Below are 115,343 nucleotides of genomic sequence, written 5' to 3'. Positions count from 1 at the left end.
AATATCACTTTTCATTTAAAATCCCTCCTAAATATAAACCCAAAATCATACTTAATATAATTTATTATATCATTTCACTATACATAATAAAAGTTTTTTCGAATAATAAGTATAAATAAACTCCTAATATTCGTATTTGTATGAATATTCTATGATTCTACATATAAAAAATTAAAAGGCTATTTCAAACCCATCTTATGCTTGAAATAGCCTGTGTATTAATTATTTACAAAAATATCTTCAAATTCTTCTGCATCAAGTTTTTCTTTTTCAATTAGAGCTTTTGCAACAGCATGTAATTTGTTTATATTTTCTTTTAGAAGCTTATTTGCTCTATCATAAGCCTCATCTATAAATCTCTTTATTTCTTTATCTATTTTAGAACCTATCTCTTCACTAAAGTTTCTTCCTTTACCTAAGTCTCTTCCAAGGAAAACTTCATCATGCCCTGAAGTACTAAATGATATAGTTCCAATTTCTTCACTCATACCATAATCCATAACCATACTTCTGGCTATATGACTTGCTCTATCTATATCATTTTTAGCACCAGTACTTATATCTCCCATAATCAATTTTTCAGCAACTCTTCCACCTAGGAGTCCAACCATCTCATCTTTTAATTTAGACTTAGATGTATAAGAAGTATCCTCCTTTGGAAGATGCATAGTGTATCCACCTGCTCTACCTCTTGGAATTACACTAATTTCGTGAACTGGATCACAGTGTGGAAGTAATCTCATAACAACTGCATGACCTGCTTCATGATAAGCAGTTAATTTCCTATCATGTTCAGTTATTACCCTACTCTTTTTTTCAGGCCCTGCAATTACTTTTGTTATTGCTTCTTCCATTTCAGACATAGAAATTTGTTTTTTATCTTTTCTAACAGCAAGCAGTGCTGCTTCATTTGTTAAATTTTCTAGATCCGCTCCCGAAAAACCTGGAGTTCTTCGAGCAAGAACATCTAATTTCACATCATCTTTTAGTGGTTTCTTTCTTGTATGAACTTTAAGAATTTCTTCTCTACCTTTTACATCTGGTGCTCCAACAATTATTTGCCTATCAAATCTTCCCGGTCTTAATAATGCTGGATCCAATATATCAGGCCTATTGGTTGCAGCTATCATTATGATGCCTTCATTAGCACCAAATCCATCCATTTCGACAAGAAGTTGATTTAATGTCTGTTCCCTTTCGTCATGTCCTCCACCTAAGCCTGCACCTCTCTGTCTTCCAACGGCATCAATTTCATCTATAAATACTATACAAGGTGAATTTTTCTTCGCCTCTTCAAATAAGCTTCTAACTCTCGATGCACCAACACCAACAAACATTTCAACAAAATCAGATCCTGATATACTAAAGAATGGCACTCCCGCCTCTCCTGCTATTGCTTTTGCAAGTAATGTTTTTCCAGTCCCAGGAGGCCCAACTAATAAAACCCCTTTAGGAATTCTTGCACCTATCTGTATATACTTTGATGGCAATCTTAAAAAATCAACAATTTCTTCAAGCTCAGCTTTCTCTTCGTCCGCACCTGCTATATCTTCAAATGTGACTGTTTGTGTATCTGGAGTTACCATTTTAGCTTTACTTTTACCAAAATTCATAACCCCTCTTCCACCACTTCCGCTTTGGGATTGTTGAGTAAATATAAATAGGAATATAAATATAAATACTGCCATTAATATAAATGGAAGTAATGTTACTATCCACGTTGCATTATTAGATGGTTTTTCAAAAACAACTTTAACATCTAATTTAGGCTGATTTACTATAAGAGAACTAACAAGTTCACCCGGAGCAATAGTAACAAAACTTTTATTATCAGTAGTTTTTCCTTCTATCGTCATGCTGTCTTCCTTGACTAAGATACTTTCTATTTCATTTGCATTCCACTTTTGTATAAATGCACTATAAGTTATCTCATTAGAACCTTTTCCTGTTTGCCACATAGTAACCGCTGCTAAAATTAGCATAACTGAGCATACAATCCATACAGCCGCACTTGAATATTTTTTCATTCAAGGCCCCCCTCTCTCATCATATTTAAAATTTTACCATAGGAATATTTTTATTACAATTAAATTTGAATTTTCTATTTTTCATATACTTCAGGCTTTAATATCCCTATAAAAGGTAAATTCCTGTACTTTTCAGCATAATCTATTCCATAACCTACTATGAATCCATCAGGAACCTCAAATCCAATATATTTAACATCTAGATCAGATTTACGCCTCGCTTGCTTATTTAGTAATGCAACTATTTCTATACTATTTGCTTTTCTTGCTTTTAAATATTTAAGTAAATATGTTAATGTTACTCCTGTATCAACGATATCCTCAACAACTAAAATATCTTTTCCTTCTATACTATTATCCAAGTCTTTTAATATTCTTACGACACCAGATGTTTCTGTAGAACTTCCATAACTTGATACTGCCATAAAATCTATTTCACATTTAATAGATATGTTTTTTATTAGCTCTGCAGCAAATATTACTGATCCTTTTAAAATACCAACTATAAGTAAATCTCTTCCTCTATAATCTGTACTTATTTCACTTGCGAGTTCTTTAATTCTTTTACTTAAAATTTCTTCTGAGTATAGTATCTCTTGTATATCTTGTTTCATATTTAATATTCCTTTCTTTGAACGACTACTTTTAATATATTCGTACTTTTACTTGTAAGTTTATATTCTTCTGATATTCTAACTCCAATAACCCATGCAATCCTTTCATCAAAGCATAAAATAGGGATGCATTCTCTTTCATCTTTAGGAATTTTCATATCAATAAAAATATCTTTTATTTTTTTGCTGCCACTCATTCCTAATGGAGTAATTTTATCTCCATTCTTTCTGTTTCGTATTGAAATATTACTATTAATTTTATCAAAATCAAAATACTTAACGAAATCTCCTTGCTTTAAGTTTATAGCATTTTCATTATAACCATTAATTATAGAAAATTGAATAATATACTTATGAAACTCAACTGTATTTATATATATGTTATCTTTACCTAAAATTATTTCTTCTTTTTTACTATTTATATCTGATTTTTTTGTCTTCGTTTTTATGTATATATCCCCATAAACATTTTCAGCACAAACTCCATTTGGGAGATGCACTAACTTTCCCGAGTATTTTTGAGCCAAACAAGATATCTCATATATATGCTTAACTTCAAAATCGTAATTAGACTTTGAATACCTTGTTAATGCATGCCTTAATACTCTATTAACCAAAGGTTCTTCCTCTTTAAATATTTCCTTTTTTATTATAAAATAATCATTACATTCTATACAATATTTATTGTATAAACCAGCGGATAATTTTTCAAGGAATTCATTATCTTTTTGCAATAATGTAGACATCCTATTTAAAGTCTGTACTATATCTTCATTAAAATTTTCTTTTATATATGGCAATATATCTAATCTTATCTTATTTCTATTATAAATTTTTTCAAAGTTAGTTTTATCAATCCTTGGATTTAAGTTCTTTAGTTTTACGTAATTCTCTACTTCCTCTCTACTTAAACATAAAATGGGCCTTATTATTTTATCATCTCTAGATGCCCTGATCCCTCCTAATCCTTCAAGGCCTGTGCCCCTCATAAGTCTAAACAAAACTGTCTCCGCCTGATCATTTGCATTATGTGCAGTCGCAATCTTATTAAAACCTTCTTTCTTTAAGATTTCATCAAAAAAATCATATCTGGCGCTCCTTCCTGCCATTTCGGAAGACAATTTACTTTCCTTAGAATAAGCATTGATATCCACACGTTTGACAAAACACTCTATCCCCATATGGTTGCATATATTAATAACATATTTCTCATCTTCAAATGCATCTTCGCCTCTTAAAAGATGATTTAAGTGTGCAGCAGCTATGCTTATATTTAATTTTTCTCTTAACTCGAATAAAACATTTAAAAGACATATAGAATCTGGTCCTCCAGAAAGAGCAATCAAAATTTTATCGTTAGGTTTAATAAGGTTATTGTCCTTTATATAAGACAGTACTTTTCTATACAAAAATAACACTCCTACTTATTTATTATTATGTCATATACAGTTCCGCTTCTTATATTTTACGTATATACGTTCTAAATGTAAACATTATTGCTTCAATTTAACAGTTGAAAACTCATTCTATATAAATATAACATTATTATTTAAAACAATCTTATTTATTTGAATATGAAACAAATACAAATAGCTGTTTCAAATTTAACCTACAATTTAAATTTCTGAAACAGCTATTTATAATATTTTAATAACTTATCGGACGATAATCTTAGCTATCTAAATAAACTTTTGAAACTACAACTGTCATATCATCTTTAATCGTTCCGTTGCTTAATTTCTTTGCTCTTTCTAGCACCTTTTCTGACAGTTCTCTAGGATCTGAATTAATCGTCTTTAAATATTCTTCAATCCAAGTTGATTCTCCCGAGTTTGATTTATCTATATCTAAAATACCATCGCTAACATTAATTAAAATATCACCAGGTCTTAGCACTTCTCTTATAACTTCCACGTCCACTTCATCTACAAGTCCAAAAGGCAAATTCTTAGAATTAATAGTTATTACATCGCGGCCTCTCTTGATAAAGCTAGGCGCTGCACCTATCTTAACAAATATTGCATTACCATTATATAAGTCAATTCTATTTAAATCTAAAGTTGCATATTTTTCATCTTCTGAGAATCTCATTCCCATTATAGAATTGACTGTGTTGACCGTTATGTCCTCATCGAACCCTGCTTCAATAAGCTTTTCTACCAAATCAACAGTTGCTTTGCTTTCTTCTTTAGCCTCCGGTCCAGAACCCATTCCATCACTTAGGATAGTCATATACGTTCCATTTCTTGTCCTTCCAAAACTATAACTATCACCTATTTGAGTTTCTCCACCTTTTGGTTCCATTGCACCATAAGATACCATATAATACCTCGGTTTTTCTTCTATCGTTATAATACATTCATTTGTGTTTGGATTTATTTTGCATCCATCATCCCCAATGCACAACTTCATTCTCATAGCACTGCTTAATAGAGAAACTATGTTTTTTCCGTAATAATCAGCTCCTTCGCAATTATTTACACTTAATCTAATCTTGACCCTACCGCTTTTATCTATATAACAAAAAATATCATTGTAATATATGGAATTTTTATTTAGTATACGTTTCGTCAACCTTTCTAAATCAGTATCTATTCTAACCTCCTTTTTAAAGTCACTAAGAAGATTATCTAAAGTACACGATATGTTAGTTATATGGGATGATAATATATTTCTTCCTTCTGCTAATCTTTCCCTTATTGATTCATTTACATTATAATTAGTTACAATCCCTTCCGCATTTTTTAAAAGTGTAAAATTCTTAATGCATCTTTTTTGCAAATCTATAGGAATTGCTAATTTGCCCTCCTCTTTACTTTGAATTAACATTTGAAAAGAGTTAAATGTTTGATGAAACTCTCTTTCCCAGCATAAAGGTCTATTTTCACAGCTTGAACAACTTCTATCTGCCAAGTTTTCTACCAATGCACTCCCTTTCGATTTAATCAATAAATTTTCATTATCATTGTTAGTTAATAAGCATCTTGATACATTTGTAAGTACACTTGTAAGTTCTTTTAATTTAAAAGTAAATTCTTCCTTTATTGCATTCAATTGAATTTCGCCTAAAGATGCTTTCTTTCTATATGGATTTATCTCAATTTCAATACTTGTAAATACAGGTTTTGGAACACACAAAAATAAAACAGAACTAGTAAGAACCTCAACTCCCAACTTCAATGTTACTGCATTAGAATACAAAGCTAATGCAGTATAAATTATTATACCTGATAGTATTGAAAATATTTTCCCCGTATCTTTAAATATACCAACAATTAAGCCTCCAACTCCAAAAAAGGCTACACTATACATCATGTCATTTGAAGCAACTCCAAGCATTATTCCCATAGAAACTCCAATCATAGTTCCATATGTTGCTCCACCTACATAAGCAATCGTTAAAACTAACGTAAGCGCACATATATTTCTTATAGAGTAATTACTAATATTTACATTACCTATTCCTGCAACTAATAAACATAAAAATATTCCAATACTTACTATTTCTTCTGAAGAAAAGAAGTAATTGGTATTAATCTCTTCCAAAGAATTTAACGCATACTTTATAACATAATATATAGGCACTACAATTAATGTCTGTATTAAACATAAAGTTATATTTACGCCAAGTTCATATTTATTAACTAGTAAACCATAACAAAAAAAACTACTTAGAATTATTACAAAACCCACTAATTCCTTTTTTCTATTTTTAGCTTGTGCTATAAACACATAGTAAATTGTGACTAAAGCTACAGCTACTAAATATACATAACCATCTGTCAGTAAACTACTTATTGTTAGATATCCTATAGCAATTCCAATTGCTACAATTAAACTATTTCTCCTATTCTCTTTTGTAACTACAGCTATCAAATACGCAATTCCTATTGGCGCTATACCAAGACTATCTGATTGATTTAATAATAAATTTACCCTACCAAGTAAGATTCCTGATATTAGAATAATCCCTAACTTCACTATAGATGTCTTCATCCACAACTTTTTTCTTAAGTTTTCTACTCTAGTTATTCCTTCATACTTATTCAACCCTAATCCATACTGCACATTAGCTCGCCTCATTTCCAAATAATGTAATTTGATTATAGCATCATAACATTACGATAAATGTCATAAGGTGTTTATGGTATAAAGTTTTCGTAGGACAACTTCATCTAAATTTCTCTAATATCTAATGATTTAATAGATTATTTTCTTTATTACATTTTGATCTAACATCTTACTTAGTTAAGACAAATCAAGATACCTGGCTAATTATCAAATTTAAAACGTTATAATTAATTTGTCGTTAATCTTATTTTATTAGAAATTTATATATAAAATATTTTTCATAAAATCATAAATCCTGAATACACTTTTTAATTACTCCTTAAAATAATGTTTTTTTGCAATTATTCTTGAATTTTCTTAGCTTAAGTGACTAAAATCCGCATTTAATAATCAATCTTATGACAAGTTAACTTACAGTACTCAAAATATTAAGCACTAAAAAAAGCCTAACATAAGTGTAGTCATCTACATTCATATTAAACTTCTATCTATAACTAATTTAAACACCATGTTAGAAAAGTAAACTTTAAATATCTCATTCTTAGCATTATAAATCGATGCTAAAGTTTTCTTCTCAATGGCTAGGAATTTATTCAGAATATTATACCTTTATCTTATACTTCATATAATAAATATTTTCCAAACAAAAAAGACCTGAGCTATTGCTTAAGTCTTATGGTTGCGGAGGCAGGACTTGAACCTACGACCTTCGGGTTATGAGCCCGACGAGCTACCAACTGCTCCACCCCGCGATATTATTCTTTTCATATATATGGTGCCGAAGACCGGAATCGAACCGGTACGGTGTTTAACTACCGCAGGATTTTAAGTCCTGTGCGTCTGCCAGTTCCGCCACTTCGGCATATTCATTGTATACTACAAGCTTACGACATATAAATTAAAGCTTTGATAACAAAACTTACTAAACTTTATGGTTGCGGAGGCAGGACTTGAACCTACGACCTTCGGGTTATGAGCCCGACGAGCTACCAACTGCTCCACCCCGCGACATTATTCTTTTAATATATATGGTGCCGAAGACCGGAATCGAACCGGTACGGTGTTTAACCACCGCAGGATTTTAAGTCCTGTGCGTCTGCCAGTTCCGCCACTTCGGCACATATTGGTAGCGGAAATAGGACTTGAACCTACGACACCTCGGGTATGAACCGAGTGCTCTAGCCAGCTGAGCTATTCCGCCATATCAATGGTTGCGGGGGCAGGACTTGAACCTACGACCTTCGGGTTATGAGCCCGACGAGCTACCAACTGCTCCACCCCGCGATATTATTTTTTCATATATATGGTGCCGAAGACCGGAATCGAACCGGTACGGTGTTTAACCACCGCAGGATTTTAAGTCCTGTGCGTCTGCCAGTTCCGCCACTTCGGCATATCTTATAAACTAATTTCCAACGACAAGGCTAATTATAATACATATTATTTTCAGTGTCAACAATATTTTTTTATTAATCTTAAATATTTAAATTTTTAATTGTAATAATCGGTAATTTACACGTTTTAATCACTATAAATACCCATTTATAATCTTAATAATGCAGAATAAACTGTAAACAAATATAAAAATTTCTCTACAAATCTATTCTACATTTGAAATTTATCAAGCAAATTTTATATTTATTTTCCTAATAAAGATTTTAAAAATTTTTAGTAGCCTTTTTTTCCACCTTTACTTTTAAATTCTTGATGTTTCTTTACATCTTGCATTCTTTCTTCGCTATCTTTTAGAAACTTAGACATAATATCTTCGAAATTTCCTGAATTAGTAGTTTTCTTCTTATCAGGTGCTTTCCAGTCAATCTCTGCTGGTTTAACCGATTTTCTTTGAACATTTGCTTGCTTTATTGAAAGACTAATCTTACCATTATCATCAATTGAGATAACTTTCACTTTCACTTTATCTTGCTCGCTAAGATGTTCTCTAATATCTTTTACGTAAGAATCTGCCACTTCTGAAATATGAACTAATCCAGTTTTGCCTTCAACTTCAATAAAAGCTCCAAAGTTTGTGATGTTTATCACTGTGCCCTCTACTATGTTTCCTGCCATTAAGGTCATGTTTAAAAGACTCCTCCTTAAATTTAAAAATATATAAATTTATAAGAACAAATCTGCTGTGCAGATGCTCTTTAATTTAGAATACAAATTTAATTATTCAGCTACTATAATATTACCAGAGTTTTATAAGTTTTTCTATAAATTGAAATTTAATTTTGATTTGTTATCTCACCATTAACAACTTTTTCACCAGGCTTAATCATCCCAAGTCTTTCCCTTGCTAATTTTTCAAGATAATCCGATGAATTTGAATTAATTTTATCAACTTCATCTTGAAGTCTTTCGTTTTTTTGATTAATTTCATTTAACTGAACTTGCTTACTGTCAATTTCCTTTTGAATTCTATTCATTGTTATACTTTGCCTAATATAACTAAAGGCAAAGAAAATAATAAATCCAGTAATTATTGTCCGCTTTAATATTAACTTCGTTTTCATCTATAAGAACCTCTATTTTGCAAATTCTCTTAAGTCTATTGTAAACACTATATTAGTATTATTCAAGTAATTTTTTATCATTTCCTTTTATCTGTAATTTTATATGCAATTATTTTTAATGGATACAATAAATTTTTCAATAAAATTCTAATCAACTTATAAGATAATTTTGCAATTAGCATCTCACTGTTATAAAAATACTTACTAATAAATTTGAAGTATAATATAATGGCCATAATTATGAAAATATATACATAGGGAGTTAAAAATGCGTAATTAGTATATAATAAAAAGGTAAACACAATCAAAGCAATAAGTACACAAAATAGCATATCTTCTATTATTGTTAATATTTTTATAGAGTTTAATCCTCTTATTCCTCTATATATATCAAACAATATTCCCGTTATAACACCTCCAATTAAGCTGCATACAACAAGGTTAATCTGCATATTCAATCCTAAAGGCATACTATATTCCTACTTAAACAATCTGCTTATTATACTTTCATTGCTTTTCTTAGATATCTTCCCATTATATACCATAGATGCAATGCTTCCAGCAATTATAACATCGCCATTTTGCACATCCAACTTGTTCATTTTTAACTCTTCTCCCTTAATAGTTAAATTCCCTAGATTAGTTGTTAAATCTATTTTTTGCTCATCAAAACTTATAACCTCTATAACACCACTTAAAGTTAATTTTTTTCTATTCTCTAGAGATAAACTTGATTTATTATCTTCTACTTTATTTTCCACTCTTTTCTCCATTAAAAATTCCTCCATTTATTTTTCTTATACAATATATGTTTATATTTTGTATTTTAGAATTTAGAACCTTTAATAAGTTAAGTATAGTAAAATTTATATCAAGTTATTTCTTAGAAACCATTAAGTGTTATTATTTATGATAATTTTACTTAACATAAATCATTCTTGTTCAATACCCATATATATAGATAAAGAGTAGATAAACTATACAGTTTCTACTCTTTATCTTCCTCACCCTCAAGGATAATATACATTTCTTTTGCTTCTTCCTTTCTCACATGTTCTGCTATACTAGCAATTTCTGCTTTTAATACTTTATTAGCAAAAGTTATTTCAATTATATCTCCTTCTTTTATTTTTGTAGAAGGCTTTGCTACTTTCCCGTTTATTAATATACGACCACTCTCACATATTTCTTTCGCTACAGTTCTTCTTTTTATAATACGCGATACCTTTAAATATTTATCTAGCCTCACAATTTCTCCTCCATTCAAAAGAACCCGAGAAAACTCGGGTTCATATTTACTCTGTCTAACTTGTATTTTATTACTTGTTAACTTTATCTTTGAATTCCTTACCTGCTTTAAATACTGGAACTGTTGTTGCAGGAATGTTTATAACTTCTTTAGTTCTAGGATTTCTTCCTTCTCTAGCTGCTCTTTCTCTAGTTTCAAAAGTTCCAAATCCAACTAATTGAACCTTTTCTCCTTTTTCTAGTGCTTCCTCAACACTTTCAATTAAAGCTTTTAATGCTAATTCTGCATCTTTTTTTGTTAATTTACTTTTTTCCGCCATACTAGTAATTAATTCTGCTTTATTCACAATAACATCCTCCTTAAAATCCAGTTACATATTTTCTAACTGTTTTCTTTATGTACTAAATTGCACTTCTTTATTATATAACCTCTTCAGCTACCCGTCTATAGAAAAACGCTTTCTTTTCCTATATATAACTAAATAATCCAATAAATCGTTACAAAGTAGTTCTTTATAAAATTATTATTCTTCATAAACTAGAAAATTCCTTTATTTAAATTACCTATCAACCTAAATTTTTCGAAATTTCCCATAGTTCATTCATTTCATCTAAAGTCATACTTGTTAATTCAATATTCTTATCTTTAGCTGCTCTTTCAATATACTGAAATCTTTTTATAAACTTGTCTATAGTACAATTTAATGCTATTTCCTCATCTACTTTCAGAAACCTTGCAATATTTACACATGAAAATATTAAATCTCCGACTTCTTCTTCTATTTTCTCCACATTTTCTGTATTATATACATCAATTACTTCTTTTAACTCTTCTTTTACCTTACTTACAGCAAAATCTATATTTTCAAAGTCAAATCCAACCTTACTTGCTTTTTCTTGGATCTTATGTGCTCTTAAAAGTGCAGGTAACCCTTTTGTTATACCTTTCATTTCGTCCACAACACTATTATATCCCTTTTCCTTTTTCTTCAACTCATCCCACTTTATTAGTACATCTTCCGAGGAATTCAATCCATCAGCATCTTTAAACACATGAGGATGCCTACTTATCATTTTATTACAAATTCCTTCTATAACATCTCCTATATCGAAATATCCATCCTCTTTTCCAATAGATGCATGAAAAACAACTTGAAGAAGTACATCTCCTAATTCTTCGATTAACGAATTATCATCTTCTTGATCTATCGCATCTATTACCTCATAGCTTTCTTCTATTAAAGCTTTCTTAAGAGACTTATGGGTTTGTTCTCTATCCCACGGACATCCATCTTCACCTCTCAAAACTTCTATTATATCTAAAAAATCATTAAAGTCTTTTTTATTTTTAAAATCCTTTGGTATATAAATAGATGTTAAATAATCTATGTCTTCCTGCATATCCAGTTCAAATAAAGGTATCTTTCTTATGCTTTCCTGTCCTTCTATTCCGGCTGCTCTTACATAATAAATCTCTGTTTCATCATTATAGCATTCTAGCAATCTTAATTTAACTTCTGATGCTATCAATTGATTGTATACCTGAGTAACAATTGTTCCTATTCTTTTGTCTAAAATTTGATTATTTATATCAAAAGAGTCTATAACCTTTAGCCCCTCTATAGGATCAATCTTAAGGCTTTCAATCATTGCATCGATAAAACTTACTGCTGGTATAACTTTATATTCTATTCCATTTTCTTTACATAGTTCTATTAAGTTAAATACTGATTTTTCTGCAACCAGTGGATGGCCTGGAACTGCATAAATTAAATCAGTCATATTCTTATGTTTATTAATTATGTCTTTTGCGATATTTAAGTATACTTCATCAAAATTATCTGTACTATCATAAATATTATCATAAGTATCAAATACGATATTTTTTTCCTTCAGGTAATCTACTGTTGGATGCTTTTCTGTTCTTAGAAATATATGTTTGCTTGCTTCGAGCTCATTTATTGTTCCTATTGTCAATGCATCCTTACTTCCTGGTCCTAATCCCACTATCTTAATCATTAGAATTTCTCTCCTTTTTACTTTCTTTTAAATCTATCTCTTATTTCTTCAACATTAAATACCTTAAATACAATTATCATTATAATATATACTATCATACCCAAAAATATAGATGTCAAGCAAGATATTCCATTACTAATTGTATTCTTATATAAAATATTATAACTTATTAATACAATTAACATCATAATACTCGATGCATAGCAAGGTTTTATTAATATTTCGTATAAGTTAAGTCTTACTCTTAGTGTAAATTTCATCATCATTATATTTAAAATACTTACTGTTAAATAAGCTCCAAAGCTCGCCAAAACAGCACCATATATGTTAAACATTTGCATAGGAACTAATACCCATGTTAATACAATTTTAATCAAACATCCAATCAAGAGGTTAATAACAGGTTTTATATAATGCCCTGTTCCTTGTAGTATTGCTGTTGTTGTTTGAGTAATTATTATAAAAGGAATTGTTAATGATAAATATTTTAATATCTCTATTCCTTCAAACCTACCAGGAAATATAAACTTCATTACTGGTTCAGCTAAAAAGAATAACCCAAAAGTACACGGAATAGCAATTACTGATGCCATTTTCATAGATGCATCTATTTTACTTTTTAGTTCCTTCTGTTTCTTAAGTATAAAATTCTCAGCTATGATAGGAATTAGAGATGTACAAATAGCCATAGAAAGAGTTAATGGAATATTTACAATTACAGACGCTTTCCCTGTTAATTGCGCATACAATACAGTTGATTGTACATTTGTAAATCCTGCATCTAATAGTTTTTGTGGTACTAAAATGGAATCTATTAAATTCATGATGCTTGATACTGTAGTACCTAATGATATTGGTATTGCAATCTTTAATATAGTATTTAATATTTCTGGATTACTTTTTATTCTTTTAATGGCATAACGTTTCTTTACTCTTTTATAATTCGAGTATAAATAAGCTCCTCCAAGAACAGCTCCTGCAGTTGCTCCAAATGCTGCACCGCCTGCTGAGTACTCTATGCCTCTAGGTAGTAAAAATACAGCAAGTCCAACACCGAATATGACTCTACCAATCTGCTCTATTATCTGTGATATAGCTGACGGAGTCATATTTTGCAGCCCTTGAAAGAATCCTCTAAATATAGTTACAAAGGATATTACAATTGGTGCAAATGATATTCCGATTAATGAGTAATACGCTTTTGAATCCCACTTCAAAAATGATACTATTGGTTTTGCAAAAAAGAATAATGCTAAAGTTGTGCCTGTCCCTATTATTGTCATTAAAATAGCAGATTCTTTCATTACTTCAAAGCTTCCATATATATCATTTGTTGCATTCTTTTCTGATATCATCTTAGAAATTGCAACTGGAACTCCAGAAGCCATAGCTATAAAAAACATATACAACGGGTATGACATTTGATAATATCCAATTCCCTCATCTCCAATTAACATTATTAGTGGCCATCTAAAGAATAGACCTAAAAATCTTGTTAATATTCCTGCAACTCCAAGAATTATGCTCCCTCTTATTAGGGATTGTTTTTTCATAAAACACCTCCAAACTTACATGTTACTAATTAATTATTATTGTAAGTTTGGAGGTATTATTCCTTTTATTTTCATAATGTGGTTATTTATAAGTATTATTGCTCCATTTGTTTGCCTAAGAATGCTGCTGCTGTCTCAACTAGTTTTGTTTCAACTTCACCAAGCTCTCCATCTTCTTTTGAAAGAATAATTACAGCTCCTATTTCATCACCTTCAGCTATGATTGGTGATATAACTTGACTAGTATACTCTGTTTCATCGTCATCATTATGTAATGGTATTACTGCGTTATCAGCTTTATTTAATAATACAGTTTTTCTTCCGTCCATTATCTTTTCTAGCTCACTGCTTACTTTTCTTTCTATATAGTCTTTTTTTGGTGCTCCGCTTACTGAAACAAATGCATCTTTATCAGCTATTAGTACTACATGACCTATAACTTGTTGCAAGCTTTCACAATATTCTTTTGAAAAGTTAGTAAGTTCTTCAATTGGCGAATATTTTTTTAAAATTACTCCACCATCTCTATCAGTAAAAATTTCTAAAGGATCCCCTTCTCTTATTCTTAAAGTTCTCCTTATTTCCTTTGGTATTACTACTCTTCCTAAATCATCAATTCTTCTAACAATTCCTGTTGCCTTCATTGGTTATATAACCTCCTTTGAACTCTATTAATTGGTTGCACTATTATTATTTGAATTTCTAGAAATTTTATACACTTATAGACAAATTTTATATTAATTATTTTTTTGTTAATATAAATGCTGTTATTTCAATGTGATACATATAGTAGAAACAAAAATAGGACTACTTTGAATAATCAGAGATATTTCAAAGTAGTCCTAACTTTCATTATTAAATAGCTAAATCATTAATAGATACCTAACTATATTTTGGTATTATAATTTATCTTCATAAGTTTTTACTTTTAGGTCTGTTTTCCATTCTGTAATCTTAGCACTTAAAGCATCTTGTTGCTTTTGTTGTAATAATGATGATTTTATTTGATCCTTAACTTGTTCGAAAGGAGTTACTTGTGAGTCTTTTAATCCAGTAGCCTTAATTATATGATATCCAAACTGACTCTTTACTGGTGCTGAAACTTCCCCTTCTTTCAAATTCTTAAACCCATCCATAAATTCAGTAACTAATTGTGTTGAGTTGTATGCTACAAATCCTAAACTACCACCATTATCTTTTGTTGCTGCATCTGTTGAGTTATCCTTAGCTAATTTCGCAAAATCAGCTCCAGAATCTAATTTTGCTTTTATAGCGTTAGCTTTTGTTAATGATGCATCATAATCTATTGATCCATCACTAGCCTTTTCAGCTATTAGAATATGTGATGCATTCGCTCCAGCTCCTTGTGTATATTTTGAATCCTTATTTTCATTATAATATGTTTGAACATCGTCATCAGTAACTTCTATATCTTTCACTATATCTTGTTGAACAGCCTGCATTATAACATTATTTTTTATAGCATCTTTTAGCTGATCTTCAGTCAATCCATTTTGCTCTAAAACACTTTCAAATTGTCCTTCTTCTGAATATTGAGATTTAATTTGAGCTATCTGATCATCAACTTGCTTATTTATATCATCATCAGATGGCTTAAGATTTAACTCAGTAGCCTTTTGTAATACTACTTTTTGAGTTACTAAGTTGTCTAATTCCTGTTTTTTTGCTTGTTGCAACTGATCTTTAACTTGAGCATTACTTTCATAATTATCTCCATACTGCTGCTTTAGTTGTGCAGTATACTTTTCCATTTCTTTATCTAAATCACCTTTTGTTATTTTTTCATTTCCAACTGTTGCAAGAACTGTTTTCTGTATCGCTTCTGGTGTTTTCTCAATCATTTTGCAACCCATAGCTGATACCGCAATTGTCACCATAGCTACAGCTGCAACAAATTTTTTTAATTTTTTCAAAGTTTTCCCCTCGCTTATTCTAGATTTAAACCCACTAAAAATAACTTTCCACATAAATACATATAATTTAGACAAACTAAAATCACTTTTCAAATTCTACTTAAACAAAACTTGCTAGAATTATAAAACGAAATTTGAAAAGCTAAATTAATTTTTGTCGGATAACATTATTCTTTTAGGTTTCTTACTGTAAAAATTCATAACATTAGTATATCAATATTGCTTTTATAATTCAAATTTTTTACACTATTTTATTTCTTCTACTTTTCTTTTATATCATAGATTTGTTACAATATTATGTCATCAAAAACGTCCTTCAGAAACTCCAATTTATTTTCTTTCTTAATATATTTTAATTTAAATGCGAAATAAGGGTTTGAACCAAATTTTAATACTACACTACTCTTATATTTTTCCATCAATATTTTAAATATATTTTTATATTCACTTTCACCTTGTGCAAACTTGAACAATAATTCTTTTGGGGTTTCTTTTATCTCTTCAATGAATATAGATTTAGCTCTACTCTTTATATAAGCAATATCCATTAAATTATATACAGGTTCTGGTATCTTAGAGTATCTATCTTCTAGTTCTTCTTTGATATCACTATAATCGTCTAATCCCTCAATTGCAGCAATTTTCTTATAAACTTCAATTTTTTGAATTTCATCTTCTATATAATTTTCTGATATAAAGGCATCTACCTTTATATCTAAGGTTGTTTCTATAGGTTCTTTTTGAATTTCACCTTTAAGAAGTTTAACAGTATCTTCAAGCATTCTGCAATACAGATCATATCCTATAGAGGCCATATGTCCATGTTGAGAAGATCCCATCATATTACCTGCACCTCTAATTTCCAAATCTCTCATAGCTATTTTAAAACCAGAGCCCAATTCAGTGAAATCCTTTAATGCCTTAAGCCTTTTTTCAGCAACTTCTGTTAACACTTTATCCTTAGTATACAGCAAATACGCATATGCAATTCTATTTGATCTACCAACTCTACCTCTAAGCTGATATAACTGAGAAAGTCCCATCTTATCTGCATCATATATTATTATAGTATTTACATTTTGAATATCCATTCCAGTTTCTATTATAGTAGTGCAGACTAATACGTTATACTCTTCTGACATAAAGTCAAACATTTCCTTCTCAAGTTGTCTTTCTGCCATTTGACCATGAGCAATTCCAACCTTACTCTCTGGAACTAGCGCTTGAACATACTTAGCCATCCTTTCTATATCTTCCACTCTATTGTATACAAAGTAAACTTGGCCGCCTCTACCTATCTCCCTAAGAATTGCGTCTCTTATGAGCTGATCATTCTGCTCAACAACATATGTTTGAACAGGATACCTTTCTTCCGGCGGTGTTTCTATAACCGAAATATCTCTAACCCCGCTTAGTGACATATGAAGGGTTCTAGGAATTGGAGTTGCACTTAGAGTTAAAACATCAACATTTTTCTTAATCCCTTTAATTTTCTCTTTTTGTTTAACTCCAAATCTTTGCTCTTCGTCTACTATTAATAAGCCTAGATCTTTAAATTGAATGTCTTTAGATACTAATCTATGGGTACCTATTAAAATATCTAAATTACCTTCCTTCACCTTTTGAAGTATTTCCTTCTGTTGTTTTGCTGTCCTAAACCTACTAACCATATCTATCTTTATTGGAAAATCTGAAAATCTATTTTTTATATTTTTATAATGTTGCTCTGCTAAAATAGTAGTTGGAACTAAAAGGGCAACTTGTTTTCCATCCATTACAGCTTTAAACGCGGCTCTTATGGCAACTTCTGTTTTGCCATACCCAACATCTCCACATAAAAGTCTATCCATAGGTTTATCAGATTCCATATCTGTCTTTATTTCTTCCAGTGAGGTTAATTGGTCTGGAGTTTCTTCAAACGGAAACTCATCTTCAAATTGTTTTTGCCATTCAGTGTCCTTAGAAAACTTATGTCCCTTTACAGTACTTCTCATTGCATAAAGCTTAACTAAATCTTCAGCTATTTCATTTATTGATTTTCTTGCCTTTGCCTTTGCTTTTTGCCATTCAGAGCTTCCAAGTTTATTGACTTTAGGTGACTTCCCTTCACTTCCAACATATTTTTGAATTAAATCTAGTTGATCTACTGGAACATATAATTTATCGCCTTTATCATAAACAATATCTAAATAATCTCTTTTATGGCCTCCAACATCTATTTGCTTAATTCCTTTGTATACTCCGATACCATGATTTGCATGTACTACGTAATCTCCTGGTTTTAATTCTGCAAAGCTCTTGATTTTAGAAATTCCCTTTTTCTTTGCTTTACTACTTTTTAATTTTCTCTTTGCCGCACCAAATACTTCTTTATCTGATATTATACATACTTTATATTGGGGATATTCAAATCCTCTCAACTGATTACCAAAAGTTATTGCAACTTCACCATACTCAATTTTATCAACTGTATCCTTATAGACACTTTCTATTCCTCTATCTCTTAATGTTCCAACTAAACGTTCCCCTCTAGCTCGAGTTCCTGATAAAATTAGTGTCTTATAGCCTAAATTCTTTTTCCCTAATATTTCGTCAATTAATAAATCTAGCTGACCTTGATAGTTATTTAATGTTGTTTGAGCTACATTTATTATTGATAGTGGCTTTAGCCAGCCAGAAACTTTTGTCAATGCTTCGATAAAAGCAATTTTTTCATCTTCAAATGATTCTAATACTTCTTCTTTATTAATTAATAAATTTCCTTGCCCGGGAAATATATCTCCTCTTTGAGAAAAAGCTGTGAAGTTTTCCTCAAACTCTAAATAAGTTGATTCTAATTTCCCCTTACATCTTTGAACATTATCTACTATAAAGAAATAATTATTAAAATAATCGAAAAGACTTTCTGTCTCCTTTGTAAAGTAAGGAAGATAACTATCTATTGTTTCAAAAGATGAAGTCTCTTCTAATAGCTCTAAGTTTTTATTTAATATTTTTCTTAGTTTTTCTACTCTTTCGCTGTCTTTATCATTTTCAGCAATTTTATTAAACTCTTCCTTAAGTTTATTTCTTCCAACCTCTAACATCTCTTCTGAAACTATTACTTCTTTTGCAGGAAAAATATCTATCTTTTTAACTTTCTCAATACTTCGTTGAGATTCTGTATTAAAAGTTCTTATGGATTCTATTTCATCGCCAAAAAGTTCAACTCTATATGGATAAGTTGAACCTGTTGGAAATACGTCTAATATACCTCCTCTAAGTGAAAATTGTCCTTTACCCTCAACCATTTCCACTCTTTCATAACCTGATTGAATTAATTTATTTGATATATCGGCAAGATTAACTTCATCGCCTTCTTTAAATTTCATGCTATATTCTAAAAATAAATTACGAGGAGTATATTTTGCCGCAAAAGCTTCTATTGATGTCACTATTATTTTTTTCTTATTATTTAATATTTCATTTATTACTTTTAATCTTGCCCATCTCAAATCTCCAGAAATAGCATCAATATTATAGAAAACCATTTCCTTTACTGGAAAATAATATACCTCATTAGTATAAAATATTAAATCTTCATAAAGATTTTTTGCTTCCATATCGCTTTGAGTTACAACCACAATTGATCTGTTAGTATTTTCAAATATTCCACTTATAATGTATCCTCGACCTGATTCAGATGCACCATATATACCAATAGGGTATCTTTTACTTTCAATACCTTGTATTATGTTTTGAAATTCTAAACTACTTTCCAAGGGCTCCAATAACCCTTTTAATCTCATCCCATGCACCTTCTTTAAACTGTTGTACTCGCCTTGAATCCATTGAACTGATTCATAGCTGTCTTAACATCACTTTTAATTATTTCCGCTGCCGCCTTTGTGGACGCTTCTACACTTTCACTTAGAATCGCAGTTTCTTCTTTCGTAAATTTACCTAATACATGTTTTACTAAATCTCCATTAGGTTGTCCTACCCCTACTTTTATCCTTGAGAAAATTTCACTATTTAAATGCGCTATGATGCTCTTTATTCCATTATGCCCTCCAGCACTTCCTTTTTCTCTTATTCTTAATTTGCCAACTTCTAGACTGATATCATCATATATAACTAATATCTCATCATTGCTAAGGTTATAAAAATCAACTACTTCTCTTACACTTTCACCACTTAAGTTCATGTAAGTAGTTGGCTTTAAAAGCATAACCTTTTTTCCATTTATAAAACCTTCTCCATACATACCTTTAAATTTTTGCCTGTTTATTTCAATATTATACTCTTTTGCGATATTATCAATAACTTTAAAACCAATATTATGTCTTGTATTCTCATACTCATTTCCTGGGTTTCCAAGACCTACTATTAAAAACATACTTGTTTCCTCCTTAGCGCTCTTATCTAATCTTATTATTCTTATATTTTGTAAGTGAAAATGTAAATGTGACTCCTATATTAGGATGATTCTTGACCCATACTTCCTCACCTTGTTGCATAATTATCATTCTTACTATTGGCAATCCGAGTCCAGTACTAACTTTGTTTGTTCTAGACTTATCTGATTTATAAAATCTATTCCATATATGCCTTATTTCTTCATCTGCAATTTTAGGTCCATTATTATATATCTCAACAAATACTTTAGAACCCTTGGAATATGTACTAATTCTTATAATTCCATTGTTTCCGCAGTATTTTATTGCATTATCTAATAAATTAGTCATGACTTGCATTGTCTTATCTTCATCCGCTTTTACATAACAATTCTGATCTTTCAAATCTACTTTTAACATTATTTGCTTTTCTCTTATCTTTTGTTCATTATTTATAACACATAATCTAATTAACTCATTTATATCGATCTTTTTCATATTGAATTTTAATTTACCTGATTCAATAGCTGATAAATCCAGTAAATCATTAATTAATCTTGTAAGTCTTTTTATCTCACTATATACTATGTCTAGATAATATCCTTCTTTATCCCTTGGAATCACTCCATCTATTATTCCGGCAATAAATCCCTTTATAGAAGTTATTGGTGATCTCAACTCATGGGAAACATTTGATATAAAATCTCTTCTATTATTCTCAACCTTTTCCAAAGACTCCGCCATTATATTAAATGAACTTGCCAGCTCACCAATCTCATCACACGATTCTATATGAACTCTTTTATTAACTTCTCCATTAGCAAACCTTTTGGCCGCCTTGTTTATTTCAGCTAAAGGATTAATCAATATTTTCTTTGAAACTAATGATAAAACTACAGATGCAAATACCATTGCTCCTAATGCCGATATCCATACAATAAGATATATTCTATGCAACTGTTTACCTATTGTTGATAAAGGAGCTGTCATGACAATATATCCTTGAAATTCATCATCTTTTAATATTGGATATATATAGGTGTAACGGTCTCCAATATACTCTACTGGCTTTCCATTAAGTAAAGAATCTTTACTATTCTCTATATTCTCTGGTTTATTGTCTATCTCCTTAGTACTTGACGCTTTAGAATATATATATATATTATCGAACTTATCAGAAACAGTAATATCAGCATTTGCTCCAACACTTGACATATCCACTATAGCCTGTAATTTATCATATTCCAATGAATTTTTGTCAGAATTGTATGCTTTTATAGATTCGGATATATACTCTCCATCTTTCTGAAACTGCATCTTCTTTTCAGTAAAATATGTTATTCTAAACCATATAGATAATAGCCAAGCTAATGAAACTAAAACAATAGTCAAAATAACTATAAATGTTATTATAAGTTTTTGAAGTAAGCTTCCACTCTTTTTCATTTAATTTACCTCAAATTTATAACCAACACCCCATACTGTTTGGATTTCCCACTGTTCTCCACTACTTAATTTTTCCCTTAATCTTTTTATATGAACATCTACAGTTCTAGAATCTCCCGGATAATCATATCCCCACACTTCACAAAGTAATTGTTCTCTCGTAAAGACTTTGTTTTTATTATTAGCCAAGTAATATAATAATTCAAATTCCTTTGGTGGCATTTTTATTTCTTCTTCATTATATATAACCTTATATGAAGTTGAATCTATTGATAAATCACTTAATTTTATTACTTCATTTTTAATATTCTCTGAAGAATATCTCCTTAATACAGCTTTTACTCTCGCTAATAATTCTTTAGGTTCAAAAGGTTTTACTATATAATCATCTGCACCAATTTCTAGTGCTAAAACCTTATCAAAGGTGTCTCCCTTTGCTGTAATCATTATAACTGGAGTTTCCTTCTGTTTTCGTATCCATTTTAGAATATCAATTCCATCTATATACGGTATCATAACATCAAGCAAGACAATATCTGGATTATATTCTAAATAAAATTCTTGAGCCTCTTTACCATTCAAGGCTATTTTTGTATTATATCCAGAGCTTTTTAAATACATGTCTATCACTTCACTAATGTTTTCATCATCATCCACAATCAGAACCTTGGTTGTAACTCCATCCACTCTTCTTTCCTCCTTAATTTATTACTATTACATAAGCATTCATATCCTAATATAACATAAATATACTATTTATTATAGAAAACAAAATCATCCTTTAATTATAATAAATATTCTAAAAATATATAAGTATAATAATTATTTAATAGACCCTATTTTAATTAAATCATAAAACTTTTCTCGTTTACAATCTTAATATTGACGTAATGAAATAAATTTATTTAACTATAAAAAATAGAATATATATTTACCCTAATTACTTAGAGTAAATATACATTCCTTTTAATATCTTATTCACTTAACAAATCTTTAAATTATTATCTATTGTTGACATTCAAATAACTTACTTATTGGCTGATCATCATAAATTCTCTTTATTGCTTCTGCAAATAAAGGAGCTACTGATATAGATCTAATTTTACTATTATCGTTACCTTCTTTTAACGGAATTGTATTTAATAGTACTAATTCTTCAATTGCTGAAGCATTTATTCTGTCCATTGCAGGACCAGACAATACTCCATGTGTACAGCAAGCATAAACATTCTTAGCCCCTAAATCCTTAAGCGCATTTGCTGCATTTGCAATAGTTCCTGCTGTATCTATCATATCATCAATTAATATACATCTTTTTCCTTCAATATCACCAATAATATTCATTATTTCTGAAACATTTGCCTTTGGCCTTCTCTTATCTATGATTGCTATTGGAGCATGTAAATTATCCGCAAATTTTCTTGCCCTAGTTACACTTCCTAAATCTGGCGAAACTACAACAACATCATCTTGATCTACTAATCCTTTTGATATATAATGCTCAGCAAGTATTGGTGCTCCAAGTAAATGATCTACTGGAATATTAAAGTATCCTTGAATCTGAGATGCATGTAAATCCATAGTTAAAACCCTATTTGCTCCCGCTGCAGTTAATAAATCTGCAACCAGTTTTGCAGTTATAGGATCCCTTGACTTAACCTTCCTATCCTGTCTAGCATATCCATAGTATGGAATAACCGCTGTAATTCTACCTGCTGATGCTCTTTTAAATGCATCAATCATAATTAGCAATTCCATTAGATTGTTATTAACAGGTGAAGATGTAGATTGAACTATGAACACATCATTCCCTCTAACAGTTTCATTAATATCAACAGATATTTCACCATCGCTAAAAGTTGAAACCTTAGAGTTTCCTACTGGAACTCCTAAAATATCTGCTATATCTTGAGCTAACTGTGAGTGTGAATTTCCAGTAAATACTTTTATATTTCTTCCATGAGTTATCATAATTGAGAAGACCTCCTTAAAATTTTGGCTGATTTATTATTAAAAATTATTTTTTTAATCCTTTTTTATCTACCCATCCACTGATATTTCTTTGCTTAGCTCTTGCAACTGCAAGATCACCTTCTTTTACTTCAGATGTAATGGTCGATCCCGCCGCAATATAAGTATTATCGTGAATTGTGACAGGTGATACCAAATTGGTATTACAGCCTATAAAGCTATGATCTCCTATAATAGTCTTATGTTTATTCTTACCATCATAATTTACAACTACTGTACCACATCCGAAATTACATTCCGATCCCACTTCCGCATCTCCTATATAAGTTAAGTGAGAGACTTTAGTTCCATCTCCAATAGTAGATTTCTTTATTTCTACAAAATCTCCTATTCTTGCATGCTTACCAATTGTCGTTTCTGGTCTTATATACGCAAACGGACCAACAGTAGTATTATCACCAATATTACTATTTAATATAACTGAAGCTTGAACATCTACCTCATTACCAATATTACTATCAACAATTCTTGAATTTTGATAAATTAAGCAGTTATTACCTATCTTTGTATTTCCCTCTAAAATATTATTAGGATATATTATTGTATCTTTACCTATTTCAACATCAATCCCTATATATGTTGTTCTAGGATCAATTAGAGTAACTCCATTTTCCATATGCATAAGATTTATTCTATTCTTAAGTATTTCTTCTGCTTCTGCTAACTGAACTCTTGAATTTACTCCGATAGTTTCCTCATATTCAGTTACGACTGCACCTATTTTTTTACCTTGAGATTTTAATATTCCTATAGCATCTGTAAGATAATATTCACCTTGTCCATTATTATTTGTTATCTTGTTTAATGCATCTACAAGTAGCTCAATATCAAAACAGTATATTCCTGAATTCATCTCATTTATCTTAAGCTCTTCTTCAGTGCAATCTTTATGCTCTACAATTTTTGATACGCCGTCATTCGTTCTTACTATTCTTCCATAACCTGTAGGATCATTAACTATTGCTGTTAATATAGTTGCTGAATTTTTTGCTTCTATATGTTCATTAAATAGCCTTTCAATTGTTGATTGCTTTATTAAAGGAGTATCACCAGTAAAAATTGCGACTACTCCTTTCTTATTCTTTAAGAACTCTTCAGCGCACTTAACAGCATGGCCAGTTCCTAATTGCTCAGCTTGCATTGAATAACTAACATTTCTATCTAATGTTCTCTCTTTAACAAGCTCAGCACCTTTCCCTATAATTACATCTATATCATCAATTCCTGATTTTCTTATCGAATCTATAACATGTTTTAGCATTTCTTTACCACATACTTTATGCAATACTTTAGGTAAATCAGATTTTATTCTTTTACCTTGACCCGCTGCTAAAACCAGTGCACATTTATACATTATATACCACACCTCATTTATAAATTTATATTAACACGATTATTTACTTGCAATAATCGGTTAAATATTCATATCAATTTAATTATATTGGAAAGCTACTCTTATTTCAACCCATTAGTACATTTAATATTTGGCTATAGAAATACTTTATGACAAAACAAAAGGAAGTCATTAAAACTTCCTTTTGTTAAAAACCTAGCCTTCTACAACTTCTTCTGAAACTGCTTTTTCATAAGCTTCTAAAATTGCAGTTTGTATTTTTTCTCTTGCTTCTGTATTTATTGGGTGAGCTATATCCTTAAATTCTCCATCTGGTGTTTTTCTACTAGGCATAGCAATAAATAAACCCATTTGTCCTTCTATAACTTTGATATCATGAACTACAAATTCATTATCAAATGTGACAGAAACTATTCCTTTCATTTTACCTTCTGATGCAATTTTTCTAATTCTAACATCTGTTATTTGCATTTTACTCCACCCCTCCCAGTTGCCTTAAAAATATTTAATATTATATAATTTCTCCACAAATTTCTAAATTCCTTTTTTATATTTGATAAATCCTTATAAAATTTATTTTTTTGTGTAATCTTATACAAATACTAAATTTCTGAGATTGTCCTATTTGAATTTCAGAACAATTTCTATTCACGACAACTTGAAGTAACAATAAATATTCTCAATGAAATTCATGTTTTTTGTTGGTACTAGCTACAAATTTAATATTTATTTATATGTATACCAAATTAAAAGCATTTGGAATTACGCATTATCTTTAGAGTAAAATTTTCTGTTAATTTTAAGAAAATGTTTTTGAAGGTTGTATTCCTATAATTGCTGATTTATCAACAGCTTTTAACTCTACAATGGAAACATATTCGTCTACTAATTTTTTTTCAATTTGTTTATTATCGACTAATACACCTATTCCTACTAGCTCACTATCAAACTCTTTTAATAAGTCCTTAATACCTATTGCAGTTCCTCCACCCTTCATGAAATCATCGATAAATATACATCTACTTGATGGTTTCATGGATTTTTTTGATAGTGACATTTGTTGCAACCTTCCATTGCTTCCCGACACATAATTTATAGTAACTGTTGGCCCTTCCGTTACTTGACTATCTCTTCTAGCAATAACTAATTGTACTCCTAAATTTCTAGCAACCTCATAAGCTAAAGGAATACCTTTAGTTTCTACTGTTATTACATAATCAATCTCTTTTCCTTGAAAACATGATGAAAGCATAACTCCTGCTTTATTTATTATCTTAGGATCATACATTAGATCCGTCATATATATTATATTTCCTGGTATAACTCTTCCATCATCACTTAATTGCTGACATAGTTCTAATGCAAAAGCTTTCTTCTCTTCTTCGCCACTTTGAGGAATATATTTTATCCCCCCTGCTACTCCTGCAATTGTTTCAACTTTACCCATTTCAAGTCTTTCTAGAATTTCTCTAACAACGACAATATCTTCACTTATAGTAGATTTAGCCGCATTTAGTAATTCTGAAAATTTATTTAATCCCAATATTTTATTTGGGTTTTCTAATAATATTTTTGTTATGGCAACTACCCTATTATTTCTTGTAAACTTCTCCATAAAATCACCCACACGAATTTTTTTATATTAAATCGCTTTAATATTCATATTTTATGCTAATTTCAAGTTAATATCAATATTTTTAGTTATAAAGTTAATTTATATTTATAACTTGTTCACAAACTCGCTAAATATGCATAAAATATTGTGTATTTATTTTTTACTATGGTTGATTTTTTGAAAAATGTATATAATTATAGTTAAAGTATAAAACTAAAAATTTTATACTCAAATTTTGGAACTTATAATAACATTTAGTTTTATTAATTAAAAAGGAGTTGATCATTTGTCTTTCAATTTTATAAAAGATAAAGATAAAAAAATTCATTTCATTGGCATTGGTGGAATTAGTATGAGCGGACTTGCTGCTGTTTTATTAAATAGTGGTTATAGTGTATCTGGCTCTGACTTTAAGGATTCTGCAATCATTGATAAATTAAGATCTTCAGGTGCTGAAATTTACATAGGTCATAGAAGAGAGAATATTAACAATGTAGATTTAGTAGTCTATACCGCTGCAATCCCATCTGATAATCCTGAACTTTTAGAAGCCAAGGAAAAAAATATTGCATTAATGGACAGAGCTGAATTTTTAGGGCAAATTATGAAGGGCCACAAATACAGTGTTGCAATATCTGGAACCCATGGAAAGACTACATGTACATCCATGCTTTCTCATATAACACTTGCTGATAATTTAGATCCAACTATCTTAGTTGGTGGTGAATTAGATGCAATTGGAGGAAATTTCAGGATTGGTAATAGTGAATATTTCTTAACTGAAGCTTGTGAATATAAACGTTCATTTTTAAAATTCCCACCTTATGTTGGAATAATTCTAAATATTGATTCTGATCATCTTGATTACTATAAAGATATAGATGAAATTGCTGATACATTTTTACAATTCTCAAGACTTATCCCAGAAGATGGTTATCTTGTTGGATATGCTGACGATCAAAGGGTAAATGAAATTCTGTCTAAGATAAATTGCAATACTCTAAGTTATGGATTTAGTGACAATGCTAATTTAACTGCTAAAAATATTCATTTCAATACAAATGGATGTGCCACTTTTGATGTGTATAAGGACGGTAAAAACTTATTCAATATTACTTTAAATGTGCCAGGTAAGCATAATATATTGAATGCCCTTGCTTCAATTTGTGTTTCTCTTATATTTAATATTTCTAATGACTGTATTATTGAAGGATTATCAAACTGCAAAGGAGCGCATAAAAGATTCGAATATAAGGGAGAATTAAATGGTGTAACTGTTATAGATGACTACGCTCATCACCCTACAGAGATTAAAGCCACATTAAGTACTGCTAAACAAATGAATCATAATAAGACTTATTGTATTTTTCAACCTCACACATATACTAGAACAAAGGCCCTATTTGATGAATTTACAGAATGTTTCAATGATGCAGATGAACTTATACTAATGGACATCTATGCAGCTAGAGAGAAAAATACTGGACTAGTATCTTCTGACGAACTTGGTGATGCATTAAGAAATAAAGGATTGAAATGTACCAATGTTCACTCACATGATGAAGCACTTAATTACGTAAAATCAAAACTAGTTTCTGGTGACTTGCTATTAACAGTAGGTGCTGGTGATGTAGTTATTGTTGGGGAAAAATACTTAAAAGCCTAAATACTTACTTTGCTAAATAACTTAGGAGGAATGCTCATGAAAATAGCAATAATTTCAGATATTCATGCTAATGTCTATGCTCTTATTAATCTTTTAGAAGATATTGATATTGAGAAAGTTGATACAATTATTTGCCTAGGAGATTTGGTTGGTTATGGTCCTCACCCTAACGAAGTAATTTCCATGATCAGAAGACGTCATATTCTTTGCATAAGAGGAAATTATGATAGTTCTGTAGTTAATAATGAATATTCATATATAAGAGAGACTCCTATTAATGCTTTTTCTCTTCCTTGGACCGTTAAAGAATTAAGAGAAGAAAACAGACTATTTCTTGTTAATTTACCTTCAACTTTAACTTTGAATATTGCTAATAAAAGTCTCTTATTTGTTCATGGAAGTCCAGATAAAATAGATGAATATCTATTAAAGGATGGAGATAATACTTCAGAAGTTATGAACTCTATTTCTAACGATGTATTAATTTGTGCACATACGCATATACCTGGAATGAAGGACTTTAAAAATAAGGTATATATAAACTCTGGTAGTGTTGGAAAGCCTAAGATTGGTAGACCAAATAGCACTTATTGTATTCTAAATATCAGTAAGGAAGATGGAATGAAAGTTCAGATAAAAGAAATTCCCTACGCCTATAAAAGAATAGTTAAAGATATGACAATGTTAAACTTTCCAAAAGAATTGATTCAGAGTTTTGAAAATGGCTTGGAATAGACAAGCATGTTAAATAAATACTCTTAATATAAAAAAAGCTTTATTTTTTATAATTTTACTATAAAAAATAAAGCTTTTTTATTATAAATTACATATATCTATAATTTATATATTTATTTCACGTATTATTTATACTCAGGCGATCTAAAGCACTGATTTATTATATGTTTAGGGACAGGTCCTAAGTTGCATTCACCAAAAAAGTATTGTAAAATCTATTTATTATCAAGGGTAATAGGTTACATAAATGATATTTTAAAATAGTGAAAAATTTTTTTCATTAATAATATGTTTTGATCACAAGATTAATTATAAAATGGAGGTCATGCAATATGGCAAAATCAATTTTAATTAGAAGTCTTTACAGAAATACTGATGATTTCTTATCAAAGGAAATAACAATATCAGGTTGGATAAGAACTTTAAGATCATCTAACGCTTTTGGATTTATAGAAGTTAATGATGGTTCTTTCTTTAAAAATATTCAAGTAGTTTTTGACGATAAGTTAAATAACTTCAAAGAAATATCTAAATTACCTATAAGTTCTTCAATTTCAGTTATCGGTACCTTAGTTGCTACTCCTGAAGCAAAACAACCTTTTGAAATTCAGGCTAAGAATATTATTATCGAAGGTATGTCAAACTCTGATTATCCACTTCAAAAAAAGAGACACACCTTTGAATACTTAAGAACAATAGCTCATTTAAGACCTAGAAGTAATGCATTTGCTGCAACTTTTAGAGTTCGCTCTGTTGCTGCTTACGCGATACATAAGTTCTTTCAAGATCAAAATTTCGTGTATACTCATACACCAATAATAACTGGCAGCGATTGTGAAGGTGCTGGAGAAATGTTTAGGGTAACAACACTTGATCCTAAAACTCCTGAATTAAGCAAAGATGGAAGTGTAGATTTCAGCAAGGATTTCTTTGGCAAAGAGACTAATCTTACTGTATCTGGTCAGTTAAATGCTGAATGCTTTGCTTTAGCGTTTAGAAATATCTATACATTTGGACCAACATTCAGAGCTGAAAATTCAAATACTACAAGACATGCTGCTGAATTTTGGATGATTGAACCTGAAATTGCATTTGCAGATTTACAAGATGATATGGAACTTGCTGAAAATATGCTTAAGTATGTTATTAAATATGTTATGGATGAATGTCCTGAAGAATTAGAATTCTTTAATCAATTTGTTGATAAAGGTTTATTAGAAAGATTAAATCACGTAGTTTCATCAGATTTTGCTAAAGTTACGTATGCAGAAGCTGTTGAAATACTACAAAAGTGTGGAAAGAAATTTGATTACGATGTATCATGGGGTATTGATTTACAAACAGAACACGAAAGATATCTTACTGAAGAACACTTTAAAAAGCCACTATTTGTAACAGACTATCCTAAAGACATTAAAGCTTTCTATATGAGATTAAATGAAGATGGAAAAACAGTAGCAGCTACTGATCTTTTGGTACCAGGAATCGGAGAAATTATAGGTGGTAGCCAAAGAGAAGAAAGACTAGATGTTCTAAAAGATAGAATGACTGAATTAAACCTATCCGAAGATGATTACTGGTGGTATTTAGAATTAAGAAAATATGGAGAAACTAAACACGCTGGTTTTGGTTTAGGCTTCGAAAGATTAATTATGTATATAACAGGAATGACTAACATTAGAGACGTAGTTCCATTCCCTAGAACTCCTGGAACAAGCGAGTTCTAATTAATTAACTGTTAATTTTATATTATTAATAAAGAGGGGTATATCGATTAATTCGATAGCTCCTTTTTTGATATTATATCATGATTAATTTAATATATATATTGCAATAGTAACTTTGCCTTTAAAATTCTATCAAGTTAGTTAGCAAATTAGGATTTATGAACTAATCCAAACCATATTTATATTAAATTTTTCTACCTTGTATTCTGTTTGAATATCTTTATATGGCTATTACACCTCTATAGATTTATCTGCAATTTATTTCATCTGTAATCTACACCTGAATATTCTTATATATGTCTTTTATATGGCAATTAATCTAATATTAGCTTATAAAAATATTACATGTACTAATAACATTTAAAATTGTATATATTGTATTGATTATCTATACATAATACATATTATAAATTCAGATATTAGTATAATTTTATTTATAAAATTAATTAAGGAGATAACCAAAACCTGATTATCTCCTTAAATTTAATTTATTTTTATTCTATTACTTATTATCTTCTTCGAACTTTCTCATGAATTCTACTAAATCTTTAACACCTTCAATTGGCATAGCATTATATATACTTGCTCTCATCCCACCAACTGTTCTATGTCCTTTTAGGTTTTCAAATCCTGCTGCTTTAGCTTCTTTTACAAATTTAGCATCTAGTTCATCTGAACCTGTTACAAATGGTACATTCATTAAAGAACGATCTTTCTTTACAACAGTTCCTTTAAACATACTGCTTGAATCAAGAAAATCATATAGAATAGAAGCTTTTTCTTCATTAATTTTCTTCATAGCTTCTAGTCCACCCTTGTTTTTAACCCATTTAAATACTTTTCCGCATATATATATTCCATATGCTGGTGGTGTGTTATATAGTGATTTATTGTCTGCATGAACCTTATATCTTAGCATTGTTGGAGTCCCTGGTAATACATCTTCTGTGATTAAATCTTCACGAATTATTACTACAACAACACCAGCTGGTCCTGCATTTTTTTGTACTCCTGCAAATATTAGTCCATATTTTGATACATCTACTGGCTCTGATAAGAAATCCGATGACATATCTGCTACTAATATCTTATCCCCAACGTTTGGTAATTCTTTATACGTAGTTCCATAGATTGTATTGTTATGACATATGTAAACATAGTCTGCATCATCTGAAACTTTTAAATCCTTTAAATCTGGTATATATGAAAAAGTTTTATCTTCTGAAGACGCTAATATATTAACCTTTCCAAATATTTTTGCTTCTGACGCTGCTTTTTTTGCCCATTGCCCTGTAATAATATGATCTACAACTCTATTTTTCATTAGATTCATTGGAATCATTGCAAATTGTTGTGATGCCCCACCTTGAAGGAATAATACCTTATAGTTATCCGGAATATTCATTAATTCTCTTAATGTCTTTTCAGCATCTGTGATGATTTCTTCGAACGCTTTAGAACGATGACTCATCTCCATAACTGACATGCCTGTCCCCTTGTAGTCTAGCATTTCCCCCGCTGCTTCTCTTAGGACTGACTCTGGTAATACAGCTGGTCCTGCTGAAAAATTATAAACTCTTGACATTGAAAAAGCCCCCTTTGATATTTTTATTTGTAATCTATAATATTATAACACAATTTAAATATCAAGTAACAAAATTATCATTTATTAATATAAAAAGTTAATGGACTTATATATACTCAAATCTGCTAAAATACTTAACTTATTATCAATTATGAGTTTAGTATCCTATATTAAATATGTTGTATAAAAATCTAACTATCAGACCTGTTTTCTAACTAGTAGTTAGTTCTATTTTTTAAATATGTTAAACAAAATAATATATTTTTTCATCATAATACTATAAATACGCCAATTTTACTGATATACTACTATTATGTTTAACATTTAACTAAGAATTATGTTGTAAATTGTACTATAACCAACATTTGAGGAGAAGATAATATGAGATTAATTCCAATTGAATGTGTAAAACCGAATACAGTTATTGGTAAGACATTATATGATTCTGATGGTAGAGTATTAGTAAGGGCTGGTATGGTCCTTAGTGAAAGAATTATTTTTAAGATAAAGGATTTAAATATTTTATCAATATATATAATTGATGAATTTAGTTCTGATGAAATTGAAGATATTATTAAACCTGAATTAAGACAAAAAGCAATTCTAACAATAAAAGAAGCTTTTTCAAATATAAATAGACTTACTGTTGCTGATAAGTTTTCAAAAAAGGAATCAGTATATTTCAATAATATTGAGTCTATGGCTGAAGATTTAATTGAAAATGTTCTAAATAATAAAAGTGTCTTACTTTCACTAATAGACATAAGAAGCATGGATAATTATATCTACTCTCATTCTGTGAATGTTGCTGTAATATCGCTAGTCCTTGGAATTGCACTGAAGCTTCCAAAAAGACAACTTCAATATCTTTGTATTGGAGCTTTGCTTCATGATGTTGGGAAAACATTTATTCCAAAAGAAATTCTTATGAAAGAAGAAGAACTAACGGATGAAGAAGTTACGATATTAGACCAACATCCAATACTCGGATATAAATATTTATCAGACTCTTATAATCTGAGCGCTAATAGCAAAATAATAACACTACAGCATCATGAAAGACCTGATGGATTAGGTTATCCTAATAAGCTAGCTAATGATGAGATAAATACCTTAAGTAAAATTGTAAGCATTGCTAACGCATATGACTCTTTATCAACCGGTAGACCTAATAAAAGAGCAATGTTTCCAAGTGATGTTCTTGAATATTTAATGTCTAATGCAGGCAAAAAATTTGACTATGAAATTGTTAATATATTCTGCAAAATTGTAATTCCTTTCTCAAAAGGAACTTTAGTTGATCTAAGTAATGGTGACATAGCTGTTGTACAAGAAACTATACCTAACTTCCCACTAAGACCTATTGTAAAAATTCTTAAAAGTTCTAGACCAGATAGGGTTAATACTGAAATTAATTTAATAAGCGAAACCTCTGTAGTTATATCAAATATAAGATATGAATTATAAAATAATGAATATTAAAACTACAATTGAATAATATTGTTAATTTATTTGGTTATACTAATCATTGGAGGCGATTTTATGAAGGATATACTATATCTTGTAATTCCTTGCTACAATGAAGAAGAAGTTTTACACGAAACTAGTAAAAGATTGCTAGTAAAAATTAAGACTATGATTTCAAATAACTTAATATCTAATAAAAGCAAAATACTTTTTGTTAATGATGGTTCAAAAGATAGAACTTGGAGCATAATTGAAGAGCTTCATTCTAAAAATAATATATTTTCAGGAATTAATCTTTCAAGGAACAGGGGCCACCAGAACGCCTTACTTGCTGGGCTCATGGTTGCTAAAGATTATTCAGATATGACTATATCATTAGATGCAGATTTACAAGATGATATAGATGTCATAGATGCATTTGTAGAAAAATATTATGATGGATGCGATATTGTTTATGGAGTAAGATCCACTAGAGAAACTGATACCTTTTTCAAGAGAACAACTGCATTAGGTTTTTATAAATTAATGCGTATTCTGGGCGTAGACATGGTCTATAATCATGCAGATTATAGACTTATGAGCAAACGTGTTGTAGACGGGCTAAGTCAATATAAGGAAGTTAATTTATTTCTTCGTGGAATGATTCCATTAATAGGATATAAATACTCAGTTGTTGAATATGAACGTCATGAAAGATTTGCTGGTGAATCTAAATATCCTCTAAAAAAGATGATAGCCTTTGCCTTGGACGGAATTACATCCTTTAGCATAAAACCAATAAGATTAATAACCCTCCTTGGTTTTACTATATTTTTTGCTGGAGGTGCAGCCCTACTTTATACTCTTATAGTTAAAATTTTAGGCCGTACAGTTACTGGTTGGACTTCATTAACCCTTTCCATTTGGGTGCTTGGCGGAGTTCAGCTCTTATCTCTTGGCGTAATAGGGGAATATATCGGGAAAATATATAATGAAGCTAAACACAGACCTAGATTTATCATTTCAGATAAATTAATCAATGTTGATAAAGAAAATGAGTAATATAAAGATGACAATACATGCCTTAATTAATCCATGTACTGTCATCTTTATATTACTATTTTTTTATAGACTTAGATATATTTCTATTAAGATCTGATACTGATATAATTCCTTTTTTCCTAAGCATTTGTACATTCTCGAGTATTTCACTAAACGATATAATATTTTCTTTAGTAACTTTTATTTTTAAAGATGCTTTTCTCTTTTTATATTTATACGTACTAAAATTTCTATTAATTACTCTAGTAATCATAAATCTATCTCCTATAAAAAAATATCTCATGATAGATTTATCGTATTAAATATATTACGCTTTATTTCTTTTTAGTAAAAATTTGTATTTAAATTAAATGCCAATAGAAATTACATTGAAAGTTTGCTACTTTTTCGATATGTATTTATTTCCCTCTATATAAAATCTCCATGGAAAATCTATTGCTTCTTCTGCATAATCTATTCCGATTCTTTTCGTTTCTACTATTTTAAACGTATCTTTTTCTCCTTCTTCTATATAAAAGTCACCTTCCTCATATAACCTTTTATAATTTTCTGATTTATCTATTGAAAATGCAATGCACAGTTTTGACGGTCCATTTGTAATTGCCTTTTTCTTTGTTTCTGAAAGTTCATCATAATTTTGATTAAACCTTTTTTTTGCAAGATACTCAAATTCATTTAACGGTTCCAATGCTCTTATTAGAACTCCCTCTCCTTTATCTTCTAATCCACTTATAACATTAAAACAATAGTATTTTCCATAAATAAAATAAACATAAGCAATCCCACCTTCTCTAAATAAAGGTTCAGTTCTTTCAGTCCTTCTTCCATTATAAGCATGCGATGCCTTATCTATTTCCCCTATGTACGCTTCTGTTTCAACAATTTTAGCTCTTAAGGTCACTCCGTCAACCTTTCTTATAATAACTTTTCCCAAAAGTTCTTTCGCTAAAATTAATGCACCTTGTTTATAAAATTCTTTATTTAAAATCAAGCTCCATTCACCTAACTTTCACTATAAGTAATATAACTTATGTTGTGATATATGCGCCTATTTTATTACTCCAAAATTTATCCACATAGTTCAAATAATAATCCACAGCTTTTCTAATTATACTAACATATTTGTGGATACTTTCAAAAACATCTTATATTAATACTAAAATTCTATAATAACAATTTTATCTTTTTTTATACTTTCTTTAACATCTATTATTCTTTGATTAGTTGAACCTCTAAACTTAAGTCCATCTGACATCTTAGTTTCTTCGAATCTTCCATCTACAAGAACATCAATATTGTTTAATAAATCGCTCCAGCCTAATCTAGAATCCCTATTTTCTAAAATATATTCATATGTATATCCTGTATAGCTCCAAATATTTAAGCCTTTTTTTCTAAACTCCTTTGCCATATATGCAAATTTATCTGCCTGTTCCCACGGATCTCCGCCACTAAATGTTACTCCCTTTATAATTTCATTATTTAATGTATCACTAATTAATTCATCTATATCTCTTTGTTCTCCGCCATAAAAATCATGAGTATCAGGATTAAAACAACTCTTACAGTTATGTTTACAACCTTGTGAAAAAAATACTCTCCTTATACCAGGCCCGTTAACTAAACTCTCATATGCTATTCCTGCTAATCTTATAGTCTTTTCCATCAAACTTACACTTCTTTCTCATCAATCTATTTATATACATTCTATTAGATAATTAATTATAACGTAAGTATAATCACATTTACAAATCACCTGCATATTACACCCATCTTAAATTTGAATTATAATCCTTAAGTTTACATGCTTATTTGTATAAAAAATGCAGAGTCTTAAAGACCCTGCATTTTCACTCTTTATCTTATAATTAACTATTTGCTTTAACGTAATTAAGTCTTCCGCCTTCTTTAATAACAGCAATTTCTTTCTCTGTTAAATCAACTGTAGCTTCAAACTCAGTTCCCTTAGTTAAGTTCTTAACTTTAACTGTTCCTGATTCTAAAGCTGTTTGAATGTCTTCCATCTTCAAATCATCAGTTAACTCAATCTTATCATAATCAGCTTCATTCTTAAACTCCATAGGAACTATTCCATTATTAATTAAGTTTGCTTTATGAATTCTTGCAAATGATTTAGCTATAACAGCCTTAACTCCTAAGTATAGTGGTGCCAATGCTGCATGTTCTCTACTTGAGCCTTGTCCGTAATTTCCTCCAGCAATTATAAATCCACCATTAAACTCCTTAGCTCTCTTAGGGAATTCTGCATCAACTGTGTTGAAGCAATATTCTGCAAGATAAGGTATGTTTGATCTAAATGGCAATAACTTAGAATTCGAAGGCATAATATGGTCAGTTGTAATATTATCTTCAACCTTTATTAGTACTTTACCATCTAATTCTTCAGCTAACGGCTTACTTACTGGGAATGGCTTAATGTTTGGTCCTCTAACAACTTCAACTTCAGCATTTGTTGGTGCCGGTGCTAAAATCATTGAATCATCTATTAAGAATTCCTTAGGCATATCTATTGTTAAATCTACATCTACTTCTGTTGGATCAGTTAAAAATCCATTTATAGCCGAAACTGCAGCAGTTTCAGGACTTACTATATATATTTGTGCTGATAATGTTCCACTTCTACCAAAGAAGTTTCTATTTACAGTTCTAAGCGAAATTGCATCAGTTCCTGGTGATTGACCCATACCGATACATGGTCCGCAACCATTTTCAAGTATTCTTGCCCCTGAACTAATTATATCTGCTAGAGCTCCATTTCTAGCTATCATCTCCATAACTTGCCTTGATCCTGGTCCAATTACCAAACTAACATCTGGATGTACTTTATTTCCCTCTAATATCTTTGCAACTTTCATTAAATCTTCATAAGAAGAGTTAGTACAGCTTCCTATAAATACTTGGTCAACTTTAATCTTACCAACTTCACTAACTTTAGCAACATTATCTGGACTATGAGGCTTAGCTGTAAGTGGTGTCAATTCACTTAAATTGATTGTTACTACTTCATCATATACCGCATCTTCATCTGGCTTAAATTCTATAAAGTCTTCTTCTCTTCCTTGTGCCTTAAAAAATTCTAATGTTCTTTCATCACTTGGGAAAATTGAAGTTGTAGCTCCAAGTTCTGCTCCCATGTTAGTTATAGTAGCTCTTTCTGGAACTGAAAGTGTCTTAACACCTTCACCGGCATATTCAAATACTTTACCAACACCGCCTTTAACTGTTAATTTTCTTAGGACTTCAAGAATAACATCTTTTGCAGCAACCATTCTATTTAATTTTCCAGTTAGTTCAATCTTTACAACTTTTGGAGTGTTAATATTGTACGCTCCACCTCCCATAGCAAGAGCAACATCTAATCCACCTGCACCCATGGCAAGCATACCAACACCACCAGCTGTTGGGGTATGACTATCAGAACCTATTAATGTATCTCCTGGTGTTGAAAATCTTTCTAAGAAAATTTGATGACAGATTCCATTCCCTGGCTTTGAAAAATATACTCCATATTTAGATGCAACTGTTTGAATAAACTTATGATCGTCTGCATTTTCAAAACCTTGTTGTAACATATTATGATCTATAAATGCTACTGATTTCTTTGTCTTAACTCTATCTATTCCCATAGCTTCTAATTGAAGATATGCCATTGTTCCTGTTGAATCTTGAGTCAACGTTTGATCAATCTTTAATGCTATAGGCTCTCCTGCCTTTAATTCACCTTCAACAATGTGGCTTTTTAAAATCTTATAAACTAAATTATCTCCCACGTTTACGCCCCCCTATTATTGCTTATTTCTTTCTTCTAATCGTCTATGATACTCTTTATATAATTGAACTACTTCTTTATCAAATAAAGTTCTCTTTAATCTAACTGACGTAGCTCTTACAAGTTCAAGTATTCCTTTTGCTTCATCCTCTGTAAGTTCTCTATTATATTCTCTAAATTTATTTATTATTGAAGCTCTTCCTGAATGCTTTCCTATAACAATTTGCCTTTCAAGGCCAACTATATCTGGATCAAACGCTTCATAATTCTTAGGATCTTTTATTGCTCCATCTGCATGAATTCCTGATTCATGTGCAAACATATTTGTTCCAACAATAGCTTTCCATATTGGAAGTTCTCTTCCTGATGCTCTTGATACATATTGTGATACTTCTCTAAACATTTGCGTATTTATTCCATCGCCATTATATCCGTAAACAAGCATTAATGCCATTATAACTTCTTCTAATGCTGCATTACCCGCTCTTTCTCCAAGACCATTTACAGTTACTCCAACATGCGATGCTCCACCCTTAATCCCTGCTACCGCATTAGCTGTTGCCATTCCAAAGTCATCATGAGTGTGCATTTCTATATCAAAGCCTGTTTTATCATATATATATTTAATATCATCTCTAATTTTAAATGGCTCCATAATTCCTACAGTATCGCAATATCTAAATCTATCTGCACCTGCTTGTTTAGCTGCATTAATATATTCAACTAAAAAGTCTTTATCTGCTCTAGATGCATCTTCCCCATTAACAGATACATAAAGGCCATTTTTCTTTGCAAATTCTACAGATTTAACCATGCTTTCTAATACCCATTCTCTAGATGTTTTAAGTTTATGCTGAATGTGTATATCCGATACTGATATTGATATGGCAACTGCATCAACTCCACAATCTATTGATTGTTCTATATCGCTGACTACAGCTCTATTCCATGCCATAATACTAGGCTTTAAATTTCTTTTTACAATCTCTTTTATAGCCTTCTTCTCGTCCCCGCCCATTGTAGGAATCCCTACTTCTAGCTGATCAACACCTAAGTCACTTAACATTTCTGCTATTACTATTTTTTCTTCATTAGCAAAAACTACCCCTGCTGTCTGCTCACCATCTCTAAGAGTAGTATCTACTATAGAAACTTTTTTATTAGTTTTTAAATTACTAAGTGCCATTTTAGTCCCCCCATTTATATTATTTTCTTATTACTTAAAGCATATTTTTAATAAATTAACATTTTTACTGTATATTTATAATATCATATATTAATAAATCTATACAAGATTTATTTTATTTTTTTGCAACGAAACAGCTACTCTCCTTCATGTATTTTCAAATTTTAATTGTTTTTAATGAAAATACTCTCAATTATTGCAAGTTTTTTTTTTGATGTTGCAATACATTGATAAATTAACAGTCCATTTTCTTTAACAGATTTACCCAATATATTTAGTATTCATACCAAATAGTTACATTATATTCTCTATTAATTTCATTAATATATTAAAGTTTACTTTTTATGCCTCTATTTTTTAATAATTCTTATAGAAAATATGTTTTTTTGCTTCCTTAATATATAACTTCTGTATTATATAACTCATTCCCCATAAGATTATTTGTTTTATATTGCCTTATAATCCAATATAACATCTGATGAATTAAATATTTAAAAATATATATTGATATATTTTTAAATAAAAAAAGAAGATGAGATTAATAAATCCATCTTCCTTTTCTATATTATAATTTATAAATTAAAAATCTATCATCAGTATACTTTTAGTAATGATGCCCATGTCTCTCAGTATGTGATATTCTATCTTCTCTTTCATGATACTTTCCAGCACCAAATCTTTCATCTAAACTTAAATATCCTGTAACTCTTGATATTCCTTGAATATTCTGACTGCCACATTTAGGACACTTGTTTTCATTGTTTTGAAGATAAGTACCACATTCTCTACAATATCTTATATGGAAATTAATACCCATATAACTGATATTAGTATTTCTATATGCATAATTTATTATATCCATTATTGTTTCTGCATCTGGTGTGTCATCTACTTCAATATAACTTATATGCCCACCATTGCAAAGTTTATGATATGGCGCTTCAATATCAATCTTATCTTTAATAGATATTGGGTATGAAACAGGTACATGATAACTATTTGTGTAATATTCCTTGTCAGTTACTCCTTTTATCAATCCAAATATCTTTTGATCTTGCTTTATAAACTTACCCGAAAGTCCTTCTGCTGGAGTCGCATAACAGCTCCAATTTAACTTATATTCCTCTGTAAGTCTATCACAGTATTGTCTTATATGTTCAACAATCTTTATTCCTAATTTCCTTGCTTCTTCATCTTCACCATGGTGCTTTCCAACTAAAGCTAATAAGGTTTCAGCAACACCTATGAATCCTATTCCCCAAGTTCCTTGCTTTAATATTGGCTCTATAGAATCATCGGGTTTTAATCCTTCTGAACCTTTCATAAGTCCTTGACCTGCGACAAAAGGTAAATCCTTAACTCTTAGATTTTTTAAAATCTCATATCTATGCATTAAAGAATCTTTTGCTAATTCTAATCTTGCATCCAATATACTAAAAAACTTATTTATATCATTTTTAGCCTGCAAGCCTATTCTTGGAAGATTAAGAGTTGTAGGTGCTATATTTCCTCTTCCTTTACAACCAGGTTCACCATTTATATTTTTCATAAGATAAGTTCTACATCCCATTGTAGCTGGAACATAACCTTTATCGTAATATTCTTTATTAAAATCTGCATCGATATTCATAAAAGTTGGATTCATTCTCTTTGCAGCCACTCTACATGCTAGCTTATATAAATAAAAATATTCATCATTTTCTTCTCTATTAACACCTGATTTAACTCTAAAAATTATATTAGGGAAAATTGGTTGTTCACCTTTACCTAATCCTTTTTCATATTCTAAAAGAAAAACTTCGCATACTAATGCTGCATCTGAGCTTGTAGGTAAACCAATATTAATTGAACTAAATGGTACTTGAGATCCTGCTCTAGAATGCATTGTATTAAGGTTATAAACTACACCCTGCATTGCTTGTTGTACCTTTTTTCTTACTTTCTTTTCTACCATAGCTTCTAACTTTTCGTCTGATACACCTAGTTCCAATAATTCTTCTCTAATTTCTTCTCTAGTTGGCTCTACAAATATAGCCATATCATTATCAAAATCTGGATGAGATTGACCACCAAACATATCATTTTGAGTTGATTGTAATAATATACATGATAATTCAGCAGCGGTTTCAATTCTCTTAGGAGCATTAATTGTCCCATATCCAGTATTAAATCCATTTTCTAATATCTCTTTTGTTGGTATATGCAAGCAGTTTACAGTTAAATTATAGCTATCTAAGTCATGATAATATAAGTCTCCATTCTCATGAGCCTTTGCTAAATTCTTTGGCATAGTAGCTAGTGTATTCCACTTATTTGATTCAGATGCTATTCTTAATAACTTAGAGCTGAAGTTATTTCCTACATTTGCATTATCTCTATCAGTTTCAACTCCAATTTGTCTTATAGCTTTCATTAAATCTGATTTTATGTCTCTGACTTTAGTTCTTTCACGTCTGTATGCTGAATAAGCGACTGCTATATCTTTGTGTCCCTCATCTCTTAATGCCTTCTCTACAAAATTTTGTATTTGTTCTACAGTTATAGTCTTTTTATACTCTTCTTCTATATACGTAATCACCTTATGTACGGTATCTAGAACTTGACTTTCTTTTAAATTTAAACCGATTTCACTAGCTGATCCTTTAATTGCTTGAGCTATCTTATCTGAATTAAATTCAACTTCTCTTCCATCGCGTTTCACAACATATAGCATTATTATTCCCTCCATGGCACAATATATAGTATTTTTACTACCGTACTATTATACTGTATTAGGTATTCATTAGCAATACTTCTAATTTTTTATTTTTAAACCACTAGATTTTAATTATCTTAATTTACATCCTATTATCTTTCGATTTATTCATTTTTTACGACTTTTTTATATTTGACTTATTGTAGATAATCTTTATTGTTGTAATTTACTATGATTTCAAGTATTTTTTCATAATAAGCTATAAGAAAATTATTATTATCTGTGTTCTAAAAGCTTAATTGAGTAGAATTTATTTCAAACTATCATGTTATGCAAACCAAACAATTTTATAAATAATGGAATTTATTATTTAAAACTTATAATACAAATTATTTCTTTAAGTAAGCTATAAGAAATGTAATTTTTACAAATAGTGTTATAATTAAACTAAGACTATACATTTCTAGGAGGAACTAATATGGATAAAATAGCATTAATAACTGATAGTGCTTCTGATTTGAATGCAAATTTCGTAATAGAAAATAATATTAAAGTAGTCCCGTTTAAAATTATATTCTCTGATAGAGAGTATATTGATGGAATAGATATAACACCAAAGACTTTATATGAATATTTGCCTAAGGAGATACCTAAAACTTCCTTACCTGGCGTTGAGGATTTTACAGATGCTTTGGAACAGGTAAAAAATGAGGGATATACACATGCAATTATTATAACAATATCAAGTGGCCTTTCTGGCGCTTATAACTCTGCAAGACTTGCATCTGAAAATGTCCCTGAAGTGAAAACTTTGGTATTTGATTCTATGACTTTAACTATGTCAGAAGGAGCTATGGTCATTGAAACTCTAAACCTAATAAAGCAAAGGAAATCCTTTGATGAAATAGTAATGACCTTACCTTCCTTTAGAGATAAGATTGACGTGTTTTTTACAATAGATACATTAGAATACTTAATAAAGGGAGGCCGAGTTGGTAAAGTTGCCGGAACTATAGCGGGTGTACTCAATCTAAAGCCTATTATTACTGTTGGCGATGACGGCATATACCATACGGTTTGTAAGATAAGAGGCATAAAACAGTGTATATCTAAATTAACAAATATATTAACAAATTATCTAGAAAATCATAAATGTAAAGTTTGGGTTTTAGATGGGAATGCACCTGAGAAATCTAAAATGCTTTATGATTCTATAAAAGATCTTCCTAATCTAATTGAATGTACTTTAGGAGGATCAATAGGACCTGCTCTTGGCGTTCATACCGGACCTGGTCTTGTTGGATTTATAGTTGAAAGATTAGATTAATCGAAAAATATATATGTTAACTATTTACTCATAATTAAAGAGCTAAATATTAAAATTCATATTTTTTTATTTAGTTCTTTAATCTTTTACAAGTATACTTACTTTTCTACTTGTAAATAATAATAACAAAGAAATCTTTACTGAAAGGACTGTTTTGTTATTATGAAAGATTTTATATTAGATTCAACATATAAAGATGCTACTATTGTCAATAGAAATGATGATATCTTCACCATTTCATCAAATAAATTACCAAATAACACAATCCCACATCACTCTATAAATTTGATTGCTTCTAGCTCAAATTCACATTCCAATTTAAGTAATAATAACAAATTTAATACATACAATCTAATTGACTATCTATAATAATAGGTATAAAATAGTGTAAGTGTAATATATTTATAATGTGCTAGGGGAGCCGAGCGGCTGAGATTTGATATTCATAAACCCTTAAAACCTGATCTAGTTAATTCTAGCGTAGGGAATGCAACCTCTTAAAAACTTTAAACTATTTATTTGGTTGATAATCTCCGAGCACAATTAAGGAGGTTTTTTTATGTCAATTTTTAATGATTGGATCGAACAGTTTTCCAAACTTTTCCAGAATTTCTCACAAAACATTCAAGACATTCTTGCAAGTCCAATGTCCATTATAACTTTATTAGGATGTATTTTACTGCTTATAGTATTAGCTAAGGCAAGAAAGATAAAATTCACTCCAGAACTAATTGCTAGGATTGGTATAGCATTGGCGTTAGCCACTATATTAAAAATGCTAAGATTATATCATTTTCCTCAAGGTGGTAGCATAACTTTAGGCAGCATGATACCAGTATTACTCATAGCATTCATATATGGTCCTGAAGTTGGATGTTTAACAGGATTTCTTTATGGTGTAATAACCTTAATACTGGATCCATATATACTACATCCTGTTCAAGTTTTGTTTGATTATCCATTGCCCTTTACAGCATTAGGTCTTGCCGGATTTTTCAAACAAAGAAAGTTAGTTGGGGTAAGCATTGCAGTACTGGTCAGATTTTTATGTCATCTTATTTCTGGTATAGTTTTCTTTGGATCATTTGCCCCAGAAGGAATGTCTCCAGTAGTTTATTCTTTGCTTGTTAATGGTCCTATGGTTGGAATAGAAGGAATCATATGCTTAGTAATTTTAGCTGTTCTTCCTATAGAAAGAATATTTCATGCATCATCAGTAAATACTATTTCAAACTAACTATTATATAAAACAATTTATATATATACAATTAAGTTTCGAAGCTCTACGTAGTAATTAAACATTTCACTTATCTGCGTTTTAAGCTTATTAATGCAAAACATATAGAATAAAAATAGGATTAATTTTGTTTTATAAAACAAAATTAATCCTATTTTTGATCAAATAATAAATAAATATTATTTATTTTAGACGTTTTAGTTGTATTTTGCAATTAAATTTTATTCTTCTATTTCAATTGCATTTACTGGACAGCTTTCTTCTGCTTCTTTTGCCTCATCTACACAACCTTCTGGAACTTCATCAACTATAGCTCCTGCTTTTCCATCATCCTGCATGTCAAAGCACTCTGGACATATAGATGGACATAATCCACAAGCTATACAAGTATCTTTATCTACTTTTGGTTTCATGGTTTACTTCATCTCCTCTAATATCAAATTACAAACTTATTATTTCCCAAGAAATATTAAGTTATGTATATTTAATAATATAATTTAAAATAATGAAATAAATATAGTATAAGGAAAAGAAGTTTTCTATTAATATAATCCTTCAAATATCAGTGAATATAGCGGATTCTCCTTAACGTATTCCTCTGCTTTTCCTTGCTCCAATGCTTCTGTAAGTTCAATATTAATTGGTAGCTCTCCTATTAAAGGAATTCCAAGATAATCTGCATTTTCTTCTGATGACTTTCTGCTAAATACTCGTATCTTTTTATCACAATCTGGACAGTTTATATATGCCATGTTCTCTACTACACCCTTAATCTTTACACCTATCTTTTGGGCCATAATAACAACTTTCTTGACTATCATAGACACCATATCTTGTGGTGTAGAAACTATTACAATTTCATCAATAGGAAATTCCTGCATTACAGTTAAAGCAATGTCTCCTGTACCTGGTGGCATATCTATAAGTAAATAGTCAAGCTCTTCCCAATTAGTTTCTACAAACATCTGCTTTAACACCCCTGTAATTACAGGTCCTCTCCAGATTACAGGTTCATCTTCTACTGCTGTTAAAAGATTCATGGAAATTATTTTTATCCCGCTTTCTGTTTCCACTGGCTCAAATTTTACCATATCATTTTCTAATGGAATTATTTTAGCTCTTTTATTGTTAACTCCAAAAAATCTAGGCATAGATGGACCTGTAATATCTGCATCCAATACTCCTACTTTATATCCCTTCTTAGATAACATACTTGCCATCATTCCAGTTACAGTTGATTTACCAACTCCACCTTTTCCACTTATAATACCTATAACATTTTTAATATTTCCATATCTGGATGTTAACTTTAAACTTTCTTCACTACATCCTGTTCCTTTAGATTGACATGTGTCTTTACTTTTACAATTTTCACAACTCATTTATATATGCTCCTTTGCTTACCAATCTTGTGGGGTTTTATTAGGCTCACTTATTTTAATATCCCAGTCTTTATAATTATATTCTGCTGTTATATAATAGCTTTCAAAGGAATTATCCTTTTTATTATCTACTGTTATTAGTGTTTTGAAAACAGTACTATTATATCCTCTATTTTTCACTTTAATTATTGTATCAAAATCTTCATAATTATTATTTACTAAATCAACACTAGGTAAAGTTTTGTTCAAACTTTTCTTAAAATCTTCTAAATCCACAGAAAATATGTATTTCAAACAATCTGTATCTCCAGCTATGTTCACTCCAACTTTGTTTCCGTTGGATAAACTTTCTTTTTTCTTATCAATAACTTTTAATATTGATTGATAGTATATATAATTAAAGTCTCTTGGCTTTCTTATGAATGAAAGATTTTGCATTATTGTATTCTCTAAATTTTTAGGTACTGAAAATGCCTTATCGTCATCATAAAAGTTTCCTGTCCCATGTTCGTTAGCTCCAACTACATACTGATACTTTCTCACTTCATCTCCAATGCACACCTCAAAAATATAATCTGGATCTAATGAGCTTTTCTTTGAAACTTCACTTCCATCTGATAAAATCTTGTAAATGTCTTCTATGGCTTTAGGATCGTTAACTACAAACCTAAATCCACTATCTCTAACACTTTGTATGATAATTTTATCGACTTTATTTTGCTTTATATAATCAAATTGTTGATTTTTAAGATTCATTTTAACTTCTATATTATCAATGAAGCTACACCCTGAGAGCATCATACTAGAGACTACTACCAATGGTAAAACTATTGTTAAAAACTTACTATTTCTCACTGTTCTTCTTCGCTCCTTTGAAAATCCTATGGTTATTAAATACAACAATACCAATCACCAAAGTAAATATTGCGATAAATTGTGATGTTGATAGAATCCCGATATTCCCTCTTGGATCATCCCTTAAAAACTCTACTAAAAATCTACCTATACTATATACTATTAAATATAGTCCCACTATTTTTCCTTTTTGTTTTTCTTTCTTACTATAGTACAAAAGCATAAATCCTAACAAAAAGTCAAATATTGATGAATAAATTTGCGTTGGATGCACGTGTATTCCAGCTGGTGCTAAAGATCCCTTTGGAAATGTAACGCCTATTGGTAACTTGGTTTCTGCTCCATAACAACATCCAGCCAGAAAACATCCAACTCTACCAAAACCTTGGGCTATTGCAAGACCTGGAACCGTCATATCCAACATTTCAACAATGTTCCAAGACTTTTTCCTAGAATATAAGTACATAGCCAAGGCTCCTCCACCTATGGCACCATATATAACAAATCCATATCCAAAGTTCAGTAATATGCTTGGCTCTTTAATAATATCTTTAATCTCAGTTAATATAAATAATCCCTTTCCACCAAGTGCTCCACCTATTACAGCTAAAATTACTAAATTTAATAAGGAATCCTCATCATAGCCTTTTTTCTTTCCTTTATTTATAAATATAGCAGCTGCAACTATTATTCCAATTGCAATCATTAATCCATAACTCTTTATCTGTATCCCAAATATCTCAAATAGTATTATCCTCATTGCTCGCCTCCAAACGTCAAATAAGTATCAAGGAGAAGCTATCCTGGCCTCTCCTTGATACTTAAATTATAATACTTATGCTTATCCTTGGCAAATCTTATTTAACTCATCAACTCAACATTCATACAATTATATGTTTTATATTAAGCATATAATGTAATCTTTTCACATCAACCACTTATGATCCAGAAAACTTTATATACAATAAATTGGTTAATTTCAACTTTGAGATGATTTAATACTTGAAATAATCGTATTTAAAATAGTCTTCATATTATCCTTATAATCCTTTGACTTAAGATTAAATAATATCTTTGCTGTTTTACCTTCTTCTAAATTTAGATAATAGCATTCATTATTAAAATCATACCCATTCTTTACTTTTGTTTCATATTTAACTAATACTCCTGAATTATAGGAATTTTTAAAAGGTGTTAATTCTGAATTATAATATTCTAGGCATTGACTATTTAAATCTTTTTCTGCAAACACGTTTATATCCTCTTTTGTATTTACTACTTGCAATAAACCAGTAAGCTTATTATTTTTGTCTTTAAAATCTAATTCATAACTCACATATTGCCCTTTACTTTCTTTTTCCTCCACATTCCATTCACTTGGCAGAGATATAACATATTTATTCTCGTCAAAAGAATATTCTTTAAATTTGCTTATTCCCTGATCCATAAGAATTACCTGTTCGAAATTTTCTTTAAAGAAGCCCTGGGTTATGACCAGTATCAACATCAATGATAACAATATTGACGTAACAATCAACTGCTTCTTATTCATAACAATGTTCTCTATCTTGCTGGAATTACGATTGAAGAATTTTTAAAATCATAGAACATTAACCAATATCCTTGGCTATTATTACTATCATTAGTCCATGTTACGAAACCTGTTCTTCCACCATATGGTTGATCATTTTTTTCTTTGCTTCCTGGTATTGCATATATAATATATTGCATTTCTCCATCTTTATTGCATTTATATCCTAATAAGAAATGTCCTGTTTTACTAATGTAAGGATAATAATTTAACATTGGATAATATGCTAATGTATATTTGTTATAATTTGAATCATTTGATAAATCTTCTATACCATTTACAATGATTTTATACCACTTACAGAAGTTTATATCATTTAATTTTCCAATAAACGGTTTAAAATCTTGTGCTAACTTCTCAAAATACTTACCTATATCTCCACTTATAGTGAATCCCTGATTTGAAGTATTTTGATTATTATTATTTTCATTTGATGTATCTCCCATATTTAAGTCTAGCTGTCCCATGCCTCCAGTTTCACCGCTAGTCTCTGGCTGTCCCATTGTTCCTGTCTGATTCATTGTTCCACCTGACCATGGTTGCCACATTGTTCCTGTGTTCATTTGATTCATTCCAGTATTTGATGATGTTTGATCTGCTACAGTATTAGTGCCTGTCTGGTTCATACCTCCTGCGCTAGTCTGATTTGCCGAGTTCCCTGACCATGGTTGCCACATTGTTCCTGTATCAACTTGGCTCATTCCAGTATTTGAGTTGCCTTGCTCCATAGACTCCCCTACACCAGTAGTATCCCCTGCACCAGTCGTATTCATCGTAGATGTATCATTTGCTCCTGTGGCTCCACCTAAATTTCCTTGTTGAATATTATTTTCATATTCATCGAAATCTATTATGTCCATTCTATCTGATGTATCTACGTTATTTAATTTATCCAATTTAAAGTTTTCTTCTATTCTTCTAGAGCTAACTTGCACATTATCTATATCCTGATTTTCATTTCTACATTTCTTTTCTAATTTGAATTTCTTCCATTTAGAATTATGATTCTTCTTATCCTTTATGAATCCATATATTATAACATCCTCATACATGTGATGACTTACTTTTAGATCTATTACCCCATCATAAGTATCTAATTTCTTAGCTATTTTACCAATAACATCATCCATATCTTCTTCTTTTTCGAAATAGTCATACTCATCATGTTTATCATATTTATCAAACTTATTATATTTTTCATCTTTATCCCATTTATCATATTTATCGTATTTGTCTTCCTTATCACATTTGTCATATTTATCGCACTTATCGTATTTATCCTCTTTATCACATTTGTCGTGTTTATCGCACTTATCATATTTACTCTCTTTATCACATTTGTCATGTTTATCGCACTTATCGTATTTATCCTCTTTATCGCATTTGTCATGTTTATCGCACTTATCGTATTTATCTTCTTTGTCACATTTGTCGTGTTTATCGCACTTATCATATTTATCTTCTTTATCATGCTTGTCGCACTTGTCATGTTTATAATCTTTCTCACATTTTTTGATCTCTTTATTCTTGTTTCTTTCCTCATCTAAATTATCTATAGTTTCAGTTATGTTTTGATGATCTTCTGGAATCCTATTTTGTTTATCTTCAACTTTAGATTCTATGTTCGCTTTAGGTTGAAGATCAATCTCATCTTTTTTTCGTTCAACTGATTCATCTTGTAATTTAGGTGCCTTTATTAATTCATCCACTTTTGTATCTGACTGAGCTATAATTTTACTTGGTGTACTTACAGTCAAATTTTCTTTATCCTTAGTTTGTAATGTTGTTTTATCAACAGATTTCCTAGAATCAACTTTTATAATCTTAAACTTTCTCCAATTATCAGCAGATTCTTCTCCATTCATAAAGCCATGCATCACAAACTCTGTTTCGTTATCTTTGACCCTGCATATAGCAGCACCAGATATTTTTTCATAAGATATTCCAAGACCAGCTATGTTATTTACATAATATTCTTTGCTAGTATCTCCCTTTCCGACTTCATTTATTGCTAAAGGTCCAATATCAATTAATTGTTTTAAATCCTTCTTACAACATATAAGTACCATGGAATAATTATCTTCCTGCCTAAGGTTTTGCGCATAAAATGAGATTTTGCATTTATCACCTTTGGCCTCCACCTTAGCATATCCAGACAAAGCTTTATCATTAGATTGAGAATATCCTCTTTCATCTTCTTGTAATATTATAAAGTTTCTATACAATTTGTTGTGTGCCAACCCTATATTCCCTCCACATATATTTATTCCATATAGTATATGTTTGGAAATTAGAATTATGATTTAACTAATACTTTTCTATATTTTCATACTCTACGCAGCACAGCAAATTTAATAGAAACTAAAAAATAGAGAATGAATAATTCAATAATTACTCATTCTCAACCTTTTAGTTTCTTATATCATATATGCAATCTGATAAAACCGCAAATTCTTCTAGTGTTAATGTTTCAGCCCTTCTCTTAGGATCAATTCCTGATTTTTTAAATGCTTCTTCTAATTTTTCTTTATCTACTTTTAATGTTTTTGCTGCATTCCATAGAGTTTTTCTTCTCATATTGAAACCTGCTCTTACAATCTCAAACATAATATTGATATCCTTAGTTTTAACTCTTGGTTCATCTAATCTATCTAATCTTATTACTATAGATTCAACCTTTGGTCTAGGAATAAAGCAAGTTGGTGGTACCTTCCTTATTATGTCTGTATTACAATAATACTGAACTAAAACCGACAATGCACCATATTCCTTACAATTAGGTTCAGCATTAATTCTCTCTGCAACTTCCTTTTGAATCATTATAGTTAATGATTTGAAATTATATCCACCTTTTAGAAGCTTAACTATTATAGGGGTTGTAACATAGTATGGAAGATTTGCTACAAGCTTAACACTTTTCTCATCTCCAATAAGTTCATTGAAATCCACTTTAAGTGCATCTTTATGTATTAAACTAAAATTCTCATTTTCCCCCAACTCTTGCTCAAGTATCGGAATTAAATCATTATCTAATTCAATAGATGTTACCTTTTTAGCTTTCATCAAAAGTTGAGCAGTAAGTGTACCTACACCTGGTCCAATCTCTATAATAAAATCCTCATTGTTAACTTCTGCTCCGTTAACTATATCATCAAGAACAGAATCATCAACTAAGAAATTTTGCCCAAGGCTTTTTGAGAACTTAAAATTATATTTTTTGACTAGTTCCTGAGTTTTTATATCTTTTAAATCCATTTATTTCTTACCTACTTCCAATTGTTTTTCTATTTCTTTTATAGCATTAGTAAATTCTTCTTTAGTTATTCCGTAATTATTTAATCTAGAAACCATCTGTGCCGCATTTCCATAACCTATCCCTAATAACTTACCAAGCATATTTCTTCTAATCTTTGAAGTGTTATCTCCGGTAAGCTTGAAATAAAACATATCCTGCATAGTAAAAAATTCTTGTTTTTCTTCTTGTGTTATCTTTGCCATTTCAAGTGCTTTCAAAATAACTTCTGGGCATGCATTTTCTACTCCAATATCTCCATTCTTAAGTCCATCTTCTTTTGCAATATATGCATGTTTTATCCCTTTAACTCTTTTTGCTATTATTCTTCTTATTTTTTCCCCTGCAAAATCTGGATCTGTTAATACAATTACACCTTTTCTTTTTTGGGCCTCCTGTATTCTTGCTATGACTTTTGCATTTATGCCAAATCCTCCTACAGCAATTATTTCTGCATCTATAGCTTTCTTTACAGCATCAACGTCATCTCTGCCCTCAACGACTATTACTTCTTTTATCAATACGTTACTTCCTTTCTTTATTAATAATTACTTTATACGTTAATATATTTATATCATAAAATAGCCCTTAATTTATTTTATCTCATTTCTAATAATATGATAAAACATCCACAAATTCAAAGAAAAAAATAGAGATAACATCTGTTATCTCTTAAAATAGCTTACCATTGCCCTGGGTAAGCAACTACTAATACATCAACTGATCTTCTTCCCCATGAATCACATTCATTTGACGAATTAAGGTATATGTCAATTCTGTCGCCCTTTATAGCACCACCTGTATCTGATGCAATTGCATATCCATACCCTTCCACATATACTTTACTTCCTAGCGGTATTACGGATGGATCTACTGCAATCGTACTCATACCACCTTGATTTCTAACAGGCGTTCTCCCTGTAGCTGTAGTAGAATGGTTGCTATAAGCTGTTGCTGTGCAATTAATCTTTTTCTTATAAGTTATTCTGTCTCCACCTCTGCTTGCGTACACTTGACCAGTTCCTTTGACCACGACTTCATTTTGTGGTTCCAATATGGTTTTAGTACTCTTTACATTACGAGAAATCTCTACCCCATCTTTATATATTATTTGATAAGTAATTTGTTTCTCACCATTAACTCCTTCACTCTTAACCTTCTGAACACTACTGTCCAAATTTTCATCTTTTTCTACAATTGTATCGAAGTTAATTGGCTGCTTTTCGGTGACATCTTTTGTTTCCACTTTGACAAGTTGGACACTTTCGTTACCCTCTAACTTAGACTCTAGGGATGGTGATACTTCATCTACGTCTTTGTCAAATTCTATTCCTTGATCTTTTAATGTATTTTTCTCTGCATCCAGCATATCCTCAACCGTATCCTCTGCCGTTTGCAATTGTACTTCCATTCCACCAGCCTTAATATCTACTGGAACAGCCTTTTTTACTTTAATAGTTTCTTTTTCAGATACTTTGGATTCCAAGGATGGTTGCACTTTATCTTTAGGCGATACTTCTATCCCATTTTCTTGCAACACACCTTTAACAGTCCCCTTGTAAGTGACAAAAGTCGCTTCTTTACCGTCTATACTTATTACGAGCGTTTTTCTTATGCTCATTATAGTCACTGCTGTAACAACTACAAATGCTATCGCAATTGTTCCAATTATAATTTTTGCCTTCGGACCGTTAGAAAAACTTTGCCTAATAAATTGTCTCAATTTTTCTATCATTATTTTCCCTCCTTTGGCAAGAGTGTCTTTTGAATTATATATTAATATTCTAGACTTGTCAAATTAGTAAACTCTTGCAATATAATGAAGCATTGTAATAATGCACTCTGTGCATAAAATATAATATATAAAAATGATAGCGGTATTTAATATTACTTCATTATGAAATTAAAATTTAATGATATGAAATTATAGAAACATTTATTAAACTTAATGATAATTTCAGTTTAAGATTAGATTTACTTTATGTTGAATACAGAAATTATATTTAAAGTGTACATTTAATATTTTACCTTATTTTTCCTTTCTAATCAATCTAAAAAAATTCTCGTTAAATCTCAAATTTGCCTCATAAGGGTCAATATTCTTAATTTCTGCTATCTTAGTTATTATATATTCAATATAATCTGATTTATTTCTTTTTCCTCTGTTTGGTTCAGGTGCCATATACGGACAATCAGTTTCTACAAGTATCTTTTCTAAAGGGATTTCTCTAACTACTTCAACAACCTTTTTTGCATTTTTAAATGTAACAACACCTGTTATCCCTATATAATACCCTAATTTTATGCATTCCTTCGCAAATTCCACACTTCCTGAAAAACAGTGAACTACACCTGTAACTTCTGGAAACTCCTTAATTATTTCTAATGTGTCTTGATGTGCATCTCTATCATGAATAACAACTGGATAATTTAGTTCTTTAGCTAAATTCATATGCCTTCTAAATACATCCTTTTGAATATCTTTAGGTGGATTTTCATCCCAATAATAGTCTAATCCAATCTCCCCAATAGCTACTATTTTATCATTATTCTTAATATAAGCTTTAATTTCATCTAGTGTATCGATTTTCATCTCATTTGCATTTTCCGGATGTATTCCTAAAGCACCAAAGATAAAATCATGATCTTTAGTTAGTTGATCTGTTGTTTTTAAACTATCATATGATGATGCGCAATTCAGGATTCCAATAACTCCATTTTCATTAATCTCATTTAGTAAATATTCTCTATCTTCATTAAAAGCTTCATCATCATAATGAGCATGGCTATCTATTATTTTAAATTTTTGATTCATAAAACAATATTCCTTTCCTATTAACATTATTTCCAAATTATCATATTCTAAAACTACTGCATTTAAATTTAGCATTACTTACTTAAATAATAACATAAAATTATTACTTATACCTCTTTATGATAATCTTACTTAAAACTATATAATTCAATGCAAATCATAGCAATTAAAATAAAAATAAATTCGTAAATAATTTTTTTACGAATTTATTTTTTGACACCTAGATGACATATTAATGCATTAAAATTAATATTGTAAAGTAGTTAAAGCATTATTATTTACCCCTTTTAACCATTTATTTAGTATGGTTAATGAACGTCTCACTCCCCTAAGTGAGACGTTCTATTTTTTTATAATTATCTTACAATGCTACCTGTTGGAATCTCACCTGGATCCACTGCTTTTAATATACTGTCATCATCTGTTGCAGCACATAAAATCATTCCTTGTGATAATTCCCCTCTAAGTTTTACTGGCTTTAAGTTAGCAACTAAAACTACATTTTTACCTACTATTTCTTCTGGTTTATAGAACTTAGATATTCCAGAAACCACTTGTCTTTCTTCTCCACCTAAATCAACTTTTAATTTTAATAATTTCTTAGCTCCCTTTATTGGTTCACACGCTAATACTTTTACTACTCTTAAATCAACCTTTTCAAAATCATCTATTGTTATTTCTTCTTTTATAGGTGTAATTTCTCTCTTAGCTGGCGCTTGAGCAGCCTTTAAAGCTTCTAATTCTTCTAATTTCTTATCTACATCTATTCTTGGGAATAAGTTATCAGCTTTTACTACCTTAGTTCCTGCCTTAATTCCATCAAATGACTTTAATGATTCCCATGAAATTTCTGTAGTATTAATTTGTTCATTAATCTTCTTAGATGTTTCTGGTAAGAATGCTGAAATCATTACTGATGCAAATCTAAGACTTTCCGCTAAATTATAAAGAACTGTTCCAAGTCTAGCTTTTTTACTTTCATCTTTAGCTAATATCCATGGAGTTGTTTCATCTATATATTTATTTGCTCTTCTTATTAATTCAAAAACATATTCTAAAGCTTGTGGTATATTTAATTCGTTTATTGCTTCCTCAATTTTAGCTGGTGCTGATAATGCTAAATTTATTAACTCATCATCAATAGCTTCTTTTTCATCTTGAGCTGGCATTTCTCCACCAAAATATTTTTCAACCATTGCAACTGTTCTTGATAAAAGATTACCCAAATCATTACAAAGGTCTGAATTTATTTTCTTTATAAATATTTCATTATTAAATAATCCATCTGCTCCAAATGGAATTTCTTTTAATAAATAATATCTTACAGGATCAACTCCAAATTCATTTACAAGAACAACTGGATCTACTACATTACCTTTAGATTTTGACATTTTTCCACCGTCAACAAGTAGCCATCCATGACCGAAAACTTGCTTTGGAAGAGGTAAATCTAGCGCCATTAACATTATTGGCCAATAAATAGTATGGAATCTTAAAATATCTTTTCCTATTAAATGTACATCTGCTGGCCAGTATTTATTATATAAATCTTTATTTTCTTGGCCATATCCAAGGGCAGTGATATAGTTTGATAATGCATCAATCCAAACATATACAACATGACTTTCATCAAAAGTTACAGGTACTCCCCAGTTAAAGCTTGTTCTTGAAACACAAAGATCTTGAAGACCTGGTCTTAAGAAATTATTTAGCATTTCATTTTTTCTTGATTCTGGTTGAATGAACTCTGGATGGTCTTCAATATATTTGATTAACTTATCAGCATACTTGCTCATCTTGAAGAAATATGCTTCTTCCTTTGATTTTTCAACTGGTCTTCCGCAATCAGGGCAGTTTCCATTAACTAATTGTGTATCAGTCCAGAAAGATTCACAAGGTGTGCAATACCAACCTTCATAAGAACTCTTATATATATCTCCTTGATCATATAATTTCTTAAATATATCTTGAACAGCTTTAATATGATAATCATCAGTAGTTCTAATAAACTTATCATAACTTATATTCATCATGCTCCAAAGATCCTTAATACCAGCAACAACTTCATCTACGTGTTGCTTTGGTGTGATTCCTTTTTCTTCGGCTATTCTTTGGATCTTTTGGCCATGCTCATCTGTTCCTGTTAAGAACATTACATCATAGCCTGTTAATCTCTTAAATCTTGCTAAAGCATCAGCAGCTACAGTTGTATAGGTATTACCTATATGAAGCTTTGTTGATGGATAATAAATTGGTGTCGTAATATAATATGTTTTTTTACAATCTGTACACATTATTTGTGTCCTCCTTATATTAAAGCAATTATTTATTGCTATTTTTCTATTATAATATTAATTTTTACCTTCTATATATTGTGTCATGACATCTCTAGCCCGCATTTTTCAAGCATATTCTTCAGAATATTAGAATATTAGAATATATATTCTAAAGAATATATATTGTTAAGATTATTACCATCTTTATGTTTTTGTCTTCAAATTATCTTGGCATTATCTTTGGTCTTTCATAAGCACAAAAAAATCTCTATATAAGTATTAAAACCTATATAGAGACGTATTATACGTGTTACCACTCTAATTCTTATTTACCTCACAGCAAATAACTCAGTAGGTGACCAACATCACCCTGCAATATAACGGTCGCTTCCGTATTTCCCTAACCAAATAATTTTGACTCAAGAAACATGCTCTGAGACCATCTTCATAAAATTCACAAACGCTAACTTTCAGCATATATTAGCTCTCTTATGGAATGATTCTTTTATTACTCTTCTCTTCATAGCATTCTATTTAATTATTATTAGTTTACTTCAGAGATTATCTTCTTTCAATACTTATAGGCAAAATTTTCAACCTATAATATATATTAATCCCCAAATTATTTACATTATACTATTTGTTGCTCTCAAGTGCAATAACCTATTTATAATGTTTAAATTATATTTCTTGAGTTACTTCTTTAAGAAATTGTTTTTCACTATCACTCAAGAATGGACTTAATTTATCATAAGTCTCTTTATGATAATTATTTAACCACTCTTTTTCATCCTCTGTCAGCAATTGAACATTGATTCCATCTAAGTCTATTGGACAATATGACATAGTTTCGAATTTATAAAATTCTCCAAACTCAGCATTTCTTTCGTCTTCAACAACTAGCATAATATTTTCTGTCCTTATTCCATGTTTTCCTTCTCTATATATTCCTGGCTCATTAGTTAATATCATTCCCGGCTCTAATTCTATTGTATTCGGTACTGGCCTTATTGTTTGTGGACCTTCATGAACACTTAAGCAGAATCCAACCCCATGACCTGTTCCACACTTGTAATCTATTCCTTCTTCCCATAAAACCCTTCTACTTAAAATATCTATATTGGATCCTGTAGTTCCTTTTAAAAATTTTGCTTTCATAAGATTGATATGCGCTTTTAGAACTAGCGTAAAATCTCGTTTTTCTTCTTCAGTCAATTTTCCCAAAACAATGCTACGTGTTATATCTGTAGTTCCATCAAAATATTGTCCACCGCTGTCTACTAACAGTATTCCTTCTTTTTCTAACTTATATGCGCTTTCTTCTGTTGCAGAATAATGCATCATCGCTGCATGTTCTTTATACCCTGCAATTGTTCCAAAGCTTTCTTCAATAAATAAATCTCCTTGACTCCTAAAATTACATAACTTTTCCGCCAAGGTTATCTCTGTTATATCTTCCTTATCCAGACTTTCTTTAATCCACTTAATAAACCTTACCATTGCAACACCATCTTTAAGTTGACAATTTTTAAGATTTTCTATTTCCTTATTATTCTTTATAGCCTTTAATTTTGTAGTTATATTTATTTCTTCTATCTTCTTTATTTTTTTATTAATCTGATTGTATATATACGCACTTATTTTGCTTGGGTCTAATATAACACTATCTTGTACTTCTTTTATATCTTCAAATATATCCTCATAATTTTTTATTATTATGCCTTCTTTAGTTAATGTTTTTTCATCAGCAGATGATATCTTTTCCCTATCTATGTATAGCACAGCTTTCTCTTCATCAATTAATGTATACGCTAGAACTACTGGTGTATACTTTACATCATTTCCTCTAATATTAAAAATCCATGCTATATCATCTAATGATGATATTATATATGACTTTCCACATAGCTTTTTCATTTCATTTCTTACTTCTTGAATCTTTTCATTTGCAGTTTTTCCGCAATACTTTACTTCATGCAAAAAAACTTTTTCTTTGGGCATTTCAGGTTTGTCTTCCCATATTTCTTCAATTAAGTCTTTATTCATTACTATGTTTATATTTTTATTTTCTTTTATTTTTAGAATTTCCTTATATTGATTAACCGATAATACTCTCCCATCAAAACCTAAAGTTTGACCATCCATCATATTTTCCATCAACCACTCTTCTAAAGTCGGCCATCCAGGAATTCTCATTTTAAAAAGCTCTACTCCAGAATCTTTTAATTGTTCATTGGCTTGTATAAAGTATCTTCCATCTGTCCATAGTATTGCTTTTTCCATTCCGATCAATGCTGTTCCTGCTGAGCCAGTAAAGCCTGTTATATATGCTCTAGACTTAAAACATTCAGCCACATATTCACTTTGATGAAAATCTTCGCTTGGAACTATATAATAATCTATATTCTCTTTTTTCATTATTTCTCTTAATTTTTGTATTCTTTCTAATACTCTCATATTTATTCCCTCTTTTAGATGTATTTTTTAAGAACGTCATAAGACCTAATAAGTAAACACATCTATGTATCTTAATCTTATTAGGTTCTTATTTTCTGCAATAATATATTATTTCATAAATTCTTCGATTTCATCAATTTCCTTAATCATATTCTTAGTTAAAACTTCACATCCATCTTTAGTAACTAAAATATCATCTTCAATTCTTATGCCTATATTTTCTTCAGCTATATATATACCTGGTTCCACTGTAAATACCATTCCTTCTGCAAATGTGAATTCTCTACCAAGTATCCCTAAATCATGAGTATCTAAACCTAAACTATGACCTATTTTATGCCAATAATATCTGTTAACTTCTGATTTTTCTTTTATAAGCCCTAATCCAATACATTCTTGTGCAATTAAATCTTTAGCCCATACATTTAATTCCTTCGAATCCACTCCAGGCTTTATTCTTTCAATTACTGCTTTATTAACTCTAAGTACAGCTTCATAAACTTCCTTTTGTCTTTGAGTGAACTTGCCATTTATAGGGAATGCCCTTGTTATATCTGCATTATATAAATTCCACTGAGCTCCAAGATCAAATAGAATTAAATCTCCATCTTTCAACTCACTGTTATTATCTACGTAATGAAGTATTGTTGCATTTTTCCCTGCTGCTGCTATTGTTCTAAAAGCATAATCTTTAACGCCTCTTGTTTTGCATTCAAAATCAAAATAAGCCTCGATTTCATATTCCTTCATTCCAGCCTTCACATTTTTCATTAAAGACTTTACGCCTTCAATAGTTATCTCTATTGCTTTCCTCATTTCCTTTATCTCATTCTCAGACTTAACCATTCTTAGAGGTGCAATTATACTTGTAAAATTCTTTATATTAATATGTGGATACTTACTAACAATCTCTTTTGCAAATCTATTTGATACAGAGTCACTTTCTTCAAACTCTTCTCTATCCAAATCTAGATACAAATTAACTCTTTCTTTTCCCTTTATTAATGCATTTAGGTACGAAGTAAACTCCTTCATATAAGATACATCATTTATTCCGGATATCTCTTTTCCCTCAAAATCTCTTAATGTTTTTCCACTCCACATTTCTTTATCTAAATCTAAATCTGTCAAAAATAACTTTTCACTTACTATATTATTATATTTAGATAATACAACCAAATGTCCGTCTTCTTGTATTCCTGTTAAATAATAAAAATTCTTATCTGGAGTAAATTGATAGAATTCATCCCCTGTCTTTTTAGCTGGTTTACCTGCAAATAATATCATTACTGAATTATCTTCTATACTATTCATAAGTTTGATTCTGTTTTCTATATAAGTATCTTTATTCATAATTTAGCCTCTTTTCTACTATTAAAATATATTCCTATGTTAATATAATACTCCAATGATTCTAACTAATAAATATTCTAACTAACAAATTTTATCAAATAATTAGATTTGTTATTTTAAAAACATATATTTACCATAAATATAGCCATAATTATTGCTGTTGCATCAGCAAATACTGCTGCCCATAAAGTATGCCTTATCTTTTTTACCTTAATTGCTCCGAAATAAACTGTAATTGTATAAAATATAGTTTCTGTGCTTCCCATTACGACTGAAGCTATAAGACCTGTTCTTGTATCTGGTCCTAAACTTTTTATTATATCTGTAAACACACCAATGGCACCACTTCCTGACAGTGGTTTTATTATTAGTAATGGTATTAGATCTTTAGGCAATCCTATTAAGTTTGCAAGTGGAGCAATTAGGTTATTTAGTAAATCCATTAATTTTGCTTCTCTAAATACTTGCACTGCAATTATCATAGCTAAAAGATATGGAAATATCCTTAAGATTACCATCAATCCATCCTTAGCACCCTCTATAAACCATTCATAAACCTTTCTTCCTTTGAACATCCCATATGTTATTATAAGTAAAAATATTATTGGTATTATGCTTTTACTTAAGTAATTAAACATAATTCTATAATCCTCCTTGCAGCATTTCTAATTAAATTGCATTATTGAAATTTCTAAAAGTATTTCTGTAATATTTTGCAGCATATTACTCCAACTATTGCAGCTGTTGCTGTTGATGCTATAGTCGGCAATATTATTATTCCAGGATTAACAGAATTACAGGCTGCTCTTATAGATATTATCGTCGAGGGTACTAACTGTATGCATGTAGCATTTAAGACAAGAAAAAGCGCCATATCATTTGAGGCTGTTTCTTTATCTGAATTAAGCCTATCCATTTCTTCCATTGCCTTTATTCCAAAAGGTGTTGCTGCATTTGATAACCCCATCATATTAGCAGTAAGGTTCATAACAATAGCGCCTAAAGCTTTTTCATCCTTTGCAGCTTCTTTAAAAATTCTTTTAAGAATAGGCTTTAATAACTTTGATAATTTTTCAGTGAGTCCGCTATTTTCTGCAACTTTCATAACTCCACACCAAAAGCACATTATTCCTGTAAGCTCAATCATAAAAGTTACAGTATTACCTGACGAACTAATTATTGCTTTGGAAATGATCTCTCCATTTCCAGTCAATAATCCAACTAGAATCCCAAAAAATATTAGAAAAAACCAAATATAATTTATCATATTCTCCCCCATAGTATAGTTGTTCTTTACATTTATATTCCTTGCACTTATTTTTTAGTAGTGATAGGATATAATTACTAAACATAATTATATTATTTTAAGGAGAATTTTTATGAATGATTCAAATTTAAAGATAGCTCAACAAGATGTAGAAGAAGCTCTAAAGACTGTAGAAGATATGGAAAAAGTTATAAATAATGATGAGCCTTCAAAAGAACAATTAAAAGAAAAGTTTATTTGTTTATCGAATAGAGTTCAAAAATTAGAAGATATTTTAAAAAACGAAGGGATCCTTTAAATAAAATAGGTATGTCTCAATATATTAGGAACTATATTGAGGCATACCTATTCTTTTAATTTTCTAAAATAACTTTTTGTTCTTTTCCATTTCCCATTAAATCCTTTGATGTCTTAAAAAATACAATGAATGTAATTATAACTGATAGTATATCAGATGTTGCTCCTGCGATCCATACTCCATCTAATCCTTTGAACCTTGGAATTATTATAAGACACGGAATTAATATTATCACCTGTCTCAATAAGCTTAAAAACATCGATATTTTTACTCTTCCTATTGATTGAAAGAAATTCGTAATTATAATTTGTGCTCCTATAAATGGCAGCATAATTAAAAATATTCTCATTCCATGAGCTGTTACTTCTATAAGGGATGATTCATTATTAAAAATCTTAACTAATGCTTCTGGAATTCCTTCAATTATTATAAATCCTATCACCACTATTATTGTAGCTGTAATAACCCCGTATTTTACTGCTTGCTTAACTCTATCATATTTTCTAGCGCCAAAATTATAACCGATTATAGGTTGAAGTCCCTGATTTAATCCAAATATAGGCATTAAAAATATCATAGCTAAGCTGTTCACTATAGTCATTGCTCCTACAGCTAAATCACCACCATATGACTGCAATGAATTATTAGTTATTACTTGAACTGCACTTTGTGCAAGCTGCATACTAAATGGACTAATCCCTATAGCAAAAATACTTAAAACTGCATCCTTCTCCAATTTTAAATTTTTCCTTCTTATCTTAAGTACACTAGATCCCTTTGTGAAATAATATAAAATCCATATACTGCTTATTGTCTGCGCAACAACAGTTCCAAGGGCTCCTCCTTTAACTCCAAGGCCTAAACCGAATATAAATATTGGATCTAAGATGATGTTTATAATAGCACTCATTAGCATAGACGCCATTGCTATTTTAGGACTTCCATCACTTCTAATTGAATGATTCAAACCAAAACTCATCAAATTAAATATACAACCACTAATAATTACCCTTATAAAGTCTTCTCCATAGCCTATAATATTTTCACTCGCTCCAAATGCTTTCAAAAGTGGATTAGCAAATATATGACCAAACAGCGTTAATAACACACCAATTATTATTATTAATGTAAATGCATTTCCTAGAAGTCTTTCTGCTCCTTCCTTATCATGCTCTCCAAGCTTTATTGACACTTTTGTAGCTGTACCTATTCCGATTAACATACCAAATGCTAAAATTATAAACATTATTGGCATTGTAATTCCAACACCGGCCATAGCAAGTTCACCTATGCCTTCTATATGTCCAATAAATATTCTATCTATTATGTTATATAATGTATTAACTAACATTCCTATAATTGCAGGAATTGAAAACTCAAGTAACAATTTTCCTACACTCATTTCTCCTAATCTATTCTGCTTATTCATGAATATCCTCCTTATTAATTAAAGAACTCTTAGATAATTTATTCAACAAATTCATTAATTCTTGAGATTCCTCATCAGTAAAACACGTTCTAATTTTAGCCTCCCATTCATTCATTATAGAATATACATCATCTTTAATTTGTTCTGCTTTTTCAGTTAGTTCCAGTCTATATGCGCGCTTATCACTTTCTTTTTTTATTCTCCTTACATAACCTTCATCCTCTAATTTCTTTATTGCCCTAGCTGTTGTCGCTTTATCTAACCTAACCTTTTTCGTCAATTCTTCTTGTGTTATACCATCATTTTCATAAAGGTTTAAAAGAAATAAGTACTGACCAGCACCTATCCCAAATTTACTAAATCGCTTGCCAAAATACATATAGCTGGCTCTATGTATTTCACCAATATACTTACCTATATGCTGATAGCAATCCATATTACTTCTCCCCTATCTTAATCATATTAATATAGTATTAACAATAATCATATTTCATATCCAGATAATTACATACAAATTATATTAACACAAATTAGTTGTACATGCAACTAATTATAACTTTAACGCTAATAAAGGACTACTCCAAAATAGCTTTAAACTATCTTGAAGTAGTCCTTTATAATCATGTACATTTAATATTTATACTAACTAAGTATAAAATTTGACTATTTTTCTATTAAACTGTACTTTCTCTTTCAACTAGCTGATGTTCTAAAACATAATGTGGCTCATCTAACTCTTTCTTGTTTAAAAGCTTTATAAGCATTCTCATAGCAACAGAACCCATGTCATAAGTCGGTTGAGAAATTGTTGTAATCTTTGGATAGAAAATTGAAGCTGCAAAATTATCATTGAATCCAATTACGCTTACGTCTTTTGGAACTTCCAATTTATTATCCCTTAATGCATTAATTGCTCCCATTGCAATATCATCAGAAGCACATACAACACCTCTAAATTTCTTATTTTGCTTTATGAATTTTTGTATGCCTTCATACCCGCTCTTTACTTTCATTGAGCTTAGATAAACTAGTTCAGGATCTATTTCTATTCCTGATTCCTTCATTGCATTTTCATAACCAATGTATCTATCACCCCAAGCATTTTTGCTTTCTTTTTCAGTTCCTATAAAGGCGATTTCTTTTATTCCTTTTTCAATTAATAATTTTGTGCTATCATAACTAGCTTTAACATTATCAATTGTTACACTTGGTAAAACTCCTTCTTTATCCTTAGTTTCAACCAAAACAGTCTTTAAATCTAATTCATTGATTAATTCTAATATTTCTTCATTAAGAGAACTACTCATATAAATTACACCATCAACCATTTTTTCTTTAAGTACTCTTAAATATTCTTTTTCCTTTTCTATATCAAGGTCTGAATTACAAAGTATTATATTGTAATCGTATATATTTGAAACATCTTCAGCACCTCTTACAATTTCTGGGTAAAACTGGTTTGATATATCAGGAAGTAAAATCCCTATTGTCTTTGTTCTTTGAGTTTTTAAACTTCTTGCAACTATATTTGGTCTGTATCCAAGCTTTTTTATTGCATCTAAAACTTTCTTCTTAGTATCTTCGTTTACTACATCGATATCATTTAAAACTCTAGAAACGGTTGCAATTGATACTCCTGCTTCTTTTGCAACATCCTTAATAGAAGTAGCCATTATTATTCCTCCTTTGAATTTTTCTAGATAATCTCATTATACTAACATATTGCCTTATAAATCAACATAACTTAAAATAAATTATTATTTTATTGTAAGTTTTGTCAAAAATCATAGTTTTTAATCTTAAATTTATAAACATATTAACTAATTTACAATCTTATATAAGAAATATATATGAAAACTACATTAAATATGTATATGTATATTAAAATGACTAGGAATATTAATAAAATCTTTTATTCCTAGTCATTTTAGTTTTTATCTTACAACTTCAACATTCATGTTTAATGTTTCACTATTTATAACTGTTTCTGAATAATTAGATTCTTGATTATAAAGAACTTCACAAGTTAAAGTCTCTTTCTTTATTGTTTGTTCGAATTTCTTAATAACATCAATTAACATATCGTTATTTGATACATAAAGATTTATTCTATCAGCAACTTCAAATCCTTTATCTTTTCTCATATTTTGAATCTTTGAAATAATTTCTCTTACATGCCCTTCTTCTTGAAGTTCTGGTGTCACAGTTGTATCTAAAACAACTCCAAGTTCACCTTCTCCTGCGAATGCATAACCTTCTAAACCTTGCATTGTAACTAAAAGATTTTCATTTGTAAGAACTATTTCTGTATCATTAACAGTTATAGTTTCACTTCCACCATTTTGAATCTTTTGAGCCAATTCCATTTGGTTCTTTTCAGAAATTGCCTTTCTGATTTGAGGAATTAATTTTCCATATAACTTACCTATAACAGGTAGATTAGGTTTTATTTCAAAGTTAACATATTTTGAAAGGTCTGCTCCAAGCTCAACCTTTTTGATATTTAATTCTTCCTTTACAATATCTCCGTAATAATCTGGAAGAGATTTTGTTGATATAAGTAATTCAGAAAGTGGCTGTCTATTCTTAACATTTGCAGCGTTTCTAGCACTTCTTCCAAGCTTAACAAGTGTATATGCTAAATCCATTTCTTTTTCTAGTTCTTTATTTATTGCAGATTTATCAACTTCTGGCCAAGTGCATAGATGAATACTTTCTGGCGCATTTTTATCAAGATTCACAACTAAATTTTGATAGATTTCTTCAGTCATAAACGGTACAAATGGTGATGCCACCTTAACTAAATTTGTTAGAACTTTATATAAAGTTACATAAGCTCCTATCTTATCGTTTGTTAACTCTTGTGACCAATATCTTGATCTGTTTCTTCTTACATACCAGTTTGATAATTCATCAGTAAAATCTTCAATAGCTAATGCTGCTTGAGTAATTTTATAAGTATTTAATCCATCATCAACTGTTTCGATTAATGTGTTTAATTTAGATATAATCCATTTATCCATTATATTATCTGAAACAAAATCAGAGTACTTAGTTGGATCAAATTTATCTATTTCAGCATATAAAACATAGAAAGAATAAACATTCCATAATGTTCCTAAGAACTTTCTTTGAGCTTCTGCAACATCATCTATAGAGAATCTTGTTGGAAGCCATGGTGCACTTGCAGTATAGAAATGCCATCTTGTAGCATCTGCCCCTTGACTATTTAGTACTTCAAAAGGATCTACAACATTTCCTTTATGCTTAGACATCTTAAGTCCTTTTTTATCTAAAACGTGACCTAATACTATACAATTTTCAAATGAATTTGTATCAAATAAACATGTTGAAATCGCAAGTAATGTATAGAACCAACCTCTTGTTTGGTCAACTGCTTCTGAAATAAATTGTGCTGGGAAGTTCTTTTCAAAAGTTTCCTTGTTTTCAAATGGATAGTGCCATTGTGCAAAAGGCATTGATCCTGAGTCAAACCAGCAGTCTATAACTTCATGTGTTCTCTTCATTTCCTTACCGCAATGTGGACATTTTAACTTTATTCCATCTACGTAAGGTTTATGTAATTCAATCCCCTTACAGTCTGTAGTTGCTTTTTCTTCTAGTTCTTCTCTGCTACCAATACACTCTTGATGGCCACATTCACATTGCCATATTGGAAGTGGTGTTCCCCAATATCTGTCTCTTGAAATACCCCAGTCAATAACATTTTCAAGGAACTTACCCATTCTTCCTGTTCTAGTGTTATCAGGATACCAATTTATTTTATTATTATTTTCAAGTAATTTATCTCTCATTTTAGTCATCGCAACAAACCAACTATCTTTTGGATAGTATAGAAGCGGCGTATCACATCTCCAGCAATGTGGATATGAGTGAGTGTGCTTTTGTGCTGTAAATAATTGATTACGTTCTTCTAAATATTTAACAATACTTTCATCACACTTCTTAACAAACTTTCCTGCCCATGGAGTAACTTCTTCAACAAAATTACCATTTGTATCTACTAAATTTATAAATGCAATTCCATTTTTCTTTGAAACAAGACTATCATCTTCACCATAAGCTGGTGCAATGTGTACTATTCCTGTACCGTCTGATAATGTTACATAATCTCCATGAATTACTACGAAAGCTTTTCCTTCAACTTTTGCAAAAGGTAATAATTGTTCGTATTCAGTACCTAGCAATTCTTCACCTTTAAATTCTTTAACTATTTCATATTCAGTATCTCCTAAAACCTTACCTACTAAATCCTTAGCTAAAATATAAATTTCTTCTCCTACCTTTACTTCTGCATATGTATAAGATTTATTTATACATAATGCTAAGTTAGATGGTAATGTCCATGGAGTTGTTGTCCATGCTAATATATATTTATTTTCTTCACCTTTAACTTTAAACTTTACAGTTGCAGTTAAATCTTTAACATCCTTATATCCTTGAGCAACTTCATGGGATGAAAGCGCTGTTCCACACCTTGGACAGTAAGGCATTACTTTGTGGCCCTTATACAATAAGCCCTTATTCCACATTTGCTTTAAAGCCCACCATTCAGACTCAATATAATTATCATGGTACGTTACATATGGATCATCCATATCAACCCAGAATCCAATTTGTTCAGACATTTCCTTCCATAAGCTAACATATGAGAATACACTATCTTTACATTCATGAACAAACTTTTCTACACCAAAGTCTTCTATTTGTTCTTTTCCTGAGATTCCAAGTTTCTTTTCTATTTCTAACTCTACTGGAAGTCCATGAGTATCCCATCCAGCTTTTCTAAGAACCTTATACCCTTTCATTACTTTATATCTTGGAATTATATCCTTCATAACTCTTGTCAAAATATGACCAACATGTGGCTTTCCATTTGCTGTTGGTGGACCGTCATAAAAAGTAAAATATTCTCCATCTGAATTTGAGTCAAAGCTCTTCTTTATTATATCTTTCTCTGTCCAAAGCTTTGCTATATCTTTTTCAATTTTGACGGTACCTTTTGATGAATCTACCTTATTGTACATTAAAAATTCCCCTTTCAGCTAAGTAAACTATATTATTCTCTTTAAGAATTGTTTCCTTTTTGCATACTTTTTTAAACATAAAAAAACTCCATCCTAAAGGACGAAGTTGAATTCGCAAACCACCTAAGGTTAAAACATCTAAACGCAAAATTAAATGTTTTATTTCAAGTACATACATACTCTATCCTTTAACGCAGGCTCTTACGTGATAACTTATTCGGCATTACGCCTTTCAGCCTCCAACTCCTAGGTGATTTTCTCTAAGATTTATTATAGCTTTACACCAGCCAGCTACTCTCTAAAAATAATATCTAAGATACTTTTCCTAATCATCGTCTTTTATTGTAATAATTATATATTAATGATTTTTAAATGTCAATTCATGATCAAACACTAATTGTATCTTTATTACTAATTAATGTTATAAAATAATTCAATCCTAATTTTATAAAGTTAGTGCGATATCATATTAACAATTTTATAGCTTAACTAAGATATAAAATTAAATATTATCATGAATATAACTACATATTTACTCATAAGTTGTATTATTAACAATACTATAAATAGTATCTTCTTAAAGGGGGAAATATATGTTTTGTAAGAATTGCGGACAACAAATAGATGATAACGCTGCCGTATGTATACATTGTGGTGTTGCTACTGGTAATAATATGTCTTCTAAAGGTACTTTGGACAATCCATCTCATTTAGCCGGAATTGCGTCTTGTTGCTTTCCAGTAGTAGGAATAATATTATACTTCTTATGGAAAGATGAAAAGCCTCAAAGTGCCAGCTTAGTATGTAAATGGATGATTGGTGGAATAATTATCTGGATAATTTTTTACGTTCTAGCTTTTGTACTCGGAATGCTAGGAAGCTTATCATCATACTAAGTTAAATGCTTAATTGTAAAAAAGTCTTAAACTATATGTTTTTCTGCCATCAATTACCTGAGAGATCGTTCTTTTTTAGAGGTCATCAATTTCCATTATGTGCAAGATGCACGGGAATATTACTGGGATATATTCTCGGACTCACATACGTAATATTATCTAAAAATATTCATATAATTATAGAATTATTACTGATGCTACCACTTTTAATTGATGGGTTTGGTCAATATCTCATGTACTTTAAGAGTACTAATACAAGGAGATTAATCACCGGAATCTTAGCAGGCATATCAACTATATGTTTATTTAGGTTGGCAATAGTTTTAGGTCTTCAATCTGGACATTGGTTTTATAATTTTATTCATATATAACTGTACTGGTTTCTTACTACAGTTATAATAATACTAATATAAAACATAGCTATCTAAATCTAGTATTCTTAATGATTTAGATAGCTTTACATTTTAAATAAAATAACTATATAGACCCTTTAGCAAATAAGGTAACGTTTCCTAGGATTCTCTTATTTAATTATTTTAGGAATCAATAATATAAATTCAGATCCAACGCCATATTCTGAATTCACTTTTAACTTAATCCCAAAATTCTTTGAGATAGATTTCAATAAACTAAGACCGATTCCCATTCCGTTAATATTTTGTCCTCTAAATATATCGCTTCGATAAAATCTATTAAATATTCGCTTTTCTTCTTCCTTCTTAATTCCTATTCCATTATCTACAATATTAAAATAATAATAAAAATTATTATTTAATATAGGATATTTTTTTATAATTATTGTTATAATATTAATTAACTATACTTTTATTTTAGATTATAAAATGTATAATTAAGATAAAGTTAGTTTTTCAATTAACTTAAAAAATGTTTTTAGGAGATACTATTATGGAAAATAATTTGAATGAAGCAATTTTAGATAAATTAACAAAAACTTGCACTTGTAAGGCAATACCTAGATCAAAAATTAAGGAAGCTATTAAAAATGGTGCTTCAACTATAAAAGAGGTCCAAAAGGCTACTGGTGCAGGCAGTGGTTCATGCGGAGGTAGAAATTGTTCTCCGCGAATAAATGATTTACTAAAGCAATCAAGAGAAAACATATAATCATAAAACTTTTACTCATAGTAAATTCGAAAAGCAAAACACATACAGATTAAATAAATCATGTATGTGTTTTACTTTTAGTCATAATCTTAAAAGTTTTTCATTCACAAGTTATTTTTCCGTCCTTATATTCTGGAACTATATCTATGATGCTTTTTTTTATGCAATATTCAATATCATTATTTAATCCTAAGGATTTCATTACTGAATAGTGAGATGCTTCTCGTACATAACTCAAAATATTTATATTTTCTTTATATATCATAGAGGCTGTCTTTGCTATATCTGTTAATTCTATATTTCTATTAACATCTAGCATTTGATTAATTATATATCCACTACAAATAAAATCATCCATTGAGAAGTTTCCATTTGTTCCTGCATTAATAATAACCACATCATCATTTATATTAATCAATTTTTTCGCCACTGATTCTCCATTTATCATGGCCCCTATAAAAACTCTTTTGGCCTCCGTTGACTTTGTTAAAGCTCTTGTTCCATTTGTTGTAGTCATAAGCACTGTTTTACCTTCAACTTTTTCTTTTATATATTCTAATGGCGAATTTGATAGATCAAAACCTTCAATTTTAACAGCTTTTCTCTCTCCTCCTAAAATGTAATTATCTCTACTAAGTTTCTTTGCATATTCCAGTGTTTCCTCAATAGTCAAATAAGGAATAACTTCTCTTGCTCTATTATCTAGTGCTGTTATAATTACAGATGTAGCTCTAAATATATCGATTATAACTGCAATCTTATTCCTTACTCTGCTTTCAACTATATCATCTGCTGAGATTATAATATCTATTTTCATTTTACTTACTCCATTCCTAATCATTAGAATTAATATATAGTTACTCCCTGAAATTTTTTCCTTGCCATAAGTTGTTATCTTCTAACGTCTTATCTATTGAATTTAAAACTTCCCATTTTTTTAAACTCCACATTGGTCCGATCAAAAGATCTCTCGGTGCATCGCCTGTTAACCTGTGAACTACCATGTCCTTTGGAAGTAGTGTTATTCCATGAGTCACAAGATCTATATAATCATCTTGCGATAGGAACTTAAGATCTCCTGCCTCGTATAACTTTACCATAGGCGTTTGCTTCATTAAATGTAGTAAATGTAGTTTGATTCCTTTAGCCCCTGAATGAGCTATATAATTTATTGTTTCTAACATATCCTCTTTAGTTTCACCCGGTAATCCTAAGATGTCATGAACTACTACATCAATATTTCTCTCTTTTAATTTTCTCATTGCATTTTCAAATACATCTAATTTATATCCTCTATTAATTCTTTTAGCAGTCTCATCATTGCTGGTTTGAAGTCCAAGCTCTATCCAAAGGTAAATCTTATTGTTTATATTCTCCAATAATTCTAATACATCATCATCTAAGCAATCAGGTCTTGTGGCTATTGCGATAGCTACAACCCCCTCCTGATTTAATGCCTCTTCATATTTTCTTTTCAACTCATCAATAGGTGCATACGTGTTTGTGTAAGCCTGAAAATAAGCTATATACTTACCACTTTTCCACTTTTGTGACATCATATCCTTTATATCATGAAATTGCTTTGAAATAGACAATTCTCTGTCACCAGCATAATCTCCTGAACCTCTCTCACTACAAAAAAGACAGCCCCCATTACTTATCTTTCCATCTCTATTCGGACAAGAAAATCCTCCATCCAAAGATATTTTAAATACTTTTTCACCAAATTTATTTCTTAAAAAATAGTTTAAACTATGATATCTTTTTCCATCCCAAAAACTGTTCATATTTCCTCCTCTTTATGTGTCTAATATACCTTCTTTAAATATTGTAACATTTAAAGAATAAATTAAAAGTAAACCTTATATATTTAATAAAAGGAACATTCTTTAAGGGGGATAAATATTGAAAAAGGAAATGGTAAAAGTATTTCAAGTTGCCACTGTGTTCATCGGAACAATAGTTGGTGCTGGTCTTGCTTCTGGAAAAGAAATCACAGAATTTTTTACTCAATACGGTATATCTAGTTTCATAGGAATTATAGGTTGTGGTATTTTCTATATCTTAATAAGTTCTATAATTTCTAGAATAAGTATTAATTATAATCTTAGCTCTTATAGTGATGTTATGAATATAATAAGCCCTAATATATTTGGTAAGATCACTGGTTTTATAACAACTCTCTTTCTTATTTCCAGCGCATCTATAATACTTGCTGGAAGTGGTGCTTTGATACATCAGTTTTTTGGAATACCAAAGATAATCGGCTCACTAATAATGATTGTAATAGCCATATTTTTTCTACTTAGAGATACTGAAGGATTAATTGAAGTTAATTCCTTTATTGTTCCAGGTTTAATTTGTACTCTTACTTTGATTACAGTTTTATATTTTGCATTTTGTAGAAATACAGTTTCGTTAGACAATATCGCTAGCTTTCCAAAACAAAAAACTGGAATCCTTATTTCCACAGTACTTTATGCTGGATATAATACACTTTCAGCCTCAGGAGTCCTAGTACCACTTAGCACCCAAATGAAGAAAAGTAAAATAATGATTGCTGGAATAGTAACCGGCGCAATTGGACTAACTATACTTTGTTTAATGATAAATTTATTATTAACAATTAATCAACCTTATATATATAAATATGAGATTCCTTTACTTTTTGTCGCTAATAGATTTGGTAACTTAATTCAAGCATTGTTACTCGTGATAATCTGGTTGGAGATGTTTTCTACCGAAGTTTCTGACATATATTCCATAAGCAAAACCCTAGAGCAAACATTTAATATAAAATTTAAAAAAGCCATCTTTATCGTAATAAGTCTTGCTCTTTTAATCTCCCAATTTGGATTTGGAACTCTTATAACTAAACTATATCCTATATTTGGTCTATTAAGTTTGATTTTTATATTCCAATGTATATTATTCTTTTTTAAGCACAAAAAAGATTTTTCTAACACAGCTCAAATCAAATAATTATGATATACTTTTTATAAAATATATTAATAATTATTCTTAAAGGATTTGATATAAATGAATTATCTAGATTTATTAAATGAATGTACTTTGTGTAATAGAGATTGTAAAGTAAATAGAAATAATGGTGAAATAGGATATTGCAAAGCGAGCAATAACATAAAAGTGGCTAAGGCTTCCCTTCATCTTTGGGAAGAGCCACCTATTTCACAAGGAAATGGTTCAGGTACTGTATTTTTTTCTCACTGTAATTTAAAATGCGTATTTTGCCAAAACTATAATATAAGTCAGGGGATTAATGCTAATTCGTCTTGTTCTGACTTTAATAAAAGTACATCAGTTGTTGGTGCAGAAATATCTATTGAAAGACTTTCCGAGATTTTTCTAGAACTTCAGGAAAAAGGTGCAAACAACATTAACTTAGTGACTCCTACCCATTATGTTCCTCAGATAATTGAAGCCTTAAAAATAGCTAAAAAAAATAATTTAACTATCCCAGTTCTTTATAATACCAATAGTTATGATTCTATTGAAACTATAAAATTATTAGATGGATATATTGATGTTTATTTGCCGGACTTCAAATATTTTGATAATAAATATTCTCTAAAATACTCTAAAGTTAATGATTATGCTTCCAATACTATTAACATAATAGATGAAATGCTAAGACAAGTTGGCACTCCCAAGTTTGATTCAAAAGGAAATATACTAAAAGGAGTTATTGTAAGACACCTAATGCTTCCTGGACTCCTTTTTGATTCAAAAAAGATAATAGATATTCTATATAATAGATATAAAACCGATATTTATATAAGCTTAATGAATCAATATATTCCTATGTTTAATGCTTGCGATTATCCAGAAATAAATAAGAAACTTAATCCAAAACACTACGACAGCCTAATCAATTATGCTTTAGATATTGGCGTAGTTAATGGATTTATACAAGATGAAGGTGCTAACATCTCTGATTTCATTCCTGAATTTAATCTAGAAGGAATAGAAAAATAAATTTTATCATACATATAACCTCTAATAATTCCATTAATTATAGCAGCTCCTATTCTAATCGCAGCTATATAATATAGCTGGTAGAGAAAATGGGAACTGCTTCTAAATCTAAAAAACATTCTAATATAATTCTAATAATAAAATTTAGGGATTCCTCTTTTATTATCTAAACCTGGTATAATCGGAGGTATAAATTCATTCATTCCAAGTGTGCTTCTTAAATTTGAAGAATCTCTAAGCTCTGCTATTCTTGATACTCCAACATAAATATCTGATATTCTATACCATGTTGCATAATCAACAACCCCAGTTTGTGGTAATGTAAATATCTGTTGAAATGTTTTAACTGCATCTGCTGTCTTTTGATTGAACTGTCCATCCTCAGCAACCTTAGGTATCAAAGGATAATTTCTAGCTATTCTATTCAATTGATTCTGAATAGTTCTTACTGCTGGACCTGAAGATCCTATAGTAAGCGGTTCACCTGGGTATGACTGTGGGCTTCCAGAAACTTTTTCAGCTGTAGTTAATTCGATATCATTTCCATAATAATTTCTCAAAATATCATATGGAACCATTCCTTGTTGAGCTAATTGCTGACTTCCCCATTGACTTAACCACTGAGGGCAAGTAACACTCTTTCCATCACAATATTGTGTCAAAAGTGGTTGTTTAGCTCCAACTCTCCTTATATAAGTAGAAAATATTTCATCTACAATAGCACTTATACTGTCGTAAATATTTCTTCCATAATTAAATGCGTGATCATAAGCTGTTGAACTAGTAATATCAAAATTCTTTCCTTTTCCTCTATACCATTCAGTATAAATTCTATTTAGTGTAAATGATACAATGCAGAATATATTTGCTCTTATAGCAGATTCATTCCAAGTTGAGTATATTTCACTGGAAGCAACATTTTTAATATAGTCTTTAAAAGGTACCTTATAATTTGGCGCTGATGGATCATTTGGTCCCCCTTGGTGTACAATAATGTATTCTGGAACTATTGGTTGAGGTAATACAACTCCTGAACTTGGTAGAGGTAACTGCTTTTCTGGATCCTCTGGTATTTTAGGTGGGAAATTTCCATTTAAGGTATTTGGTTGTATATTTATAACCTCTTGTCTCATCATTCCCCTTCCTGAGTTACTTGTCAAATTACAAATCTGATAGGCAACTTGTGTCGGAAATACTTGACATCCCCTTATTACTATAGGATTAAATCCATCTCTTTCAACTGTTATATCATATAAGCTGTAAGGCACTTGGTTGCTATTAGGGTTTAAAGAATATTCTAAAGGTGGTGCTGCCAATTCAATTATTTGTGTCAATCCAACTGAATCTGTAACTAGCTGAATACTATTAACATTTTCAGATCCTTGTGGTGTTCTTACCGTTATTCTGGCTCCATCAATTGGAATATAATCCTCCCCCCTGAAACATTGAATCTTTAACCTACCGATATTTGTTGAGGTATTTCCACTACTCGTATTCTCCATAACTTCCCTCTTTATATTTTTTCTCAGAATATTATATTTATTAGGTATGCTATTTGTTACCTGTATATCTCTTGAATTTATATTTCCTCTAGTCAAAATGGCATTTAAATCATTTTGTAACGCTCTTAAACTGTTGAATATGCACACTTCACCATATCCCCATGAGGGATTTGGATATGTCACATCTGTACGTCTTCTTCTAGCTCCTCTTAATAAATAATATTTTAACCTTTGACCAAACAAATATGGATCATTTCCTTTAACTATTCCCCATTGCATCATTAATGCACATATTCCAGCCACTTGAGGAGTAGCCATTGATGTACCTGTTTTATTATCATATCCACCATTTGGTACCGGCCCTGCAATATCCTCTCCTGGAGCTACTAAATCAGGTCTTACTATATTCTGATCTTGTGCACCTCTTCCACTGAATGATGATAAATTATTGGTTCTATAATTATAACTTCCTACAGCTATTATATTATCTACTGTTGCTGGTATGCCAAGCGTATTATATTGATTAGGTTCTAAAAACTTAGTTGCAGGATTTAATCCTTCTAAAACTGGAAGCCATATTGAATATGCTCCTAAGTATTCATTCGTAACATTTATTTCTAATGTCCATACACCTTCAACAAGAAAGCCAGATCTAGCAGAAAGAATTATTCTGATTTCACTATTCAATTCAAAAGGTTTAGGTCCAGATACATATATATCATATCTATCACTCCCTATTGTTCCTTGGATATAACCTTCTTGTATATTAATATTTCCAGTTCCTTGGCTTGTTGGATTTATTATATTAACTGATATATTAGGCAATATTGTCTTATAAAAATTCATTACTATTGATCTTTCTTCGCTTGCTATATTAAAAATTTGCCTTTGTGTTTTAACTAATTGCCCGCCAACATGATGACCTGCATCACCTTCATTTCCTGCCGCAATAACAATAGATACTCTTTCTAAATTAGATATCGTCCTAATGTATTGCTCTAGTAAGCTGCTTCCATCGTGTGCTCCATCATTAGTGCTAAGACTAATGCTAATAACTAGCGGCATATTCAGTTCTTTACCTTTATCTATAAGAAATTTGATTCCCTGCATAATCTGAGAGCTTAGGATTGCAGTTCCCCTAGCAGCTTTAACCATTGCTATAGACGAATTAGGAGCTACTCCTCTATACATCGGATTTATTCTTCCCCCAGCACATGCGATTCCTGCAACGTGAGTTCCATGTCCACTATTGTCTATTGATGGAACTACTGAGAAGGGATTATTGGATTTTATTGCTTCATTTATCATTTGCTTATTATATACATTTCCCCCTGTACTTAAATCATAAATGTACTCTATTCTAGTGGATGTTCCGGTGGAATCCATAAAGGCAGGGTGAGTATAATCTATCCCCGAATCTACAAACCCGACTAATACCCCTTCGCCTGAAACATCAAAATCTGGAGCCAATTGAAGTATACAGGATGCCCTATTACTTTCTTGGTCTTGCTCATATAAGTTCTTTGGTAATTCTATATATTGAATAGAATTACTCATTGATAACTGTTCTAATTTATCTCTGGGTATATTAACAACAGCAAAGTTAAATCCCAAATCCTGAAAAGTTCCTCCTAAGCTTTCAACAAATGATTTTGTTTGTTCTTGAGTATCTCTATATAAAATAGTGAGCTCCACATTGTTACCCTGACTCTGATACTTATAACCCAACTCATCTAATATAGCTTTTGGAACATTAGTTAATAATCCTATTGATGCATCTACCTTTGAAGATATTTGCGTCTCCAATTCAGGCATAATTACCACACCTTAATTTAATATATTCATAGATATACTATGCAATTAAATGTTTTAATGTAACAAAAACAGAGAATAACTGAAAAATTCAATTATTCTCTGTTTCTACCTACGCTTTAATTCTTCAATATAAGAGTTCTTACATTAGTTGTTTATAATGTAATCTCTAGTCTTTCTAATTTAGCAATTACATCTACTTCTTTTAATTCCATGGTTTCAGTAAGAAGACTTCCAGCATTGCTTACTAAAAGTAATTTAGAATTACCTAATACCTTTATTTGTCTTACTTTTCTTTTCCCCTTATAATCTATTAAGAAAAATCCGCTATTACTTATATCCTTCACAGCATGTGCAAATGCAACATCACCCTTTAGCATTCTAAATCCATTCATTTCATCATCTTCAATTTCTAAATAAAATACTTTATCTTGAGGATAATTCTCGATTTTATTTGAATGAATAGGCATCTCTTTAGAACCCTTTTTATTAGATAGTGAATAATCATATATTGGAACACTTCTAAGTACTGATGAGAAAGCATCTGTCCAAATTTCTGAACTTTCTACATTTCTTTTAGGAATTTCCTTTAAAGTTTTTCTTTCTTCCATCAATACTTCATCTGTAACAACCATGCTTATATCATTTAAATCAGCTTTTAATACCTTGCCTGCTTTATCTATTAATGATTCAGGTGCAACTTTTCTTCCCATTTCAACTTCATTTAAATATTTTTCTGCTACACCCAGTTTTTTAGCTAAAGCTTTAACTGTAAGTCCGCTCTTTTCTCTAGCTTGTTTTATATTTTCTCCTACACGACTCACTTTACTTTCTCCCCTTTTGTTGTTCTTTATACCATTCTCTTTCCTCAATTAAGTGCTCTAATAGATATTTAAAAGTCCACTTGTAATTCTGTGCTGTAGATACAGCAAGTACTCCACCTTGAATAAAGCTTCTAATATATCTAATAGTAACTTTCAATTGTTCATCCTTAAATCCATTGAAAATTAGTGCCTTTTCACTCAACTGCATTTCATCGTAAGAATCTTCATTTTTGTTTCCATTAATTATATCTTCTAATGTCATTAAAGTCATATTATTATTAATTTCTATAACTTTAATATTCTGACTCTTAATTTTCTTAATTTCATCCTCTTTTAATCCATACGCTAATATACATTTATTATTTGTAGCCATCCATGACACCTCTCTTCTTTTTATTTACTATAGTCTTGTAGAATGGTATTTTTTACTCTTCAATTATTTCAGGCTCTTTTATTTCTTCCCCTTGCATATCTACTGTAACACTTTTTATTACTTGATCTTCATAAGGCCTATCTGACATATCAGCTTTTTGTGCAACAATCTTATCGGCTACATCCATTCCTTCAATAACCTTACCAAATGATGCATACTGGCCATCTAAATGTGGAGCATCAGCTACCATAATGAAAAATTGGCTTCCTGCTGAATCTGGATGCATAGCTCTAGCCATTGATAATACTCCTCTTGTATGTTTTAAAGTATTCTTAAAACCATTGCCTGTAAACTCTCCCTTTATTGAATATCCTGGACCACCAATACCTGTTCCTTCTGGGCATCCCCCTTGAATCATGAAATTTGGAATAACTCTATGAAATATTAAACCATCATAAAATCCTCTATTGATTAAGTCTACAAAATTTCTCACTGTATTTGGTGCTACCTCAGGATATAATTCTGCTTTTATAACTCCACCATTTTCCATAGTCATCGTAATAATTGGATTCTTCATCTTTAAATATTCTCCTCTCGATATCAATCTTAATTAGTATTATTATCTAAAATGTAAATTTAAATTCATCCTTATATTATATATTTTGATAAATCTGAATCATATTTATATTTTAAAATTAATTAAACTATAACAAAAATCTATCACTTTATCATCATTTATTGAATTACAAATTTCTATATTCCCCTTTTCTTTGGAATCATTTAGTAAACCACTTTCAATTAATTTCCTCTTCAATTCTTGAGCAGTACCCAATCCACCATCAATAAGAGGTATTTCCTCTCCAATAACATTTGATAAAGCCTTTTTTATAAATGGATAATGAGTACATCCAAGAACTATGGAGCTTATATCATTATCTAAGTAACTTTTGAACTTTTCCTTTAAGTAATACTCTAGATCTTCGCCCTCTACTATTCCCTGTTCTATAAATTCTACTAGCCCTGCACATGGTAATGATATTATATCAGCCTCATTTTTATATTTATCCATTAATAATTTAAATTTCTTTTCTCTCAATGTCATAGGCGTTGCCATTATTATTATTTGACCTTTTCTATTTAACTTAACAGCTGGCTTTAATGCTGGCTCTATTCCTATTATAGACATCTGTTTATATTTACTTCTAATCTCTTCTATTGCTGCACTAGTTGCAGTATTGCAGGCTATCACAACCGCTTTAACATTTTTACTTAGTAAAAACTCCACAGCATCAATTGTAAGATCTCTTACCTCACTTACTTTCTTAGTTCCATAGGGTGCATTCTTTGAATCTCCGAAATATATAAAGTTTTCATTAGGCATGATAGATACTGCTTCTCTCATCACGCTTAAACCTCCTACCCCTGAATCAAAAAATCCTATGGGGTCAGTTTTTATATTCAAAACGTCCTCACTCCATTTTTTCAAATATTTAGGTATTCACAAATAACTAATCAGATATATGAAACTACATTTCACATCTAGAAATAACTTTGGTTGAATCTTAAATATTAACTAATATTTAAAATTACAATATAAAAAAGTGAACATAAATCCGATTTATTATTCTTTAATATATTTTATCTACAAATATTTTATTACTTTATTTATCCAATGTCTATAATTTCTGGTTTTCATCTACTCATGTTGATAATTAAGTGAATTATGAAATATTAACTTAATTTACATAACCTTTTTATTGGATTATTAAATATAATTTTATCAAAAAACTCTATATCATTCAAAGTAAACGTCTTTTTATATAAAAAATATTTTCATATATATGCGAATTTTAGATATTATTTTAAGATTTTTGCATTATCATTGTATAAATTTACATGTTATTTATGATATAATGATTATTATTAATTTGGTGAGGTATAATCATGCGATTAATTCCAATTGAATGTGTAAGAGAAAATTCATTGCTAGGCAAAGACATATACACCCCTGATGGTAGATGTCTACTTAGAGCTGGTATTCTGTTAAACGATATTATGTTACAAAAAATTAAGGAATATAAAATATTCTCTTTATATATAATTGATGACTATAGTTCTGCTGAAATTGAAGATGTTATAAAGCCAGAATTAAGACAAAAGTCTATATCTGTAATTAAAGAAACATTCTCTGATATAGAAAGAATAGCTTCTGTTCATAAATTTGAAAAGAGAAGTATTAGTGAGTATACAAAGCAAGAACAACAATATTTCAATTCAATTACTAATATAGCAGAAGAGTTATTAGACAATGTTTTATCAAATAAAAATATACTGATTTCTTTAGTTGATATAAAGAGCATGGATAATTATACTTATGCTCATTGTGTAAATGTTGCTGTAATATCACTTATACTTGGAATCAGCTTAAATTTATCTAAGCGTAATCTAACTTATCTCTGCATTGGTGCGCTAATTCATGATATAGGAAAATCATTTATTCCAAGTGAAATTCTTCAAAAGCCAGGTAAATTAACACCTGAAGAATTTGAAGTGATAAAAAATCATTCTCTATATGGATATAAATTTTTGAATAACTTTTTTAGTTTAAGTTCTCATATCAAGCTTATAGTTCTGCAACATCATGAAAGATTTGATGGATTAGGTTACCCTAATAGTATATCTGGCAATAAAATTAGCTATCTCGCTAGAATTGTAAGTATTGCAGATGTTTATGATGCATTAACTTCTGACAGACCTTATAAAAGAGCTATGTGTCCTAGTGATGCACTCGAATACTTAATGTCAAATGCCGGAACACTCTTTGATCATGATATGCTTAACGTATTCTGTAAGATTGTTATCCCGTTCCCTCAAGGAACAATTGTAAGCCTTAGTAATGGTGATATAGGAGTAGTTGAGGAGACTATGCCTAACTTTCCATTAAGACCAACTATAAAAATACTTAAAAGCGATTATCCCAATAAAGTTGGTTCTAAAGTAAATTTAATAGAGAATCTTTCAATTGTTATTTCAGATATAAAATATGAAATATAAAATAAGCTACTAAATTATAAAATTTCGTAGCTTATTTTTTATATATTCTTTAATTTTTTACTAGCTAATTAATAAAATTTTAGATATATAGTATGAAAATTCATCTAGATCTTATGTACTTAATTTATGCTTCTTCTATTTAGAAATGGATTCAAATTTGCCAGTTCTTCAGCCTCTTTAAAACTTTTAGCTCTAAAAACTAACGTCCAACCATTTTTATCATACTTTCCAGCACACATTATGTATTTTTCTTGTTGTTTTATGTAATTACTCTGTTTATCTATAATCAAGCTTCTAATATTATCAATGCTTTTACAGTTTAACTTAACAAAAAAATTTCCCGATTCGTTCATAATACACATCTCCTTAGCAAACATATGTTCATTAATTGTATTATACAGAACATATGTTCACTTGTCAATGTTTCCTTTTAACTAATATATTTCATAAAAAAAACTAGGATACCATCTGTCATATCCTAGTTTTAATTTTTAATAAGTGCAGTAATTTGATTAGTCTCTTTAATACTGCTTTAACTCATTAATTTTTATTTTGCTATATTGAATACTTCTAAATCCTTATTCTCATCAAACTTCTCAAGTTCAACATCTGCAATGGCTCTTAATGTATCTAATGCGGTAATTACTCCTAAGTTCCTCTCAACTGCTGCTCTTCTTATTAAGAAACCGTCTCTTTTTGAATCATTTCCTTTTGTTGGAGTATTTACAACTAAGTCTACTTCTCTGTTTTTAACTATATCTAAAATATTTGGTTCTTCTTCATCTATCTTTCTTATTTCTTCTACTTCTATACCTGCTTCCTTCAATAAAGCGCAAGTTCCGGATGTTGCAATAAATTTGTATCCTACTGATGCTAAATCTTTTGCTATTGGTAGGAATTCTGCTTTATCATGCTTATTTATTGTAGCAAGTATTTTTCCTTTTTCCTTTGAAGGATACATATATGCTCCAACAAATCCTTTGTAAAGTGCTTCTTTTATGTTTCTACCAACTCCTAAAACTTCTCCTGTTGATCTCATTTCAGGTCCTAAGCTTACTTCAACATTAGGTAATTTTTGAGTTGAGAACACTGGAACTTTAACTGAAACTAGTTCAGGTTCTTTATATACATCTATTCCATATCCCAAGTCCTTTAATTTAGCGCCAAGCATTACTTGTGTAGCTAAATCTACTATTGGAACTCCACTTACCTTACTTATATATGGGACTGTTCTTGATGCTCTTGGATTAACTTCAATTACATATAATTCTCCTTCAAATTCTATGAATTGAATATTTATCATACCCTTTATCCCAATTGCTAATGCTAATTTTTTAGTATACTCTAATACATCAGCTTTAATTTTATCAGAGATATTTTGGCTTGGGTACATAGTTACACTATCCCCCGAATGAACTCCAGCTCTTTCTAGGTGCTCCATAATACCAGGTATTAAAATATCCTCTCCATCTGATATAGCATCTACTTCTATTTCTCTACCCATTAGATATTTATCTATAAGTATTGGATTTTTGCTATCTTTAGCGAAAGCATTTTCTAAATAGTATGTTAACTCTTCTTCATCATGAGTTATTTCCATCCCTTGACCACCAATTACATATGAAGGTCTAACAAGTACTGGGAACTTTAATCTCCTAGCTTCTTCTAATCCTTCTTCTAAAGACCATATTCCTTTACCTTTTGGTCTTGATATTCCTAATCTCTCTAGTAATTCATCAAACTTTTCTCTATCTTCAGCCATATCTATTTGATCTGCTGTAGTTCCAAGTGTTACTATATTTTGTTCTTTTAAGAAGTTTGCAAGCTTAATAGCTGTTTGACCACCAAATTGAAGTATTACACCATCTGGCTTTTCTTTTTCTATTATATTTAAAACATCTTCTTCTGTTAATGGCTCAAAATATAATTTATCTGATACATCAAAATCAGTACTTACTGTTTCTGGGTTATTATTAACTATAATAGTTTCAATTCCAAGTTTCTTTAGCGCTTTTACGCAATGTACTGAAGCGTAGTCGAATTCAATACCTTGCCCTATTCTTATTGGACCTGAACCTATAACTATAACTTTTTTATTATTTGATACTTCTACTTCATCATATTGCTCATAAGTTGAGTAATAATATGGAGATAATGCTTCAAATTCTCCTCCACAAGTATCAACCATTTTATATGAAGGCTTTATACTCCATATGTCTCTTAATCTGTATACATCGTCTGGGCTAACCTTTAACATATCAGCTATAGCTTTATCAGAAAAACCTTTTTTCTTTAAATGATGTAACCATTCCTTATCTAAATCTTCTATTTTACTTAATTTTAATCTTTGTTCTTCTTCAACTATCCACTTTATTTTTTCTAAGAAGAACATATCGATTCCAGTAATTTTATTTATTCTATCTATCATGTAATCTCTTCTTATCATCTCAGCTAATGCAAAGATTCTTTCATCATCTGGTTTCATTACTATGCTCTTTAATTTTGAAATACTATATTCTTTAAATTTATTATGATCTAATGAATATTTCCCTATTTCTAAACTTCTAATTCCTTTTAAGAACGCTTGCTCAAAATTAGCTCCAATAGCCATAATTTCGCCAGTTGCCATCATTTTTGTTCCAAGTTCTCTGTCAGCACCAAAGAATTTATCGAAAGGCCATTTTGGTATTTTTACTACAACATAATCAAGTGTTGGTTCGAAACACGCATATGTTTTTTGTGTAACAGCATTTTTTATTTCGTCTAATCCATATCCAAGAGCTATTTTAGCAGCAAGTTTTGCAATAGGATATCCTGTTGCTTTTGATGCTAGTGCTGAACTTCTTGAAACTCTCGGATTTATTTCTATAACTGCATATTCAAAACTATTTGGATTTAATGAAAACTGTACATTACATCCACCTTCAATTCCAACTGCATTTATTATATTTATTGATGCTGTTCTAAGCATTTGATATTCTTTATCTGAAAGAGTTTGTGATGGAGCTACAACTATACTATCTCCAGTGTGTATACCAACTGGATCTATATTTTCCATATTACATACAGTAATACAGTTTCCATAAGAGTCTCTCATTACTTCGTACTCTACTTCTTTCCAACCCTTAACACTCTTTTCAAGTAGAACTTGACCAATTGTGCTTAACTGAAGTCCTGATTCTAATATGGTTTTAAGCTGTTCTTCATCATCAGCGATACCACCGCCAGATCCTCCTAATGTATAAGCTGGTCTAACTATAACTGGATAACCAATCTTATTAGCAAACTCCAAACCTGCAGCCAAGTCAGTTACAATTTCACTCTTTATAACTGGTTCCCCAATTCTATTCATCATATCTCTAAATAACTCTCTATCTTCACCTTCTTTAATTGATGCAATAGAGGTTCCGATTACTTTTACATTGTATTTTTCTAATATACCAGAATCATGTAATTCTACTGCGAGGTTAAGCCCTGTTTGACCACCCATTCCTGCAAGTAAGCTGTCTGGTCTTTCCTTAGCTATTACTTTTTCAACAAATTCCAATGTTAATGGCTCTAAATAAACTTTATCTGCAACTTCTTTATCAGTCATTATTGTTGCAGGGTTTGAATTTACAAGTACAACTTCTATACCTTCTGATTTTAATGCTTCACAAGCTTGAGTTCCAGAGTAATCGAACTCTGCTGCTTGACCTATGACTATCGGACCTGATCCTATAACTAAAACTTTTTTTATATCTTTATTTAATGGCATTTTACTAAAACCTCCTATAGTGCATATTCTAAGAACTTATCAAATATATATTCACTGTCTTTTGGACCCGCTGATGCTTCTGGATGAAATTGAACTGAGTATATTGGTAAAGTCTTATGTTTCATTCCTTCTACAGTTCCATCATTTATATTAACGTGAGTAACTTCCATGTCATCTGGTAACTTCTCTACTACATACCCATGATTTTGCGAAGTTATATGCACAATATTAGCTTCTAAATCTTTAACAGGATGATTGCATCCCCTATGTCCGAACTTCAATTTAGTAGTTTTACCACCTAACACTAATCCCAATAATTGATGCCCTAAGCAAATACCTGTTATTGGTTTCTTCCCAACTAATTTTTTAATATTTTCTATGGCAAAGTCTAAATCTTCTGGGTCCCCAGGTCCATTAGATAGAAATATTAAATCTGGATTAACATTTAAAACATCTTCTGCTGTTGCTGTTGCTGGGAATATAGTCAATTTGCAGCCTCTCTTTTTGAAATTTCTTATTATATTAGTCTTTATGCCAAAATCCATAACCGCAATATGTTTTCCTGTTCCTTCAACTACATAAGACTTATTTGTTGTAACAGTCTTTACAGCTTCCTTAGTAGAAAATCCTGCTATTTTTTCTTTCACATATTCATCGTCAACATCTTCTAGTGCGATAATTCCTCTCATAGTACCACTATTTCTTAAAACCTTAGTTAAAGCTCTTGTATCTATTCCTTCCAATCCAATAACTTTTCCTTGTTTTAAAAAATCTTCAAGTTCTAATTCACATCTAAAGTTACTTGGCATATTACATTTTTCTCTAACAATAAAACCCCTTACTTTTATTGAATCAGACTCCATATCTTCAAGGTTTATCCCATAATTCCCTATTAAAGGGTAAGTCATCGTTACTATTTGTCCGTAATAAGATGGATCAGTAAGTACTTCTTGATAACCTGTCATTCCAGTTGTAAATACTACTTCTCCAACGCTTTCTTTTAGATATCCAAAAGCTTTTCCTTCAAAAATCATGCCATTTTCTAATATAAGCTTTGCTTTCATACTTAAGCCTCCTACAAATATATTTTTGCTAAAACTACACCTTATGAATTTTTGTTTAATATAAAACAAAAGGATAATAAAGAGATTTCAGAAAACCTGATCTCTTCACTATCCTGTGATATACCATACAAATATTTGAATTCAAAAAATAAGCTATGAAATTTTTCATTCAGCTTTCAAATATCATAGTTATGCTTCCCTTTTTGGCCTCACAGGACCAAGTTAAAGTGTATCTTAACTTTTAAAATTTCTCTTTCTAACTATTCTAGTTGATAGATAATCCTGTGTCAAGATAATTTAAGGATAGTTTAATATTTAATATAATTATTTTTATTTATTACTTATTGTCTATTGCTTATTTATTTTTAATTTATTCAATATATAAATCTTATCATAAAAATAAGATTATATAAAGTATAAAAATACACTTATTTGAATTTTTATTCATATATTTTTTTTATTTTAGATATAAATATACCATTAATTCAAATAATTCCTTTTGTAGATTAATCCTTAATTATATGTGAATTAAAATATGTATCCTAATTAAGTAACTAAATATTTATTATGATAATTCTATACTTAAATTGATATAATACATGCATATTTATATAAAAAAAAGAATAATAGCTAATATAAATACTAACTATTATTCTTTAATATAATTCTTCTTCCTAACGCTCTAGGGATTAATTTATTTCCTAAAATCAACAACTTATTTTTATATCCTGGAATAATTATTGTCTTGCCCATTGAAAATTCTCTGTAAGCACATTTTGCTATATCACTAGCATTCATTAAATATCTTTTAGATCTTTGTGATTTTTTTATACCAGCCTTCTCTTGAAATGATGTCCTTACAGGCCCAGGGCAAAGGCAACTTACCCTGATTCCCAAATCTTTCAACTCATCATGAATTGCTTCTGTTAATGATAAAACATATGCCTTGCTTGAATAATATATAGACATTTTAGGACCACCAATAAATGCTGCTGTTGATGCCACATTTAAGATGCCTCCATGTCTTCTCTCAACCATCTTTTTAGAAAAGTATTTTGTAAGCATAGTCAATGCTGTAATATTTATATTTATTATCTTTTCTTCAAGTCCCTCTTCTAAATCATGAAAAAAACCAAAGCAGCCTATGCCTGCATTATTTATTAAATTATCCACAATTAAATTCTTTTCTTCCACAACTTCTATTATCTTTTTATAACCTTTATCCACAGATAGGTCACATTGAATTATTTCTACAATTACTCCATAGTCATCTTCAAGCCTACTTTTAGCATTCCTTAGCTTAATTTCGTCTTTTGCTATAATAATTAAATTATCTTTATTTTTAGCATAGATCTTTGCTAACTCAAATCCAATTCCGTCACTACCACCAGTTATTAATGTGTATCTGTTTAAATCAGTCATTATAATCCTTCCTTCTAAGATATTCTATTAGTTTACAAGCTATATTTCCTTGCTATTACCTTAGAATTATAATCATGTTCATACTCCATTTATACACAAATGATTGCTAATTGCAAATTTATATAATTTATGTTATCATATAAATAATAAAATATTCAGAAAATTTAGGCAGTTACAGTTAATTCTGAATTGACCTATCTCAAATTTAACACTACTTTTTCTAAAAATGTACTTATCATTTGATAAGTACATTTTGTTTTTTTTGTATATATGATTTTAACTAGTTTGTCCATAATTTAAAATTGTTTAATTATAAGTTCTGCTGTTTTTATATTAGTAACAACAGCTACATTATGTACATTACAAACTCTAAGCAATGCTGATACATCTGGTTCATGAGGTTGCGCTGTCAATGGATCTGTAAAAAATATTACTAGATCAATCTTTCCCTCTGCAATACGACCACCTAATTGTTGATCTCCTCCATATGGACCAGATAAATATCTCTTAACTTCAAGACCTGTTGCTTCTGATATCTTCGTTCCAGTTGTTCCTGTAGCAACTAGCTCATATTTAGCTAGTACATCCTTATACTTCTTTGAAAATTCAATAATATCTTCCTTCTTTTTGTCATGTGCTATTAATGCTATTTTCACAATTGTCATCCCCCTTTTCAGATCCATTTGATACGTTTTCACATTGGATTATACTATACTTTTTTATAGTTATAAAGTCTATTTAATATTATTATTTTATCATATAAACATTTACATATTATTACAACACACTTTATATATTTTAAGATTATTTCCTTGGCAATACTTAATTATGTTGATTTATTGATGAAAATATTAATTTATTATCTTTAATTATTATAATATAAAGAATATCATGCAATAATATTCTTTATATTCTCTGTATTATCTTATTTGGCCATTTCCATAAATAATATATTTAATTGTTGTTAATTCTTTAAGTCCCATTGGACCTCTAGCATGTAACTTTTGAGTGCTTATTCCTATTTCAGCACCAAAACCAAACTCTGAACCATCTGTAAATCTTGTTGATGCGTTAACATATACAGCTGCTGCATCAACTCTTTGTAAAAACTTTTGTGAGTTTTTATAACTCTCTGTAATAATTGCTTCCGAATGCCCTGTTCCATATTTATTTATATGAGAAATTGCTTCATCTACATCTTTAACCACTTTTACGGCAATTATATAATCTAAATATTCTTTTCCCCAATCCTCTTCAGCGGCTTTCTCAATGTCGTTAATTACAGATTGTGATACTTCATCACCTTTAACAGCAACACCATTTTCTCTTAAGGCCTTAACTACTATCGGCAAAAAGTCATCCACTATCTTTTCATTTACAAGTAACTTTTCAGCTGCATTACAAACAGAAGGTCTTGATGCTTTTGCATTAACAACAATGTTTTTTGCCATTTCAAAATCGCAGTCTTTATCTACATATATATGACAATTACCTGTTCCTGTTTCTATAACTGGAACAGTAGCATTTTTAAGAACAGCTTGAATTAATCCTGCTCCACCTCTTGGAATAAGAACATCTATAAACTCATTTAATCTCATCATTTCAGTTGCGACTTCTCTACTTGTATCTTCTACTAGCTGTACTGAAGCCTTAGGCAAACCAGATCTTTCAATTCCTTTTGTTAATGCCTTAACTATAGCTTTATTAGAATTAATAGCTTCACTTCCGCCTCTTAGAATAACAGCATTTCCAGTCTTTATACAAAGTCCTGCTGCATCGCAAGTTACATTAGGCCTTGCTTCATAAATTATTCCAATAACTCCTAACGGTACTCTCTTCTGACCTATTTGTAATCCATTAGGTCTTTGCCACATAGATATTACTTCACCTATTGGATCTTGAAGTTTTATAACATCTTTAAGCCCTGCTGCCATACCTTCTATTCTTTCATCTGTAAGTGCTAATCTATCTAGCATAGCTTTTGAAGTACCTTTCAATACTGCCGCATCCAAATCTATCTTATTAGCTGATATTATATCTCCTTTTGCCTTTATCAACTCTTCTGCCATAATCATAAGTGCATCATCTTTTTGCTTTGTTGATGCAATACCAAGATCATAAGAAGCATTCTTAGCATTTTGTCCTTTAATTATTAACTCACTCATTTTTAGCCCCCATTTCTGATTTTATCTATGATACAAATAAAGTTCCTATTTCTTCACCATTCAAAATATCTATTATTATATCTGGTTCACTTCCATTCGCTAAAATCATATCTACACCTGCTTTTGTAGATGTTTTAGCTGCTGATAGTTTTGTGATCATTCCACCAGTTCCTAGATTTGATCCTGCACCTCCAGCGCACTCTTCTAACTCAGGAGTTATTTCTCTAACTTCATTTAGTAATTTTGCACTCTCATTATTCCTTGGGTCTGAATCATAGAACCCATCTATATCAGATAAAATTATTAACAAATCTGCGTTAATTAATGATGCAACTATTGCCGATAAATTATCATTATCACCAAATCTAACTATATTCTCAATTTCATCTATTGAAACTGTATCATTCTCATTTACTATAGGAATTATCTTATTATCTAATAAAGTTTCAAATGTATTGCATACATTTTCCCTAATATGATCATCTTCTACTACATCTCTTGTGAGTAACACTTGCCCAACCACATGGCTATATTCTCCAAAAAATTTACTATATATATGCATTAGTTCGCATTGTCCAACTGCTGCTACTGCTTGCTTTTCTCTTATGCTTTCGGGCTTTTCTTTCAATTTTAATTTATTAACACCAACAGCAACTGCACCTGATGTAACAAGCGTAACCTGCTTACCTGAATTAACTACATCAGATAATACACGCGTTAGCTTTTCAATTCTACTTAAATTAATATTTCCATTATCATAAGTTAATGTTGATGATCCAACCTTTACTACTATTCTACTAGCATCTTTTAACCTTTGACGAAAGCCCATTTTTCCATCCCCTTAAAGTCTATTTATTCTTTATAATTTATCTTACTATACCTAATATATCTTATCAAGTTTTAAAAGCTGTTTTATAATAAAACATCTAGTTCTATATAAATATAATTATGTTTTTATAAAAATAAGGATAAAAGAAATACTAAATTTATTAAAATAAGTATTTCTTTTATCCCCTATATAATCTACTAGATTAATGCAACTTAAAATTCTGATTTAAATTATATATACAAATACACAAATAAAATGACAAAGAGTTCCCAACATAATAAATATATGAAATATTTCATGTCTTCCAAATAACCATACTTTTATTTTATCTGATTTTAATGCGTATATTATCCCACCTATTGTATACATTATCCCTCCAAGAACTAACCATAATAATCCTACTGAAGATAAAACTTGAGACATTGGATATATAGCAAATATTGCAAACCACCCAATTCCTATATACATGCTACTGCTTAGCCATCTAGGACAAGTTACCCAACATAATTTAAATGCAATTCCAATTACTGCACATATTGTTACTGCTAGAAATAGATTTATTCCTACCTTTCCATTTAACGCCACTAGACAAAATGGTGCATATGATCCTGCTATTAAGATAAATATCATAGAATGATCTAACCGTTTTAGAATTTTTATTACTTTATCATTTGCTATTACTGAGTGATATGTTGCTGATGCGCTATATAATAAAATCATACTTATCCCGAAAAATAAAACTGATACAAATGTTATTGTAGAACTTCCCCTTGTATATACCTTTACTAACATTGCTATTAATGCAAATAATGATAGAACTGCTCCAATAAAATGAGTTAATCCATTGATAGGTTCTCTTAAATATTTCTCCATTCTTTTACCCTCCCATTTATTCCCACGTAGTTTTAATAACTATGTGTTGCTATATTAGAATTATTTCATATATTTTTTCATATTGCAACCCTATTTTTGTTTATTTTATATTATTAAATAGTATTTTACCCATAAATGCTTGAATTATCTACTTCTTTTCGATAATATTAAAATTATAATAATGACATAGTTTCTATTGCTATGTGAGGAGTGAAATTATATGAATGACTTTAATATTGATACATATATAAATTCACAAAAATCATCTAATAACATTAACTTAAATGATTTTCCTGAAATTGATTTATATATGGATCAAGTAATGCAGCTATTTGAAAGTAAATTAAGCTACACTAAAAGAAATGATGATGACAAAGTTCTTACTAAAACTATGATTAATAACTACGCTAAAGGTAATCTTTTAATGAAAATTAAAAATAAGAAGTATACTAAAAATCATCTTATTTTAATGGGGTTAATTTACAATTTAAAAGGTGCACTGTCCCTTACAGATATAAAAACTATCTTGAGCCCCATAATTGATGCTTTTGAAAAAGAAGAAGAATATCCATTACATGATATATACCAATCCTTTCTTGATATATATGATTCAAACTTAGATGATTTAAAATCTTCCTCGACTAAAATTTATGATAATATTACAAATCTAATAAGTAATGAAGATAATTCTTTAGGAGACTATGAAGAAAAACTTCTGCTTATATGCGCATATGTTAGCATGAGTAATCTTTATAGACGTATGAGTGAAAAAATAATAGATGAATGCTTTGGGAGTACCAAAAATTATAAATAACATTAATTTTAATTAATTAATAATACAAAAATTTAAAATTATAGAAATACTTAAAAATGCAAAAATCATTAATTATATGATATAATAAGCAACATGTAGTTAAACTATTTATACGATGCACAATTAAGGATGAAATTCCAAATTAATTTATGATAACATATTTTAACGATAGAAAGGATTTTTTCCCTAATTGTGCATTATTACAATTAAGAAGAAATGAGGTAGAAATATATTGATAAACGTATCAAATGTTAGTTTGAGATTTGGTGGACGTAAGCTTTTTGAAGATGTCAACCTTAAATTCACTCCAGGAAATTGTTATGGAGTTATTGGTGCTAATGGGGCTGGAAAGAGTACATTCTTAAAAATATTATCAGGTGAGGTAGAACCTAATACTGGTGAAGTTATAATTGCTCCTAACACAAGAATGTCTGTCTTGAAGCAAGATCATTATAAGTATGATAATTTTCAAGTACTAGAAACCGTAATAATGGGAAATGAAAGACTATACCAAATAATGAAGGAAAAAGATGAAATTTATGCTAAACCTGACTTTTCTGATGAAGATGGAATTAAAGCATCTGAATTAGAAGGTGAATTTGCTGAACTTAATGGTTGGGAAGCAGAATCTGAAGCATCTTCGCTTTTACAAGGACTAGGTATAGGAACTGATCTTCACTTTAAAAATGTATCAGAATTGACTGGTGGAGAAAAAATTAAAGTTCTTTTAGCTCAAGCATTATTTGGTAACCCTGGAATACTAATTCTAGACGAACCTACTAACGGTCTTGATTTAAAGGCTGTAAACTGGTTAGAAGACTTTTTAGGTAACTTTGATGGAACTGTTATAGTTGTATCGCATGATAGACACTTCTTAAATTCAGTTTGTACTCAAATGGCTGACGTTGACTTTGGAAAGATAAAAATTTATGTAGGTAACTATGACTTCTGGTATGAATCAAGTCAATTGGCTCTTCAAATGTCAAAAGATCAAAACAAGAAAAAGGAAGAAAAGATTAAGGAATTACAGGACTTTATTGCAAGATTTAGTGCTAATGCTTCTAAATCTAAGCAGGCTACTTCTCGTAAAAAACTTTTGGATAAAATTACTTTAGATGATATTCAACCATCAAGTAGAAAATATCCATTTGTAGGATTTAAACCTGAACGAGAAGTTGGTAATGATATATTAATGGTTAAAGATTTATCAAAAACAGTAGATGGTGTTAAAGTATTAGATAACGTGAATTTCATAGTTAATAAAGGTGATAAAATTGCTCTTATTGGTAATGAAATAGCTGTAACTACATTATTCAAAATATTATCTGGAGAAATGGAACCAGATAGCGGTGAATATAAATGGGGAATAACTATAACTAATGCATACTTCCCAGCTGATAACTCAAAATACTTTGACGATTGCAATCTTTCTTTAGTAGATTGGCTTAGACAATATTCAGAGGAAAAATCTGAAAGCTATATCAGAGGATTCCTAGGCAGAATGTTATTCTCTGGTGAGGAAGCATTAAAAGAAGCCAATGTATTATCAGGAGGAGAAAAGGTTAGATGTATGTTGTCTAAAATGATGCTTTCTAATGCTAATGTATTAATGTTAGATCAACCTACGAATCACCTTGACCTTGAATCAATTACAGCTGTAAATAATGGTTTGAAAGATTATAACAGTAACATATTATTTGCTTCTCATGACCATCAGTTCGTTCAAACTATAGCAAATAGAATCATAGATATTAAAGATGATGGTTCTATAGTTGATAGAACTATGACATTTGATGAATACTTAGAATTTTCTAATTCTAATAAATAATGACTTAACCATATAAATTAAAATTATATGTAATATACTTATAATAAAAAGTTCAGCATTTCTATAAATTGCTGAACTTTTATATTTCTTGAATAAATTATTTTCCATTTAATTTGCTGAATAAGTTATAATCTCTAAATTAATCTTTTATCTTAGCATATCTTCTATTACTTCAAAAACATGATCTACAAGATTATCAGCATATGGCTTAATTAGTTCTTCTACTGAATTAAATGTATAACTATTATTGGTAATCTTAAACATGGAAATATCATTCATTGAATCGCCGACCGTATATAAGCTATCAACGCCTTTATTTTCATCTTCCAAAATCATCATAATTGCATTTCCTTTTGAACAATTCTTCGGAACTATATCTACAAATACTTGATTTCTAAAAGCTTCTATATACTCATCATATTCATTTATTAATTTTTCTCTTACCAATTCTGATTTTTCTATAGATTGAGATACATTAAACACACTCATAATTTGTGAATCTGATACACTACTCAATGCTTCTTCTAATGTTACCCTATTAGAAAAATGATTAAAAAAATCAGCATCTACACCTGAAACATCAACTGATTTATTTTCTATCATATACGTATCATTTCCATCATCATAATATATTAAGGAATCTCCTATATCATAAAAATCAGATATTATTCTATTCTGTATTTTATTCGGTATTGATTTCTCATGTATAATATTGTTTCTGTTATCCATTATCACTCCACCATTACACATAACCAAGTAATCATACTCAAATGGATATTCCTTTAAAATACTATTTACTCCTTTTAAACTTCTTCCTGTTGAAATTATTATCTTATTTCCAAACGCTTTTAGTCGCCTCAATGCTTCTAAATCCTTTTCTGAAACTTTGTTCTCTCTAAATAACGTTCCATCTAAATCACTTGCTAAAAATTTCATTAGTATCCCCCCAGTTCCCTCGTTATTTTATTCAATTTGGTAATAATCATATATACTACTCATAAAAAATATCTCTCTATACAATCCCTATTTATATTTAATCATCAGTGTAAACTAAAACTGATTATATTTATCTAGAATCTAAAATATAAACTTCATATTTTAAATATATCTATTTATATCTATTCCTAATCCATTCAATGTAAACTTAATAGTACTCTCTATAATATCTTCTAAATTTATCTTCTCTATATGTATAGATTCATATATTGCAGATGAACATAGTGATCCAAAAAATTGGAATGCAATAAGTTCTACATCTCCTTTTTTAATTTCCCCAATTTCCATTGAAGTTCTTATATTAATTTCAATTTCATTTATATACTTTCGTATCTTATGACGCAATTCATTCTGTCTATGCTCAGTCCCCCACAACTGACTCATTACTATTTTAAAAAAATCTGTATACCCATATAAAAATGTTAATTGTATTCTACATATTTTTATTAATTTTTCAATAGGACCTATATTCATATTCTGAACTTCAATAACTTGATTTTGTAATATTTGCAATCCCTCCTCAACAATGAAATTAAATATTTCCTCTTTACTCTTAAAATGATAGTATAATGTCCCCTTTACAAGTCCAGCATTGGCAGCTATATCATCCATAGTAGCACCTCTGTATCCAGATTCAGAAAATATTTTTATTGCAGATTTAAAAATCAAGTTCTTTGTTTTGTTCATAACATTTCTCCTCATTTTTCAATAATTACTTATGCTAATATTATCAATATATTATATCATTTAGTTCATTATTAAACCACAATTCTACATATTACTATTTATATCAAAAATGAAACTTTCAGTACATATAATCTTACTTTTGAAATTTTGATTATCTGTGATAAAATTAATATTAAGGTAAAAAATAAACTATGTATGTTACACATAATTTATTCAATTTATATCAGTTTTTCTATATTATTTACTAAATAATTATTCTATAGATTTAACTAGATATATCTAATTAAAATAAGAAATGGAGGATACTTGTCATAACTGTAACATTATAAATCTTTAGAGCTATTATCTCTAAATTATTTCATAAAGTTTTGACATTTGTATTTATGATTCAAGTATATAATAGAACTACAAAATCTTATGAAGAAGAACTTATCGCTGGAAAGAAATATATAGAATGGACCTATGAATCACCAGTTGGTAAAACCATTACTGAACTTATCGCAAAGAAAAAACTATTTTCTAAGTTATATGGGAAGTATTGTGATACAAAGCTAAGCAAATCCAAAATTTCACCATTTGTAAATAGCTTTAATATTGATATGACTATGTCGAAGAAGAAAATTAATGAATTTAACTCTTTCAATGATTTCTTTACAAGAGAATTAAATTTTGATGCTAGACCAATAACTTCAGATAATAATATATTAATCTCTCCAGGAGATGGAAGAATAACTGCTTATGAGGATATTGACTTAGATAATATAATTCAAATTAAGGGATTAACTTATAGTTTAAAAGAGTTAATTAATGATGATAATGTAGCTAGTAAATATAAAAATGGAATATGCGTTGTATTACGATTATGCCCTACTGATTATCATAGATTTCACTTTATAGATTCTGGTATTCCATATGAAAATCATCATATAAAAGGACACTATTATTCTGTAAATCCAATAGCTTTAAAATCTGTTCCTAAACTTTTTTGTGAAAACAAAAGAGAATGGTCTTTATTCAAATCAGATAACTTTAAAGATGTACTTCATATAGAGGTTGGTGCTACATGTGTAGGTTCAATAATTCAAACTTATTCTCCTAGAGTTAGAGTAAAAAAAGGTGATGAAAAAGGCTATTTTAAATTTGGGGGATCTACAACTATACTATTCTTTGAACAAGGGTCTATAGAAATAGACGCCGATATTATAGAACAATCTAAATTAGGCTTTGAGTGTAAAGTTTTATTTGGTGAAAATATTGGTACTAAAATTTTATAAAATAAAAAGAATGGGTAAACCATTCTCTTTATTTTGGCAGAGCGTGAAGGAATCGAACCCTCAATGTACCGTCCGTAGCGGTATGTTATATCCGTTTAACTAACGCTCCATATTCAATTTTTACAACAAGTTTATCTTATCACAAGCGGTTATAATAATCAAGTTTATAATTTGATTATTCTCATAATTTTATAAATTTAATACTATTATTCAACTTAGTCCCATATGCAATTGGGACTAAGTTATCTAAAAATTAGTTTTAATTTTTAGATAACTATCTTTGTTTATGGTAACTTCTACAAATATATATCAGAAAACTCTACCTCAAGAACTTCCACCTTACTTTTAATGTTTAAGCATTTATCCCTATTATTTTCATCATCCTGTAATCTTTCTATTGGTAGCTTAATTATAAATTCACACCCAGCATTCTCTTCACTTTTCAATTCGATACTACCATTGTGAGCTTGAGTTAAGTATCTAACTAAATCAAGACCTATCCCGCTCCCCGAATTCTCAGATTTTTTATTTCTTGAAGATTGAACAAATCTATTAAAAATTGTATTTTGCTCTTCCTTGGGTATTCCAATTCCTTCATCTCTTACCGAAATGGTTAATTGATTTATACTTTTCCATGCATTTATATATATATTGCTTCCTTTTGGCGAAAACTTTATTGCATTAGAAATTAAATTCATTATTATTCTATCTATTGCTTCTGGGTCGACTGCCATTATACACTCTTCAACATTTGTATCAAAAACTAAAGAAATCTCCTTCTGCTTAGCATATTTATCTATAGAAGATATATTCCACTCTATTAAATTAATTACATCTAAGTTCTCTCTTTTAATACTATAATGATTTTTTTCTAATTTTGTTGTATCTATTAGATTGTTTACAAGTTTTAATATTTTATATGAATTTCTTTTTATAACATCCATGTGATCCTGGCATTTACCATACTTCTTGATATCTTTATAATCATCCTTGTAACATTGTAAAACACTTAAAATTATATTTAATGGTGATCTTAAATCATGTGAAATATTCAAAATAAAATCTTCTTGATTTTTCTTAGATTCTGATAAATTAATAAGTTTGCTAATTAATTCATCTTTCGATAACTTAATAAGATCATTACTATTTAATATATTCTCCCTATCAATCTGATTATCTTTCAAAATATTAACCTCAACCATTTTTAAATCCCCTTTTGTAATTTTTTTTACTTTTTTTACCATATACCCTTAATATATAATATCATATAACTTCCCAGCTAACAACCATATTAAATAAATTTGATATGATATTTCTAATTCCAAAAGACTATATAATTTGTTTATTTAAGTTTAATAATTGAATATTACAAATTTAGATAATAATTGGAGAAATATATCTATACCATCCTTATGTTACTAAGTATAGTTTCTTATTATTTCATCCTTTATATACTTTAATATCAATATTACATAGGTTAATGTTCCAACAATAAACATAGTATCAAATCTTATATTAGGATTAGCTGTTTCTAATATTATTTGTATTATTAATGGCAATGTAGCCGCATACAAGGTTAAAGAATATAAAGCTATATATTTGACTACCATTCTTAAAAACACTGTAAAAAGCGCTGCAACAATTGATACAATTAAGCAATTAAACAATAAATTAAAAAGTATTATTGAAAAATATGCTACCATTTGATCTACGAAAGATATTATATCTAAATTATAAGTCCTATATTGAACAAATGCACTCTTTAGGCCTCCTAATAAGAAACTAAGTAATACTGCATATGAGATTGATCGCACTATTCCTTCTTTCGCATATTTAGAAAAAACCTTTATGTCATATATAGAAGTTATAAGCTTTATAAAAAAATTAGTTCTATTAGTCATTTTCCCCTCCAGATAAATATTGTCTACTTCCATAAGGCCTATTAAGTATATTAACACATATTAAAATTAGTTTAAACATCAAGGTTTATTATTTACTTTTATTGTCAATATTATATAAATAAAAGATGGCTTTGTAATTAAATAAAAGATTAATGGGCAATATCTTATTCAAATTCACTCTAAATATATTAGTTACTTCATTAGGAGGCATTTATTTGAGCATAAATACATTTTATTATAAAAAGTCAAAAACTAAAAAATTACCTAAAAGAATTATGTATGTACTAGCTTTATTAATAGTATTATCTTCTAGCTGCTTTTACGAGTTATACAGTTATAATAAACTTTTAAATAACTTCAAATCAGATTTTGATAATTATAAATTTTCTGAAGCTAATAATTTATTGATAACTAAACAAAACTTTAATCCATTTAAATTATCTATGATTAGTCATGATGTTTCCAAATATCTTAGAACTAAAATTAATACTTTATCAGATGAAATCCAAGATAAGAAAATTTCTTCTGAAAATGCATTAATTCAGTTTAAGGAAATAAAACGTTATAATCTAGTGAATGATGATGATCTACATGAGGCTTCTGATTCAATAGATTTAATTCAAGATTCTATTAAAAATTATAACTCTGGTATTAATTCTTTTAATAATGGACAATATCCAGAGGCAATTTCATTCTTCAAAAAAGTTTCTGCTTTAGATCTTAACTATACAGATTCACTTATATACTTAGATGAATCAAAAAGTAAACTAAAGGATAATTTATTTGCTTACTGCGATAATTTAATTAGCAATGATTACTATAGCGAAGCTATGTCTAAAATTTCAGACAATAATGACCTTTTGCGTGATGACATAGATGTAAAAGAAAAGATAGCAGATATAAAAGAAAAACAACAAGAATACTTAGATAAAAATTCAGCTATTGCTGAAGCTTCATCGCGTGCCTTAACAACCAATATTACATCAAAAAATATTAATACATTAAACATAGAGAGTTCAACACCTTATCTTATAAACGTAAGCCTTCAAGATCAAAAGACTTATGTTTATAAGGGAAAAGCTGATAAATGGCAGTTGGTTAAAACTTTCCCTTGTTCCACTGGAATAAGTGGAGAGGATACACCGCCTGGATCATTTACTATTAAAGAGAGAGGTGATTGGTTCTTTTCAGAAGAATATCAAGAAGGCGGTAAATATTGGACTCAAATTACTGGAGACATTTTATTTCATTCAGTTCCATTTGCTAAAGACAAAACTACAGTTCTAGATTATACAATGAATAAACCTTCTTCTCATGGTTGTATTAGACTCTCTATAGATGATGCCAAATGGATCTTTACTAACATACCTAGGGAAAGTAAAATTATAATAAAATAACTATTAAAAAAGCAAGAAGACACATATAAATTTATCTTTGTCTTCTTGCTTTTATTGTTATTTTACTTAAACATATTTATATTACTTGAATTTCCTTTTCTAAGTAAAATGAATATAAGTACTTATATTTAACCTTTTTACCTGTTAATTTAAATATTGCATCACTATAATAATCTAATTGTTTCCTATACTTCTCTTTAAATTCATCTTCGTGATCTTCCATGACGTAATCCGTTTTGTAATCTATAAGTATAATATCCCCATTATATTCAAAAAAACAGTCAATTATTCCTTGTAATCTTATCTTTTCATCCTTATATATATTACCAAGTGTTTTATCTACTTCTAAACTGCTTATCTCTGTATAAAAAGGTATTTCCCTATAAATTTTTTCTCCACTACAATTTAACTCAAGAATTTTTTTCCCTAAATCCGACCTAAAAAAACTCAGTATTTTAGTAGGATTAATTACCTTTAATTCTTCGCTAAGCAAAAGCTCCTTTTCAAATAATTCGTGTAATTGTTCTTTAATTTCCTCCGTAGATGATACTCTATTAAAATCTATTTTTTTCATTACAAAATGAACTGCAGTACCTTTTTCTGAAGGAGTAAGGCCTTTCTTTTCTTGAAGAAATTTAGGGACAACTTTTACTTTTTCTCTGTATAATTGTTCAGTATCATCATCTTCTTCTGCATGCCTTCTCTTTAAATCTGAAACTGAAATATTACTTTTAATTGTTGTTGAAGCTTTAAATGGATATTTATATGATAATATTTTATCTACTTCTTCATATATAGAATTATCATATGGTTTATTATTTATTATTGTTAACTCATATTCTTCTCCTTGTTCTAGCACCTCTGTCTTTGTCTTATCAATCAAGTCACCTTTATTCCAAAAATTAATTTTCCACCTAGAATTATCATCCTTTAATATTAAATTTTCAGTTCCAAAACTTTCTGATAAAACACTACCATCTCTATGTTGACATAGTGACATACAAATCCAATCTAAATATGACTTTCCTTTTAAAACTTCCGAAGGGGATATGCGATTATAATCTAAAGATGCCGATCCTAACCATTTTTCAGCTGATTTTTCAAGATTTCCTACTGTACCTGTCATAATCAACTTTTCCTTTGCCCTAGTACATGCTACATACAGTATTCTCATTTCCTCCGATAATGTTTCAAATTTCATCTTTTTCTTTATTGATTCCTTAGCTAAAGTTCCTGTGCTAAACCTTTTTTCTATATCTATAAAGTCTGGCCCAAGTCCTAGTCCGTCGTGGTACAATATGCTTTTATTTAAATCCATAAGATTAAAATTCTTTCCTAACCCACATAAGAATACCACAGGGAACTCTAATCCCTTACTTTTATGGATACTCATAATTCTTACTACATCCTCATTTTCACCTAAGACTTGAGCACTTCCCATGTCACCTGAAGATTTTATAAGTTTATTTATAAAATTTATAAAATTAAATAATCCCTTAAAACTCGTTTTCTCAAATTGTCTTGCTCTTTGAAAAAGTATTTTTAAGTTTGCTTGCCTAAGTACTCCATTAGGCATAGCTCCAACATATCCATAATAAGCAGTATCCATATATAAATACCATATAAATTCATCAATTGCCATATAAATCGATTTATTTCTCCACTTGTCAACGGAATTAATAAAATACTTGCATTTAGCTATCAATACATCAGAATAAGACTCATTAATTGAATGATAAGATTCTTCACTTATATATTTTATATTTTCATAAAAATAATTATCTTTGTTTACAAGCCTAATATCACTTATTTCTTCTGCTGAAAATCCCATAATTGGAGATCTCATTACTGATATTACTGGAATGTCCTGCATTGGATTATCAATAACCTTTAAAAGAGAAATTATTGTTCTAATTTCAATTGATTCAAAATAACCAGATCCTGTATCTGCATACACTGGAATTCCTTCTGCACTTAACTCATCTAATAATGAATCTGACCAGTTTTTAGTAGCTCTAAGTAGAATAACTATATCCCTATATTTTAATGGCCTATATTCACCAGATTCCTTATCTAAAACTTTAAAGATTTGTTCATTTTCATTTTTTGACATTAGTTCTTTAATTCTCTTCGCAACGATTCTACCTTCTAAAATAACATTATTTATTTCTTCCTGTTCCTCATTATCTTCTACAACCGTTTCATTATAGCTTTTATCAATTATATTAACTTCAATAGGGCCTCCAATAATTGTATCTTTTAATTTATTTTCCTTAAAGTCTGCACCTAAATTTAAAGCTTCCTCATATGTATATTCTAACTCTCCAACTACTTCAGACATTACTTCTTTAAAGATGTAATTTACTCCATCTATAATTTCTCTTCGGCTTCTAAAATTTTTATATAATTGAATTTTTCTATTCGTTCCATTACTTGAATCATATGTATTATATTTTTCAATGAATAATTCAGGTTTTGCTTGTCTAAACCTATATATACTTTGCTTCACATCACCAACCATAAATACATTGGGATTATCATCGTTTTTTCTGGATACTAGGTTTATTATTGTTTCTTGAACGTTATTTGAATCTTGATACTCATCAACAAGTACCTCATCGAAATATTCTTTAAAATTCATTGCAATGCTTGATGGAATTATATTATTCTCATCATCATAATCACTTAATATTTTTAAACATAAATGTTCTAAATCATTAAAATCTAATATATTTCTTTCTCTTTTTCGTTTACTAAACCTAGCACTAAATTCTAAAACTAATTCTATCAATTTTTTTATGTAAGGATATACCCCTTGAATATTCCTTAACATTTGCTGTGGATTTACTGAATATGCATTATTTAATAATTCAGATATTCCTTTTTTAACATCATCTCTAATTTTTTTTACAGTATTTTGGGATTGCTCATCTGAAACCTTATCCTTTTTTATAGATTTTAATCTACTGAATTGTATTGATGATAATGAATTAAACATTTCCTCAAGTCCATTATCAGTAGATTCATAAGCATTTTGTATATAACTTAATTCCATTAATAAGCTATCCATATAAGGTTCTAATCCATCAGTTTTGCTAGTAACCTCAATGGCCTTTTCTAACATTTTAACATACCCATTTAACTCAATTTTTACACTTTGAGCTAAAACTCTTACCCAATTAGTTCTATCCAATTCATCTAATTGTTTAATATTAAAGGCCTCTGCGCTATTAACAAGCCACCTTTCAGGCCATGGACCTGACATTGTAAAGTTATATAAATCTAATACTAAGTTTTTTAAATTATTATCATTTTTATAGCTGCTAAATATCTCAACCAAATTAGTGAACTCAATATCTTCTTCCTCATATTTATCTTCGAAAAGTTCTTCAATAACTTCCGATTTAATTAGTATTCCCTCAGTCTGATCACCTATTCTAAATGATGGATCTAGATCAATCCTATGGTAATTATTTTTAATTACATCTAAGCAAAACGAATGCATTGTAGTGATATTAGCTCTATTTAACAGCGTTAATTGCCTCTGTAGATTTTTAGACCTAGGATTATTCTCTAATTCCTTTGATATCGCATCTGCGATCCTTTCCCTCATCTCGGCTGCTGCTGCATTAGTAAAAGTTACAACCAATAACTTATCTATATCAACCGGATTCTCTTCATTAGTAATTATTCTTATAATCCTCTCTACTAAAACAGCAGTTTTACCTGAACCCGCTGCCGCTGCAACTAGTAAATTACAATTTCTCGTTTCAATTGCACTTAACTGTTCATCAGTCCATTTTGTATTACCCATATATAAATCTCTCCTGTACTAATTAAAATCGTTTTAACTGTAAGAAAACCTAATTAATTTTAATCAAAAATATACTAGATTCTTTTATATTACTATACTTCCTCATTTTCAACTTTAATTAATTTATTAGAATTATCAATTTCTTTTTTTATATTATTCCATATATCATTTGCAGATTTGTTTATTATAATTTTGTATTTATTATCTTTTATCTCTGTATCAAATTGGCATATTGATGAAAAATCACAGTATTCACAATGAGCAATGTTAGAATTCTTAGTCGGCTGAATTTTAATATCTCCACTTAGCATTTCTTCACATATCTCTATCATCTTATTATTTACATATTCTCTAAGTATTCTAAACTCCTCTTCTGTTACAACATCACTTGTTGCCTTAAAGCTTCCATCAGTCTTAAATGATGCTGGTATAACCAATGAATATCCTTCTATATCCTTATCCATAGCTTTCACAACCCTCGCATCCTTTAAAACTAATCCTTTCATCTTTAAAGCACTTAATACTTCTTTTTCTACTTCTTCATCAGTCATTTCCTTTTTGCTTTTTATTATGGGGTCATCTATTTTAAAGTATAATATTGCTCCTGGCTTTACTTGTTTATCAAGTATATATTTCGAATTCCTTATAAGTGCGTCTAAATAAACTAATAATTGCATTTGTAATCCATAATATATTTCATTTAAATCAAATTTTTTAGCTCCAGTTTTATAATCTATAACTCTTATATAAGTTTCACCATCTAAATCTAACTTATCTATTCTATCAATTATTCCTTGAAGATACACCTTCTCATTGTCATTCAAATCTAATGTTATAGCTTCTCCAGAACTATAACTTCCAAAATCAAATTCAGTTTTAAATACTTCAAATTCACCTTTTCCTATTTGACTTGCAATAACTGAAACAGATTTAGATATTACTCTTTTAAATCTTTGCGCTAAATATTTAAATTTCTTAGTACTATTCAATATAGAATTACTTTCATCCATTAACTTCTTATCAATAAGGTTAGATATTATCTCCTTACATTTTTCATTGCTTAAATCAGACCATAGTATTCCATCTTCTCTAACTTTATTAGTGAATGAATCAAGCATTTCGTGTACAAATGATCCTAAGTCTGGTGGTGTAAATTCATATACCTTTCTATTTTTAGCCTTTAGCCCATATTGAACAAAATAAGAAAAGGGGCATTCTGCATACTTTTCTAACTTTGAAACACTGAATACTAACTTTTCTAAGTCATTCTGATAAAGTTTTCTAAGTTTGTTTCTTGGAACTTTATCTCCAATGTTTGAGTAACTAAGCCCCTTAAATATATTTTTAACTTTATCCTTAAACTCACCATTATTTTTAAACCATTCATATACCTCAGGCCAGTAATGCTCTATATGTTCTTTATCAAAATCTTTTCTCATAGAAATTATAAGTTCATTAAATGTTGGAATTGGTGCAATAACTTTGCTAAGTTTATTTTCAAGGATTTTTGAATCATAAATTGCACTTTCTTCAATTAAATTAGGAAATATCTTTTTCATTCTAGATATTACTATAGATGGTCTTAATGACTTACCTTCAAAATCAGCCATTGGATATGAAAGCATTAAATATTCACTACTAATTGTTAATGCTATATATAGTAGATACTGTTCTTCAAAAACTTTATTTCTAGTTGTTGATGATAAATTTATTCCAACCTCACCTAATGTTGTTCTATCTCTATCAGATAATAAGCCTTCCTCTTTCTTGGATGCTGGTAGAACTCCATCATTAATTCCTACTATGTAAAGAACCTTCACATCTCTGCCCTTTATTCTTGCTATATCTCCAATATTAACCTGATCCAATGCTACAGGTATAATTCCTATCTCTTCATTGGCAAAACCAGAACTCAATATTCTGAAAAACTCAGAATACTCTAATCTCTCTTCGCCTATAACATCAACCGCTTGATCTAGAATGTCTATAACTATACTTTCAACCTGACTATATTCCTTAACTTTATCTTCTAATCCTAATTCTTCAAAATTTTTAATCCATTCATTAATTCTGTCAAAAACTTTTACATCCACTAAAAACTCATAAATAGCTGAACATATATCTTTAACTTTATGTTTTCCATTTATTTTATTATGAAAAGTCATCAATGGATATCTTATCTCTTCCATAATTTCAGCTATTAAAACTTTATCATCCGTCAATTCGCTATTTCCTATAAACCATTTCTCATTTACTATTTCTCTTGATGTCCATTTATAACCCTTTACCCCATACTCTAATATAAAGTTCTCTAGCCTATCTATATATGAATTATCTATGCCAGTTAAACCACTCTTTAAATATTTAAATACACTTTCATAAGACCAATTCTTAAGCAAAATTTCAAAAGCAGAACTTATAAGTACAATCAATGGATTACTTAGTAATTGAATCTTTTTATCTAAAAAGTATGGAATATTATAATCTTTAAATATTACTGATATTATTTTTTCATAATCATCTATATTTCTACAAACTACAGATATATCTCTATATCTATACCCATTTTCTCTCACCAAACTTGTAATACTTTTTGATACTCTTTCTATCTCGTCATAAATATTACTTGCTTTGTAAAGTGTTATTCTCTCAGGGTTCTTATCATATTCATTAAATGGGTAAGAAAAAAAATATTTCTCTATGTGATCAAGTTCTAGATTATCTTTAAACCTATAAGGAATTGCATTATTTAAGTTGACTGGTTTATCATAAGCAATATTGTTTTCTTTCATTATTTTTAATATTTTATTTTCAGTATTCTTTATGATATTGAATACATCAGTTATATCTTCAGAGTTGTTATTTAGAGATTCGTTATCAATACAAAAAGTTATATTAACTCTTCTACATCTCTTGGCCAACACCTTTATAATGTCCAGTTGTTGAGGTGTAAAGCTAGTAAATTCATCTATCCACACCTCAGAATCTACATACGCGCTACTTTCTAATAACTTTTTATTTAGTAATGTTAACTGATCATCTCCATCAATGTAATTTTCATGCATTTTTAAGTTAAATGCTTCATAAATTATCATCAACTCTTTAATTTTTTGATATAATTCATTATCATTTATTTTCTCATCTATTGCTCTTATACTATCAATGCTAATATTATACTTTTTAAATTCCGAAATCACTTCTGATATAATTTCATTAAATCCTTGTTCTCTAGACATCCTATTAAAATAATCCAAAGACTCAATGTTTTCATTTATAACTCTATGAATTAGCATATTCCTTCCAGATTCCTTAATAATCTCTTTAACTCTTCCACCATATTCTTCAAAAATATTATGAGCCATTTTCTTAAAACTCATCACTTCTGTTCTTAAGAAAGCATGTTCTCCAATTTCATGCAATATTTTATTTTCAGTCATAAATGTATACTGCTCTGGAACTAATAGGATTAATTTATTTATATCTAATTTTTTGTTAATATTATTTTTTATCTCATCAATACAAAATTTACTCTTACCTGTACCAGACCTTCCATAAACAAATCTTATACTCATATGTATTTTCCATCCTCACATTTTAAATATGAATTATATCTTTCTCTAATTATCCCCATAATTATCATATCTATATATTCTTTATCTATATGGCTATAATATCTTTTAATATTTTCCTCTATGAACCCACATTTTTTATAACACCTTATAGCTCGTATATTATAACTAGCAACGTATAATTCTACTTTCATAGCATTCAGCTTTTTAAATAAATATCTTAGAAGAGTTTTTATAGAATCTACTCCATAACTTCTTCCCCAATACTCACTCCCTATCGTTATGCCAATACAGTATATCCTACTATAATATCCCTGCTCCTTGTACGTTACAAAACCAATTAGATTATCATCTTCATTCACTATACTTAAAGATTTTCTTAAATCTACTTTATTATCCATGCTCTCAATTATTATATTATACTTTTTAACTTTCTCTTCACTATGTAACTTGAATAATATACTTACATCTTCCCTTTTTAGTACTCTTAAATGCACTTTGCTGCCGCTTAGCATAATTCACCTTCTTATGATAATTAATTTATTTTATAAGCAGACATATTAATTATAATATTTTAAGTTTATTTACTCCATAAAATTAATTAAAAACAAAAAAAACATCTAACAATTTGTTAGATGTTTGGCGGAGGATCCGGGATTTGAACCCGGGCGCCAGTTACCCGACCTACGCCCTTAGCAGGGGCGCCTCTTCAGCCACTTGAGTAATCCTCCATGTGCCTTCTATTTTAATGGCGGAAAGATAGGGATTCGAACCCTAGGTACGCTTACACGCACGCCGGTTTTCAAGACCGGTGCCTTAAACCAACTCGACCATCTTTCCATGTCTCACAACAAATATGATTATATCAACTAATTTTATTTATGTCAACATATTTATTGCAATAAATTTAATTTTTTCATTTATCTAAACTTAATTGTAGATATGAGTTACAGAATATCAAATAATTTAGAATAGTAAATTATATTTATTGAGAATTTATATATAAATTTTCAACAAATAAAAATATATGTTTTACTAAGACTAATTAATTATACTAAAAAGCACCTAACAAATGTTAGATGCTTGGCGGAGGATCCGGGATTTGAACCCGGGCGCCAGTTACCCGACCTACGCCCTTAGCAGGGGCGCCTCTTCAGCCACTTGAGTAATCCTCCAAATAAACTTTATATTTTTAGACAAAAAAATGGCGGAAAGATAGGGATTCGAACCCTAGGTACGCTTACACGCACGCCGGTTTTCAAGACCGGTGCCTTAAACCAACTCGACCATCTTTCCACGTCTAGTGACATGTATTATTATATCAATTGCTTATACTTATGTCAACTATTTTATAATATTTTATTAAAATAAATTATTATAATAAAATATAACCTTATGGATTTAGTGTTTAGCTATTCTTTTATCTTCCTTGTACATATTATATCTACGCCAGTATTAAGTATATTCTTACAAATATTATCGCCAATATTTGTAGGAGTACTAACATAAATCCTGCTAAGAACCTTTGAGAATTCTTTCCATAAGTGCTTCTCAACGCTTTTATTACTTTTTACTGATACAACTTTGTAATTCATATTACCTTTTACTCTAACTAAACTGGTAAAAACATCTTTATTAGACATTACTAATTACTCCAATCTAAATTTCATTAAATTCCTTAATTCTTCCAACTAAAATTTGTGAATCCATAGAATCATCTACTATATCTAAAGCACTTTTATCCATCTCTCTGGCCAATATCTTTATTATCTTTATATTGCAATTTGAACCATTGCAGTTTCCAAGACCTATCCCTGTACGCCTTTTTACTCCCTCTACTGTTCTTGCACCTAAAGGTCTTCTTATTGAATCAATAATTTCTCCCTCAGAAATATTATTGCAATTACAAATAATATTGCCATAACGCTTATCAAGAGAAATTATTCTATTTATTTGATCTTTAGTCATCTCTCTAAATATATATGTCTCTCTCTTTTTATCAATATAATCCTTCTTCTTCGTTATATTCATACTTACTTTAACTTTCTTTTCAATATCCTGAGCAATTGCTGGTGCAACTGATATTTTAGCATAGTGATTTCCTACAACCTTTATATAACCGGCCTCTAAATTACTATCATCTATTAACATATCATTTTCGCTATATACTTCTGTAAATATATTAATTATTGACTCTTTTTTTATATTTTTCAATATTCTTTCTGGCAATTCTAATTTAGAGCTAAAATTATCACTAATCTTAATTCCAATTAAATTTTCATTTTCCGATATTGGCACCTTTATCATCGAATTTTCTTCATCTATATCTTCAATAATAATTTTCTTTAAGTTATCACCTATGCTTTTCTTAACTATTATACACCTAACTTTTTTATTTTTCATTTCGCTTGTTACATTACTACACATGTCATTAAATGATTCATTTGGAATTGTATTAATAACTAGTTTACAAGTAAACTTATTTTTATTCGTAGTTACTCTGAATCCCTTAGAGATAGTCTTAATATCTATAACCTCTTCTTCTAATCTAAAATTCACTCCATTATCTACAGCTATTTCTGCATATGAAACAGCTAGGTTATATGGTGATATTATTGAAGTATTCTCAGAATAGATAGCTTTATTTTCCTCTAAATTTAAACTTGGTTCCACATTATAAAGTTCATTACTATCTATTATACGAACTCCATCTATTCCGTGATCCACAGAATCACTATACACTTTATTTAATAGTTCATTACTCTCATCTAAGAAAATCCTTAATGAGCCAATCTTATTATATCTAACATTGAACTTTTTACAATGCTTCCTTATTATATCTATACCTCTCTTCTCCAAGAGAGCCATTTTACTACTACTTGATTCTGAACCATCATAAACAACAGCTGTATTTGCAAATGAAATATCGTTTGCAACATCATATCCCTTTTCAATTAAAGCTATATTTATATTATATTTTGAAAGTTCATAGGCAACTGCGCATCCAATTATCCCACCGCCTAAAATTAGCACATCATAATCCATTACTAGTCCTCCAAATCTGAAACTATAAAGTTGTTCTTTTTCAATTCCAATATAATTAAATCAATATCATCTTGAGTTTCAGCTGCTATTGTATGAAGATGAACTCCATTAGTTAATGCAGATAGTAATTTTGCTTTTTGTTCCTTATATTTTTCAATAAATTTATTTAACTCATTATAATTCTTAATCATAAGCATTCCCTTTATTTCTCCATACAATGGATGCTCCACTACTACATCTTCAATAATTCCACCATATTTGATTACTATACTTAATTCCTCAATCATCTCATCTTCAGTATGAATTACTGCAATAATTGCTTTAGCTTTATTATTATTTGCATTAATTATATATCCATCTGGAGTTGCTATTATATTCTTACCTTTAGCTCTAAGAATTGCTATATCTTTTACTATAACCTGTCTAGTTACAGAATATCTTTTTGCTATAAAGCTGCCTTTCAAAGGCTCATTACTTTCTAGAAGTAATCTAATTATATCCTCTCTTCTCTCAATAGAATTCATATTTCCCTCCTATTTTAATTGCAATCATCAGATATACTTAATACTTTTAAATATATATTTTTTGAGTCAATATTACTTTTATTATGATGATATTTAATAGAATTTATTACTTCTAAGCATTCATCATTATTAATACTCTCAATCAGTCTTGCTCCAATTTCCGGATGATTATAATAACTTATTATTTTCTTATTTTTATTATACTTCAAAAATTTTCCGTGAGTAATACTATTTAAAAAAACAATAATGCCTTTATAAAATATATTTAATTTAGATTCTAATTTTCCTATGTCATGCAATAATGCACACTTAGACATCTTTTTTTTATCGATATTAACTATATTATTATCCTCTATATATTTTATAGCCGTTCTACAAACTCTTATTGAATGTTGCCGCTCTGATTTAGTAAGTTTCATAAATAAATCCAACTCAGAAATACTAAGATACATCTTTAGCATTTCCATATCTTCCTTAATGAATATAGATTCTATTGCCCAATAAAATTGTTTTATTCTATATAAAAACATTCCTATCTCCTATGCTTATTCATACTAAACATAATTAAATAATTGTATAATAAAAGAAGTTATGAATTAATTCATAACTTCTTAATGGTGGAGATAAAGAGATTCGAACTCTTGACCCCCTGCGTGCAAGGCAGGTGCTCTCCCAACTGAGCTATACCCCCATGGTGGACCTTCAGGGACTCGAACCCTAGACCTACCGGTTATGAGCCGGTTGCTCTAACCAACTGAGCTAAAGATCCCTTTTAAATTTTACCTGGCGACTTCCTACTCTCCCACACAGTCTCCCATGCAGTACCATCAGCGTAATAGACCTTAACTTTCCTGTTCGGAATGGGAAGGAGTGTTACCTCTATGCCATCATCACCAGATCATTACAAATAATATTATACTTTGCAACACATCTTATGTCAAGTATTTTTTATATTATTCTTTGAAAATTGCACACAGTTTCTTTAATGTATTTACAACTTATGTTATTGGTCAAGCCCTCGACCTATTAGTATCAGTCAGCTAAATATGTTACCATACTTACACCTCTGACCTATCAACCTTGTAGTCTTCAAGGGGTCTTACTAGCTTATGCTATGGGAAATCTCATCTTGAGGTGGGCTTCACACTTAGATGCTTTCAGCGTTTATCCCTTCCCGACTTAGCTACCCAGCTATGCTTCTGGCGAAACAACTGGTACACCATAGGTCAGTCCATCCCGGTCCTCTCGTACTAAGGACAGCTCCTCTCAAATTTCCTACGCCCGCGACGGATAGGGACCGAACTGTCTCACGACGTTCTGAACCCAGCTCGCGTGCCGCTTTAATGGGCGAACAGCCCAACCCTTGGGACCTACTTCAGCCCCAGGATGCGACGAGCCGACATCGAGGTGCCAAACCTCCCCGTCGATGTGAACTCTTGGGGGAGATCAGCCTGTTATCCCCGAGGTAGCTTTTATCCGTTGAGCGATGGCCCTCCCACGAGGTACCACCGGATCACTAAGCCCGACTTTCGTCCCTGCTCCACTTGTAGGTGTCGCAGTCAGGCTCCCTTCTGCCTTTACACTCTTCGAACGATTTCCGACCGTTCTGAGGGAACCTTTGGGCGCCTCCGTTACATTTTAGGAGGCGACCGCCCCAGTCAAACTGCCCACCTAACAATGTCCTGTCACCAGTTTCATGGCATCCAGTTAGAACTTCAATACTATCAGGGTGGTATCCCAACAACGACTCCACCAAGGCTGACGCCCTAGTTTCCCAGTCTCCCACCTATCCTGTACAGACAATACCGAAATTCAATGCTAAGCTACAGTAAAGCTCTACGGGGTCTTTCCGTCCAATCGCGGGTAGCGAGCATCTTCACTCGCACTACAACTTCGCCGGATTTGCAGTTGAGACAGTGCACAAGTCATTACGCCATTCGTGCGGGTCAGAACTTACCTGACAAGGAATTTCGCTACCTTAGGACCGTTATAGTTACGGCCGCCGTTTACTGGGGCTTAAGTTCACACCTTCGCGATATTTCGCTAAGTGTTCCCCTTAACCTTCCAGCACCGGGCAGGCGTCAGCCCCTATACATCAGCTTTCGCTTTAGCAGAGACCTGTGTTTTTGTTAAACAGTTGCTTGTGCCTATTCTCTGCGGCCTGATTTCTCAGGCACCCCTTCTCCCGAAGTTACGGGGTCAATTTGCCTAGTTCCTTAACTGCAATTCTTCCGTCGGCCTTAGGATTCTCTCCTCATCTACCTGTGTCGGTTTGCGGTACGGGCACTACTTCTCTCTCTAGATGCTTTTCTTGGAAGCATGGAATCAGATACTTCGGTTCCGTAGAACCTTCCCCATCACGCCTCAGAATTGTTGGAACGGATTTGCCAATCCCAACTCCCTAAACGCTTAGACTAGCATCCAATAGCTAGCACATCCTATCCTTCTCCGTCACACCATCGATAATAACGATTATAGT

The 115,343-nt window shown here is 29.9% G+C and carries 93 protein-coding genes, 14 tRNA genes, 2 rRNA genes, 1 pseudogene, 1 riboswitch and 2 other annotated features (2 of these 113 cut by a window edge); of the genes and pseudogenes, 18 read left to right on the top strand and 92 right to left on the bottom strand.

The features are described 5' to 3' along the window. From PZA12_RS00590 to purR, 30 genes are all read right to left on the bottom strand, one after another. Nucleotides 1-15: the 5' end (the start) of a formate--tetrahydrofolate ligase gene (locus tag PZA12_RS00590; protein ID WP_078117574.1), read on the bottom strand. It extends 1,656 nt beyond the left edge of the window; 15 of the gene's 1,671 nt are visible here — the first part of the coding sequence; the start codon lies at nucleotides 13-15; the stop codon falls past the left edge of the window. Nucleotides 16-218: 203 nt separating this feature from the next. Next, complete coding sequence (gene ftsH, locus PZA12_RS00585) at nucleotides 219-2,027, bottom strand: ATP-dependent zinc metalloprotease FtsH (protein ID WP_103697902.1); 1,809 nt, start codon at nucleotides 2,025-2,027, stop codon at nucleotides 219-221. Nucleotides 2,028-2,101: 74 nt separating this feature from the next. Then, a complete protein-coding gene (gene hpt, locus PZA12_RS00580) occupies nucleotides 2,102-2,641 on the bottom strand; it encodes a hypoxanthine phosphoribosyltransferase (protein ID WP_077837371.1) in 540 nt (179 codons plus the stop codon). Between the two features lie 2 nt (nucleotides 2,642-2,643). After that, nucleotides 2,644-4,050: a tRNA lysidine(34) synthetase TilS gene (tilS, locus tag PZA12_RS00575; protein WP_078117575.1), complete on the bottom strand. Its 1,407-nt coding sequence runs from the start codon at nucleotides 4,048-4,050 to the stop codon at nucleotides 2,644-2,646. A gap of 262 nt (nucleotides 4,051-4,312) precedes the next feature. Further along, entirely contained in the window at nucleotides 4,313-6,724 is a 2,412-nt protein-coding gene (spoIIE, locus tag PZA12_RS00570) for a stage II sporulation protein E (protein WP_078117576.1), read from the bottom strand. Nucleotides 6,725-7,388: 664 nt separating this feature from the next. Next, nucleotides 7,389-7,464, bottom strand: a tRNA-Met gene (locus tag PZA12_RS00565). A gap of 21 nt (nucleotides 7,465-7,485) precedes the next feature. Then, a tRNA-Leu gene (locus PZA12_RS00560) sits at nucleotides 7,486-7,574 on the bottom strand. A 70-nt stretch (nucleotides 7,575-7,644) separates the two neighbouring features. After that, nucleotides 7,645-7,720: transfer RNA gene (locus tag PZA12_RS00555), tRNA-Met, on the bottom strand. Nucleotides 7,721-7,741: 21 nt separating this feature from the next. Next, nucleotides 7,742-7,830 (bottom strand) — tRNA-Leu (locus PZA12_RS00550). A 6-nt stretch (nucleotides 7,831-7,836) separates the two neighbouring features. Beyond that, nucleotides 7,837-7,913: transfer RNA gene (locus PZA12_RS00545), tRNA-Met, on the bottom strand. A gap of 7 nt (nucleotides 7,914-7,920) precedes the next feature. After that, a tRNA-Met gene (locus PZA12_RS00540) sits at nucleotides 7,921-7,996 on the bottom strand. 20 nt (nucleotides 7,997-8,016) lie between these two features. Continuing rightward, nucleotides 8,017-8,105: transfer RNA gene (locus PZA12_RS00535), tRNA-Leu, on the bottom strand. A gap of 275 nt (nucleotides 8,106-8,380) precedes the next feature. Next, nucleotides 8,381-8,791, bottom strand: coding sequence for a S1 domain-containing RNA-binding protein (locus PZA12_RS00530; RefSeq protein WP_017209499.1), 411 nt, complete (start codon nucleotides 8,789-8,791; stop codon nucleotides 8,381-8,383). 149 nt (nucleotides 8,792-8,940) lie between these two features. Beyond that, nucleotides 8,941-9,228, bottom strand: coding sequence for an FtsB family cell division protein (locus PZA12_RS00525; protein WP_077837368.1), 288 nt, complete (start codon nucleotides 9,226-9,228; stop codon nucleotides 8,941-8,943). 77 nt (nucleotides 9,229-9,305) lie between these two features. Continuing rightward, nucleotides 9,306-9,698: a spore cortex biosynthesis protein YabQ gene (yabQ, locus tag PZA12_RS00520; protein WP_017209500.1), complete on the bottom strand. Its 393-nt coding sequence runs from the start codon at nucleotides 9,696-9,698 to the stop codon at nucleotides 9,306-9,308. Nucleotides 9,699-9,707: 9 nt separating this feature from the next. Continuing rightward, nucleotides 9,708-10,001, bottom strand: a complete 294-nt coding sequence (gene yabP / locus PZA12_RS00515; RefSeq protein ID WP_011967457.1) for a sporulation protein YabP — start codon at nucleotides 9,999-10,001, stop codon at nucleotides 9,708-9,710. A gap of 215 nt (nucleotides 10,002-10,216) precedes the next feature. Continuing rightward, nucleotides 10,217-10,477, bottom strand: coding sequence for an RNA-binding S4 domain-containing protein (locus tag PZA12_RS00510; protein WP_077837367.1), 261 nt, complete (start codon nucleotides 10,475-10,477; stop codon nucleotides 10,217-10,219). A 70-nt stretch (nucleotides 10,478-10,547) separates the two neighbouring features. Further along, nucleotides 10,548-10,823 carry an HU family DNA-binding protein gene (locus PZA12_RS00505; RefSeq protein ID WP_008422747.1) on the bottom strand — a complete coding sequence of 92 codons (276 nt, stop codon included), beginning with the start codon at nucleotides 10,821-10,823 and terminating at the stop codon, nucleotides 10,548-10,550. Between the two features lie 220 nt (nucleotides 10,824-11,043). Beyond that, a complete protein-coding gene (gene mazG, locus PZA12_RS00500) occupies nucleotides 11,044-12,495 on the bottom strand; it encodes a nucleoside triphosphate pyrophosphohydrolase (protein WP_077841500.1) in 1,452 nt (483 codons plus the stop codon). A gap of 17 nt (nucleotides 12,496-12,512) precedes the next feature. Next, nucleotides 12,513-14,048, bottom strand: a complete 1,536-nt coding sequence (locus PZA12_RS00495; RefSeq protein WP_077841501.1) for a putative polysaccharide biosynthesis protein — start codon at nucleotides 14,046-14,048, stop codon at nucleotides 12,513-12,515. Nucleotides 14,049-14,143: 95 nt separating this feature from the next. Continuing rightward, a complete protein-coding gene (spoVT, locus tag PZA12_RS00490) occupies nucleotides 14,144-14,692 on the bottom strand; it encodes a stage V sporulation protein T (protein ID WP_011967453.1) in 549 nt (182 codons plus the stop codon). A gap of 255 nt (nucleotides 14,693-14,947) precedes the next feature. After that, the gene (locus PZA12_RS00485; RefSeq protein WP_077841502.1) at nucleotides 14,948-15,982 is read right to left on the bottom strand and encodes a peptidylprolyl isomerase; all 1,035 of its coding nucleotides are present in this window, start codon (nucleotides 15,980-15,982) and stop codon (nucleotides 14,948-14,950) included. Between the two features lie 287 nt (nucleotides 15,983-16,269). Next, nucleotides 16,270-19,770, bottom strand: a complete 3,501-nt coding sequence (mfd, locus tag PZA12_RS00480; protein ID WP_077841503.1) for a transcription-repair coupling factor — start codon at nucleotides 19,768-19,770, stop codon at nucleotides 16,270-16,272. 14 nt (nucleotides 19,771-19,784) lie between these two features. Then, on the bottom strand, nucleotides 19,785-20,360 hold the full coding sequence (gene pth / locus PZA12_RS00475; protein WP_077841504.1) for an aminoacyl-tRNA hydrolase: 576 nt from the start codon (nucleotides 20,358-20,360) through the stop codon (nucleotides 19,785-19,787). A gap of 22 nt (nucleotides 20,361-20,382) precedes the next feature. Beyond that, a complete protein-coding gene (locus tag PZA12_RS00470) occupies nucleotides 20,383-21,804 on the bottom strand; it encodes a sensor histidine kinase (protein ID WP_078117577.1) in 1,422 nt (473 codons plus the stop codon). Then, nucleotides 21,805-22,491 carry a response regulator transcription factor gene (locus PZA12_RS00465; protein ID WP_011967448.1) on the bottom strand — a complete coding sequence of 229 codons (687 nt, stop codon included), beginning with the start codon at nucleotides 22,489-22,491 and terminating at the stop codon, nucleotides 21,805-21,807. 318 nt (nucleotides 22,492-22,809) lie between these two features. Beyond that, complete coding sequence (locus tag PZA12_RS00460; protein ID WP_078117578.1) at nucleotides 22,810-23,775, bottom strand: ribose-phosphate diphosphokinase; 966 nt, start codon at nucleotides 23,773-23,775, stop codon at nucleotides 22,810-22,812. Nucleotides 23,776-23,821: 46 nt separating this feature from the next. Further along, nucleotides 23,822-25,189 carry a bifunctional UDP-N-acetylglucosamine diphosphorylase/glucosamine-1-phosphate N-acetyltransferase GlmU gene (gene glmU / locus PZA12_RS00455; protein WP_078117579.1) on the bottom strand — a complete coding sequence of 456 codons (1,368 nt, stop codon included), beginning with the start codon at nucleotides 25,187-25,189 and terminating at the stop codon, nucleotides 23,822-23,824. A 195-nt stretch (nucleotides 25,190-25,384) separates the two neighbouring features. Then, the gene (gene spoVG, locus PZA12_RS00450) at nucleotides 25,385-25,660 is read right to left on the bottom strand and encodes a septation regulator SpoVG (protein WP_011967445.1); all 276 of its coding nucleotides are present in this window, start codon (nucleotides 25,658-25,660) and stop codon (nucleotides 25,385-25,387) included. A 328-nt stretch (nucleotides 25,661-25,988) separates the two neighbouring features. Continuing rightward, on the bottom strand, nucleotides 25,989-26,804 hold the full coding sequence (gene purR, locus PZA12_RS00445; RefSeq protein ID WP_077837359.1) for a pur operon repressor: 816 nt from the start codon (nucleotides 26,802-26,804) through the stop codon (nucleotides 25,989-25,991). 286 nt (nucleotides 26,805-27,090) lie between these two features. Here purR and murC point away from each other — a divergent pair, with 286 nt between their 5' ends. The 3 genes from murC to asnS all read left to right on the top strand — a co-directional run bounded on the left by murC (nucleotide 27,091) and on the right by asnS (nucleotide 30,932). Next, the gene (murC, locus tag PZA12_RS00440) at nucleotides 27,091-28,470 is read left to right on the top strand and encodes a UDP-N-acetylmuramate--L-alanine ligase (protein ID WP_078117580.1); all 1,380 of its coding nucleotides are present in this window, start codon (nucleotides 27,091-27,093) and stop codon (nucleotides 28,468-28,470) included. Nucleotides 28,471-28,506: 36 nt separating this feature from the next. Continuing rightward, nucleotides 28,507-29,205 carry a metallophosphoesterase family protein gene (locus PZA12_RS00435; RefSeq protein ID WP_078117581.1) on the top strand — a complete coding sequence of 233 codons (699 nt, stop codon included), beginning with the start codon at nucleotides 28,507-28,509 and terminating at the stop codon, nucleotides 29,203-29,205. 332 nt (nucleotides 29,206-29,537) lie between these two features. Then, nucleotides 29,538-30,932 carry an asparagine--tRNA ligase gene (gene asnS, locus PZA12_RS00430; RefSeq protein ID WP_078117582.1) on the top strand — a complete coding sequence of 465 codons (1,395 nt, stop codon included), beginning with the start codon at nucleotides 29,538-29,540 and terminating at the stop codon, nucleotides 30,930-30,932. A 502-nt stretch (nucleotides 30,933-31,434) separates the two neighbouring features. Here the strand turns inward: asnS and serC are convergent. Continuing rightward, complete coding sequence (serC, locus tag PZA12_RS00425) at nucleotides 31,435-32,517, bottom strand: 3-phosphoserine/phosphohydroxythreonine transaminase (protein ID WP_077837355.1); 1,083 nt, start codon at nucleotides 32,515-32,517, stop codon at nucleotides 31,435-31,437. 381 nt (nucleotides 32,518-32,898) lie between these two features. Here serC and PZA12_RS00420 point away from each other — a divergent pair, with 381 nt between their 5' ends. Together PZA12_RS00420 and PZA12_RS00415 are read left to right on the top strand one after the other, a co-directional pair. Continuing rightward, on the top strand, nucleotides 32,899-33,984 hold the full coding sequence (locus PZA12_RS00420) for an HD-GYP domain-containing protein (protein ID WP_077841923.1): 1,086 nt from the start codon (nucleotides 32,899-32,901) through the stop codon (nucleotides 33,982-33,984). A gap of 75 nt (nucleotides 33,985-34,059) precedes the next feature. Next, a complete protein-coding gene (locus PZA12_RS00415; protein ID WP_078117583.1) occupies nucleotides 34,060-35,025 on the top strand; it encodes a glycosyltransferase family 2 protein in 966 nt (321 codons plus the stop codon). 55 nt (nucleotides 35,026-35,080) lie between these two features. Here the strand turns inward: PZA12_RS00415 and PZA12_RS00410 are convergent, their stop codons facing one another. From PZA12_RS00410 to PZA12_RS00385, 6 genes are all read right to left on the bottom strand, one after another. After that, nucleotides 35,081-35,278 carry a hypothetical protein gene (locus PZA12_RS00410; protein ID WP_038457010.1) on the bottom strand — a complete coding sequence of 66 codons (198 nt, stop codon included), beginning with the start codon at nucleotides 35,276-35,278 and terminating at the stop codon, nucleotides 35,081-35,083. A gap of 126 nt (nucleotides 35,279-35,404) precedes the next feature. Then, nucleotides 35,405-36,016 (bottom strand): DNA-3-methyladenine glycosylase, encoded by a 612-nt coding sequence (locus tag PZA12_RS00405; protein WP_078117584.1) that lies wholly within the window; start codon nucleotides 36,014-36,016, stop codon nucleotides 35,405-35,407. A 165-nt stretch (nucleotides 36,017-36,181) separates the two neighbouring features. Continuing rightward, nucleotides 36,182-36,691: an anaerobic ribonucleoside-triphosphate reductase activating protein gene (gene nrdG, locus PZA12_RS00400; RefSeq protein ID WP_078117585.1), complete on the bottom strand. Its 510-nt coding sequence runs from the start codon at nucleotides 36,689-36,691 to the stop codon at nucleotides 36,182-36,184. Nucleotides 36,692-36,893: 202 nt separating this feature from the next. Continuing rightward, entirely contained in the window at nucleotides 36,894-38,816 is a 1,923-nt protein-coding gene (locus PZA12_RS00395) for an aconitate hydratase (protein ID WP_078117586.1), read from the bottom strand. 15 nt (nucleotides 38,817-38,831) lie between these two features. Further along, entirely contained in the window at nucleotides 38,832-40,001 is a 1,170-nt protein-coding gene (nifV, locus tag PZA12_RS00390) for a homocitrate synthase (RefSeq protein ID WP_011967434.1), read from the bottom strand. A gap of 604 nt (nucleotides 40,002-40,605) precedes the next feature. Beyond that, nucleotides 40,606-42,714 (bottom strand): anaerobic ribonucleoside triphosphate reductase, encoded by a 2,109-nt coding sequence (locus PZA12_RS00385; RefSeq protein ID WP_078117587.1) that lies wholly within the window; start codon nucleotides 42,712-42,714, stop codon nucleotides 40,606-40,608. A 460-nt stretch (nucleotides 42,715-43,174) separates the two neighbouring features. Between PZA12_RS00385 and PZA12_RS00380 the strand changes: the two genes are divergently transcribed. Both PZA12_RS00380 and thiT read left to right on the top strand, forming a co-directional pair. Then, nucleotides 43,175-44,023: a DegV family protein gene (locus PZA12_RS00380; protein ID WP_077841928.1), complete on the top strand. Its 849-nt coding sequence runs from the start codon at nucleotides 43,175-43,177 to the stop codon at nucleotides 44,021-44,023. A gap of 404 nt (nucleotides 44,024-44,427) precedes the next feature. Continuing rightward, nucleotides 44,428-44,528: riboswitch (TPP riboswitch) on the top strand. Between the two features lie 54 nt (nucleotides 44,529-44,582). Beyond that, complete coding sequence (thiT, locus tag PZA12_RS00375) at nucleotides 44,583-45,260, top strand: energy-coupled thiamine transporter ThiT (protein ID WP_077841930.1); 678 nt, start codon at nucleotides 44,583-44,585, stop codon at nucleotides 45,258-45,260. 221 nt (nucleotides 45,261-45,481) lie between these two features. Here the strand turns inward: thiT and PZA12_RS00370 are convergent, their stop codons facing one another. The 15 genes from PZA12_RS00370 to PZA12_RS00300 form a co-directional block, all read right to left on the bottom strand. After that, entirely contained in the window at nucleotides 45,482-45,673 is a 192-nt protein-coding gene (locus tag PZA12_RS00370) for a ferredoxin (RefSeq protein ID WP_011967430.1), read from the bottom strand. 129 nt (nucleotides 45,674-45,802) lie between these two features. Further along, nucleotides 45,803-46,642 carry an Mrp/NBP35 family ATP-binding protein gene (locus PZA12_RS00365; protein WP_077841931.1) on the bottom strand — a complete coding sequence of 280 codons (840 nt, stop codon included), beginning with the start codon at nucleotides 46,640-46,642 and terminating at the stop codon, nucleotides 45,803-45,805. Nucleotides 46,643-46,660: 18 nt separating this feature from the next. Further along, on the bottom strand, nucleotides 46,661-47,443 hold the full coding sequence (locus tag PZA12_RS00360) for a hypothetical protein (protein WP_192927367.1): 783 nt from the start codon (nucleotides 47,441-47,443) through the stop codon (nucleotides 46,661-46,663). A 43-nt stretch (nucleotides 47,444-47,486) separates the two neighbouring features. Beyond that, nucleotides 47,487-48,257, bottom strand: a complete 771-nt coding sequence (locus tag PZA12_RS00355; protein ID WP_078117590.1) for a prolipoprotein diacylglyceryl transferase — start codon at nucleotides 48,255-48,257, stop codon at nucleotides 47,487-47,489. A 219-nt stretch (nucleotides 48,258-48,476) separates the two neighbouring features. After that, nucleotides 48,477-49,049 carry a hypothetical protein gene (locus PZA12_RS00350; protein WP_078117591.1) on the bottom strand — a complete coding sequence of 191 codons (573 nt, stop codon included), beginning with the start codon at nucleotides 49,047-49,049 and terminating at the stop codon, nucleotides 48,477-48,479. A gap of 11 nt (nucleotides 49,050-49,060) precedes the next feature. Next, entirely contained in the window at nucleotides 49,061-51,328 is a 2,268-nt protein-coding gene (locus tag PZA12_RS00345) for a hypothetical protein (RefSeq protein ID WP_078117592.1), read from the bottom strand. Nucleotides 51,329-51,497: 169 nt separating this feature from the next. Beyond that, entirely contained in the window at nucleotides 51,498-52,343 is an 846-nt protein-coding gene (gene rsmA / locus PZA12_RS00340; protein WP_077837339.1) for a 16S rRNA (adenine(1518)-N(6)/adenine(1519)-N(6))-dimethyltransferase RsmA, read from the bottom strand. Further along, complete coding sequence (gene rnmV, locus PZA12_RS00335) at nucleotides 52,344-52,901, bottom strand: ribonuclease M5 (RefSeq protein ID WP_077837338.1); 558 nt, start codon at nucleotides 52,899-52,901, stop codon at nucleotides 52,344-52,346. A 161-nt stretch (nucleotides 52,902-53,062) separates the two neighbouring features. Next, nucleotides 53,063-54,115 (bottom strand): 3D domain-containing protein, encoded by a 1,053-nt coding sequence (locus PZA12_RS00330; RefSeq protein ID WP_077837337.1) that lies wholly within the window; start codon nucleotides 54,113-54,115, stop codon nucleotides 53,063-53,065. 294 nt (nucleotides 54,116-54,409) lie between these two features. Then, a complete protein-coding gene (locus PZA12_RS00325) occupies nucleotides 54,410-55,195 on the bottom strand; it encodes a TatD family hydrolase (RefSeq protein WP_078117617.1) in 786 nt (261 codons plus the stop codon). A 356-nt stretch (nucleotides 55,196-55,551) separates the two neighbouring features. Next, entirely contained in the window at nucleotides 55,552-57,489 is a 1,938-nt protein-coding gene (metG, locus tag PZA12_RS00320; RefSeq protein WP_077837336.1) for a methionine--tRNA ligase, read from the bottom strand. A gap of 271 nt (nucleotides 57,490-57,760) precedes the next feature. Beyond that, nucleotides 57,761-58,004 (bottom strand) — a binding site (T-box leader). 148 nt (nucleotides 58,005-58,152) lie between these two features. Further along, a complete protein-coding gene (locus PZA12_RS00315; RefSeq protein ID WP_078117593.1) occupies nucleotides 58,153-59,928 on the bottom strand; it encodes an aminopeptidase P family protein in 1,776 nt (591 codons plus the stop codon). A 108-nt stretch (nucleotides 59,929-60,036) separates the two neighbouring features. Further along, entirely contained in the window at nucleotides 60,037-61,281 is a 1,245-nt protein-coding gene (locus PZA12_RS00310) for an aminopeptidase P family protein (RefSeq protein ID WP_078117594.1), read from the bottom strand. A 116-nt stretch (nucleotides 61,282-61,397) separates the two neighbouring features. After that, nucleotides 61,398-61,919, bottom strand: a complete 522-nt coding sequence (locus PZA12_RS00305) for a spore maturation protein (RefSeq protein WP_017209529.1) — start codon at nucleotides 61,917-61,919, stop codon at nucleotides 61,398-61,400. A 53-nt stretch (nucleotides 61,920-61,972) separates the two neighbouring features. Then, nucleotides 61,973-62,548 (bottom strand): nucleoside recognition domain-containing protein, encoded by a 576-nt coding sequence (locus PZA12_RS00300; RefSeq protein WP_065416611.1) that lies wholly within the window; start codon nucleotides 62,546-62,548, stop codon nucleotides 61,973-61,975. Between the two features lie 112 nt (nucleotides 62,549-62,660). Between PZA12_RS00300 and PZA12_RS00295 the strand changes: the two genes are divergently transcribed. After that, nucleotides 62,661-62,846, top strand: coding sequence for a hypothetical protein (locus PZA12_RS00295; protein ID WP_041893318.1), 186 nt, complete (start codon nucleotides 62,661-62,663; stop codon nucleotides 62,844-62,846). A gap of 55 nt (nucleotides 62,847-62,901) precedes the next feature. Here PZA12_RS00295 and PZA12_RS00290 read toward each other — a convergent pair whose 3' ends face one another. From PZA12_RS00290 to ileS, 4 genes are all read right to left on the bottom strand, one after another. After that, nucleotides 62,902-64,275 (bottom strand): MATE family efflux transporter, encoded by a 1,374-nt coding sequence (locus PZA12_RS00290; RefSeq protein WP_077837332.1) that lies wholly within the window; start codon nucleotides 64,273-64,275, stop codon nucleotides 62,902-62,904. Next, nucleotides 64,268-64,711: a MarR family winged helix-turn-helix transcriptional regulator gene (locus PZA12_RS00285; RefSeq protein WP_078117595.1), complete on the bottom strand. Its 444-nt coding sequence runs from the start codon at nucleotides 64,709-64,711 to the stop codon at nucleotides 64,268-64,270. The genes PZA12_RS00290 and PZA12_RS00285 overlap by 8 nt, the downstream gene beginning before the upstream one ends. Nucleotides 64,712-64,949: 238 nt before the next feature. Next, on the bottom strand, nucleotides 64,950-65,948 hold the full coding sequence (locus PZA12_RS00280; RefSeq protein WP_077837330.1) for a LacI family DNA-binding transcriptional regulator: 999 nt from the start codon (nucleotides 65,946-65,948) through the stop codon (nucleotides 64,950-64,952). A 261-nt stretch (nucleotides 65,949-66,209) separates the two neighbouring features. Continuing rightward, nucleotides 66,210-69,323 (bottom strand): isoleucine--tRNA ligase, encoded by a 3,114-nt coding sequence (gene ileS, locus PZA12_RS00275; protein WP_078117596.1) that lies wholly within the window; start codon nucleotides 69,321-69,323, stop codon nucleotides 66,210-66,212. A 93-nt stretch (nucleotides 69,324-69,416) separates the two neighbouring features. Then, nucleotides 69,417-69,665, bottom strand: a binding site (T-box leader). A 251-nt stretch (nucleotides 69,666-69,916) separates the two neighbouring features. On the opposite strand from ileS, the gene PZA12_RS00270 reads away from it, so the two are divergent. Both PZA12_RS00270 and PZA12_RS00265 read left to right on the top strand, forming a co-directional pair. Then, nucleotides 69,917-70,219, top strand: a complete 303-nt coding sequence (locus tag PZA12_RS00270; RefSeq protein WP_078117597.1) for a zinc-ribbon domain-containing protein — start codon at nucleotides 69,917-69,919, stop codon at nucleotides 70,217-70,219. 5 nt (nucleotides 70,220-70,224) lie between these two features. Continuing rightward, nucleotides 70,225-70,590 (top strand): DUF2085 domain-containing protein, encoded by a 366-nt coding sequence (locus PZA12_RS00265; RefSeq protein ID WP_011967409.1) that lies wholly within the window; start codon nucleotides 70,225-70,227, stop codon nucleotides 70,588-70,590. A gap of 152 nt (nucleotides 70,591-70,742) precedes the next feature. On the opposite strand, the pseudogene PZA12_RS00260 reads toward PZA12_RS00265, so the two are convergent. Next, nucleotides 70,743-71,015: pseudogene (locus PZA12_RS00260) on the bottom strand (sensor histidine kinase); the annotation flags it as partial. Between the two features lie 110 nt (nucleotides 71,016-71,125). Between PZA12_RS00260 and PZA12_RS00255 the strand changes: the two are divergent. Then, a complete protein-coding gene (locus PZA12_RS00255; protein ID WP_011967406.1) occupies nucleotides 71,126-71,344 on the top strand; it encodes a (2Fe-2S)-binding protein in 219 nt (72 codons plus the stop codon). A 100-nt stretch (nucleotides 71,345-71,444) separates the two neighbouring features. Here PZA12_RS00255 and PZA12_RS00250 read toward each other — a convergent pair whose 3' ends face one another. Then, nucleotides 71,445-72,161, bottom strand: a complete 717-nt coding sequence (locus PZA12_RS00250; RefSeq protein ID WP_078117598.1) for a 2-phosphosulfolactate phosphatase family protein — start codon at nucleotides 72,159-72,161, stop codon at nucleotides 71,445-71,447. A gap of 40 nt (nucleotides 72,162-72,201) precedes the next feature. Continuing rightward, nucleotides 72,202-73,131, bottom strand: a complete 930-nt coding sequence (locus PZA12_RS00245) for a TIGR01212 family radical SAM protein (protein WP_077841942.1) — start codon at nucleotides 73,129-73,131, stop codon at nucleotides 72,202-72,204. A 118-nt stretch (nucleotides 73,132-73,249) separates the two neighbouring features. On the opposite strand from PZA12_RS00245, the gene PZA12_RS00240 reads away from it, so the two are divergent. Together PZA12_RS00240 and PZA12_RS00235 are read left to right on the top strand one after the other, a co-directional pair. Further along, nucleotides 73,250-74,326: a transporter gene (locus PZA12_RS00240; RefSeq protein WP_078117599.1), complete on the top strand. Its 1,077-nt coding sequence runs from the start codon at nucleotides 73,250-73,252 to the stop codon at nucleotides 74,324-74,326. 57 nt (nucleotides 74,327-74,383) lie between these two features. Further along, nucleotides 74,384-75,340 (top strand): radical SAM protein, encoded by a 957-nt coding sequence (locus tag PZA12_RS00235; RefSeq protein ID WP_078117600.1) that lies wholly within the window; start codon nucleotides 74,384-74,386, stop codon nucleotides 75,338-75,340. A 131-nt stretch (nucleotides 75,341-75,471) separates the two neighbouring features. On the opposite strand, the gene PZA12_RS00230 is transcribed toward PZA12_RS00235, so the two are convergent. The 5 genes from PZA12_RS00230 to murI all read right to left on the bottom strand — a co-directional run bounded on the left by PZA12_RS00230 (nucleotide 75,472) and on the right by murI (nucleotide 81,313). Then, the gene (locus PZA12_RS00230) at nucleotides 75,472-78,657 is read right to left on the bottom strand and encodes a S8 family serine peptidase (RefSeq protein ID WP_078117601.1); all 3,186 of its coding nucleotides are present in this window, start codon (nucleotides 78,655-78,657) and stop codon (nucleotides 75,472-75,474) included. Between the two features lie 152 nt (nucleotides 78,658-78,809). Continuing rightward, nucleotides 78,810-79,478 (bottom strand): helix-turn-helix domain-containing protein, encoded by a 669-nt coding sequence (locus tag PZA12_RS00225; protein WP_078117602.1) that lies wholly within the window; start codon nucleotides 79,476-79,478, stop codon nucleotides 78,810-78,812. 1 nt (nucleotide 79,479) lies between these two features. Further along, on the bottom strand, nucleotides 79,480-79,851 hold the full coding sequence (locus tag PZA12_RS00220) for a DUF3783 domain-containing protein (RefSeq protein ID WP_103697903.1): 372 nt from the start codon (nucleotides 79,849-79,851) through the stop codon (nucleotides 79,480-79,482). A 52-nt stretch (nucleotides 79,852-79,903) separates the two neighbouring features. Continuing rightward, nucleotides 79,904-80,428, bottom strand: coding sequence for a peptidylprolyl isomerase (locus tag PZA12_RS00215; RefSeq protein WP_103697904.1), 525 nt, complete (start codon nucleotides 80,426-80,428; stop codon nucleotides 79,904-79,906). A 105-nt stretch (nucleotides 80,429-80,533) separates the two neighbouring features. Beyond that, entirely contained in the window at nucleotides 80,534-81,313 is a 780-nt protein-coding gene (gene murI / locus PZA12_RS00210; protein ID WP_077837319.1) for a glutamate racemase, read from the bottom strand. A gap of 482 nt (nucleotides 81,314-81,795) precedes the next feature. Here murI and PZA12_RS00205 point away from each other — a divergent pair, with 482 nt between their 5' ends. Beyond that, on the top strand, nucleotides 81,796-82,905 hold the full coding sequence (locus PZA12_RS00205; RefSeq protein WP_077837318.1) for an HD-GYP domain-containing protein: 1,110 nt from the start codon (nucleotides 81,796-81,798) through the stop codon (nucleotides 82,903-82,905). Between the two features lie 119 nt (nucleotides 82,906-83,024). Here PZA12_RS00205 and PZA12_RS00200 read toward each other — a convergent pair whose 3' ends face one another. The 8 genes from PZA12_RS00200 to trhA form a co-directional block, all read right to left on the bottom strand. Next, nucleotides 83,025-83,258 (bottom strand): hypothetical protein, encoded by a 234-nt coding sequence (locus PZA12_RS00200; protein WP_077837317.1) that lies wholly within the window; start codon nucleotides 83,256-83,258, stop codon nucleotides 83,025-83,027. 194 nt (nucleotides 83,259-83,452) lie between these two features. After that, nucleotides 83,453-86,662: a carbamoyl-phosphate synthase large subunit gene (carB, locus tag PZA12_RS00195; protein ID WP_077841946.1), complete on the bottom strand. Its 3,210-nt coding sequence runs from the start codon at nucleotides 86,660-86,662 to the stop codon at nucleotides 83,453-83,455. Nucleotides 86,663-86,676: 14 nt separating this feature from the next. After that, nucleotides 86,677-87,726 carry a glutamine-hydrolyzing carbamoyl-phosphate synthase small subunit gene (carA, locus tag PZA12_RS00190; RefSeq protein ID WP_103697905.1) on the bottom strand — a complete coding sequence of 350 codons (1,050 nt, stop codon included), beginning with the start codon at nucleotides 87,724-87,726 and terminating at the stop codon, nucleotides 86,677-86,679. A 642-nt stretch (nucleotides 87,727-88,368) separates the two neighbouring features. Continuing rightward, nucleotides 88,369-89,148 carry an SDR family NAD(P)-dependent oxidoreductase gene (locus PZA12_RS00185; protein ID WP_103697906.1) on the bottom strand — a complete coding sequence of 260 codons (780 nt, stop codon included), beginning with the start codon at nucleotides 89,146-89,148 and terminating at the stop codon, nucleotides 88,369-88,371. A 296-nt stretch (nucleotides 89,149-89,444) separates the two neighbouring features. Then, entirely contained in the window at nucleotides 89,445-89,804 is a 360-nt protein-coding gene (mgsA, locus tag PZA12_RS00180; RefSeq protein ID WP_011967391.1) for a methylglyoxal synthase, read from the bottom strand. Between the two features lie 264 nt (nucleotides 89,805-90,068). Continuing rightward, on the bottom strand, nucleotides 90,069-91,313 hold the full coding sequence (locus PZA12_RS00175) for a glutamate-5-semialdehyde dehydrogenase (protein WP_103697907.1): 1,245 nt from the start codon (nucleotides 91,311-91,313) through the stop codon (nucleotides 90,069-90,071). A gap of 25 nt (nucleotides 91,314-91,338) precedes the next feature. Then, the gene (proB, locus tag PZA12_RS00170) at nucleotides 91,339-92,142 is read right to left on the bottom strand and encodes a glutamate 5-kinase (RefSeq protein WP_017209551.1); all 804 of its coding nucleotides are present in this window, start codon (nucleotides 92,140-92,142) and stop codon (nucleotides 91,339-91,341) included. 225 nt (nucleotides 92,143-92,367) lie between these two features. Then, nucleotides 92,368-93,015 (bottom strand): PAQR family membrane homeostasis protein TrhA, encoded by a 648-nt coding sequence (gene trhA, locus PZA12_RS00165; protein WP_077841950.1) that lies wholly within the window; start codon nucleotides 93,013-93,015, stop codon nucleotides 92,368-92,370. A gap of 220 nt (nucleotides 93,016-93,235) precedes the next feature. Here trhA and PZA12_RS00160 point away from each other — a divergent pair, with 220 nt between their 5' ends. Next, complete coding sequence (locus PZA12_RS00160) at nucleotides 93,236-93,829, top strand: DUF1836 domain-containing protein (protein ID WP_103697908.1); 594 nt, start codon at nucleotides 93,236-93,238, stop codon at nucleotides 93,827-93,829. A 232-nt stretch (nucleotides 93,830-94,061) separates the two neighbouring features. Beyond that, nucleotides 94,062-95,657, top strand: coding sequence for an ABC-F family ATP-binding cassette domain-containing protein (locus PZA12_RS00155; RefSeq protein ID WP_041893271.1), 1,596 nt, complete (start codon nucleotides 94,062-94,064; stop codon nucleotides 95,655-95,657). 147 nt (nucleotides 95,658-95,804) lie between these two features. Here the strand turns inward: PZA12_RS00155 and PZA12_RS00150 are convergent, their stop codons facing one another. Both PZA12_RS00150 and PZA12_RS00145 read right to left on the bottom strand, forming a co-directional pair. After that, a complete protein-coding gene (locus PZA12_RS00150) occupies nucleotides 95,805-96,593 on the bottom strand; it encodes a Cof-type HAD-IIB family hydrolase (RefSeq protein ID WP_078117608.1) in 789 nt (262 codons plus the stop codon). A gap of 162 nt (nucleotides 96,594-96,755) precedes the next feature. Beyond that, nucleotides 96,756-97,340, bottom strand: a complete 585-nt coding sequence (locus tag PZA12_RS00145) for a TetR/AcrR family transcriptional regulator (protein ID WP_077841954.1) — start codon at nucleotides 97,338-97,340, stop codon at nucleotides 96,756-96,758. Nucleotides 97,341-97,723: 383 nt separating this feature from the next. Between PZA12_RS00145 and PZA12_RS00140 the strand changes: the two genes are divergently transcribed. Further along, nucleotides 97,724-98,614, top strand: coding sequence for a phosphatidylserine decarboxylase (locus tag PZA12_RS00140; protein ID WP_078117609.1), 891 nt, complete (start codon nucleotides 97,724-97,726; stop codon nucleotides 98,612-98,614). Between the two features lie 34 nt (nucleotides 98,615-98,648). Here the strand turns inward: PZA12_RS00140 and PZA12_RS00135 are convergent. The 3 genes from PZA12_RS00135 to PZA12_RS00125 form a co-directional block, all read right to left on the bottom strand. After that, nucleotides 98,649-98,723: transfer RNA gene (locus PZA12_RS00135), tRNA-Arg, on the bottom strand. A gap of 187 nt (nucleotides 98,724-98,910) precedes the next feature. Further along, nucleotides 98,911-99,816, bottom strand: coding sequence for a sensor histidine kinase (locus PZA12_RS00130; protein ID WP_078117610.1), 906 nt, complete (start codon nucleotides 99,814-99,816; stop codon nucleotides 98,911-98,913). 216 nt (nucleotides 99,817-100,032) lie between these two features. Beyond that, complete coding sequence (locus tag PZA12_RS00125; protein ID WP_077837305.1) at nucleotides 100,033-100,515, bottom strand: DUF1189 family protein; 483 nt, start codon at nucleotides 100,513-100,515, stop codon at nucleotides 100,033-100,035. A gap of 215 nt (nucleotides 100,516-100,730) precedes the next feature. Here PZA12_RS00125 and PZA12_RS00120 point away from each other — a divergent pair, with 215 nt between their 5' ends. Beyond that, nucleotides 100,731-101,912 carry a L,D-transpeptidase gene (locus PZA12_RS00120; protein ID WP_078117611.1) on the top strand — a complete coding sequence of 394 codons (1,182 nt, stop codon included), beginning with the start codon at nucleotides 100,731-100,733 and terminating at the stop codon, nucleotides 101,910-101,912. 76 nt (nucleotides 101,913-101,988) lie between these two features. Here the strand turns inward: PZA12_RS00120 and addA are convergent, their stop codons facing one another. From addA to PZA12_RS00045, 15 genes are all read right to left on the bottom strand, one after another. After that, nucleotides 101,989-105,726, bottom strand: coding sequence for a helicase-exonuclease AddAB subunit AddA (gene addA / locus PZA12_RS00115; RefSeq protein WP_078117612.1), 3,738 nt, complete (start codon nucleotides 105,724-105,726; stop codon nucleotides 101,989-101,991). A 92-nt stretch (nucleotides 105,727-105,818) separates the two neighbouring features. Continuing rightward, a complete protein-coding gene (gene addB / locus PZA12_RS00110) occupies nucleotides 105,819-109,298 on the bottom strand; it encodes a helicase-exonuclease AddAB subunit AddB (RefSeq protein ID WP_078117613.1) in 3,480 nt (1,159 codons plus the stop codon). After that, on the bottom strand, nucleotides 109,295-109,810 hold the full coding sequence (locus PZA12_RS00105) for a GNAT family N-acetyltransferase (protein WP_077840810.1): 516 nt from the start codon (nucleotides 109,808-109,810) through the stop codon (nucleotides 109,295-109,297). Before PZA12_RS00105 ends, addB begins: the two co-directional genes overlap by 4 nt. Before the next feature lie 125 nt (nucleotides 109,811-109,935). Beyond that, nucleotides 109,936-110,026, bottom strand: a tRNA-Ser gene (locus tag PZA12_RS00100). Nucleotides 110,027-110,044: 18 nt separating this feature from the next. Next, nucleotides 110,045-110,135: transfer RNA gene (locus tag PZA12_RS00095), tRNA-Ser, on the bottom strand. Nucleotides 110,136-110,379: 244 nt separating this feature from the next. Next, nucleotides 110,380-110,470, bottom strand: a tRNA-Ser gene (locus PZA12_RS00090). A 30-nt stretch (nucleotides 110,471-110,500) separates the two neighbouring features. Beyond that, nucleotides 110,501-110,591, bottom strand: a tRNA-Ser gene (locus tag PZA12_RS00085). A gap of 116 nt (nucleotides 110,592-110,707) precedes the next feature. After that, nucleotides 110,708-110,938, bottom strand: a complete 231-nt coding sequence (locus PZA12_RS00080; protein ID WP_078117614.1) for a DUF1667 domain-containing protein — start codon at nucleotides 110,936-110,938, stop codon at nucleotides 110,708-110,710. Between the two features lie 16 nt (nucleotides 110,939-110,954). Next, nucleotides 110,955-112,340: an NAD(P)/FAD-dependent oxidoreductase gene (locus PZA12_RS00075; protein ID WP_078117615.1), complete on the bottom strand. Its 1,386-nt coding sequence runs from the start codon at nucleotides 112,338-112,340 to the stop codon at nucleotides 110,955-110,957. Nucleotides 112,341-112,342: 2 nt separating this feature from the next. Next, nucleotides 112,343-112,864, bottom strand: a complete 522-nt coding sequence (locus PZA12_RS00070) for a transcription repressor NadR (protein WP_077841118.1) — start codon at nucleotides 112,862-112,864, stop codon at nucleotides 112,343-112,345. 14 nt (nucleotides 112,865-112,878) lie between these two features. After that, entirely contained in the window at nucleotides 112,879-113,394 is a 516-nt protein-coding gene (locus PZA12_RS00065; protein WP_078117616.1) for an HD domain-containing protein, read from the bottom strand. An 85-nt stretch (nucleotides 113,395-113,479) separates the two neighbouring features. Further along, nucleotides 113,480-113,555: transfer RNA gene (locus tag PZA12_RS00060), tRNA-Ala, on the bottom strand. Nucleotide 113,556: 1 nt separating this feature from the next. Continuing rightward, a tRNA-Ile gene (locus PZA12_RS00055) sits at nucleotides 113,557-113,633 on the bottom strand. 12 nt (nucleotides 113,634-113,645) lie between these two features. Then, nucleotides 113,646-113,762, bottom strand: a 5S ribosomal RNA gene (rrf, locus tag PZA12_RS00050). Between the two features lie 108 nt (nucleotides 113,763-113,870). Continuing rightward, nucleotides 113,871-115,343, bottom strand: a 23S ribosomal RNA gene (locus PZA12_RS00045) (it continues 1,438 nt past the right edge of the window).

Origin of the sequence: Clostridium beijerinckii, from assembly GCF_036699995.1 — a bacterium.
Lineage (GTDB): Bacteria > Bacillota > Clostridia > Clostridiales > Clostridiaceae > Clostridium > Clostridium helianthi.
This window is presented reverse-complemented; position numbering and strand designations above follow the sequence as displayed.

Coding starts and splice junctions, on each gene's coding strand:
- hpt (WP_077837371.1), bottom strand. CDS start 2,641: ATGAAACAAGATATACAAGAGATACTATACTCAGAAGAAATTTTAAGT.
- PZA12_RS00145 (WP_077841954.1), bottom strand. CDS start 97,340: ATGAACAAAACAAAGAACTTGATTTTTAAATCTGCAATAAAAATATTT.
- PZA12_RS00495 (WP_077841501.1), bottom strand. CDS start 14,048: ATGAAAAAACAATCCCTAATAAGAGGGAGCATAATTCTTGGAGTTGCA.
- PZA12_RS00350 (WP_078117591.1), bottom strand. CDS start 49,049: ATGAATAAGAAGCAGTTGATTGTTACGTCAATATTGTTATCATTGATG.
- PZA12_RS00420 (WP_077841923.1), top strand. CDS start 32,899: ATGAGATTAATTCCAATTGAATGTGTAAAACCGAATACAGTTATTGGT.
- PZA12_RS00105 (WP_077840810.1), bottom strand. CDS start 109,810: ATGCTAAGCGGCAGCAAAGTGCATTTAAGAGTACTAAAAAGGGAAGAT.
- trhA (WP_077841950.1), bottom strand. CDS start 93,015: ATGGAGAAATATTTAAGAGAACCTATCAATGGATTAACTCATTTTATT.
- PZA12_RS00280 (WP_077837330.1), bottom strand. CDS start 65,948: ATGGCTACTTCTATTAAGGATGTTGCAAAAGAAGCAGGAGTATCAATT.
- PZA12_RS00065 (WP_078117616.1), bottom strand. CDS start 113,394: ATGTTTTTATATAGAATAAAACAATTTTATTGGGCAATAGAATCTATA.
- PZA12_RS00080 (WP_078117614.1), bottom strand. CDS start 110,938: ATGTCTAATAAAGATGTTTTTACCAGTTTAGTTAGAGTAAAAGGTAAT.
- PZA12_RS00370 (WP_011967430.1), bottom strand. CDS start 45,673: ATGAAACCAAAAGTAGATAAAGATACTTGTATAGCTTGTGGATTATGT.
- PZA12_RS00245 (WP_077841942.1), bottom strand. CDS start 73,131: ATGAACAGTTTTTGGGATGGAAAAAGATATCATAGTTTAAACTATTTT.
- PZA12_RS00305 (WP_017209529.1), bottom strand. CDS start 61,919: ATGTTTAATTACTTAAGTAAAAGCATAATACCAATAATATTTTTACTT.
- PZA12_RS00205 (WP_077837318.1), top strand. CDS start 81,796: ATGCGATTAATTCCAATTGAATGTGTAAGAGAAAATTCATTGCTAGGC.
- PZA12_RS00525 (WP_077837368.1), bottom strand. CDS start 9,228: ATGAAAACGAAGTTAATATTAAAGCGGACAATAATTACTGGATTTATT.
- PZA12_RS00355 (WP_078117590.1), bottom strand. CDS start 48,257: ATGAGGATAATACTATTTGAGATATTTGGGATACAGATAAAGAGTTAT.
- PZA12_RS00295 (WP_041893318.1), top strand. CDS start 62,661: ATGAATGATTCAAATTTAAAGATAGCTCAACAAGATGTAGAAGAAGCT.
- proB (WP_017209551.1), bottom strand. CDS start 92,142: ATGGGCTTTCGTCAAAGGTTAAAAGATGCTAGTAGAATAGTAGTAAAG.
- asnS (WP_078117582.1), top strand. CDS start 29,538: ATGGCAAAATCAATTTTAATTAGAAGTCTTTACAGAAATACTGATGAT.
- spoIIE (WP_078117576.1), bottom strand. CDS start 6,724: ATGAGGCGAGCTAATGTGCAGTATGGATTAGGGTTGAATAAGTATGAA.
- nrdG (WP_078117585.1), bottom strand. CDS start 36,691: ATGGAAAAGACTATAAGATTAGCAGGAATAGCATATGAGAGTTTAGTT.
- spoVG (WP_011967445.1), bottom strand. CDS start 25,660: ATGCAAATAACAGATGTTAGAATTAGAAAAATTGCATCAGAAGGTAAA.
- PZA12_RS00410 (WP_038457010.1), bottom strand. CDS start 35,278: ATGATTACTAGAGTAATTAATAGAAATTTTAGTACGTATAAATATAAA.
- PZA12_RS00470 (WP_078117577.1), bottom strand. CDS start 21,804: ATGAAAAAGAGTGGAAGCTTACTTCAAAAACTTATAATAACATTTATA.
- PZA12_RS00380 (WP_077841928.1), top strand. CDS start 43,175: ATGGATAAAATAGCATTAATAACTGATAGTGCTTCTGATTTGAATGCA.
- mazG (WP_077841500.1), bottom strand. CDS start 12,495: ATGATTAAGATAGTGGGATTAGGACCAGGAAGTAAGGATGCATTGACA.
- PZA12_RS00315 (WP_078117593.1), bottom strand. CDS start 59,928: ATGAGAGTATTAGAAAGAATACAAAAATTAAGAGAAATAATGAAAAAA.
- PZA12_RS00360 (WP_192927367.1), bottom strand. CDS start 47,443: ATGATGCTCTCAGGGTGTAGCTTCATTGATAATATAGAAGTTAAAATG.
- PZA12_RS00365 (WP_077841931.1), bottom strand. CDS start 46,642: ATGAGTTGTGAAAATTGTAAAAGTAAAGACACATGTCAATCTAAAGGA.
- ftsH (WP_103697902.1), bottom strand. CDS start 2,027: ATGAAAAAATATTCAAGTGCGGCTGTATGGATTGTATGCTCAGTTATG.
- PZA12_RS00230 (WP_078117601.1), bottom strand. CDS start 78,657: ATGCCTGAATTGGAGACGCAAATATCTTCAAAGGTAGATGCATCAATA.
- carB (WP_077841946.1), bottom strand. CDS start 86,662: ATGCCATTAAATAAAGATATAAAAAAAGTTTTAGTTATAGGATCAGGT.
- PZA12_RS00435 (WP_078117581.1), top strand. CDS start 28,507: ATGAAAATAGCAATAATTTCAGATATTCATGCTAATGTCTATGCTCTT.
- PZA12_RS00235 (WP_078117600.1), top strand. CDS start 74,384: ATGAATTATCTAGATTTATTAAATGAATGTACTTTGTGTAATAGAGAT.
- purR (WP_077837359.1), bottom strand. CDS start 26,804: ATGGAGAAGTTTACAAGAAATAATAGGGTAGTTGCCATAACAAAAATA.
- PZA12_RS00140 (WP_078117609.1), top strand. CDS start 97,724: ATGATTCAAGTATATAATAGAACTACAAAATCTTATGAAGAAGAACTT.
- PZA12_RS00125 (WP_077837305.1), bottom strand. CDS start 100,515: ATGACTAATAGAACTAATTTTTTTATAAAGCTTATAACTTCTATATAT.
- PZA12_RS00160 (WP_103697908.1), top strand. CDS start 93,236: ATGAATGACTTTAATATTGATACATATATAAATTCACAAAAATCATCT.
- addB (WP_078117613.1), bottom strand. CDS start 109,298: ATGAGTATAAGATTTGTTTATGGAAGGTCTGGTACAGGTAAGAGTAAA.
- PZA12_RS00385 (WP_078117587.1), bottom strand. CDS start 42,714: ATGCTATATGTTGTGAAACGCGATGGAAGAGAAGTTGAATTTAATTCA.
- nifV (WP_011967434.1), bottom strand. CDS start 40,001: ATGGCACTTAGTAATTTAAAAACTAATAAAAAAGTTTCTATAGTAGAT.
- rsmA (WP_077837339.1), bottom strand. CDS start 52,343: ATGGATTTAAAAGATATAAAAACTCAGGAACTAGTCAAAAAATATAAT.
- PZA12_RS00300 (WP_065416611.1), bottom strand. CDS start 62,548: ATGATAAATTATATTTGGTTTTTTCTAATATTTTTTGGGATTCTAGTT.
- PZA12_RS00130 (WP_078117610.1), bottom strand. CDS start 99,816: ATGGTTGAGGTTAATATTTTGAAAGATAATCAGATTGATAGGGAGAAT.
- PZA12_RS00075 (WP_078117615.1), bottom strand. CDS start 112,340: ATGGATTATGATGTGCTAATTTTAGGCGGTGGGATAATTGGATGCGCA.
- serC (WP_077837355.1), bottom strand. CDS start 32,517: ATGTCAAGAGTTTATAATTTTTCAGCAGGACCAGCTGTATTACCAGAG.
- PZA12_RS00185 (WP_103697906.1), bottom strand. CDS start 89,148: ATGACTGATTTAAACAGATACACATTAATAACTGGTGGTAGTGACGGA.
- glmU (WP_078117579.1), bottom strand. CDS start 25,189: ATGTATAAATGTGCACTGGTTTTAGCAGCGGGTCAAGGTAAAAGAATA.
- PZA12_RS00415 (WP_078117583.1), top strand. CDS start 34,060: ATGAAGGATATACTATATCTTGTAATTCCTTGCTACAATGAAGAAGAA.
- PZA12_RS00460 (WP_078117578.1), bottom strand. CDS start 23,775: ATGATAACTCATGGAAGAAATATAAAAGTATTTACTGGAAATTCACAC.
- PZA12_RS00200 (WP_077837317.1), bottom strand. CDS start 83,258: ATGAACGAATCGGGAAATTTTTTTGTTAAGTTAAACTGTAAAAGCATT.
- mfd (WP_077841503.1), bottom strand. CDS start 19,770: ATGAGATTAAAAGGGTTATTGGAGCCCTTGGAAAGTAGTTTAGAATTT.
- PZA12_RS00290 (WP_077837332.1), bottom strand. CDS start 64,275: ATGAATAAGCAGAATAGATTAGGAGAAATGAGTGTAGGAAAATTGTTA.
- PZA12_RS00330 (WP_077837337.1), bottom strand. CDS start 54,115: ATGATAGAAAAATTGAGACAATTTATTAGGCAAAGTTTTTCTAACGGT.
- yabP (WP_011967457.1), bottom strand. CDS start 10,001: ATGGAGAAAAGAGTGGAAAATAAAGTAGAAGATAATAAATCAAGTTTA.
- PZA12_RS00265 (WP_011967409.1), top strand. CDS start 70,225: ATGCTTAATTGTAAAAAAGTCTTAAACTATATGTTTTTCTGCCATCAA.
- carA (WP_103697905.1), bottom strand. CDS start 87,726: ATGAAAGCAAAGCTTATATTAGAAAATGGCATGATTTTTGAAGGAAAA.
- PZA12_RS00285 (WP_078117595.1), bottom strand. CDS start 64,711: ATGGATTGCTATCAGCATATAGGTAAGTATATTGGTGAAATACATAGA.
- PZA12_RS00150 (WP_078117608.1), bottom strand. CDS start 96,593: ATGAAATTTTTAGCAAGTGATTTAGATGGAACGTTATTTAGAGAGAAC.
- metG (WP_077837336.1), bottom strand. CDS start 57,489: ATGTGTACAGATTGTAAAAAAACATATTATATTACGACACCAATTTAT.
- ileS (WP_078117596.1), bottom strand. CDS start 69,323: ATGTACAATAAGGTAGATTCATCAAAAGGTACCGTCAAAATTGAAAAA.
- PZA12_RS00175 (WP_103697907.1), bottom strand. CDS start 91,313: ATGAGTGAGTTAATAATTAAAGGACAAAATGCTAAGAATGCTTCTTAT.
- PZA12_RS00220 (WP_103697903.1), bottom strand. CDS start 79,851: ATGGCTACAAATAATAAATGTATATTAGCGTATGGATTAAAAGAGGAT.
- PZA12_RS00250 (WP_078117598.1), bottom strand. CDS start 72,161: ATGAAAATAGATATTATAATCTCAGCAGATGATATAGTTGAAAGCAGA.
- PZA12_RS00070 (WP_077841118.1), bottom strand. CDS start 112,864: ATGAATTCTATTGAGAGAAGAGAGGATATAATTAGATTACTTCTAGAA.
- PZA12_RS00255 (WP_011967406.1), top strand. CDS start 71,126: ATGGAAAATAATTTGAATGAAGCAATTTTAGATAAATTAACAAAAACT.
- addA (WP_078117612.1), bottom strand. CDS start 105,726: ATGGGTAATACAAAATGGACTGATGAACAGTTAAGTGCAATTGAAACG.
- PZA12_RS00530 (WP_017209499.1), bottom strand. CDS start 8,791: ATGACCTTAATGGCAGGAAACATAGTAGAGGGCACAGTGATAAACATC.
- spoVT (WP_011967453.1), bottom strand. CDS start 14,692: ATGAAGGCAACAGGAATTGTTAGAAGAATTGATGATTTAGGAAGAGTA.
- PZA12_RS00325 (WP_078117617.1), bottom strand. CDS start 55,195: ATGAATCAAAAATTTAAAATAATAGATAGCCATGCTCATTATGATGAT.
- PZA12_RS00215 (WP_103697904.1), bottom strand. CDS start 80,428: ATGAAGAATCCAATTATTACGATGACTATGGAAAATGGTGGAGTTATA.
- pth (WP_077841504.1), bottom strand. CDS start 20,360: ATGTTTTTAATAGTAGGTCTTGGAAACCCAGGAAATGAGTATGAGAAT.
- PZA12_RS00310 (WP_078117594.1), bottom strand. CDS start 61,281: ATGAATAAAGATACTTATATAGAAAACAGAATCAAACTTATGAATAGT.
- PZA12_RS00270 (WP_078117597.1), top strand. CDS start 69,917: ATGTTTTGTAAGAATTGCGGACAACAAATAGATGATAACGCTGCCGTA.
- thiT (WP_077841930.1), top strand. CDS start 44,583: ATGTCAATTTTTAATGATTGGATCGAACAGTTTTCCAAACTTTTCCAG.
- yabQ (WP_017209500.1), bottom strand. CDS start 9,698: ATGCCTTTAGGATTGAATATGCAGATTAACCTTGTTGTATGCAGCTTA.